Consider the following 115,343-nt stretch of genomic DNA (forward strand, 5'->3'; position numbering starts at 1 on the left):
CAGATGGAAGGCGGCGACGGTCAATGTTGCGCGTGGGCCGATAACGTCACGACTTCTGCCAGGGGTAGCGGCCGTCGTGGGTGTAGCCAGTGACCGCAGACCGGAATGCCTCACCGGCGGACAGTTCGGCAAAGGTCGATACGGCAGTCCGTCGGGTTTCAACACGCGAGGGGGCAAGGGTGCCGCAGTACTGTTTGGCGGCGGCGACCAGGCCGACCGGAACCCGGCTGGTCCTGTCCAGTAGTCGACGGAGAACTCTGTCGGGATCATCGACGAGTTCGTCGACCAGACCAATGTCGGCGGCCTTGGCAGCCTGCACCGTCAGCGTGCCGAGGGTCATCGAGTAGGCGCGCTGAAAGCCGACACGGCGTACCAGGAAAGGTAGTACGGCGCAGGGCAGTAGTCCCCACAGCACCTCCGGCAGGGAGAAGTTCGCTCTGGCCGTTGCGAGCACGACGTCGCTCGCGGCGGCCAAACCGACTCCGCCGCCGACCGCCCGTCCGTCGACGACGGACACGACGAGCAGGTCACTGCTGGCGAAGCGCTCCAGCAGATCGAAGTAGCTGCCGACCCCGCGCGCCGCTTCGGCCTCGTCGTCGTCGGCCGCCTGGACGAGGTCCATGCCCGTGCAGAACGCATCGCCCTGTGCGCGGACCACCAGCACCCGCAGGCCGCGGTCGGCTTCAGCGATGTCGAGGACCCGATGTAGGTCCGTCACCCCCTCGGCGGTCAGGGCGTTGCCGGGGCGAGTTCCGTCGAGAACAACGGTCAGCGCCGGTCCGCTCTGCTCTGTCCGCACGCCGCTTGCCCGGTCAGTAGGACGTCGTGATGCAGAACGGATGACCGGCCGGGTCGAGCATCACCCGCCACGCCGTTTCTCCGGGCTGCTCCTCGGCCGGCGCGGCGCCGAGGTTCACCAGTCGGGTCGTCGCCTCCTCGATGTCGTCCACGGCGATATCGAAATGCATCTGCTGCGGGACGCCCTGGCCCGGCCACGTCGGTGCCGCGTACCCCTCCACACGCTGGAAGCCGACGCGGACGTCCCCACCGTCGGACAGGTATGCGGCGTGCTCGTCGCTGTAGATCAGGTCCCATCCGATGGCAGCCTTGTAGAAGTCGGCCAGTATCGCGGGGTCGGGACAATCCATGGTCACCGCGACCAGTTTGTTCAGCGCCGGCATGGACGGATCCTTCCTGTCAGGTACGCAGAACGGGCGACACCACCAATTCGAAGGTCGGGCCACCCACACGGCGGTTCGGGCAGGTGATACGCGTCTTCGGCAGCAGCGGGCCGCACCCGCAATGAAAGATCCGCAACGGTGTCGACGTCCGCTCAAAGTTGTGCGCCGGCGGCATACCGCCTCCCATACGTTGCTGAGCGACTTCCACGGCACAACGGCACCCAGCGATGTCGCCGATCGAGGTCACCTACGGATCCTTTCCGGCAGGCGCGATGGAGGGCGGCACATGCGAGAAGGCCCCGCCGGCCGGCGTATCGATGATCTCGACCACAAGTTGATGGGCCTGATCTCGGCGGCGCTAAGTACGGACCGCGTCGTTGAGCCGGAGGCGACCCTGAGTGGCATCGGCTTGGACTCACTGGCCGCCGCTCGGCTGTGGTTGGAGGTGCAGGACGAGTGCGGGATCGACTTCCCGTTCAGCTGGTTGAGTGGCAACTTCACCGTGCGGGAGCTGTGCGCCAGGCTGCGGGCCGCGGCTGTCGACGATCCAGTGGACACCGCCAAGCCGCCCGTGCCGACCGCCGTCGTGCCCGACGCGCCCATCCCGCTGACGTCGATCCAACAGTCCTACGTCACCGCGACGGTGCCCGAGCTGACACCGGACCCCGTGGGCTGCCACCAGTACCTCGAGTTCACCGTCGACACCATCGACGTCGAGCGGCTGCAGGCGGCATGGTTACGGCTCATTGAGCATCACGAGATGCTGCGTGCGGTGGTGGACCCGGATGGGAACCAGCGCATTCTGGCCGACACGCCGCACTGGACCATGCCCGTACACCACTTGAATGCCGTGCCACCTGGTGCGTTCACCGCGCATCGCGAGCGGATCTCCGCCTGGAACCGCGATCCCCAGCAGTGGCCGCCGTTCACCATCGAGGTGAGCCTGCTCCCGGACGCGAGCGGCGTGGTGCACGTCGACATCGACGGGCTCGTCGCCGACGGCCACTCCACCGCTCTGCTACTTGCGCAGTGGGAGCAGCTCTACCAGGACCCGCAGGTGCCCCTTCCCGATCCGGGCCTCGCGGCCCGCGCGGGATTGCTGGCCATGACCTCCGGGGTCAGCGATGAGAAGCGATCGCGTGATCTGCGGTACTGGGTCGAACGCTTGGGTGAGGCGCCGAACGGTCCCAGCCTCCGGCACCCGGACGGCCCTCAGATGATGACCGGGGCGCGCGCGGCGTTGGACGACACGGTCGCAGCAGAGGACTGGAGCGCGGTGCGCGCCTACGCCGCCACCCGTGACGTCTCTCCGTCCTCCCTTGTCCTGGCGGTCTTCGCCGACACGCTGGCGCGGGGCGGCGCCGGTGGGGCGATCTCGATCGTGACGACCACCAGTGCCAGGGCCTGGTTGCCCCGCTCGGCTGAGCACGTCGTGGGACCGTTCACCTCCTCCGCGGTCATCGTTGCCGACGCGGATCCGTCGCGTCCGTTGGGCGAGCTCGCCGCCGATCTGCACCAGCAGGTGTGGGCAGCGCTGGAACACTCCGCGGTCTCCGGCGTCGACGTGCTGCGTGAACTGCGTCGGGGTGGGCAGACCGGGCCGGACGAGTTGGCGGTGGTGTTCACCAGCCTGCTGGGCCTCGGACCCACAGGTGGCTTCGACGCCGGCTTCAACGCTGACATCGCCCACGCCGTGTCTCGCACTTCCGGCATCGTTCTGGACAACCAGATCTGGGAGGAAGGCGGCGCCCTCCGCATCCGGTGGGACCACCTGCCCGATCGTCTGTCCGCCGACAGTGCGTCAACGCTGATGGCCCAGTTCACCAACGGGATCAGGGCGCTCGCGGTGGCCGGTGCCGTCGCGCGCAGTCGGCCGGCCAACGCGCTGCAACTGTCGTACCTCGTTGATCGGGCCGCTCCGCACGACGCGTGGGACGGCTGCCAGATCTACAAGACCGTCGAACTGGACGACGTACCTGACCAGGATCGGCTGGAGTCGGCACTGCGCGCCCTCATCGGCGCCAGCGACGCAGCCCGTTCCTGGCTCGACCACGACGGGCAGCTTCACACCAGCTCCCGCGCGCCGGCGAGCTGGCGAATCCCGGTGATCGACCTCGATGGTGTCGACGACCCCGAAGCCCTGCTAGGAGGGATGCGCGCAGACCTGCTGGGCAGGGCGTTCACGCTGGGCCGCTGGCCGCACTTCGACGTCCGCCTCACCCACCGAACCGGTCGCTCGACCCTGCACTGCGCGTTCGACATCGCCGTCTTCGACGCGCCGACCGTGCACTTCCTGGTGCGTGATCTGGTGCGCAGATACGCGGGGACAGCAAACCCCGAGGAGCGGCCAACGGCCCCGAGCGGCGATCGGATGGACGAGGCTACGGCGCGCGAGCACTGGCGCAGCCGTGCGGAAGCCGTGGCCGGGGGAGTGGTACTGCCCGCCGGCTCGCCCGGGGTGACCCGTCCCGACCAGCCGCGCGTACGCCTCGCTGCCCACGTCGACGGCTGGCGTGCCTTCGCCGCGGAGGCGGCTCGCCGTCACCTCACCCCGGACGCGCTGCTGATGAGCGTGTTCACCCAGGTCCTGGCGACCGAGCTCGGTGTATCCGACTTCGCCGTTCCTGTCGTGCGGTGGGTGCCCGGCACCCGGGACCCCGGCGACGCGACAGCTCTGAGCTGGCTGCCGGCCTGCCCGCCGCAGCAGCCGCCTGCCGAGGCCGCGGCACTGGTCACCGCCGAGTTGGCCATCGACGCCCGAGCCGACGCCGCATCCGGGCTCGACGCGCTCAGACGGCGGGTACTACGGGGCCAGGTGGCCGGCTTCCCGGTGGTCTACAGCAGCGTCGTGGACCTCACGGCGTGGAGGACCCCGCCGGGGATGCGGGACGGGGCCTGGTTCAGCTGCACCCCCGGCGTGGCGCTGGACAGCGTGTCGACCGTCGACGACGACACGGTCCTCCTGGCGTGGGACGCACGCGCCGAGGCGTTCCCCGCTGGCTGGCTGGACGCGGTATTCGCCCGCTTCACCAAGGCGGTCCGCGCCATGATGACCGACCTGAACTGCCCGCCGGTCGCAGGTACGGACCCCGCACCACTGAGCCTGCGCGACTACCGCACCATCGTGTACGGGTGGAACGACACGACCCGCGACTTCCCGACGCGACGGCTCGTCCATGAGCCCTTCGAACGCGCCGCCGCCCGCCACCCGCAGGCCGTCGCGGTACGCACCGCCGTCGCCACCACCACCTACCGTGACCTGAACGCGCAGGCCAACCGGGTGGCGCGCCACCTCCAGGAACTGGCCATCACCCCCGGCACGGTGATCGGCGTGCGGATGCCACGCGGTGCATCCATGATCGCGGCGGTGCTCGGCATCGTCAAAGCCGGCGGCACCTACCTGCCGGTCGAGCCGTCGCTGCCGGCCGGCCGCGCCGCCGCGATGCTGGGCGGCGCCGGTGCGTGGCTCGTGATGTCCACCGCCGAGGCACCTGACTGGCAGACTCCCGACGGCATCACGGTCCTGGGTATCGACGACGTCATCGCCGCCAAGGGTGATCCCGGCAACCCTCGCGCCGCCGTCACCGCCGACGCCCTCGCCTACATCATCTTCACTTCCGGCAGCACCGGCACGCCCAAGGGCGTCGCCGTCGCCCACCGCGCCGTGTCCAATCTGCTCGCCTGGTGCGAACGGGTGTACCCCCTGCGGGTCGGTGACGTCGGCCTCGCGGTGACCTCGCTCGGCTTCGACCTGTCCGTCTACGACATGTTCGGCGTTCTGGGCACCGGTGCCGCTCTCTACGTCGCCGACGAGACCGAGCAACACGATCCCGCACTGCTGCTCGCCGTGCTACGCCACGAAAAGGTGACGTTCTGGAACTCCGCCCCGACGACGCTGGCCCAAGTGGCCGCGGAGATACCCGCGGAGATACCGCCCGAAGGTTTCGGCGCCTTGCGGCTGGTGTTCCTCAGCGGTGACTACACGCCCCTGCCTCTGCCGGACGCACTACGCGCCGCGTTCCCCGAGGTGCGGATCGTGAGTCTGGGAGGTGCCACCGAAGCCACAGTCTGGTCCAACCACTTCGAGGTCGGTGCGGTCGATGCGCAGTGGCGCAGCATCCCCTACGGACGCCCGATCGACAATAGTCGCTACTACGTGCTCGACGAGGAGCTGCGTCCCTGCCCTCCCGACACCGAAGGCGACCTCTACATCGCCGGAGAATGCCTGGCCCAGGGCTACCACAACGCTACCGACCTCACCGCCGCCCGCTTCATCCCTGACCCGTTCGCCACCGAGCCCGGGCAGCGCATGTACCGCACCGGCGATCGTGCCGCCTACTTCCCCGACGGCACTCTCACCTTCCTGGGCCGCCGCGACAACCAGGTCAAGATCCGGGGATTCCGCGTGGAGCTCGGCGAGATTGAGCACCGGTTACGTCAGCACCCCGCCGTGCGCGACGCGGTGGTCCTCGCGCAAGGCGACGGTGGCGACCGCAAGGTGGTCGCCTACGTCATCGCCGAGCCGGGCCCGCAACCAGCCATCCGTGAACTCAGGGAACACGCGGCGGCGACCCTTCCCGGTTACATGGTGCCGAACTTCGTCGCCTTCGTTCCCGCCTTCCCGGCCACCGCCAACGGCAAGCTCGACCGTGCCGCGTTGCCGTGGCCCCTGCCCCCCGAAGGCGTCGCACCCCGGGCGGCGACGGACGCCCTGGACGTGTCCAGCCTGTCTGCAGAGGTGGCCGATCTGTTCGCCGGGCTGCTCGGCGTCAACGCCGTCGACGCGCACGGCGACATCTGGGACCAGGGCGCCACCTCGTTCACCCTGGTCCAGGTGTCCGGCGCGCTGCAGCAGAAGTACCAGTACCGGGTTCCGATCTCCGTGGTGCTCGCCGAGCCGACGGTCGCCGGCATCGCCCGCCATCTCGCTGCCGTGCTGGGAGGAGCACCCCCACGGACACCATCGGACGACAAGCCTTCGGCATCCGCGCCGGCCGGGACCATCGCCGCAGCTCGGCCGCCGGGCATCCCCGGCCCGACGCCGGTGCCGCCAACCACTGCACCCGCCGCGACCGCCACGGCCACCGCCTCCGACGACACTCCGCCGCAAGTCACAGACGGCCTTCCAGAGGACGTCGACTTCTTCTCAGTCGAGGACCGTGCACGCTTCAAGTCCGGGCACTGGAATCTGCGTCCGCCGGTGCCGCCGGAACACCTCATCGCCCTGCCCTCCGCGGCCCCACCCGACGATCTGTACCGCCGACGCGCCTCGCGCAAGAGTTTCGTCGCCGCCCCGCTACCGCTGTCGACCCTCGGCCGGCTCCTGGGTCTGCTGCGGGAGTTCCTTGTCGACGGGACACCACGCAGGCTCTATCCGTCGGCCGGCGACACCTACGCCGTGCAGACCTACCTGTATGTCAAACCGAACGGCCTCGACGGCCTCGACGGCGGGGTGTACCACTACCGACCGGACCGCCATGCGCTCGAGCGTGTCAGTGACGGTGCTGGTCTCGACCGAAGGCTGCACTTCTACTACAACCGGCCGGTCTACGACGACGCCGGCTTCGAGCTGTACCTGATCGGCCAGACCCGAGGGATCGCACCGCTGTACCAGCAGGACGCCGATCGGTACCTCGCGGTGGAGGCCGGCCACATCACGCAACTGCTGATGATGGCGCAGGGTGAGCTGGGAGTGTCCCTGTGCCCGGTCGGTGCCCTGGCCTTTGATCGGCTACGCCCTGCGCTCGGCGCCGACGACGGCCACCGTTTCCTGCTCAGTCTGCTCGCGGGCCGCGGACCGGACCCGCTGGCGAGCGCGCTGATCGCCCCGGACCCGGCCACGGCGGACATCGCCATCGTCGGCATGTCCGGGCGCTATCCCGACGCCGAGGACGTCGACGAGCTGTGGCAGGCGCTGCTGGCCGGCCGCACGCCGCTCGGACCCCCGCCCGCCCAACGCCCGGCAGTCGGCCGGAACGCCGTCACCGGTGGCTACCTCGACGACGTCGACGCCTTCGACAGCCTGCTGTTCCACATCTCACCCAGCGAGGCCGCCACACTCGATCCGCAGCTGCGGCTGCTGCTGACGTCGGTGTGGGAATGCCTGGAAAACGCCGGGCACACCGCCTCGTCCCTGCGGCGCACCTCCGACCGGGTGGGGGTGTTCGTCGCCGCGATGTGGCACGACTACGAACTCGTGGGCGCGGAGGCCTCACGCGGCGGCGCGCCCGCCGTAGCCGCGTCCACCGCCTCGGACATCGCCAACCGCATCTCGCACTACTTCGGTTTCCGCGGGCCCAGCCTCGCCGTGGACACCTCGTGCTCGTCCACCCTCACCGCCGTGCACCTGGCGGTGGAGAGCATGCGCCGCGGCGACTGCGACGCTGCCGTGGTCTGCGCGGTGAACCTGATGCTGCATCCGCACCATGCCGACCTGCTGCGCTCCTGGGGGCTCATCTCAGCCGACGGCGTCGCATCGCGCGCCTTTGACCCGGACTCCACCGGCTGGTCGCCGGGCGAGGGCTACGGCGCCCTCCTGCTACGTCCCTGGCCGGCAGGCGCCGCCGACGGCGACAGCGCCCACGCGCTGATCGCCGCCACGTGGATCGCGCACGCTGGCGACACCGGTGGGCGTTTCGGATTGCCATCGGTCCCCGAGCTGACCGACTCCATCCGCGCCGTGCTGCGCCGCGCGGACGCCTCACCGCAAGAGATCGGATACGTCGAGTGCGCGGCCTCGGGGGCGTCAGTGGCCGACAGCGCCGAGCTGGAAGCGCTTGTCGGTGTGTTCCACGACAACCCCGCGCCCGTTCCGATCGGCACCGTCAAACACAACATCGGTCACCTCGAGGCAGCCGCCGGCATGTCCCAGCTGACCAAGGTCGTCCTTCAGCTGCGCCACGGTCGGATCGCCCCCACCCCCGTCCCCGAGGGCGGACCGGGCCTGCTGCACTGGCCCGGCGCCCCGATCCGGGTCGTCACCACGCCCGAACCGTGGACCGGGCCTGAGCTGGCTTTGGTCAACGCCGTCGGCGCTGGCGGGTCATCCGCCCACGTCCTGCTCAAGGCGGCACCATCGAGGACCCAGGAGGCGCACACCGGCCCCGCCGCGCTGCTCGTGCCGCTGTCCGCTGCCACCGCCGAGGCTCTCACCACCGCCGCCCGCCGGTTGCACCGGCACCTCGCCCGGGAGCGACCCGACCTGGTCGATGTGGCGTTCACGCTGCAGACCGGCCGGACGGCGATGACCCACCGGCTGCTGCTGTCCTGCCGCGACACCGCAGACCTCATCTGCGCCCTCGACGCGTTCCTCGCAGGCGGCGCCGACCGGCGGGTACGGACATCCACCGCCGCCCCCGGCCCACGGCCCATCGTCCAGCCCGGCGAAGCGGATGAGACGTCCGCGAGCTGGCTCGCTGGCGCCGACGTGGACTGGCGCACGTTGTGGCCCGCACTGGCGCGGCGGATCGCCCTGCCGACGTACCCGTTCCACGCGCAGCGGCACTGGATCGCCACCACTGACGGCATCGACAACACCACCGTCGCCGTCGCGACAACCGAGGGGCCGAGCGCCGCGGTTGGGTCCCGCGGCGTCCTGTCCCACCTCGTGGCCCGATTTTCCGAGGTCTCCGGCATCGGGGCCGACCAGGTGGACCCACACACCCCGCTGGAGCATCTCGGACTCAACTCCGCAATGGTCGTGCAACTGGCCGCGAGGCTTGCCGATGACATCGGCGACGTGCCACCGCACCTGTTCTTCGAACACCGCACCCTGGCTGAACTCGCCGACCGCATCGAGTCCGGTCGGTCGGCCGGACGGCCGTCAGCGTCCCCGTCCGTTCCCGGCGCCGGCACCGGCACCGGCACGGACATCGCGATCATCGGCATCGCCGGCCGCTACCCGGGTGCCGATGACCTGGACGCCCTGTGGCAGCTTCTGATCAATCGTCACGACGCCATCACCGACATGCCCGCGCACCGCGCCCGGCCCACCTGGCCGCGGGACCTGATGAAGGGCGCTTTCCTCGATCAGGTCGATCGCTTCGATCCGCTGCTGTTCGGCATCGCACCACGGGACGCCGACCTCATGGATCCTCAGGAGCGGCTGTTCCTCGAGGTGGTATGGGAAACCCTCGACGACGCCGGATACCCCAGACACCGCCTCCGCCAGGCCCATCACGGGCAGGTCGGCGTCTTCGCCGCCACCATGTACAGCGAGTACACCTTCTTCGGCGTCGAGCAGTCCCTCACCGGCCCGCCCGTGAGCACCGACTCGTCCGTCGCCGGGATCGCCAACCGCGTCTCCTACGCTCTGGACCTCCGCGGCCCCAGCTTGACCGTCGACACCATGTGCTCCTCGTCGCTGACCGCACTGCACCTCGCGGTGTCCGCACTGCGCGCCGGCGAGTGCGCCCTCGCCCTGGCCGGCGGCGTGAACCTCTCCCTGCACCCGAACAAGTTCATCGAACAGAAGCGGCTGAACATGCCGTCCCACGACAATCGCTGCCGCGCCTTCGGCGAGGGCGGCGATGGGTTCGCCCCGGGCGAAGGCGTCGGCGCGGTCCTGCTCAAACCCCTCGCCGAAGCGCTGGCCGACGGGGACCGCATCCACGCGGTCATCAAGGGCACCGCCATCAACCACGGGGGACGCACCAACGGGTACACCGTGCCCGACCCCGCCGCGCAGGCCCGTGTGATCGCCGCCGCGCTCGCCCGCGCCGAGGTCGACCCGAAAACCATCGATTACGTGGAGGCGCACGGCACCGGCACCAAGCTCGGCGATCCCGTAGAAATCAGCGGACTGGAACGGGTGTTCGCCGACACGGTCGCCCCGGGCGGCTGTGCCATCGGATCGATCAAGTCCAACATCGGGCACCTCGAGGGCGCCGCCGGTATCGCCGGGCTGACCAAGGTTGTGCTGCAACTGCGTCACCGCACCCTCGCACCGACCCTGCACGTCGAGCGACCCCATCCCGGCATCGACTGGGAGCACTCGCCGTTCCATCTGCAACGCGATCTCACGCCGTGGCCGGCCCCGGCCGGCCATCCCCGGCGCGCCTGCGTCAGTTCGTTCGGCGCCGGCGGCTCGAACGCGCATGTCGTTCTCGAAGAGCCGCCGCCGGCATCCCCGGCGAGTCCCAACCTCGGCCCCCAACTGATCGTCCTGTCGGCTCGGGACACGCGCCAGCTACGCCAGGCCGCCACCAGACTCGCCGACGTGCTCGCCGACGAGGCGACGGAACACACCTCGGCGTTACTGGCTGAATTGTCCCGGCTGGCCGAGGGCGACCTCCCCGACGTGCTGGCCGGCAACGGAACCGCGACAGCCGTGCGTCGGCTCTCCTCCTACCTGCTGGACCGGCACCGCGGAGGCCGCGACGGCCCCACCCTCGCCGACATCGCCTACACCCTGCAGATCGGCCGTGAACCGCTGCCCGAACGTTTCGCCGTGGTCGTGACCGACCGCAACGAGCTCGTCCACCTTCTGCGCGGCTTCGCTGCAGGGGACACTGCCCACAGCGTGCACGGGCGCGCCGAGCGCCCCTCCGGTCCCGCCGCGCCGATGCCCAAGCGTCGGGACAGGCAGTCGCTGGCGGAGCTTGCCGGCCGGTGGGTTCGGGGGGAGTCCGTCGATTGGACCGCTCTTCACCCGAGCGGGTCGGCCAGGACCACCTCGCTGCCCTCCTACCCGTTCGCCCACCACCGGCACTGGCTCACCCCGACCGGCCCGGATCCTCAAACGCCGGTCCTGCCCCTGTACCGCACCGAGTGGCATCCGGCGGATCAGCCGAGCGCTTCCCCCGCGTACGGCACGCTGCTCTGCCTGCACGCCGGTGGCCCGCTACCGCTGCTGCAGGCACTGCCGGGCGCCTTCGGCGCCCACGTCCAGGTGGTCATGGTCGATGTCGCCACTGACACCAGGTTCGCCGATCCGGCCCGCGCCGCCGAGTTCACCCGGCAGCTGCTTCGGTCGTACCCGGACCTGCGCGGCACCCTCGACCTCACCGACATCACCGATGTCGAGGCCGTCGGTCCACGAGCGGTTGCCACCCGCCTGGCCCACCTGCGGGAGCTGGCGGCAGCCCGCCGTCCGCTGCGGATGCTGCACGCGGTGTCCGGGCTGCACGCTCTGCCCGGTCCGGCCCCGCGGCTGTCCGGCGCGCTGCTGTCCGGATTCGTCTGGGCCGTGTCGGCGGAGTCCCGCACACTGTCGGCCACCGTGGTCGACGTCGAGACACGCTCGACAGCGGCGCTCGCCGCGCTCGTTGCCGAGTGGACGAGCACCGACGGACGTGCCGAGGTGTGCTACCGCTCCGGTCGTCGGTTCGCACCCGCCCTCGCGCTGACCGACCTGCCCGACGGCACACCCGAGCTGGACGGCGACCGCAGCTATCTCATCAGCGGGGGAACGGGCGGCATCGGTGCCGTCGTCGCCCGGCACCTCGTCACCCGAGGTGCCCGCGCGATCGCCCTCCTGGGACAGCGCCCCATGCCGCCGCGCGAGGACTGGGACGACGCGGACCTCGACGCGCACCAGGCAACCGTCGCCCACCAGGTGCGTGAGCTGGAGCAGCTCGGCGCCCGCGTCGCGCTGCACTGCGGACCCCTGGACGACAGGCAGCCGGTCGCGGAGTTTCTCGACCGTGTCCGCGCCGATCTCGGCCCGATCGGCGGCGTCATTCACTGCGCGGGCCGCATGGCCCGCACCGGCTCCTTCACGGGGAAGTCGGCTGACGAGATCGACGCCGTGCTCGCTCCGAAGGTCGAGGGTGTCGACGTGCTCACCGCTTTGTGCGCGCCGGACGAGCCTGCGTTCATGGTGTCGTTCTCCTCGCTGGCGGGCGTGTCACCGACCCTCGCCGCCGGCGTGACCGAGTACGCCGCCGCGAACAGGTATCTCGATCGCCACGCCTCGCACCTGACCCGCCAGGGCAGGGCCGGGGTCTGTGCGATCGCATGGCCCAGCTGGGGTGACGTCGGCATGAGCGGTGGAACGGACAACATCCCGCCGCCACTGTCCGTGCAGGACGGGCTGCGGATCCTCGATGCCGTTCTCGTGGGGCCTGCGCCTGCCAACGTCGTGGTCGTGCCCGGCGGGAACATCTCCGCGATCCTGGCCGCACCGCCTCTGTCCACCACCGCACCACAACCAGATGCCGGCCGCGCCGCCGCTGCACAGCTCAACGCGCCGGCCCCGCCGGTGCCCGACTGGCTCGTGGACGTCTTCACCACGACCGTGGGCATCAGCCGCGACGATCTGGACGTGCAGACGCCCTTCGGTGACCTGGGCGTCGACTCGCTGCTCATCGCTGACCTCGTCACCGCCGTGGAGGTCAAGCTCGGCGCCCCGGTGGCCCCGTCGGCGTTCCTGGACCACCCGAGCCTGGCCGCACTCGCCGCCCACCTTCGCGATGTCCATCCCGCGCCGCCGGTGAGCGCCCCACCGCCGACGACCTCCACCGCCGTTGGTGCCTCACCGCGGATTGACGCCCAGCACGCGCCGGGACTCAGCGGTGTGCACAGGCAGCTTGCCGCCGAGGAGACGATCGCGGTCATCGGCATGTCCTGCCGCTTTCCCGGTGCCGCCGACATCCGGGCCTTCTGGGATCTGCTCACCACGGGCACCTGCGCCGTGACCGAGGTGCCCGCCGCACGGTGGGACACCGATGCGCTGTACCGGTCCAGCACCGAACCCGGCCGGTCGGTCAGCAAGTGGGGTGGCTATCTCGACGGCATCGAGCTGTTCGACCCCGACTACTTCTCGATGACCGACGAGGAAGCCATCACCCTCGACCCCGGCATCCGGCTCATGCTCGAGGGCGTGGCGACCTGTCTCGCCGACGCCGGCTACCGCGACGAGCTCAACGGTGAGGACGTGGGTGTGTTCGTCGGCGCCCGGTTGTCGGACTACCGGCGGCGGGTGGGGCGACGAACCGGGACCGCGGCCTTCGGCGGCGACCAGAACTTCCTCGCCGCGCGCATCGCGCATCAGTGGAACCTGACCGGGCCGAACCTTGTCGTGGACAGTGCCTGCTCGTCGGCTCTGGTCGCGGTGCAGTTGGCCATGCGCAGCATCCTTGCGGGGGAGTCCTCCGCCGCGCTGGTCGGCGCCGTGGACGTGCTGCTCGACGCCCAGGTGCACCTGGACTTCAGCGCGGCCGGGGCGTTGTCACCGTCGGGCCGCTGTCGCACCTTCGACCGATCCGCCGACGGGTTCGTACCCGGCGAGGGGTGTGCTGTCCTGCTGCTCAAACGCCTGGACAAGGCGATCGCCGACGGCGACCGTATTCGCGCGACCATCGACGCCGCCGCGGTCGGCAACGACGGACGCACCGTCGGGTTGACCACACCCAACCCGGTGGCCCAGGCCGCCGTCATCCGGCGTGCGCTGCGCGACGCCCGGGTACGCCCCGACCAGGTCGGCATGATCGAGGCGCACGGCACCGCCACCATGATCGGCGACCCCATCGAACTGCAGGCGCTGACAAACGTGTTCCGGGAGTCGACGCAGCGGACCGGCTACTGCCAGATCGGCTCGGTCAAGTCCAACCTCGGACATCTGCTGAGCGCCGCCGGGATCGCAGGGCTGACCAAGGCCGTGCTCGCCGTCGAGCACGGCGCCATCCCTGCCTCCCTGTTCTGCGACGAACCCAACCCCCGGTTCCACTTCGCCGCCTCCCCGTTCGTCCCCGCAACCGGCCTCACCGCGTGGACATCCGAGCCGGAAGCCCGCATCGCCGGCGTCAGTGCGTTCGGCCTCGGCGGCACCAACGCCCACGTGATCGTCCGCGGTACGCCGGCAGCCGCACCCTCCCGCACACCCCTTGCGCCGCCGGTGTTCCGACGTCGGCGCCTGTGGCTGGACCCACCGGTCACCGACGGACCGACGGCATTCGACCCGAGCCCGGCAACCCTGCCCGCGGCAGGTCTCCCGCCCGCGGCGGATCCCGGCGCGGCACCGGCGACCGGCCTCGTCGCCTCGCTGCTGAGCCTGGGATACGACGACACCACCCCCACTGAGGAGCAGTCATGAGCCAGCCCGCCACCAGTTCCACCCCTGCTGCGTCGGACCCCCTGCTGGAGGTCATCGCAGAGGCTGTGCACGCCGTGGTTCCCGAGGTGGATCCGGCCGACGTCACCGCCGACAGGACACTGGCCGAACTGGGCTGCAACAGCGTGGACCGCGCCGAGGTGATGGTCGCGGTGATGGGCGAGCTCGGCATCACCATCCACCCGTCCGAGTTCTCCCGCGACCTGAGCATCCGGTCCCTGATCGCCCTGCTCCGGAAGTACGAGTGACCCCCGGCGCCGCCATTACCGCGATGGCGGCGATCAGCGCCTTCGGCCCCGACCAGACAGCCTTCGCCGACGGTCTTCGCCGGGGCCGCACCGCGATCGTCGACCAGGGCGGGCAGCCCGGGCCCCGCTACCGCGCCCGCCTCGCGTGGCAGGACCTGCCCACCACTCTCGACGCGATCACCGCTCTGCCCGACGACCTGCGCCGCGCTGCGTCCCGTATCGCCCGCCGGACGCCTCGAGCGGTTCAGGCCGGCCTGGCGGTGGCCGTACAAGCGTGGGTCTCCGCCGGACTGCACGAGCGCCCCACGGCGCCCGACCGTATCGGCGTCGTGGTCACCGCAGGCGACCTCGACGGTCATTACGCCCAGCAGGTGCACGCCCTGCACACGGCGAATCCGGCGCGGGTGCCACCAACCTTCGTGCTGCACACCGTCTCGACCAGTCAGATTGGGGTCATCAGCCACACCCTGGGCATCACCGGGCCAGGCTTCACCGTCGGCTTGGCCTCCGCCGCCGGCAACGCCGCCGTGATCGCCGCGGCCAGACTGATCGCCACCGATGAGGTCGATGTCTGTCTGGTCGTCGGCGCCCTGGCCGAGCCGTCGCTGCTGGAGTTGACGGCGCTGGCCAATCTCGGCGCTCTGGCCTGGGAGGGCCGCAGCGTTCCGTTCGACACCGCCCGGTGCGGCTTCGTTGTGGGCGAGGCGACCGGCTGCCTCGTGCTGGAGTCGACCCGCAGCGCCCAGCGCCGCGAGGCCCCGATCCTGGCGGTCCTCGCCGGGTACGGACACGTCCTCGACGCCAACAGTCTGCCCAATCCGGCGGTGGCAGGCGAGGTGGCGGCGATGCGGGCGGCGCTGCGCCGGGCCGGCCTGCGGCCTGCTCAGATCGACTACGTCAACACCCACGGGACGGGTTCGCTCGTCGGGGACCACACCGAGGTCGAGGCGCTGCGGCAGGTCTTCGGTGACGTGCCCGGACAGCGGCCTTGGCTCAACTCGACCAAGTCGCTCACCGGGCACTGCATCGGCGCAGCCGGTGTGATCGAAGCGATCGCGACGGTCGAGCAGATGGCCCAAGGGTACGTCCACGCCAACGCAGGTCTGACCGACCCGCTGCCGACCGCAGGGCGATTCACCGGCCCGGCACCGGAGCCCGCGTCGATACGCGCGGCGCTGTCCAACGGCTTTGCCTTCGGCGGTGTGAACACCTGCCTGGCGTTTGTCGCGCATCCGTAGACGTCACGCGCAATCGTGCGCATCGCTCGACCGCCACGCAGCCCTACCGTGGGCACTCCAGATCGCAAGCGAGGAGCCGCGTGACCGCACAGCTGACGGGCCCGCCGGATCCACCCGCCGGGGTGCGGCTGTTCTGCTTCGCCCACGCCGGTGGTGGCGGGGCTGCCTACCGGCCCTGGCGCGACAGGCTGTCCCCGGACGTGGAGGTGTGCCCCGTCGTGCTGCCCGGCCGGGAGTCGCGCTGGCAGCAACGTCCCCACCGGGAGATGACCAGCCTGGTCGAGCAGGTGCTGCAGGAGATCGTTCCCCGGCTTCACCAGCCGTTCGCCCTGTTCGGGCACAGCCTGGGCGCCGCCGTGGCCTACGAGGTGTGCGCACGGCTGTGTGACCGCGGGCTGCCACCGATGCGCCTGTTCGTCTCCGGTCGCCGTCCGCCGCACCTGCCGGCTCGCCAGGGCGCTACCCGGCACCTCACCGACGACGCGTTCGTCGCCTACCTGAATACCCTCAACGGCATCCCGACCGAGGTGCTGGCGCATCCCGGTCTGCTCCGTGCACTGCTGCCGACGATTCGCGCGGACTTCGAGGTCAACGAGACCTACGCGGCGTCGGCGAGGCGACTACCGGTTGCGGTGTCCGCTCTGACCGGCGACAGCGACCCACTGGTCACCCCGGCCGAGATGCTCGCCTGGCGGGACGTGACCGACCGGGGTTTCCGTCTGCGGGTGCTGACCGGGGACCACTTCTACCTGACGGCGGCCGCCGAGCACGTCTGTGCCGCCATCGGCAGGGAACTGTCCGTGCCCACAGTGCCCATCGGATCACGAGCGGAGTGAGCTGTGGTAGCCATAGGTATCGACGCGATCAACGTCTACCCGGGCCGGGCGTCGATGTCGGCGCGCACCCTTTTCGAGGTTCGTGGCCTGGACACCCGGCGCTTCGACAACCTGATGATGGACAGCAAGTCCGTCAACCTGCCCTGCGAGGATCCTGTCACCAACGCGGTCAACGCCGCGAAACCGCTGATCGACGCCCTCGGCGACGACGAACGCGACCGCATCGAAGCGGTCATCGTCGGCACCGAATCGGGCGTCGACTTCGGCAAGCCACTGAGCACCTACGTGCACGACTACCTGGGGCTGTCGCGCCGCTGCCGGTCCTTCGAGGTCAAGCACGCCTGCTACGGCGGAACGGCCGCTGTGCAGACCGCGGCCGGTCTCATCGCCAACACTCCGATCGCCGGGATGAAGGCACTGGTCATCGCCACCGACGCTGCCGCGAAGATCGACAAGAACACGTACTGGGAACCGTCCCAGGGCGCCGGTGCCGTCGCCATGATCCTCGGGGAGGATCCGCGGGTCCTGACGCTCGACAAGGGGGCGAGCGGGTACCACAGCTACGAGGTGATGGACACCGCCCGGCCACGCGCCGACCTGGAAGCCGGCGACTCCGACCTGTCGCTGATGTCGTACCTGCACTGCCTGAAGGAGAGCTACGCCATGTACGCCGAGCGCGTGCGTGGCAGCGACTTTCTGACCACCTTCGACCACCTCGCGTTCCACATGCCGTTCGGGGGGATGGTCAAGGGTGCCCACCGGACGCTTCTGCGCAGCTTGTACGGCATGAGGCCCGACGAGGTGGAAACCGACTTCCAGCGCCGCCTCGCGCACTCGCTCCGCTATGGCGCGCAGATCGGCAACGTCTACTCGGCCGCGCTCTACGTCGCGCTGTGCTCTTTGATCGACCACGCGCCGCTCAATGGACCGTCCCGGCTTGGCCTGTTTTCCTACGGGTCCGGATGCGCCTCGGAGTTCTACAGCGGGGTCACCGGTGTCGAGGCCAGCCGGATCGTCGGTGCCATGGGCGTCGCGGCGGCCATCGAATCCCGCCATCCGCTCAGCACCGGGGAGTACGAGCTGATCAGTGAGCTGAGCCTGCAGCGCATGCCCGGCCACCGCCACGTCCGGTTCGACCCGGATCCCTACGACGACGTGTACCGCAAATGCCTGGATGGTCGGGGACTGCTGGTGCTGGACCACGTCACCGACTTCCACCGGGTCTACCGCTGGTCCTGACCCTGGGCCAGCCGCTGCCCGACATGCTCGCGGAAGACCCTCGCAGGAGCCCGAGCGGCACCGGAGATTCGTCGCGCAGCCGACGCGGGGTGCCGGGGGCAATGGCGGTGACCGGATGAGCGGCGCCCACCCGGTCACCGCCGCCCACTCACCAGTCCCAGGTGCCGACCGGCGGCCACGGCGACAGCGGTGAGGCACCGTCCTGCGACAGCACGGTGGAGAACCTCGAACCCTGCTCGATGCGCGCCCGCAGTGCCGATCGGAAACGCTCGTCGGAGGGCAGCCCCGCCTGCACGGCGGCGGCCATCATCACCTCCACGAATCGCGCCCGCTGCTCCTCGGTGATGCGCAGGCCCGCGTGCGCCTGGAACAACCCGGCCACGCCATCGTGATGTGCGGTGTATCCCTGACGTCCACCCATGATCTCCTCGAAGAACGCCGCCAGATGTGCGGTGTGCGCCGGCTTGCCCCGGTAGAACATCTCGCCGAGAAGATCATCGTCGAGAGCCGCCTGATGGAAGCACTCGACGAACTCCTTGATCCGCTTTCTACCGCCGGCGTGTTCGAGCATCGTCCTGCCGTCGACGCGCGTGACGCCCTCGGCCCGCAGTCCCTCGACGCCATCAAAATCCACAAGGCCTCCTGAAACGCTCGGCGTGGTCTGCCTCTGATGGCATCACCGACCAACCCACCAGCCGTGCACACAATTGAGCGGGCGCGGGCCGTCGCAGTCCGCAGACTCGCGGCATGACCGAGATGATCGACGACCAGCAGCATCTCAGTGAATTCCCCGCCACCAGAACCAGTCCGTTCCACCCGCCCCAGGCGTACCTGAAGCTGCAGGCGCAACGTCGGCTGCACCGCGTCCGGCTGCCCAGTGGCCTGCCAGCGGTGTTCGTCACCGGTCATGACGAGGTGCGCCGACTGCTGGACGACGAACGCCTGAGCGCGGACGAGACCGCTCCCGGTTACCCGTTCCTCTACGCCGGAGCGTTCGAATCCCCCCTGAAGGGCACCTTCATGCGCGCCGACGGAGAGGCCCATTACCGGATCCGACGCATGCTCAGCAAGGACTTCACCCTTCGACGGGCCCGGGAACTGCGACCCGAGGTCGAGTCCGTGGTGGGGCAGTGCCTGGACGACATGGCCAGAGCCGGGTCCGCCGACATCGTGCGCGATCTCGCCTTCCCCGTTCCCTCACGCACGATCTGCGGACTGCTCGGTGTGCCGTACGAGGACCGGGAGGTCTTCGAGACCAACACCCGCGCCATGATCGACACCACCAGCACGCAGGAGCAGATGCTCGGCGCGATGGGCGCCATCATGGCCTACCTCACCGAGCTCGTCGCCAAGCGGGAACAGACGCCGAGCGACGACCTGATCAGCCGACTCGTCGTCGAAGAGCTGCAGGCCGGCAACCTGACCCGCGACGAACTGGTCACCATCTCCCTCATCCTGCTGGTCGGCGGGCACGAGACCACCGCCACCATGATCGGCCTGGGGACCTTCGCGCTCATGGAGCACCGCGACCAGCTCGACCTGCTGCTGGCCAATCCCGAGGGTTGGCCGATCGCCGTGGAGGAGATCCTGCGCCACCAGACGATCGTGCAGAACCCCATCCAACGGGCCGCGGTCGCCGACATCCCGGTCGGCGACGATGTCATCCGCGCCGGTGAGGGCGTCGTCTTCGTGCTCGAGGCCGCCAACCGCGACCCCGACGCGTTCCCCGACCCCGACCGCTTCGACGTACGCCGCGCCGCCCGCAACCACGTCGCGTTCAGCTTCGGCGCCCACCAGTGCCTCGGTCACGCGATCGCCCGGATGGAACTCGACGTCGTCTTCCGCATGCTGTTCGAACGTTTTCCGACGCTGCGCCTGTCCGTGCCGGTCTCCGACGTACCCCTGCGCCCCAACACCGTCGGCCTGTTCGGCGTCGACTCGTTGCCGGTGACCTGGTGAGTGCACCCTCGCGGGTGATCGTCGACCAGGACAGGTGCTGCGGGTCCGGCATGTGCGCCTCGGTCGCCCCCGACATCTTCGACCAGTCCCCGACAGACGGCGTCGTGCAACTGCTCGTCTCGCAGGTGGACCCAGGAGCGCTACCTCGCGTCGAGGAAGCGCTCCGTCTGTGTCCGGTTGCCGCGATCGAGCTGGCCCGCCCTGTCTCCGTACCGCCACGCTGAACCGAAGGGAAGCAGGCATGCCTGTTCCGGCGGTGTCGTCCCGGTTGACGGTGTCCCACACGGACTTCGTCATGCGTAACCACCGCGTCCACGACGTGAGCGTGCTTCCCGGAGTAGCGCTGCTCGACGTGCTCTACCGCACGCTCGCCGGACGCGGGGTGGCGCCCGAGTCGGTGGTGGTCCGCGACGTTCTGTTCACCGAACCGATCGCCACCGACGACGGGCATGACCGGGAGGTGCACGTCCACGTCGATCCGGGCGGCGCCGACGAGGGTCGGGTCACGATCACCAGCCGCAGGAGCCGGGACGGTCAACCGGTCGGGTCGTGGCGACCGAACATGACCGCACGAGTGCACCTCGATCACGCCGAGGACGACCGGGTCGACACCACCGCGCTGCTCGCCGGGCAGCAGCACGTCCGTGACGTCGACGACCTGTATGTCCAGGCCCGCAGCGAGGACATCGTGCACGGGGCACCCATGCAGGCCTTCGGGGCGATGTACCTCGACGGTGAACGGCTCGTCGCTGACCTGAGCGTGCACGCCTCCACCCGCGAACACGCGGATCTGTTCCACCTGCACCCTGCGCTACTCGACGCATCGACCCTGGTGGCGTTCGCGCGCACGCCGGTGCTTGATGCCCCCTTCATTCCGATCTCCATCGAGATGGTCCGCATTCCCAGGCCCGGTGGACGGCGCTGCCTGGTGCTCGTTCCGCAGCGGGAGAGCCACGCCCCGTCGGGCGACGTCATGCACAACAGCTACCGGATCCACGACCCGGACGGCGGCCTGGTAGCCGAGTTCACCAAGCTGACCTGCAAGAGGATCCGGCAGCCGGGGCTGATCACCACCCTCGTCGGTGGTACGCCCTCGCCACGGACGCCCACGCCCACGTCCGCACCGCGGTCCGACGTCGAAGCAACCCCTGCCCTCGACGCGATCGCTGATGCGTATGTGGAGCACCTGCGTGTCCTGGTGGGTCGCCGGCTGGACCGGCCGACCACCGAGGTGTCCGTCACCCACGGCTTCTACGACCAGGGCCTCGACTCGGTCAGCATGCTGGCGGTCAGCGAGGACCTGCAGGCCATCGTCAACGGCGGTACCTACCCCACCCTGCTGTTCGAGTTCGGCACCATCACCGAACTCGCCCAGCATCTCGCCGCAGCCTACGGCCCTCCGGTGCGGCCCGCCCCACCCGTGGCCTCGGCCGTACCGTCGACGCCCACGGTGGCGACGCCGGCGACCACCCTGGTCGCCCGGCGGGTGTGGCGCGCCGCTCCGATGTCGAGCCCGTCGGCCTCACCACCGCTGCTGATCCTCGCCACCGACAGCGCCCACGCCCACGAGCTGCTGGGCGCCCTGCCACCACGGGACCGGGGTGTGAAGGTCGTCCACGCCGGCCCGGACGGCAGGTACCTGTCGGCCGCGGCCCTGGACGAGCACCTCACCGCGATGCGCGGCGACGACACCGGGGCGGTCGCGGTATGCGTCCTGGATCATCACACCAGCCCGGAGACCGATGCGGCGCGCGCACACGACCTGCTGCGATCGGCGGCCGCCGCCCTGCTCGGCACCCGCCCGACCCGGCCGATTCCGCTGCACTACATCGCCTACGGCGGGGCGGGTGCGCAAGCGCGGCAGGCCGTGGCCGCGCTCGCCCGCACCATCGCCGCCGAGACACCCGTCCTGGTCTGCCGGACCGTCCTTGTCGACGCAGCAGAGGACATCGCGACCCTGGCGGGCATCGTGGACGCCGAGACCGGCCACACCGACGTCCACACCGAGGTCCGTCACGTCGGCGGCCGCCGTGAGGCGCCCGCCCTCGAGCACCTCACCGCCGATCGGCCGTCCCGGCTGCGGCGCGCCCCCGTCTGCCTCGTCACCGGCGGTGGGGGACGACTGGCCCGGCTGCTGACCGCTCACCTGATCGAGCGATACGACGCCCGCGTCGTGCTGGTCGGCCGCGGCGACCCCGACGAGGACCTCACCGCCGCCATCGCGGTCTGGCGGTCGTCCGGCGGCCAGGTGCAGTACACCCGGGCCGACGTCACGGACGCCGAGGAACTCGCCGCGGCGGTCGAGTACGCCCGCCTCGTCTACGGTCGACTCCACGCGGTCTTCCACCTCGCCGGGGTCATCGACGACGTGGTGCACTTCCGCAAGCAGCCGGCCCAGTGCGCGCCGGTGCTGGCCCCCAAGGTCGACGGCGTTGGCGCGATCGAGCAGGCACTCGCCGACGAGCCGGCCGAACTGCTCGTGTTCTTCTCCTCGCTGTCGTCGGTCATCGCCAACCCGGGTCAGAGCGACTACGCCTTCGCCAACGCCTACCTGGATCATCATGCCGCCGCGGAACCGCTGTCCCGGTTGTCGATCTCCTGGCCGCACTGGGTCGACGGCGGCATGGGAGCGGTGAGGGCCGCCGACCACCACGATGAGGACCTGGTGTCGCTGACCACCGACGCGGGTCTGGCAGCGTTGGACCTCGCGCTGCGCTCGTCCGCGGCGCACGTCGTGGTCGCCCACGGATCCCCGAGCGCCATCGAACGGGCGCTGTACGGCCCCGCGCGACCGCACGATGCGCACGGCGTCGACGCACCTGGCGTCGTCGCGGCCGCAGGCACGCCGCGCACACCACCGGAGCGGACGCAGACACCATCCGAGCCGTCCCGCGGCCACGGCGAACCCGTCGCCGTGATCGGCATGTCCGGGCGATACCCGGCCGCCGCCGACCTGCGCGAGTTCTGGCGCAACCTGGTCGAGGAGCGCGATTGCGTGACCGAGGTCCCCACCGCCCGCTGGGACCACATGCCGTTCTTCGACCCGGACCGGGGCGCACCCGGGCGTACCTACAGCCGCTGGGGCGGATTCCTCGACCACATCGACCAGTTCAGTCCTGCCTTCTTCGGCATCTCCCGTCGGGAGGCCGAGTACATGGACCCCCAGGAGCGGTTGTTCCTCACCGAGTCGTGGCGCGCCCTGGAAGACGCGGGCTACCCCCCGGAGACGTTGACCGCAAGCCGCGTGGGTGTGTTCGCCGGTGTCATGTGGAATCACTACCAGCTGCTGCGCGACGAGCACGGGGTCGCACCGACCGCCCTGCACTCCGCGATCGCCAACCGGGTGTCCTACTGCTTCGGACTCACCGGACCCAGCCTCGCCGTCGACACCGCGTGTTCGTCATCCCTCGTGGCGGTGCACCTGGCCGTGGAGAGCATCCGACGCGGTGAATCCGATCTCGCCCTCGCCGGGGGAGTGAACCTCACCCCACACCCGCAGAAGTACCTGCAACTCGCCGCGGACCGGTTCCTGTCCGACGACGGACGCTGCCGCGCCTTCGGCTCAGGCGGCACCGGCTACGTGCCGGGCGAGGGCGTGGGCGTCGTCGTCCTGAAACCACTGGCGCGCGCCGTGGCCGACGGCGACGCCATCGCCGGGGTCATCATCGGTTCCGCCGTCAACCACAACGGCCGCACCAGCGGTTTCACCGTCCCCGCGCCCGGCGCGCAGGCCGCCCTCATTCGCGCCGCGCTGGCCGATGCCGGCGTCCCGCCCGCCAGCGTCACCTATCTCGAGGCCCACGGCACCGGCACGTCCGTCGGCGACCCCATCGAGATCGCCGGCCTGCACAAGGCCTTCACGGGCGTCGGTGCCCCGCCGGTGACCCGCGCCGTCGGGTCGGTGAAGTCCAACATCGGGCACCTGGAGGCGGCTGCAGGCGTGGCGGGACTGAGCAAGGTTTTGCTGCAGATCCGCCATCGGCAGCTCGTCGCGTCCTTGCACGCCACGCCGGCCAACGAACACATCGGCTTCGCCTCGACAGGATTCACCGTGCAGACGCGCACGGCGCCCTGGGAATCACCGGACGGGGTACTCCGGGCAGGTGTCAGCGCCTTCGGCGCCGGAGGCACCAACGCTCACGTCATCGTTCAGAGCCCTCCGCACCGCCCCATCCGCCTCTCCCGCACCGGCCAGCCCGAACTGATCGTGTTGTCCGCCCCGGACGAGGCCACATTGACGCTCTTCGCCACCCGGCTGCGCATGGCACTGACCGACCAGCAGGCGGCCTGCGTCGCGGATCTCGACGTCGTCCGTGCCGAGATCGCCAGCCTGCTCGGACTCGCGCCCGAGGACGTCGACCCGAACGCCACCCTGGCCGACCTCGGCCTCGACCCCGCGGCACTCACCGCCCTCGGTCGCCTCACCGGCACCGACGCTCCCCTCGACGTCGACCTCACCACCGGCGAGCTCGCCGCAACAGTCCCGTCCGGGCCCACCCTGGCCGACATCGCACACACTCTGAGCGCTGGGCGGCGCGCCATGCGGGCCAGAGCCGCGGTGGTCGTGACGTCCGTGCCCGAACTGCTCGACCGTCTGCGCGAGCTGGCCGAGCGGTCCGGCACCGACCGGTGGGTGCGGGGCCTCGCACCGGAGGAGGCACGAAGCGACCCTGAGATCGCCGAGCTGCTCGCCGCCGGGGACCTGCGCGAGGTGGCCAGCCGATGGGTGCGCGGGGCACGCCTGGCCTGGCCCTCCCATCCCCGCGGTGGACGCCGCATCAGCCTGCCCGCCACACCACTGCCGGAGGAGCGCTGCTGGCTCGGTGCCTGGGCGGCTGGCCGCCGCGACAAGGACGCGCCACCGAGGACGACACACCCGGAGGGGCCCGTGGACCTGACCGTCACCGAGACGGGTATCGCGCTCGTGACGATGCGCGACGAGGCGAACCGCAACATGTTCAGCGACGCCCTCCTGGCCGGGCTGGAGGAGTCCTTCACCGAACTCGCCCGCCGCGACGACGTCCGCGTCGTCGTGCTCACCGGGGGACCGCCGGTGTTCTGCATGGGAGGTGAACCCGGCGCCTTGGCGGAACTGGCGGCGAAGAACGGCGCCTTCACCGACGCGTCCTTCGTCTACGAGGGGTTGATCACCTGCCCGCTGCCGGTCATCGCCGCCGTCGGCGGTCACGCCGCCGGTGGAGGTCTCGCCTTCCCTCTCTACGCCGACCTCGTCGTCCTGTCACGATCGGCCACCTACGCCGCCAACTTCCTTAAGTACGGCTTCACCCCCGGCATGGGAGCCACCCACATCCTCGCCCACCGATTCGGGCGAGCCCTCGCCACGGAGATGCTGCTCACCGGACGTGCCTACGCCGGTGACGAGCTCGAGCGCCGCGGGGCCCAGGTCCGGTTCGCCGACGCCGCGGACGTGCTGCCCAGCGCCCTCAACCTGGCCCATGCCATCGCCGCCATGCCCGGCAAGGCGCTGCGGGAACTCAAGGCCGAGCTGGCCCGACCCACCCTCGACCGCCTCCCCGGTGTCATCGAGGTGGAACTGGCCATGCACGACAGGGTGCTGGGCGAGGACGCGGTACAGCTGGTCCGCGACCGCCTCGGATCCGCGGCCAGGCCGGCGCGTCCCGACCGTCGGCCAGCGCAGGCGCCTCACGCGGAAATTCTCGGCGCAGACACGCACCGGCCCGCGGTCGCGCAGCCCCTGCCCGCGGCGCCGGTGGTGCCGGCGGCGCCCGCGATGGTCGACCTGGCGCCGCTACGGCCGCCCACCGCCACTTCGCCTGTGCTGACCCCAGCGCCACCCGCTGCCCACCCGTCGGTCGGGCGGGACGACGTCGTCGACGTCGTCGTGCAAACCCTGGCCGATCAGCTGTACCTGGACCGCTCCGAACTCGACGCGAGCCGCACCTTCAGCGACATGGGCCTCGACTCCATCGGCGCGGTCGACGTGGTGCTGCACATCAACCGCGCCTTCGGCACCGACATCGAGTCCGTCGCCGTCTATGACCACCCGACCATCGACAGGCTCACCGAGCACGTCCTCTCCACCGTCGCCGCCCGACAGTCACTGGTGCAGTCGGTGCGGGCCGAACCCCGACCGTCCGCCACCGGGGGCGGCGCTCCCGCGGCAACCGCCCCCACGTTGGCGGCACCGCACCCCGCGCAGGCGAGCACCATCGCGCTCGCGCCCGTGACGGTCGCCGACGCGTCCGTGAGGACCACGCCCGAGCACATGTCCGGCACGGAGACCCGGACCGAGGCCGGCAGGTCGGACACCGACACCAGCGACGCCCGGCCCGGTCCGACGCCATCGGCCCCTGAGCAGCCGCCCGCAGGCGGTCAGATGGACATCGCCGTAATCGGCATGTCAGGCCGGTGGCCCGGAGCCGGCAATCTCGACGAGTTCTGGGCCAACCTGACCAGCGGACACAGCGCCATCGCTGAGGTCGGTCCGGCTCGCTGGGACGTCGACGCCGTCTTCGACACCGACCCGACCGCGGAGGGCCGGACCTACAGCCGCTGGGCGGCAATGCTCGACGAGGTCGACTCCTTCGATCACCGCTTCTTCAACATGTCGCCGCTGGAGGCCGCGCAGACCGACCCTCAACAACGGTTGTTCCTCACCGAGGCGTGGCGGGCGCTGGAATCGGCGGGTTACGCCGGGGACGCCGTGCAACGATCGCGATGCGGGGTGTTCGTCGGATGCGCACCCGGCGACTACGCCGACCAGTTGCGCGCCAGCGGGAAGGCCGACACCGCTTCGGCGTTCCTCGGCGGGTCCAGCTCGATCCTCGCGGCACGCATCGCCTACCAACTCGACCTGCGTGGTCCCGCCGTCGCCGTCGACACCGCCTGCTCCTCGTCGCTCGTGGCGGTGCACCTCGCCGCGCAGGGCCTGCGTACCGGCGAAACGGACGTCGCCGTCGCCGGTGGTGTCGCGCTGATGCTCACCCCGTCGCTGCAGGTTCGTTCCAGCCAGGTCGGCATGTTGTCGCCCACCGGCACCAGCGCACCGTTCGACGCCTCCGCCGACGGCATCGTCCTGGGTGAAGGTGTCGGTGTGGTCGTGCTCAAACGGCTGACCGACGCGGTGCGCGACGGTGACGAGGTCCTGGGCGTCATCAAGGCCAGTGGCGTCAACGGGGACGGCCGCACCAACGGCATCACCGCCCCCAGCGCGGACTCGCAGGCCGCGCTGCTGCGCCGGGTGCACGCCGACGCGGGTGTCAACCCGGAGGACATCACGTACGTCGAAGCCCACGGCACCGGCACCCCGCTGGGCGATCCGATCGAGTTCGCCGCGCTCCGCCGGGTTCTGGGGGCCGGCGGGGCCGGCGACCAGGCCTGGTGCGCCCTGGGCTCGGTGAAGGGCAACATCGGCCACACCACGATGGCCGCCGGGGTAGCCGGACTGATCAAGGTCCTGCTGCAGCTGCGGCACGGCGAGATCGCCCCCACTGCCAACTACGCCGAGGCGAACCCGAAGATCGACTTTTCCGGCAGCCCGCTGTTCCCGGTGGGCACCGGCCGGCCGTGGCCGGTGGGAAGATCCGGCACCCGCATCGCCACCGTGTCCAGCTTCGGCTTCAGCGGCACCAACTGTCACCTGGTGGTGGGCCAGGCGCCCCCGCCGCGCCCGCGTTCGCCGCGGACCGCACGCACCGAGGCCGTAGTCCTGTCCGCGCGCACCGACACCGAAAGAACCGCCCTTGTCCGCGACGTCGCCGCCGCGCTCACACCCGAGCTGGCCCTCGAAGACGTCGCCTTCACCCTGGCCCGCGGTCGGCGCCACCTGCGGGCGCGCGCGGCGGTGGTGGCATACGACATCGCCGACCTGAGGGCGAAGCTCACGGCGCTGGCCCGAGGCGACTCGCCGCAGGGCTGCTTCGTCTCCACCAGCCCGGTGGCAGCCGCCGGGACAGGCACGCCGATCGCCGTGACCGACGCCGAGCAGGCCGCCCGCGCCTTTGTCGAGGGCAGGTCCATGGACTGGTCGGGTTGGTTCGCCGCCGCCACGGCACGGCGGATACCCCTGCCGACGTACCCGTTCTCGCCCGCGCGTCACCGCCCGCCGCCGCCCGCTGCGCCCACAACCGCCGCGCCGCAACCGGCCCCGGACGGGGCCGTGCAGCTCGACCCACGGCACCCCATGGTCGCCGATCACGTCATCGCGGGCCGTCCGCTGCTGCCCGGCGCCGCGACCGTCGCCCTGGTCGCCGACGCGCTCGCCCGACTGCGGGAGCGCCGCTACCCGGTACGCCTGACGGCCGTGCGGTGGCGGCGTCCCTTCCCCGTCGACTGTGAATGCCGGCTGCCGATCAGCCTGACCCCGTCGGCCGGCGGGTGGACCTTCACGCTGGGGGATCCGGACACACCGCACGCGACCGGAACCGTCGCCCGGCCCGCGCAGGCGGCGCCGGTGACGCTCGACATCGCAGCGCTTCGGCGCGACTGTCCTGACCGGGTCGATGTCGATGCCCTCTACCAGGACTTCGACCGCGCGGACATGCGCTACGGTGCCACGTTCCGTCTGCTGCGCGGGCTGTGCGTCGGCCGCGACACCGCCCTGGCCGACCTCCATCCGCCGACCGCTGAGGCCGTCACCACCGTTGTGGACGCAGCCTTCCAAGCCACCGCCGTGCTCGTCGGCGACACGGCCGGACCGGTGCTGCCCGTGGCGACCTCCGCCATCCACCTGCACCACGACCCGAGCCTGGCCCGTCACGCGGTGGTCCGACGCCGGGGCCACCTGCGCTTCGACATCGACCTCACCGACGCCAACGGCATGATCGTGGCCACCGTGGTCGGTCTGACCCTGTTCCCGATCGACCCGCTGGAGGGAAAGGTCTTCGTCCCGGCATGGCGGCCCGCTGGACCCGCGCCCGAGGCCAGCCCCGCCACCGGGGACGTCGTCGTGTTCTGCCGTCCCGCCGGACGCCCGTTGGCCGAGGACCTCCTGACCGTGCAGCCCGCCGCGAACGCCGTCCTTCTGCCCTTCGCCGCCGCGCCGCCGGCCGGCTGGGAGGCACTCGTGGCGACCGTCGAACGGATCCACCTGATCGCGGCCGACGACCCCGACCAGCAGCCGGGCCACGACCACGGCGCCGGCCTCCTGCTCGGGATCGTGCGCAGCCTGCTGCGCCACGGACGAGGCGAGGACCGCATCCACCTCACCGTCGTCACTGACGCGGCGGTGGACGCGTCGCCCGACGAACGGGTACGCCCACACGCGGCGGCCCTCATAGGCCTCGCGCGGACCATCGCCGCCGAGCAGCCCGCCTGGCGCGTGACCTGCCTTGACGTCGGCGCGGGCACCTCGGCCGTCGATGCCGCGGCGGTCGCGGCCGAGGACGGCAGCCATCGGCTCGTGGCCCTCCGCGACGGGCGCAGGTTGGTCCGGTCGTTCGTGCCCACCACACCGGCCAAGGCCCGCCCGCCCTACCGGCCCGGCGTGTACCTGGTGGTCGGTGGGGCCGCCGGGATCGGCCACGTGGTCAGCAGGCATCTTGCCCGCAGCGTCGGGGCGACGCTGGTGTGGCTCGGCCGCCGCGAAGCCGACGCCGCGATCCGGCGGGCGCAGGCGGACATCGGTGACCTCGGCGGACACGCGGTGTACGTGCGCGGCGACGTCGCCGATCCCGCGTCGGTGGCCGCCGCGTTGGCCGAGGCTGACCGCCACGGCGAGCTGGTTGGCGTGTTCCACAGCGCCGGGGTGCTGCGCGACCGGCGCCTGGGCAACCTCACCGGCGCGGACCTGCAAGCCGCACTGGCTCCCAAGGTCGCCGGCAGTGTGACCCTTGCGGCGGCCCTCGCGGGTCGCCGCTTGCAGCATCTGGTCTTCTTCTCCTCCGCGGCGTCGTTCATCGACGCGGACGGGCAGGCCAACCACGCCGCCGCCAGCACCTTCCAAGACGCCTACGCCACGTCGCTGCGCCGTTCCGGTCTGCCGGCAACCGTCATCAACTGGGGGTACTGGGGGAGTACCGGAGCCGTCAGTGACGACCGACACCGCTCCCTGCTCGCCGCCGACGGGATCCGCTCGCTCGATCCCTCCGTGGCGATGGAGGCGCTGGATCGGATCCTGGCCGCCGGGGTACCACAGGCCCTGGTCATCGACGCCACCCCCGCCGGTCTGGCCCATTTCGGCATCGGCGGGGCACCGGCCGCGGCGCCGGTCGCCCCTGCCCGCCCGATGCCAACCGCCGTGCCCACCACGGCGGCCGCCGATCCTGTCAACCGTCGCGCCCACGCGACACCCGCCGACGCCCTGAGCTACGTCCGCGGTGTCTTCGCCGAGGTGCTGGGTCATGACCTCGACGACCTCGACGAGCACAGCACCTTCGAAGAGTTCGGCGTCGACTCGATCATCGGGACCAGGCTGCTCGATCACCTGACCGGCCACCTCGGTCCACTGCCCTCCACCCTGCTGTTCGAGGAGACCACCCTCGCCCGCCTGGCGGCACGGCTGCTCGCCGACCATCCCGACACCATGGTCACGCGGCTCGCCCCCTCGATCCCGGACCAGCCCGTGTCGACCGGCCGATCCGCCGGCACGTCCAATGGCCCGTCGCCCGCCGCCATCCCGAGGGCTGCAGCGGCGGACGAGCCGATCGCGGTGATCGCAGTCGATGGCCGCTACCCGGGCGCGCCGGACCTGACCACGTTCTGGGCCAACCTGGCCGCCGGCCGCCGCGACATCAGCGAGGTTCCCGCCGAGCGGTGGGACTGGCGGCAGACCACCGACCCGCAGCGCGGCCTGCGCGAATACCAGCGTTGGGGCGGATTCCTCGACGACGTGGCCGGATTCGACGCCGCCCTGTTCGGGGTGCTTCCCAGGGACGCCGTCGACATCGACCCGCAGGAACGGCTCTTCCTGCAGACGTGCTGGACGGTCCTGGAGAACGCCGGCTACCTCGGCGAACGACACGAGCCGTCCACCGGCGTGTTCGCCGGTGCCATGTACGGCGGCTACGGCGAGCTCGGCGCGATGGCCTGGGTCAGAGGCTCCGCCAACGGCGCCCATTCGGCGTACTGGTCCATCGCCAACCGGGTCTCCTACACCCTGGACCTGAGCGGACCCAGCCTTGCCGTGGACACCGCGTGCTCCTCGTCGCTGACCGCCGTGCACCTGGCCTGCGAGAGCATCCGACGTGGCGAATGCCGGATGGCGCTCGCCGGCGGCGTCAACCTGATCGCCCACCCGCTGCACCACATCGCGCTCGGCTCGCGCAACATGCTCGCCGCAGACGGCCAGCTGAAGGTCTTCGACGACCGAGCCGACGGCTACGTCCCCGGCGAGGGCGTCGGCGCTGTCCTGCTCAAAGGCCTGGCCGACGCGATCGCCGACGGCGACACCATCTGGGCCGTGGTCCGGGGCTCTGCCGTCAACGCCGGAGGAAAGACCAGCGGCTACACCGTGCCCAATCCTCACGCCCAGGGCGCGGTGGTTGCCGCCGCGCTGCGCCGGGCAGGTGTCCGCCCGCGCGACATCGGCTACATCGAGGCCCACGGGTCCGGCACCGAACTCGGCGACCCGATCGAGATCGCCGGCTTGTCCCGTGCGTTCTCCCTGCTCGATGACGTACCCGAGGGCTGTGCCGTCGGGTCGGTCAAGGCCAACATCGGCCACCTGGAGGGAGCGGCGGGCATCGCCGGCCTCACCAAGGTCCTGCTGCAACTGCGTTATCGCACGCTGGTGCAGACCGCATCCCTGCACACCCCCAACCCGAAGATCGACTTCGGGGGGATCGCGCCGGTGCGCGCCACTGGGCCGTGGCCGGCTCGGCCGTCCGGTGCGCCACGTACGGCGTGCGTCAGCTCCTTCGGCGCCGGCGGCGCCAACACCCATCTGGTGGTCGAGGAGTACGTCGCTGCGCCCACCACGTGGAGCCCGAGCCACGACGAGCACCTCGTCGTGTTGTCGGCACCGGACGAGTCCCGCCTCGTGGAGCTCGCCGGACTGCTCGCCGAGCAGCAACAGTCCGACCCGGCGCCCCTGGCCGCGCTGGCCTGCACCAGCCAGACCCGCCGGCGAGCGTTCCGCGAACGACTCGCCGTCATCTGCGCCGACGTGCCCGCGCTCGTCACCGCACTGCGTGCCTACGTCGCCGGCGAAGCCGCACCCGGGCTCGTCCGAACCGGCGCCGCCGCCGGCGACCTCGCCGATGCCCTCACCGCACGGGACCTGCCGACGCTGGCCGGACTGTGGGTCGCCGGGACCACCGTGCCGTGGTCGGTGCTCTGGCCGACGCCCACACCCCCGACGCCGTTGCCCAACACTCCGCTGCGGCCCGTCGCCTACTGGATCGACGAGCACGACACGGCGCCACGGCCCACCACCCGCGTCGAGTACGAACGGCGTGAGCTGAGCCCTGGCCCGCTCGGTGACGCCACCTTGCCCATCGACTCCGTGCTGATCGTGGGCGCCGCCGACTGCGCGGTGCGCGCACAACTGCGCGACAGGATGCTCGGCTCGGCAGTCCCGGTCACCGTCGCCGAGCCCGAGCAGGCAGCGAGGATCGCAGCGGAGCTCATGGCCGCCGGTCGCGCCCCCGCAGCCGTGACGTACATCGGACGCGATCACGTCGACGGCCTCGCCGACCCGACCTCGACGTTCCATCACGTCCTGGAAACCGTGGTCGCCCTGCTCACCGCCGGCCACCGGCCCCGTGTGGTGTGCGCACGTGTGTCCGAGCACCCCGAGCAGCAACCCCACCTGACGGCGATGACAGGGATGCTTCGCACCCTCACCGCCGAGACCGGATGCGCCGGAATCTGTGTCGCCTCCGACGACCCGGCGGCGGCCGCCGGGCAGATCCTGGGCGAGCTGCGCCATGGAACGGACGACGACGTCGAACACCGCGCCGGTCGCCGCCTGGTCGCCGCCATGCGCACCTACCGGCCCGTCCCCGCCCGCCCGGGCTGGGTCCGGCCCGACGGCGCCTACCTCGTCACCGGAGGGGCCGGCGCACTCGGGTTGCACATCGCCGCGCTGCTGGCCGCCCGCGGCGCGACGGAGATCATCCTGCTCGGCCGCTCCGCCCTCACCACCGATCAGGCCGACCGGATCACCGCCCTACGCCGGCCGGGAGTGACCGTGCGTCACCTGCGCTGCGACGTCGCCGATCCGGCAGCGCTGGCGCAGGCGCTCGCCGACGCGCGCCGCCACCAGCCGCTGCGGGGAATCGTGCACTGCGCCGGCGTCATCCGCGACGCCCGCCTCGTCGACAAGACGCCCACGCAGGTCGCCGAGGTCCTCGCCCCGAAACTCACCGGCACGCTCGCCCTCGACCAGGCCACGGCGGGGGACCCGCTGGACTTCTTCGTTCTGTTCTCCTCCGTCGCGGCGACCGTGGGCAACCCCGGACAGGTCGACTACAGCTATGCCAACGCCTTCCTCGACGCGTTCGCGTCCACCAGAGCGACGTGGGTCGCCGCAGGACGCCGCCGAGGCCACACACTGTCCATCGGCTGGCCGCTGTGGGCCGACGGCGGCATGGGAGTGCCCGCGGCGGTCCTCGATCGGCTCCGCAGCCGTTTCGGAATGGTCCCGATGACCTCCGACACCGCAACCGCCGTGCTGGAAACCCTGCTCGCCGGCCGGGACCCCGCAGTCGTCGTGGTCGAGAAACTCGTCGATGCCGAACCGTCCACGCCGTCGCACGGGCCGCCAGCCGCTGCGGCGCCACCCCGGGCCGTGCCGTCTGACGCGTTCCGCGACACGCACCAACCAGACGCGCTGGAGCAACTGCGCGATCTGGCGGCGTCGTTCCTGCTGGTCGACGCCAAGGACGTCGACATCGACACCGAGCTCATGGACCTCGGGTTCGACTCGATCTCCATGTCCCAGCTCACCGAGCAGATCAACCGGATCTACGACCTCGAGATACTGCCGACGGTCCTCTTCGAGCACCCGACCCTGGCGGCACTCGCCGGTTACCTCCGCACCGAACGTCGCGCCACGCCGGCTGCGGACGCGGCGCCCACGACCTCAACCGGCAGCGAGAGCGCCCGCGACATCGCCGTCGTCGGCATTGCGGGCATCATGCCCAAATCACCCGACCTGGACACCTTCTGGCGCCACCTCGCCGCCGGCCACGACCTGGTCCGACACGTTCCCGAGGACCGTGAAGCGCTGCTCGCCGACCCCCGCACCCGCCACCTGGTAGGTGGCTTCCTCGACCAGGTCGGCGAGTTCGACGCCACCCTGTTCGGCATCTCGCCCAAGGAAGCCGCGCTGATGGACCCGCAGCAGCGTCTCTTCCTGCACTGCGTCTGGTCGGCGATCGCCAACGCCGGACACGCCGCCGCATCCCTGGCGGGCACCCGGACAGGCCTCTTCGTGGGCGTATCGACCCACGACTACGAGGACCTGATGACCCTCGACGGCATCCCGGTCCGGGCGCACATGGCCACCGGCCTGTCGCACGCCGTGCTGGCCAACCGGGTGTCGCACCTGCTGGACCTGCGTGGCCCCAGTGAGGCCGTCGACACCGCGTGCTCCAGTTCGCTGGTGGCCCTGCACCGCGCCGTCCGAGCGTTGCGCAGCGGCGAGTGCGACACCGCCATCGTCGGCGGCGTTTCCGTTCTGCTCACCCCCGGCCTGTTCACCGCTTTCACCGAGGCGGGCATGCTCAGCCCACACGGTCGATGCGCCACGTTCGACAAGGCCGCGGATGGCTACGTCCGCGGCGAAGGCGCCGGCGCCGTGGTGCTCAAGTCCCTGGCGCGGGCCCTTGCCGACGGCGACCACGTGCACGCGGTCATCCGGGGCAGCGCGGTCAACCATGGTGGAAAGGCCGCGTCGCTGACCGCTCCCAACCCTCGAGCGCAGGCCGAGGTCCTGACCGCCGCCCACCGCGACGCGGGCCTCGACCCCGACGACATCTCCTACCTGGAGGCCCACGGCACGGGCACCAGGCTGGGTGACCCCGTCGAGATCGAGGGCATCAAGAAGGCCTTTCCCGTGCGACGCGCCGGGCAGCAGCTCGCCGTCGGCTCGGTCAAGACCAACATCGGCCACCTCGAGGCAGCCGCGGGGATCGCCGGCCTGCTCAAGGTCCTCCTCGCGCTGCGGCACCGGCACCTGCCGCCTCACCTGCACCTGACCGAACTCAATCCCCACATCCGACTGGCCGGCACCAGCCTCACCATCACCGATCAGCTCACCGCCTGGCAGGCGCCCGTCCTGAGGGCCGGCATCAGCTCGTTCGGCTTCGGTGGCACCAACGCCCACGTCGTGGTGGAACAGCCCCCGACGCTTCCCGCGCCGGCGGCCGACGGCCCGCTGGTCTTTCCGCTGTCCGCACCTGATCCCGCCCGGCTCGCGGACTATGCGAGCCGGTTGGCAGAACACATCAGCACGGAGCCCGTCGATCTCGCCAGTGTCGCCTACACCCTGCAGACCGGCCGCGACGGACACCCCAGCCGTCTGGTCGTGCACACCGCCGACCGCGGCGACCTCGTCGCCGCCTTGCGGGCCGCCGCCCGGCGCGTCGACCACCCCGCCGTGACAACCCTCGACTCACCGCAGAGGCAGGGGCCACTGGCGCAGCTCGTCCACTCCTTCCTCACCGGGCACGACGTCGCCTGGGACCGGCAGTGGGCGGTACGACCCCGCCGGGTGCCCCTGCCGACGTTCGCTCTCGCCCGGACGACGTACTGGTACACCGACGCAGCGGCCGGCGCTACCGCGCCGAGCACGGTGCCGCAGGGCCCCGCCGCCCCACCCGCGAGCCCTCGACCCTCGCTCGACAACGGGCACCGTTCGGCCGCCATCGCACTCGAGCCGGCACCGGCGTCCACCTCGCCGCACGGTCGCAACGGCACCGGATCCACCGGCCCGCACCCCAACGGCATCCTGCCCGTCGACGAGCACGGGACCCGCGGCGGTGGCGGGCAGGACGCCTCGGAGCGCATCCGCCGTACGATCCGATCCGAGCTGGTCGACCTGCTGGGCCTCGACCCGGCCACCCTCACCGACGACGGGTCACTGCGAGCCCTCGGTTTGGACTCGATCTTCACACTCGACCTGACTCATCGCCTCACCGACGCGTTGGGTCCCGTCCTCGACGCCGCTCAGGTGTACGACTACGACAGCGTGGACCTGCTCACCGGGATGCTCACCGAATCGCTGGGCAATGCCCCGGTCGCGCCGGTGACCGAAACCGCCGTTGGCGACGACCACGTCGCCGGGCAGGACGGTGACACGGTGATTGACAAGCGGGACCTGACGGCGGACCACGCTCTCGCTGCGACCGTCGCCTCGCTCGATGCCAGCTACGGGGTGGAAAGTGGCCTGGCCGGACGCGACATCGCCCCGGTCCTGTTCGTTCCCGCCGATCACCGCGGGTACATCGAGTTCGCCTGGTCCGAACGAGCGGCCCTGGTGTGGGGCTACACCGGGCCCGAGGAGGCCCGCAGCCCGGTGGTCGACCGCTTCACGCGGTACATGACGTCGCGGGCCCGGCGGGTCAACGTCCTGTCTCCGGTCCGGCTCACCGAGCTGGCCGGTCAGCCCTGCACCGCCACACCCTTCGGTGTCGTGCAGCACCTGACCGATCTGACCTCGTTCACCATCGAGGGCGGCCGGATGCGACGACTCCGAGGCAACATCAGCAAGTTCACCCGCCAGGGCGCCGTCGACGTCACCGAATACCGGCCGGGAACCCACCCCGCGACCGACGCGGCCATCGTGGACCTCGTCGACGAATGGACGGCCGGCAAGAAGCACGTCAACCGCTACGTCTCGCGCGTCCGATCGGACCTGACCCAGGGGGCGCTGCCCGATGCGCACCGGCTGTTCCTCACCCGGCTCAACGGTGACCTGATGGCGGCGGTCGTCGTGACCAGGATGGCCAGTGAGCCCGGCTACCTGCTCGACGTCGAGTTCTACCGTCGGAAGATGCCGCTGGGCGGCCTCGAGTACACGATCGTGCACATCATCGACACGGTGCGGGCCGAAGGCGCCAGCGTCTTCAGCTTCGGCGCCACGTTCGGCGTCCAGGTAGGTGAGTCCGACAACGCCTCACCTGCCGCGGTCAGGGCGCTGAGCAGACTGAGCGAGGCCGGGGTCAGCGGCGCCGGCAACTACCAGTTCAAGAGCAAGTTCCGTCCGATCGAGATGCCGATCTACCTGTGCCAGCCGGTGTCCGGGCCTAGCTCGGTCGAGGAGGTGCTCTTGATGATCGCCTCCCCTGAGCAGCGACCCTCCGGCCGCCCCGCGAGCACCGACGGCGCCACCGGTGACGAGGACAAGAACCCCGATCGCCGGCACGACACCGCTGTGAAGGGCCGGCCGTCATCAGCGGCGCAAGCCGACTCGCCCCTGGCCGCCGCCGACTGGAACGTCCTGCGGTTGAGCCCGGACGTGATCGGCGTCGACCTGATCACGGACTCCTGGGCCGAGCGGCAGGACCCCTGGATCGCGACGCGGCAGCGACAGCTGCTTGACAGCCTGGACATTCTGCCGGACCGGATGGAGGTGCCCTGGCTGCCGTTCCCCACCGTCCTTCCCACCGCCAGCGGGCGCGCCGCCGAGCGGCTGCTCTGCCGTGCCTGGGCGGGCCGACGGGGCGTCGTGCTGCACAACGGGGTTTTCCCCACCTGGCTGGTCGCGCTCGCCGAGAGCCGGTTCACGCCGGTCGCGCTGGTGCATCCACCGGCCCCGGACGTGGACTTCGCCGACGACCTTCCCTTGGCCGTGCTGGACGCTGCTCTCGTCGAGCACGCCGAGCAGATCGCGTTCGTCGTGGTCGAACCCGGGGCCAACGCCTGCGGTGGCGAGCCGATGTCGCTGGCGAACCTGCGATCTGTCGGCCAACGGCTGCGTTTGCGAGGTGTGCCGCTGGTGCTGGATGCCACTCGTCTGCTCGACAACGTCGCGGCCATCGTCGAGCGGGAGGCGGGCCAGGTCGGCCGTGACCCCTGGGCTGTCCTCCGCGAGATGGTGTCCCTGGCCGATGCGCTCACCCTCAGCCTGTCCAAGGACTTCGGGCTCGCCTCCGGGGGCCTCATCGCCACCCGCGACCCGGCACTGGGGGAGCGGATCCGCGCCGACCAGGCGTTGCACGGTGCTGACATCGGCAGACTCGACCGGGCGCTGGCCCGAACCGCACTTCGTGGTGGCGACGTGGTCTGGGATGGGGTCCTTCGCCGCCGCGAGGCCGTGCGTGCGCTGCGGCGGCCGCTGACCGAGGCGGGGCTCCCGGTCGTCGGCACCGACGGCGCGCACTGCGTCCTGCTCGACGCGGCCGCCATGCCGCGGTTCGCCGAGTTGACCGAGCCGGTCGCCTCGTTCCTGGCATGGCTCTACGACACCACGGGGGTGCGGGGCGGACCACACCTGTCCGGCGGTGGCGCCCATCCGAGCAGGGACCGGTGCGTTCGGCTCGCCGTGCCGGTGGGCATGGATGCCGTGACGGCGCGCCGGGTGGGACAGCAGATCGCTACGGCGGCATCGGGCACGTTCTCGGTGCCGAATCTGACCCGCGAGTCACCACCCGGCGTCGCAGCCCAGGACGCGCGCTACCGCCCGGTTGACGCCTCGCTGCCAACGTGGTTCCGGCGGCAGCTGACCGAGCTGGGTCAATCGCTGCGCCGTCCCGGTTACACGCCCGGCGACGACAACCTCGGGGTGCTGCGCGAGATCTGCCCGGCGGTCGCCTGCCACCTGCTGGAGGTCGCCGAGGGAACTGTCGAGGTGTTCGAGGTCGGCTCCGGGCCGACGCTGGTGCTGATGCACCCGTTCAACGTCGGCGCCGGCATGTTCGCCCCGCAACTGGCGGGGTTGGCCGACCGGTTCCGCGTCATCGTCATCCACCAACCAGGCGTCGGACGCACCCGGGTGCCCTCGGCGTTGACCCTCGACGGTGTCGCCGAGCTGCAGCGTGCCGTGCTGGCCGAGCGGGGCATCACCGAGCCCGTTCACCTGGGTGGCGCCTCGGTGGGCTCCATCTTCGCCGAGTACTACACGTTGCGCTATCCCGAGCAGGTGCTGTCCCTGAGCCTGCTCGGCGGCTCCTACAAGTTCGCCAACCGCAAGGGCCGCATCGACAAGCTCGCCGAGGTCCTGGCCGAGGATTTTGGGGCCATCAACGACGGCGGCGGCCGGATCGACCGGGCCACCGCTGCGGAGCTGACGGCACTGCTGCTGCGCTGCGAGAGCATGGACCCGAAGACCGGGCTGAAGTACCTGAGCCTGTTCACGGAGCAGGACCTGAGCGGGCGACTGCCGGACATCAGCGTGCCAACTTTGGTGGTGCAGGGCCGGCACGACTCGGTGGTCGGGGTCAAGACCGGGCACTTCATGCACGGGGCGATCCCCGATGCCCGATACGTGGAGCTGCCGAACTCTGGGCATTTCGTCTGCTTCACCGATGCGGAGCGGGTCAACGAGGAGCTCACCCGGTTCCTCATCGGTGCGACCACGCCCGTCGGGTCGGTGCAGGGGAGGCCATAGGTCAGGCGGGGCGTTGCTCGCGCGGGCCGCCTTCGGGTCGACGCCGACGGTCACCCTGCCGCCGCGCGGCGTGCCTGTTTGAGCGACCTCAACGCCCGTGCTCGGACCACCTCGTGACCACCCGACACCCGCCGGGCAGCTCGCAAAGCAGGCCGGGGCACCCGGGCGCGGGTGCCTGCTGTCAGCGCAGGTCCGCAGCGGTGAAGTAGCGGACCGTCGCGTCGTCCGCGCCGCCGGAGGACAGGTAGCGGCTGAAGTCGGCGTCGTGCACCTCGTGGACGAAGTTCCAGGTCAGCGAGACGCTGTCGGTGAGGGCGATGGCGGCGTGCGGCCACCCGGCCGGGATGTAGATGCAGTCACCCGGCTCGAGCACCACGTCCAGTTCCACGGCGGCGTTCCGCCAGTGCGGGAACGCGGACTCGTCAGGCTGGTCGAGATCGACCAGGTCGGCCGGTTTACCGTCGCGGCTGAGCAGCGGCAGCGAGTCGGGCCTGAACAGCATGACCCGTTTGCGGCCGGTCGTCTGGCACAGGCAGGCGTCACTCGCCCACGGGTCGACGTGCAGCCGAGTACGTCCCTGCGCGCCGCAGACGAAGATCCCCTTGGCAGGGAACGGATCCCGGGCGGCGTCGGCCGGACCACGCAGCCGGGGGAAGACATAGCCCGAATCGGGCAGCCAGGACGGCATGCTCCAGTCGTCGGCCAGAGCCGTGAAGGCCGTGTCGGCCCAGGGGAGCCGGCTGGCGTTCTGTCGGGCGTACCAGCGCAGGTAAGGCGGGGCGGCCGGGGAGGTGACGCCGATATGCCGTTCGACGTACGCACCGAAGGTCGACACGCCGTAGAGGCTGAACAGAGAGTCGTACAGCGGAACCCTGTGTTCGCCGAAGCGTCTGGTCAACGTGGCGAAATCCCATTCGGGTGCCCAGTTCCACGCTGCGGCGGCGCCGCGGACCACCACCGGTTGGCGCCAGGTCAAATACCGGTCGACGAACTGCGACGACGTCAGGGCCTCGACCTGGGTGCTCTCGCTCATGGTCACCTCATCTGAGGGGTACACCGGCCGCCCCGGTCCCAGGGCCTGGCCGACTGTATGCCGAGGCCCGCGACCTGGGGCGCGCAATAGTGTGCACACCCGTGCCGGCCTGCTGGCAGCTCGGCTTGGGCAAGGCTAGGGGAGGGTGCCGTCGACCGGGATGCTCGTCGCACCGGTGTGCCGACCAAGCAGGTCCGCGGCGCCGGACATCAGTGCCTCGGCGATGGCGTCGGCGTGACGATGCCGCCACGGACCTAGTCCGGTCTCGTCGGCGAACCTGTTGAAGGCGCCCATCGCCGGGCCGCAGTGCACCTGGAAGTTCACTTTGTCCTCTACCTTGCCGTCCATCGCCGCGATGGTGCTGTCCACGAAGTACTGGCGGAACACCATCCCCATCCGCAGCTTGGGAGCTGCCTCGGCGCGTGCGATGTCGGTGGTGTCACCTCTGGCCTGGTGACGTTGCCGGATCCGTTCCCAAACCTCCTCCAGAGGCTGACCGAAACAACTGCTCTCCACGGTTGCCCGGGTACGCGCGTCGAGGTCCTCGATGCCCCCATGGTTGCGGTACAGCTGGTAGAGCTTGTTGGCCCGAGCCGCGAACAGGGTGCCCTTGCGCATCACCTGCACCCGTGCACCCAGCTCGAACATGTCGCCGGCGGGAGCGTAGGTGGTGTCCTGCACATCAAGATCGGCCAGCATGTCCTTTACCAGTGCCGACGTGCCCGCCTCGACGGTGCACTGGTTCACCGAGCCGGTGACGACGAAGTCCGCGCCGAGCACGAACGCCGCAGCGACGGCCTCCGGCGCGCCGAGGCCACCGGAGGCGCCGAGACGGATGTCGACCGGCCGGCTGTACCGGCGCACCAGGGCGTCACGCAGCCGCGTGAAGCTCGGTACCAGCGTCAGGGCGACGCCGCCGTCGGTGTGGCCCGCAGAGTCGGCCTCGACACAGACGTCCTCGCTCACCGGTAGCTCTTGACCGACCGCGGCTTCCTGCTCTGTGAGCAGTCCCTGCGTCACCAGCCGATCCACCACTTCTTTCGGTGGCGGGCTCATGAACGCGGTGGCAACCTCCGGCCGCGACACCTTCGCCAGCACCCGGCGCACCGCCACCGGCCGGCCTCCGGGTCCCCGGTGGGCGCCGTGGAGCCTGAAGCGGACCAGCGCCGGGGTGATCGAGGTGTAGGCGGCTGCCTCGACGAAGCGGATGTCGTGACGGAGATAGAGGTCCACCATCGCGCTTTCCGCCGCCGGGCGACGGATGTCGTACAGCAGGTTCATGCCGAACAGCCCGGTGTCGCCCAGCGCCGTCCGAAGCTGGCCGATGGCGGTTTCCACCTCGGTCAGGGGCAGTCCGCCGGTGCCGAAGAATCCCAGCATCCCGGCGTTGGCCATCCGGACGACCAGGTCGACGGAGGAGATGCCCCGGTACATCGATCCTGCGAGATAGGCATGCCGCACGCCGAAGTCGCGCCGGAACGTGGCCGACCCCAAGGACGCGGCGCTCGGCCGCGCCGACCGATGTGGTGTGGTGGCGGGCGGGCGGGTCGCCGGTGTCGGCGCCGGTGGGTGGGGCTGCCCGCTGGGCGGGCCTGGCGGCGAGGACGCGGTGGGGGAGGGCGTACCGCTTTCTGAGGCGTTCTCTCGATCCGGAGAGCAGGCCGCCCACAGCCGGGTCAGGACGTCTCCAGGGCCGAGCTCGACAATGTCGCGCACCCCGAGTGCGGCCAGGGTGCGCATGCTGTCCCGCCATCGCACCGGCGCGGTTATCTGGCGTGTCAGCAGGTCGGCGATGTTTCGGTCAGGGTAGGGCTGCGCGGTCGCATTGGCGATGACCGGGATCCGCGGCGGCGCGTACGGCACCTCGGCGAGGTCGGCGGCGAACTGCCGAGCAGCCAATTCCATGTATCGGGAGTGAAACGCCGCGCTGACGTTGAGCGGCACATACCGGCCCCCGGCGGCGCGTATCCGCGTGGCGAGCGCGTCGAGTGTCTCGCGCGGGCCGGACAACACGGTCTGCTCCGGCGAATTGTAGTTGGCCACATCCACGTCATCTGCCTGCGCGTGGGACAGTACTGCGGCGAGAGTGTCTGCCGCCAGTCCTACCACCGCAGCCATCGCCCCACCCGCGGCCTGGCCCATCAGTTCCCCGCGTCGTTTCACCAGCCGAAGGCCGCATTCGAACTCGAAGCACCCGGCAGCGCACAACGCCGTCAACTCTCCGACGCTGTGCCCTGCCAGGAACGCCGGAGCCGGTTCGGAGTCCATCCGGGCCAGAAAGGCCAGGTATTCGACGACGAACAGGGCGGGCTGGACGTATTCGGTCCTGCGAAGGCCGCCGCTGATGGTGCCGTCGCACACATCTCGGATCGAGTAGCCCAACACCCGGTCGGCCGCTTTGCGATGGTCAGCGAACCGAGACAGCAGGTCCAATCCCATCCCGGGTCGCTGGGCTCCCTGGCCCGGAAAGAGCCACGCTTGCGCGGGCCGCCCCGCCCCGGTCATCGGCAGGACGTCAGGTAGTCGGTGAGCTCGTTGGCGTTCACCACGATGTTGTGGCCGTGCTTTCTCGTCATGCCTGCCTGTTGAAAACGCTTGAGGAAATAGCCGACACGCGACCGGGTGGTGCCCACCATCTGCGCCAACTCCTCATGGGTCACGCGGCAGTCGATGATCAGGCCGTCGCCATCGCCATCGCCGTTGCCGCTACCGAGCTTCTGGGCCAGCCGCAGCAGGGTCATCGCCAAACGGTGCTCGCTGTCGAGCGTCACGAAGTTCGTCAGAGTCTCCTGCTGCTCGGTGATGTGTGAGGCTAGATGGTGGTCCCAGGCATCGCGCAGCATCCGGTCGTCGGTGATCTGGTGCAGCTGGTCGCGCGCGATCACCGTCAGCTCCGTGGGGCTCTTGGTCATCGCCGTCTCCGCTCGCCGTCCCCTCAGGATGCTCGACACTCCGACGATGGCGGTTGGCCCACTGATCTCCAACAGGCACGGCTTCCCGTTCAGCGACCAGGTCATCGACTTGACCCAGCCACTGTTAATCAGATAAAGCCAATCTCCTGAGTCGCCCCAACTGTAGAGATGAACCTCGGGCGGCAGCCTTCTGACCGGCGCATGAAACGTACCTTCATCGATCTTTGCGAGAATGATCCTCCCCAGGACCGTTCGTCGATGCAAGGTGGTGACTTGACGGTCCGCGTCCCGTAGCGAGACGCGCTCCTTGATCTGCATCTGTTCTCCCCCGAAAACAGTTCCCCAGTCGACTCGTTCCCTTGCCGCCAACGGTGCTCGTCCGGTCTTTGCCGGCTTATCCCCTCCCACCAACACGCAGGATCTGCTTGCCGGTTTGCACGTTGGCATTTGCACTCGGTCAACGTCGCCGAAGCGGTGCGCACCTTGAGCCGCAGCGGCGATCACACTGTGTTATCGCTCAGTCATTTAACAGCGGCTACGGTGCTGTTACAAGGTCGGGGTCGTAAGCCCGACCGATCGGACTGATGTCCAAAAACAGACATCTCCCGCAACCGCAGGCTGTCTGATTTCGTCGTTCTTCGATGGGTCTGCTCCGGTAAGTGGAGGGCCTCGCGGTGGTCCGAGAGCCGCGTTCTCGTGTCCGGATCGACCCCATCTTGGTAGAGTCGGCAACTGTGGCTATTGATGCGCGCTTCCAGCCACAACACAGTGGCGAACCTGCTTATTGGCCGAGGGGCGGGAATATGATAAGCGGCGCGAGGCTGCGCGTGTCCGAAAGTCAACGGCGAGCCCGTCTTTCCGTCCGGCATGCGTTGATTCCAGAAGGTATCGCCAAGGATGCCGGCGCTGTTGCCGGCTCGCTCGTCGCGATCCACGCCACTGACCCGCCGACCGTCTACCTGTCCGTCGCCGCCCGTACGCGACTCGCCGGTCCCGTTGACGTCGCCGCCGGCCTGCACGCGCCGTCGATGACGCGCATGACCGGCATGCGTCGCACCGTCTTCGTCCTTCAGGCGGACCTGGCCCCGACGGTGCTCGAGGCGACCGCCCGGCCGCTGGCGCTGCGGGACCGCGCCACTATTCTGCGTCTGCTCGACGCTCACCTCGGCTGGACCGAGGACCACCTCACCGAGATTGAGGACTCGATCGTCGCGCTCGTCATCGCCAAGGGCACGATCACCGGCCGCGAGCTTGCCGAGGCGCTTCCCGTCCTGCGCACCAAGATCCGTCCCAGCAGCTCCCCGTCGTCCACCGCCCCGGGACAGCCGGTCAGCATGCGCATCCTCTACAACCTGGCGATGACCGGACGCATCTGCCGGGGCCGTCCGCTCGGCGGGTGGACCAGCGGACAGTACACGTGGTCGCCTCCCGCACCGATGGCCACCATCGAGCCGCGGGCCGCACGAGCCGACCTGCTCAGCCACTATCTCGCCCGCTACGGACCGGTCACCGAGGCAGATGTCCGCTGGTGGACCGGATGGACCGTCACGCAGACGTGTCAGAGCCTGGCGGACGTCCACGCCGTGGCGGTGGAGCTGAGCGAGGGCCAGACCGGATACGTCGGCCCCGACGACCTTGACCCGGTCGAGCCACCGGAGCTCTCGGTGGCGCTGCTTCCCGCGCTGGACTCCACCGTGATGGGCTGGCGTGACCGCGCCTGGTACCTGCCCTCCGAGAGCACGCCGGCGTTGTTCGACCGTACCGGCAACGCCGGCCCGACCGTGTGGGTCAACGGCCAGGTGGTCGGCGGATGGGCCCAGGACCGCATAGGCCGTATCAACTGGCGTCTCCTTAGCGACGTCGGCGCACGGGAGCAGAGGGCGATCGCCGCCGAGGCCGAACGACTGTCCACCTGGCTCGGCGGGTCGCGTGTCAGCCCAAGGTTCCACACACCGCTGGAGCGAGAACTGTCCGACAGCCCAGGGCACAAGCGGTGATCGGGCCGCACCGCCTGGACCGGCAGCTCACCCCGCCGTAGCCGGTCGGCGCTTCACTGCCGATCTCGGGGCAGTTCCTCAAGGACGCCCAGAGCTGGCTGTCCCTCCGGTACGGCACTCTGCGCCAGCGATGCGACGGACCGACTCGAAGCGCTCGGTGTCTCCGCAGCAAGAGCATGCCGTCGCGTGGGGCGGCCTGCCGGGGCCGCCCCACTCACCGCGTCAGCCTTGCGCGACCAGGTAGACCTCCTGAGTGCGGTCCCGCTGGGTGCGCAGCGCACGCCGGTCGCTGGTGAAGACCACCGCTCCCTTGTCGACGGCCGGCCAGGTGCCGTTGCCGAGGGTGCTCACCTGGACCGGAGGTGTCCAGCCCGAGGCCGTCCGGCGGGAGGTGAAGACCTTCCAGCGCCAGTCAGAGGAGCGCGAGTCGTACCAGACGGCCCGGACGGTTCCGTCACGGTCGGCGGCGAGCCGGGGCCGTTGGCTCATCGCGTTCGGGTCGAGCGCGACCGCCTCCGACGGCGACCACGTCACGCCGTCGGCCGACCGGCTCGCGCGCAGCATGAGGTTCACCCCGGCGGCCGAGAGGGCCTTGGACTCCCAGATGACGACGTAGCCGCCGTCCCGGTCCACCGCCACGCTCGGATGCCGGTCGGCCGCGTCCTCGTTGGCACTGACCCGTACGGGGGCACCCCACACACTGCTCGCGCCCGGCCGCACCGTGGCCAGGATCTCCCAGTTGTCGGGGTTGGTGCCGCCGCTGGCCGGTTGGCCGGCTGGCGGGGTGTGGCCGGTCCACCCCGCGTCCGGGTCGAACCGGTTGTCCTGCCAGGTCACGACGATCCGCCGGTCCTCGGTCACCGCGACCGCGGGGAAGAGTGAGGCCGGATGGATCGGCGAACGGGCGTCGGCGGGCGTACCGGGGACGATGACCTTGCCGGCGGCGGAGACGTTCATCGGCGCCCGGTCGACGCCGACGACCTGGACGTGAACGTCGAACGCCCCGCCGCTGTTCTCCGCCCAGGCGACGACCGGGTGTTCGCCGTCGAGGAGAGCGAGCGCCGGGTGCTCGGCCCGCCCCTGCCCGGTGCTCAGCTTCACCGCAGACGCGAAGCTGCGTCCGCCGTTGCGGCTGTGGCGCAGCCAGATGCCCGGCTGGTGCGGCTGCTCCTGGCCCTGCGCGTCCTGCCAGACCACCCAGACGTCGTCGTCGGCGGCCACCACTCGGGGCGCGCGGGCGGTGCCGGAGTGGCCGGACAGGACGATCTCCTTGTCGGGGTGCTTGTTCCCGTGCCCGTCGAGCCGGCGGTAGACCACCGACGTCCGGTGCTCCTCGTGCACCTCGGCGACGACGTGGGTGACGCGACCCTGCACGGCGACGTCGGCGAACCCGGCGAAGCCGTCGCGCTGGCCAACCACCAGGTCCGCCCGGTCGTCGTTGCCGGCCGGCGCCGGAAGCGCGATCTCGGGGGCCGGCACAGCGGGCCGCCGGACCGACAGGAAGACCGGCGACGTGGCGGCGCGCAACTGGTCGGGCAGGTTCGGGTCCGCCTCGCGGCCGGACAACTCGCCCGGGGCACGCACCTCCACCCGGTACCAGGTGTGGTCGCCGGTCACCGTGAGCGGAAGCAGGTAGGTCTGGTCCTCCCTGTCCGGGACGTACGTGGCGACCGGTCCCGCCGCGCGGCCCGGGGCGGCGTAGACGAGCACCTTCATGCCGGTGGCCCGCTTGACCCGTACCCGCAGCGCCGCGCGTTTCGGCAGGCCCCGCTTGTCCACGATCACCTCGTCGCCACCCATCGCCTCGAACCGGCCGTCACCGTCGACGTCGGCCTCGATCGTGGCAAACGGCCCGGCCGTACCGGACGACAACGTCGTACGGCCGGCCTTCAGCGCGTCGAGGACGGCACGGACCGAGCGCTCGGCGGCGAAAACCCAGGTGGTCGGCTGGCCGGGGGCGCTGACCGGACGCAACTCCTTGAAATGGCTGTCGCTCGCGGCGACCCCGCCGAAACGGAAACCGTGGTTCCAGCGGTTCTCGGCGTACTCGATCTCGACGTCGGGGTTGCTGCTGGCATTCCACAACTCCACGGCGTCAACGCCCTGCGCGCTCGCGTTGGCGTTCGGCCCACCGGCGGGGGTGTACTCGCCGTCGTCCGGGTGCGCGACCGACCAGAACGCGTGCTGGGCGTGCGCGTCCCAGATCGACTGCTGGACGTGCCGGAACGCGGCTGAACCGGGCGGGTTGGCGCCGTCCACCACGGTGTCGACCGCGCCGAGCACCACGGCGTGCGGCGAGCCGTTCACCTCCTCGCCGGTGAGCAGCAGCAACTTGTCGGACCGCCACAGCGGGTCCCAGTGCTGGTCGAACGTGCGGTGGTCGGTCAGTGGCAGGAACGCCAGGCCGACCGACTCGGCGTAGCTGATCTGGTCGCTGACCGGCAGGTTCCCCGGGTCCCGCTGGTTCGACAGCTGGCGCGGTGCGCTGCCGTCAGACGAGTGGTCGTCGTGGACGTGGGTGTCACCCGGCAGCCACATGCCCTCCGGCTCGTCTCGCCCACCGGGCTTACGCGCGGTGTCCGCGTCCGCCTGGGCGGCGGTGGCGGGCAGCAGCCCCGCGGCGGCGACGACGCCACCCATGGCGATGAACTGTCGGCGATCTAGCTCCATGCGGCCCTCATCTCGCGCAGATCCCTCCGGCGCACATGTCCTGGTGAGGCAGCCGTCGGTGGGCTCGAATTGATCAAGCGAGGGCAACGCTAGCCAGCCGTATGCGTAGGTCCCGTGAATCGCCGGTGAAGATCAAATGGCGACAACGGAGCGACGGCGGCGGCCCTTGTCCAGCAGAGGCGGACGGGTGGCGACGTGCGCGGCGATGCCGGGTGCCGGAGGGCGCCTCGCGCACCGGACAGGATGCCGCGCGTCCGCTCGCCCCGCGCGGCGGGGGCACGGCGAGGTCGGTGATCGAGTCGAGCGGTGGGGTGCGGTCTGGAAAGCCAGATCTGCCGAGGGACGGGTGCGGTGGGTCGCACGGTGCGACGCGCCACGGCGGGGCGATCTTCTCGCCCCGCCGTGGTCCTGTCGTGGTCGAGGTCAGTTGTCGGCAGGCGGTGCCGTCAGTTCGGCGTGCCGCACCGTGTAGTTCCCGCGAGTCACCGTGGCGAACGCGGCCGGCGCGAGGCAGGTACCGATTCGGGACGGACCCCATTGGCCCGCCTCGTTCTGGTCGGCACTGGCCGACCAGGTGAAGCCGACCCGGTCGCGGCCGCGGCCGCCGTCCTGCACGCTGAAACCGACCCGCTTGCCGAGGAAGTCGCGGGCCTCCTTGTCGGCGCGGGTGACGATGCCGGTCAGGGTCGCGTGACCGGGGCTGGTGATCATGCAGTCGACTGCCGCTTCGAACCGTACGGTGATGTTGTCGCTGGCCAGCCAGTGCGCGACCCGCACCGTGCCCGTCGCGTCGGCGGGCGAGCCCTTCTCCCCGCCCGGAAGCGGAATCGGGCGGCTGTACGGCTCCGACCGGGCGTCGAAGGCGAACGAGCGCACGTCGCCGTCCTGCCCGTACGGCAGAGCGAACTCGGCCGACCCGGTCACCCGCGCCGGCCTGTCGTCCGCGGCCCCGGCCGGCGCCGCCACCGCCGCCACCGCCACCGCCACCGCCACCATCGTGGCCGCCGCGGCCGTTCCCCATCCGAATGTCTTGCGCATGGTCTTCCTCCCGATCCGGCCGCGGTGCCGCGGCCCTGCGTGACCTTCACGATCCGCGACGCGTGGACAGCATCCATCCCTTGCGAGGGGGGAATCGCTCCCTCGCCTACGGGAGACCGGACCCCTGCCGGGAAGGCGACCGGACACCGGCAAGGGGGCAGTGAGCAGTCACGGAGGCGGCGGAGCGCGGTGGCCAGGCGTCGGCGTATGTTGCGGCCGTACGGGGATCCCACGCTGCTTTCGGCAACACACCGGTGCCGCCACAACGGCCGAGAACAACCAAGAGCTCCTGCCGTCAATTCGCCCTCGCCGCCCGCGCCGACGTCTGACCAGCGGCCCCCGGTGTCGACCTGCTCCCGAAGGCGCGTGCTAACGGTCCGGGCTGTGGGCGGGAGCCATGATGCGTAGCGCGTTGGCGTCCAGGCCGATACGCACCGGGGTTTCGCCGTACAGCTCGCCGTCGACCTCCACCGGGGCGGGTCGGTCGGTCTCCAGCCAGAGTTGGCGGACGGCGAGGAACGGCTCGTCGCCGAGGGTGCGGCGGTGCCCGGTCGCAGCGTTACGGGCCGTGTCCCGCAGCAGCTCGTGGCGGGGCCGGCCGCCCACCGGATAGGCGACCAGGAGCCGGTCGTCTGCATCCGCGTCCGCGGTGATCGGCCGGCCGGCGTGGAAGCCGCCGTTCGCCACGTACAGCTGGTGGGTGACGAACTCGTGCTCCCGTCCCTCCGCGCGCACCACGGCGCGCAGCGGACGGTGCCGGGTCAGCAGCGTCAGCGCGGTGACCGGGTACGCGAGCCGGCCGGTGGCCCGCTTGAGACGCTGCGGCGTCCGGAGCATCACGTCGGCGGACAGGCCGACGCCGACGTGGTTGGTGAACCGCATGCTGCCCACGAGCCCGAGGTCGACGTCAATCACCTTTCCGTCGGCCAGGACCGCCACGGCCGCGTCGAGGTGGAGTGGGACGCCCACCGTGCGCGCGAAGTTGTTGGTGGTGCCCAGCGGCAGCAGACCCAGCGCGATGTCACGGTGCGCGAGCAGGCGCGCGGCGGTGCTGATCGTGCCGTCGCCGCCGCCCGCTATCAGCAGGTCCGGCCCGAGATCGGCGGCAGCGGCGAGGCTCTGCTCCAGTTCGGCGGGCCGCTCGACCGGGTACGCGGCCAGCAGCTTGAAGCCGGCGGACGTGAGCCGATCCCGAGCGCGCTCGTAGAGCCGGCGGCCATTGCGGGAGTGGGCGTTGACGACGAGCGCCGCGCGCCGCTCCCGTCGGACGGCCTCGCTCAGCTCCGGCTTTGTTCGCATAAGGCCGGAGCCTATCGCCGGATGGGCGGGCGGCATCCCGTTCGCCGCGGCTGGCCGGCTCGCTCGAGCCCACGCATGGGCACGTCGGACGGCGAGGGGCACGGGTAGCGCGGCCCACCCAGGAGACCGCCGAGCAGGACCCCGGGCTCACCGCGTGCGAGGTGTACGCCCGGCACGTGGGACGGCCGGTGGCCTGCGGGACCCTCCGCGATGACGCCGTCCCGCTCGGGTCAGTCGGGCTGCTGGACTCCGATGCGATGCGCACGCCGGTCGAGCGGATGTCGCAGGGGCAGCAGCGGCGCCTCGACCTGCCGTTGACGGCGCGACCCGGGGCTGATCCTGCTTGACGAGCCGACCAATCACCTGTCGTCGGCGCTGGTCGACGAGCTGACCGACGCGATCCGCGACACGAGCGCGGCGTGGTCGTTGCCACGCACGCCCGTCAGCTGCTGCGGGACCTCGCGGAGTGGCCGCGCCTGGAACGGACATAGCGGAGCCGGCGGCAGGGTGCGAGTTCACCGGTGACGCCACGATCGGCGCCACCCGTCCCAAATGTCAACATCAGCGGTCCTGCCGGCCGGAGCCCCACTGGTCGAGTTCGTCCCGAACTGCGGCGGCACCGGCCGGCACCACCCGACTCGCGGTGGTGGCCACGGCTGCCTGCACCTCGTCCGCCAGCCAGGCCGAGCCACCTCCCGCCGTGCGCAGCTGGTGCAGTCCCGCCCGTCCCAGCACGACGGCGCCAACGAGGTAGCCACCGGTGAGTCCCGCGGTGGCCAGCCGGCGGGGCAGAAAGGTCTCCAGCACACGCAACGCGGTCGCCGAGGCGGCCCCGGCTCCCAGGACGAGACATCCCCCGGCCGTGGCGAGCAGCGCCAAGCCGACTCCGGTCGGCCGAGCCAGCCTCATCAGCTGGCTGCGCATCTCCCGGACCTCCGCACGCACCACCTCGGCCACGTCCGCAGCCAACCGCTCGGTCGGACTGACCGCCGGTCCGGATGCTCCGGACCGTTGCGCCGCTGGATCACTCATCGGTCGCCCCCTCCGCCTCGCTGCGGTCGGCCGCTTACCCGCAAACATCACCGCTATACCTGGACGACTGTGCTGCCGGGGCCACGACAGTCACCGGACGAGGACGTGGCCGACACACTGGGCGACGGCTATGGTGTGCGGCATGCACGATCGGCGCACCCTTCGGCGCGTCGGCGAGCGCATGCCGCTGCCGACGATGCTGGTGCTTGCCGTGGTCGTGATGGTGCTCTCCGCCACCCGGTCGATCGGGCTGTGCATCGTGTTCCGCTCCGCACGGCGGGCGATCCCTGGTTGCGTGCCCGCCTGGTCGGCGGATCGTGCTCCGCCGCAGCACACGCCCGCCATCGCCTGACCCACTCGCCCCGGCTCACGCCGGTTCCGACCGGGACGCTGCTCACCGGCGGCGGTGCCACTCATCCGACTGTCGCCGCCCGGCTGACCTCCATGACCAGCCGAACTGTCGCCGCGCCGGCCGAACCACGCCTGACCACGCTCGCCGGCCCGCGTCCGCCGCCGAAGCGGCTTCCCCGATCCCTCTTGGAGTTGTCATGAATGTCGAACTGACCCCGCTGCCCGGTATCGGGGTACGCCGCATGTTCACCACCGCTGAAGGCCGTCGCGTCGGTGTGGTCACGCACCATCCCGGCGGCCGGCGAGACCTCGTCTACGACTCCCACGACGATCCCGACGCCACCTGCTGTCTGACCCTGACCCGCGCCGAGGCCGTGGCCCTCGCCGGGCTCCTCGGCATCCTTGACGTCCTGGACGTCGTCACCGTCGCGGAACCGTCTCGCGGGTAACGGCGTGTGGCTGCCGTGCCGCGCATCGCGGCACGGCAGCCACACCGGGCGTCACCTGTTGTGCTTCTCCTGGCACGGCACGCAGAAGCGGGCGTGCGGAAGAACCTCGAGCCGCTCGGCCGGGATGGACTGGCGGCACTTCTCGCAGGCACCGTAGGTGCCGTCGCTGATCCGGCTCAGCGCGCCGGTGATCTGCTCGATGTTGCGGCGGGTGGCCACCAGTAGCGCGGCCTGGTGATGGGCCTCGCTCGGGTCGCCGGTGTCCGCGTTGAGCTCGGTCAGTTCTCGCAGCCGAGCCGTCTGTGTGGCGAAGTCGTCCGCCAGGGACGCTCGCAGATCAGCCAGCCAACGCTGGTCGACAGTACGATGATCGACGCTCATGATTCACCTTTCGGAATGGGACGTGAAAAAGAAGAAGGGCCGAAGCTCGAATAGCTTCGCCCTGGCGGTCGTTCTGGGATGCAACGATTCCGCGGGAGGGCCTCGGCCGGTTCGCGCCGGGCTCGACAGCCTGTGCGTGGGCGCGATGTGCAGCGGGCGGACAACCGGCACCCGCATCCCGGCCATGAGGTGCGCCGCCGTCGTCACGTGGGCAGCGCCGGGTGCCGCCGCCTCAGTGACGGCAGGCGAGCGGAACGTCACCGGCGACATGCCCCCACCATAGGTTGATGGTTGCCCTAAAGCCAACGCCCGCGGTGGCACCCCGCTCCGACCACGACTATCTCAATACCTGCTCGCGGGGCCGAGCCGTCGACGACGGCTCGGCCCCGCTCTCGGTTCGTCAGGGGGTCACCCTGGTAGCCGGCTCTCGCCCGGCAGGCCCGACATGTCGGCCTCCACCGGCGGCAATGGAGTGGTTCCGAGGACGCTGCCGTTGCCTGGAGTAGGCGGTGAGGGTGGCCGGCTTGTTCCGCGGTGTCCGGGTGGTGCCGGCGTTCGACGCGGTCGAGGCTGACCGTGGCCGGGGGTGCGCCGCCGGCTGTGACCGTGACGCGTCCGGCGGAGCGATCACCCGCACCTGGTCCGTCGGCGTGCGTGTGCTGTTGTCGGTCCGGATCCGCCAGCCGATTGGTCGCTGGTCGGCGCCCTCGGCCGGTAACCGCAGCCGCAGGTCCGTCGAGCAGCCGGTCCGGTCGTCGCCGTGTATGGCGTACGCGACCACTCCGCCGTTGGCGGGCTGCACGCGATCCACTCCGGGCGGGCTGCCGTGATCACCTGCACCCTGGCATCCTGCCCGACGCCCCAACCGACAGACGACGGGTTACGAGACGTCCCTTTAGGTTGGGCTGGGCCCGGTCGATTTCAATCGACTGCGATACTGCAGGGGTGACAGCTGCAGACCACGAGGGCACCCGTCCTTCGGTGCCGCCGAGCCAACCTCCCCGGGCCGAGGGCTCGTCGCAGCCGGTGCCCGCGCAGCCCGCCCCGCCGCCCTACTTCACGACACCTCCCGCGCCGGGCGGGGCCGCGATGGCGGCATCGCCCAACGGGCTGTCCTCGCCGCTGCCGTACATCATGGCCGGTGCCGGATTCCTCGCGATGATGGTGGCGATGTTCGCGCCGTTGGCCTCGAACGGTGATCCGGTCTCTGCGCTGCGGACCACGGACCTTCCTTTCCTGACCCCGATGCTGGGCCTGGTGGCGCTGGTAGTGGCGACTGCGGTGCTGTGCGGTAATCCGCGGCTTCTCCGCCTCGGCCGAGCGGCCGCCCCGCTGCTGGGATTGCTGCTGTCGGCCGCCGTCGGGGGCGAGATCGTTCAATGGGGAGCCAAGGCGGCCAATCCCGAGTTGGGTTTGGCCTACATGGTGGCCTCCGGTACCTACTTCCTGATCGGCGGCATCCTGCTGCTGTCGTTGTCCGTGCTGTCCATGCGGCCCGCCGGTCACGCCAGTCCTTTAGCCGGGTGAGGCGCATTCCGCGGCGATTAAGGCTCATTCCAGATGGTTGTTTTCGGTGAGCCGGCGGTAGCACAGGTCCGAAGCGACGTTCAACGATTGACTACGGCGGCCCGGCACCTGTGCGATCGATCCGGCCATCGGCGTTTGCGACGAACCCTGTCCGAGCCAGGCCGAAATCGTGATTACGGAGTGCAAATTATCTTGCGCCCAAGTGGTCGCGCGGATCGCGGCTAGATGAGGACAGTGCAGAGCGAGCGCTCCACCAGCTAGAGGGCGGAGATGGAGGTGGGAGCTCGTTCTTGCCGAGCTAGCGCGCGTATCACGTTCAGGGAACCGTGTCGCCAGGCCGCGAGGCTGCTCAGCAGCTGGATTGTCGCTTCAGTCGCTGTCCGCGGCATCGGTGGCGTCGGCAAGCCGAGGCTGACTGCCAGGTCGTCGGTGTGCACGACCAGCTCCATGACCCGGGTCAGCAGGAAGTCGTCGACCCTTAGGCCCCAGTCGCCCAGGTCCACGATGCGGTCGGGCGGTTGCGCTGGCACCGTGGCACCCAGGTCGGCCAATGCCTCATCGACGGCGTCCGCCAGCTCCCTGGCGGTCGTCGCTGCAGCTGTCTGCTCGCTGCGGCGCCGGATGTCGATGTTGTCGGCACTACCCACGCCTGAAGTCACCCAGGCGTTGCCGGTGTAGTGCTCCAGCACCGAGATCGCCGATTCTCCTGGCGGCGCGGCGAGGAACGTCACGGTCTGAGTGACCTGGTTGGCCAGATGGCGGGCGAGGCCGCCGGTGGAGAAGTCCGGCAGTGCGCTGGGCGAGGACCATTGCTCGGCCAGTATCGGATTGCGCAACAGGGCCATGGCGGTCTCGGCGGCTTGCAGGAACGCGGGTCGGATCATCGAATGCACGTTATGCGCGCACGGGAACCCTTGTCATCCCCGCACGCGCCGGCGAGGAGCGACCCCCTTGCGAGTGCGCGACCATCGACATGAGCGGACGCTCGGTGGGGACCGTCGTAGTCGGTGTCACGGCGGGGTCCGAGCGCCCGGCGTGAGCGCTCCGTGGTCCTCCAACAGCGCGTAGCCGAGCGCCTGCTCGTCGGCGTCGCCCGAGCGCAACGCGACATCCAGCGCTTCGACCAGCCAGGTAACACGGTGATCACCAGCGGGCAGCCCAGCGCGAGCGACCGTGCACCAGTCGTCGCGATCGAGCAGGGCAAGGTAGCCGCCCAGAACCGCTCTCGTCTGCCCTCGGGCCAAAGCTATTCGTTCCGCCGCTGAAGATGCAGATGCTCAGCCAGTCGCGGCGATGACGAAACGCTCTACCGACGGCTCTGGACGGCCGGCGTGTTCGCAGTGGGCTCAGACACTGTGGGAGGTGGTTGGTCAGTCCCAGCGGCTCTAGCCGTGAGGGAGCGTGGTTGCCGCCATCAGGTGGTCGGGGCGTTCTAGCTCGCTTCGCACGGTGAGGAAGTCGTCGGTGGGGTCCCCTTGTGGAAGGTCGGAGACGAAGGCAACGATTCCGACCGTTCCTTGTCCGCCCAGCCGCAGATCGTCATGTAGCCGCCGAGCTCAGCGAGTCCCTGCCCGCAGCCGGCTTTCCCCCCAAACTCGCCCGCATCAACTGCCTTGGTCTCGACGCGCCCGTACAGGGTGAGTACGCGTCTCAGGGTTGCTGCCGGGTCGGCGACGGTTCCCGAGGCGCCGGTGACGAGCACCGCGTCGGCGGTTGGTTCGGGTGCCAAGTCGGTCAGGGTTTGCGGCCGACGCCTCGGTAGACGGAAGCTAGGCTGACGCGCCTCGGCGGGCAGCGTTGGCCACCCTCGCCTGCCACAACAGCACAGTCGGAACGACCACGAGCTCAACGCCGAGGGCGCCGAGGAAGATGGGGTGCGGCCAGCCGGAGACCGCGGCGGCGAGTAACCGGGCCAGACCGCCGAGAAACGCGGCGCCGAGTGCGACGCGCAGCACGGCGGTAGCCTGCTGCACCCTTGGGATCGCCCACCATACGACCATCCCCGCAACGAGCCAGAACGCGTTGGTGAACCGGTACTCGCTGTCCACGGTGGCATCGACTGGACCGCTACCCGGCAACGCGGTCGGCCCTGCCAACACTCCGTACAGGCCCGAAGCCACCGCGACCGAAGCCAGGATCGCCAGTACGACTTGCAAGCCTCGCTTACTCACCAAATTCTCCCTCGCCCGCCGCGCTCGCCACCGATGATCTTCCGATTAGTACGAGGCCACGATGTGGTGCGGAGCCTACCGATCGGGCGTATCGACACCCGCTCGGTGTCCGCTCCGCCGGCATCGACGAATCACCGGTGGCCGGCCGCTCCGGTCATCATGGTGAGTTGGCTGCATCTGGTGCAGCGTTGGGGCGCTGACGGTGGCGCATTCAGAGGGGGAGCCTTGAACAGCAGTGTGAGGGCCAAGAGATCTACGATGAGCGACACGCCGCCGCCGTGGAGAAAGGTCGATCGAACGCCGAACTGTTCGGCGACCCAGCCCGGCTCTGACGGGCCGATGCGGTCATCTGGGCGAGAGTTGTAGTTTGCCAGGAACGACGGTCATGGCTTCGTGGTCGATGTCGCCTCTCGGACACGTACAGTTATCCCGCAGTAATCAGCGTCGGGCTTAGCCTCGACGCTGATCTTTTTCACCGGGGTTGTAGGTGAGGGCTAGCCGTAGCTTGCGGAAGACGTTGCTTTTGTCCTCACTGCGGGCGTCGCGCAGGGTGTTGCGTATGTCAGCAACGGTTTGAACCTTTGAAGACACGGCCTAGCCGGCAGGCCTCGGCGAACCTGCGAAACGACATCGTCATGCCGATTGAACATGCCGGGACCGGATAGGCGGTTGCGCGGGCGGCTCCACCGGGTCGTCGTCGGTTATGAACGCGCGGCGGGGATCCTGCACCGAGGCCAGCGAGACGATGTCGCGGCCGAACACCGCGGCGGTCAGCCAGACCGCCAGCACACGGGTCTTCCGTTCCCAACTGGGTACGGCGAGGACGTGGTACCCCCGGTGCATCAGCCAGGCCGGCAGCCCCTTGATAACGATGCCCCGGTACTGGAAGATGCCCCGACCGAGGCCCAGCGTGGCGACGGTGCCGAGGCTGTGGTGCACGTATTGTTTCGCCTTTCGCCCGCGGAGGGTGGCCACGATGTTCCTTGCCAGAAGCTTTCCCTGCCGCACGGCGTGCTGGGCGTTCGGCACCGTCACGGCGCCGGGCCGGCTCACTGCAAGGTCCGGAATCGCCGCGTCGTCGCCGGCACCCCAGGCGTCCGGCACCGGTTCGCTCTCGGTGCCGACCTGCAGGTCGGCTCGTACGATCAGCATCCCGCGCCCGTCGATGGGCAGATCGGTGTGGCTGCGCACCATCGGATTGGCGGCGTTGCCGACGGTCCACACGATCAGATCGGAGTCGAACTCCTCCCCGGTCGACAGCACCACGTGACCGTCGCGCGCGGAGATCAATTGGGCATTGAGGTGTATGCGTGCCCCACGCTTCTCCAGCGACCGTACTACCCATTGCCCGGGTCCGTCGGAGACCTCGGGAAGGATCCGGTCCCGGGCCTCCACCAGGTGGAACTGCAGCTCGGCAGGGTTCAGCTCGGGGTACGCCCGCATCAGCGACGTCGCCAGGGACAGCAGCTCACCGAAGCCCTCGACGCCGGAGAATCCACCGCCCACGAACGTCACGGTAAGCAGCCGCTGGCGCAGCGGCCCCGGCTCGAGCGTCGAGGCCCGGTCAAAGGCGGTCAGCAGCCGATCCCGGATCGCCACCGCCTCCTCGACGTGCTTCAGACCGATCGCCTGCTCCGCCACGCCGGGAATGGCCAGCTTGCGGGTCACCGCGCCGGCGGTGACGACGATGATGTCGTAGCCGAGCGCGAACTCTGGACCCTCGGCCGGCTGCACAGTAGCCGTCCGGTGTGCATGATCGACCGCGACGACCGTACCCGAAATGACAGTGGCCCGGCGTAGGTGCCGGCGCAGCGACACTGCGGCGTGTCGCGCCTCGACCGACCCGGCCAGCACCTCGGGGAGAAACGGCTGATACGTCATGTACGGGCGCGGATCAACCACGACGACCCGTGCCTCGTCGCGTCGAAGCTTCTTCTCCAGCTTCCATGCTGTGTAGAAGCCGGCGTAGCCGCCGCCGGCCACCAGGATCGTTCGCACGGTATCCTCTGTTTCTCTCGAGTCGACACCTATATGAGCAGGTAGCGCGCTGGTTCGTGACGTTGATGGATCAGGCCAGTCCGGACACCGCTGCGGTCTTCTCGGGGTTCATTCTCCACAGCACGTGATCGATGCCCTCGGTCGAGGCGCTGACTGTGAGCACGGCGGCCAAGGTGCCGTCGCGCCGCAGCACCGCGAAGGTCTGGCCGTTCGTGTTCGCGCACCCCACGTCGAGGCCGTCCCAGAACCAGGTGATCGCGCTCAGGAACTTCGCCACGCGTACCACTCCAGCAGCGGCCGGCGGGCGACGCCCAACGCGCCGTTGCCGTCGGACAGGCTGGTTCCGTTCGCCGCGAAGAGCCGCTCCAGTGCGGTCATGTCGCTGGAGCAGGAGGCCGCGATGAACTGAGACGGTCAAGAGGAACGTCTGTCTGATCCGCCGGTGATACACGTTCAGTCGCGGCTATCGCCCGGTGCGGTTGATCTCCCGGAATGCTGCGGAGGACTAGGCCACCGCGCGAAACGTCGTGAGGCCGCGATGGGGCTCGTCCGAGGATCTCCGGCGCGCGGCCGGTAGTCTCAGCCACGGCCTTCGCCCGCGCCGACTCGGCAGCAGCACGATCGGAGTAGCCGGGGTGTCGGGCGTCGATCAGATCGACGTAGGTGGTCGTTCGCGAGAGAAAGTCGACCACAAAGGGGCAGATCGCCGTGACCGTGCCCTCGCGGGCGCGGATCTCGTCGAGTACTCGCCGCACCATCGCGCCCGCCACGCCCTGGTGTTGATGACGCGACTCGACTTCGGTGTGCCGGAGGGCGTACCGGTTGGGCTTCAAGTGGGTGTAGTAGAGCCAGCCGACCAGCTCGCTGTTGCGGTAGAGCTCAAAGCGGCCATGATCGAGGCCGTCGATCAGCTCCTCGGCGACCAGTGCCTGTCCTTCACTGCTCATCAACTCAGCCTTCCAACTGTATTTACACCGCGGGATCAGGCCGGCACACCTTGGACCTTGAAGTCCAATTATGGCATTTGACTGCTCGCCATGCGCCGCCCGGGTGCCGAGGCGATCGATCCAGGTCGAGGGCCACTCCAGCTCATTCCCGGTGAATCCCGACGCATGACTTCAACGACCACATCGCCGTAGATCGCGCCCTCAAGACTGGCGAGCCTCGCCGCGTCCGGCTCTGGCCGCTCCACCAGCGTTATCCCCGCCGTTCCCGCGGCCCGGTCCGTCACCACGATCGCTCTCATCTGACTACCTTTCTCAGTAACGGTCCTCGTCTACCCCGTCATGACGTAACGGGGTCTCCGTTGTCTCCGCGTCCTTACGGACGAACCCGGATGATCTTCTTGCCCTCAGCCCTTCCGGTCGGGTTAAAGGCGGCCACGACATGGTCGTGGGTCGCGATGTTGCCGATGTCCGTCCCCAATCGCCCATCCCAGACCCCGCTGGATGGCTCGAACCATGTCTGTACGCCGGACGGCTACGTCATGTCGTGCTCGAACGCGGTGAGCTGCTCGTTGTCCTAGGCCCCCGGGGGTTCGTGCTGGGGTAGGCGCCGGCGCCGGGATGGATCTTGTCGATGAGATCGAGGTATTCCGGGTTGCGGGCAATGAACGTACCCACGACCGGGCAGATGACGGTGATCTTCTTCCCGCTCTCGCGGATCTCGTCCAGCGCGCGAGCGACGAGCTCCGTGGCCACCCGATTGCGTCGGTAGGCGGGGTCGACCCAGGTCGTCAGCAGCACGACACGGCCGCCCACGAACCGGTACGAGAGCTCGGCGATCGCTTCGGCGCCGAGGGCGGCGATCCAGCGACCGCGCTCCGTGTCGTTGATGACATCGAACTCCCAGCTGGATTCCACCTCGCTGAGACTTGTCTCGTTCAGAGCAGCGATGAGCGCCGCGTTGTTCTCTGCCCGGGTGGCCGCCTCGGCCTCGAGATTGATCGTCATTGTCACGCTTTCTGCCGGGGAGCTGATAGTTGTGTTCAGGACAAGTGGGTGTGATCGTGGGTTGCTCCCGAGTGTTCGGGGTGTGCGGTCCCGCCCCGAGTCGATCGGAGGTCCCGGGCCATTCGAATGGCAGCGGTCAAGGTCGTGATGTCGTAGGCGCCGTAGTGGCGGCGGCCGTTGATGAAGAACGTCGGGGTGCCGGACACTCCGCTGTTGTCGGCCGAGTCGATGTCGTTGTCGATGCGGCCGGCGTGTGCCTGGCTTATCAGATCGTCGTAGAAGCGTTTCTGATCCAGACCGAGGTCGCCGGCGTATTTGATTAGATCAGTGATGTCCAGCTTGTCCTGGTGGTCGAGCAGCAGGTCGTGCATCTGCCAGAACTTGCCCTGGGAGGCCGCTGCTTCGGCGGCCTCGGCTGCTAGCCGGGCTTGCGGGTGCACGTCTGACAGGGGCAGGTGACGCCACACGAAACGCAGGTCGGCGTGGCCCAGCAACTGCCGGACGGCTGGCTCGGCCTTCCCGCAGTACGGGCACTGGAAGTCGCCGTACTGCACCAGCGTTACCGACGCACCGGCTGGGCCGCGGACGTGGTCGTGCTTCTCGTCGACTGCTGGGGTGAGGTCGATCAGCTCCGTCATGTCGCCGAAGAGCGCTCGCGTGCGCTTGTCCTTGGGCAACATGTTGGTGACGCGGAACGCGGTCCAGGTCAGCGCTGAGGATACGATCGCGGCGCTGAGCACCCCGACTTTGGCCTCGGCCAGTTGGTCGCCGGTGAAGGCCAGGCTGGCGATCAGTAACGACACCGTGAAGCTGACACCGGCGATCGTGCCGCTGCCGAGCACGCCCGCCCAGCCCACGGCCGGACGGATGCGGCCGTGTGAGATCCAGGTGAGCGCGGCCGAGGTGCCGATCACGGCGAGCGGTTTGCCGACGACATACCCGAGCAGCACGCCCCAGGTGACAGGCGACGCGAACGCCTGGGCCAGGAATGGACCGTCGATGCTGATGCCGGCGTTGGCCAGGCCGAACAGCGGCACGATGAGGTAGCTGGACCATGGGTGGTAGATGCGCTGAAGGCGGTCGTTGGGCGATAGCGTGTTCGCGAGGCCGATCGAAGCCGTACGTGCGAGCTTGGGCGTCGGCTGCTCACGGAACGACCGGAACAGCCCGCTGACCTTCTCGAGTTCAGTTCGGCCGGGGGAGTAGGCGAACGCGGTCAACCCGATGGCCAGTCCGGTCACCACAGGGTCGACTCCGCTGACCAGCAGCGCGCCCCACATCACGATGGCGACCGGCACGTACGCCGAGCCCCGTCGGACGCCGGCTGCATGGATGGCCAGCATGGCGGCGAACGCCGCTACGGCTACCACGATGGGCGTCATCTTGATGTCGTCGCTGTAGACCAGGGCGATGACGATGAGTGCGATCAAGTCGTCGACCACGAACACGGTGAGCAGGAAGATCCGGACCTGGTCGGGCACGCCCCGGCCGAGCAGTGCCAGCAGGCCCAACGCGAGGGCGGTGTCGGTTGACATGGCCACGCCCCAGCCATGCGCGCCCGATCCGCCGTGGTTGATGGCCAGGAAGATCAGCACCGGGATCAGCATGCCGATCGCGCCGGCCACGCTGGGCAGCACGAAACGTCGCCGGTCGCGGAGGTCACCGAGGTCGAACTCGCGCCGCGCCTCAAGGCCGACGACCAGGAAGAACAGAGTCATCAAGCCGCTGTTGATCCAGGTGTGCAGGTCGCGGGACAGCTCGAGGTGCCCGAGGCGCAGGGACAGTTGGGTGCGCCAGACGGTTTCGTAGGAGCCGAGGTCGATGTTGGCCCAGAGCAGTGCAGCGACGATGGCGGCCACGAGCACGCCGGCGCTGCCGGACTCAGTTCGCACAAAGGCTCGCAGCGGTGCCGCTAGATTCCGCTTCGAGATCGTTCGGTCGCTCGTCTTGGTTTCGGTCACACGTCACCTTCTGACGCGCTGGCCGGGCCAGCAATGGATAGCTAGATCGCGTGCCGCAATGCGGGCCCGCGACCCCTCGGTTCAGTACTGATCGCGCTGCGCCCAGCTGTGGCCGGCTGCGGAGAGAGCGACGAGGCCCGCCGATCCCCTGCAGGATGCGGCGACTATCAGTGAGCTCTGGCCGGGACGACCGCGCACATGATCGAGGCGATGGTGAACCCGGCGATACCCAGAAGGAGGAACTCGCCCGCGGCCGTAGCGGTCGCCGAGCGCACCGGCCAACAGGATCAGCGCGGCCAGGCCCCGACCTGGATCAACTCGCTGTCGCCGCTTGGCGCGTCAACGTCGAGCTCGGCATGTCCACCGCCTTCCTCGACGAGGCACTGCAACGCTCGCTCGAACCCGGCGTACCGTCCACCGTGGCCCGGCTGATCACACTTGAGCGCCATGACGACACGACCTCCGACAAGTTTCCCTGCTGGGCAGACGCTCCACCGTCACCAAGCCGACCGCACCGACTCTGTTTCGAGTTGCCTGCACGAGTGAGCGGCCATCCGTCAGGACGAGGACCTGCGCCCACATGCAAAGGCGCCGCGTCGCGTTCAAGCTGTCGCGGTCGACGGAAACACTGTCGCCGCCTGCGGAACGACAACCGCTTGCTGCTCGACCGTGATCGCCGGGCAGCAACCGGCCTGATTTCAGCGCGGCCCGACGAACTCGGTCCTCACGCTCCATGCGAACTGAATCAGCAGGGTCACCGGGGACTTCTCGGCAATGTCATGCATCACCTTCAAGTCGTCGGGGTCAGGTTCTTCGCTCAGCGTGATCCTGCGCTGCAGGTAACGCTCTGCGCCTTCCTGCTGGGGTTCGTGGTAGTCGATCTCGACGGTGATGTCACCCGCGGTGTCGTACTTATAGTCGACGTACTGCCGCAGCGTCTGCGCCGTGCACGACGCGAGCGCCATCAACAGGTACTCCGTCGGCGTCGGGCCTTCGCCGAGTGCGCCGTTGTGCGGTTCATCGGCGACGAACGTGAAGCCGCGGGTGGTCATGTCCGTGCGCCGGCGCTCAGTGGCCGGAAGGACAGCTCGGGCGGATGCGACGACACGATCCCGATCGGTTTCCATCAGCCGCGCCTTCCTGTAGATCCTGGTAGTGACGGTCCAGATACGCGGATCCAGCAGCAGCCGAGCCGCAGTCTGAGCGGAGGCTGCGGCTGGGCGTGACACCCCATGACCGAGTACCTCCGCAGGCTAGCCTTCGCGGACTGGATAGTCCAGTTGATCACTCGTCGTCAGAGCCGCTCGACCCTCGTGAAACACCACCTCGGGGTGCTCTAAGCTGTACTGATAGGCGATTAGGACCGAGACGCACCCAGCCGACCTCCCTCAATGCCAAACCCAGACATGGACTTATCAGTCCGTTGAGGCTAGGCTTGCTGTCGCTCACGCATCAGGGCAGCGATCGCCGTCGCCTACCGCGACTCGGGCGGACTCAAGTCTGGACAACATGAGGAACATCGATGCTCAGTGAACCGCAGTCGCAGTGCGAGGCGATCCAACGACGGGAGGAGCGACTCGATGACAGCTTTCTCACCGCAGCGAAGACGACCGGCACCTACTGTCGGCCATCGTGCCGCGCCAAGACCCGTCGCACGGGAAACGTCGACTTCCAGGACAGCGGCCAGCGCGCAGCTCACTGGATACCGAGCCGGCAAGCGTTGCTCGCCCGACGCGGCGCCCTCGGCCCGGGCGCAATTAACGGGTCGGCTCGCCGGACGGCTGCGAGAGGAACGATTTGATGTGTTCCAGCGCCATGTCCAGAGCAATTTCCATGGGTGCGACGTTGTGCGCGGCGTTCGCCAGCAAGTAGCCGCCTTGCAAAGCTGCCATCAACCCCGTGGCCAACTTCTCCGGGTCGGCGTCCTGGCGCAGCGCACCGCTGTCCCGCATCCGGTGCAGACCATCACTGATCAGCTTTTCCCATGCCGCAAACGTCTCCGACAGCATCGATCGAGCCTGCTCATCTTGATCGGACAGCTCGACAGTCATCGACCCGAGGCCGCACCCGTATTTGCCGTTGTTCAGCGAGTTGGCCTGGACCAGCGCGTTACGCCACCGGACCAGCCCTGAGAACGATCTCAGTCGTTCGAGCCGTCCGTGCTCGCGCTGAAGCACAAGCGCGCCTCGATATTTGACCAACGCGCGCACGAGCTCCTGCTTGTCGGCGAAGTGGTGGTAAAGCTGAGACTTGCTCGTCTGGCTGGCCTCGCGGACGTCGTCAAGGGTCGTCGCGTTCACGCCGCGCACGAACATCAACTGGTTCGCCGCCTCGAGGATCCGCTCTCGCGTGGCGATGCCCCGTTGACTGATCCTCCGCTGCTTCGTCGGCGCAGCCACCTGCTCGTCGCCCATCGGTCAAGTGTATCCAGCGCACGCCAGATAAAGTCCATGGCGGATGGGACCTTGGAGTCCCTCCGACGATATGTCGCATTCGCGTTGTGGAGAACGAACGCATGCGCCGCCAGCTTGATCGAATGCGTGCTATGTCCGCGAGATCGATAGAGCGGATCTTTCCTGGACTATTTAGTCCTCGCCGTGGCCCCGGTGCGTTTCTCGGTCAGCACGGCCGGGACCGTCACCATGTTGACTGACCAGACGTCGCACTTCGCGGCGGCCGGGCATGATCAGGATTAGCTCGTCGACCTTGGCCAAGCGTCGGGCCGGTGCCACAGAGGGCGAACCTGTCATCCAGGTCCTGATATTGATATGTCAAGCAGGTCTTGAGACCGGGCAGCTGAATGCCGGCTAGCTGCCGGCCAGGTAGTGGAACTTGCTGTACGTCTTCAAGCTGCGCTGAACGGGCCGCAGGCCCCGCCTGGGCGCGCCGGCCGCTGCCGCTCGGCAACCGTCACGACGGATGCCCGGCGGATGCGCAAGGTTGCCGTTGGCGAGGTCGACCGCACTGGCCACCCGTCGCATCAAGGGCGAGTCGTCCCCATCGGGCAGCGCGTCGCGCGCCGGCGCACCTCCCGCAACGCCACGCGCACCAGCATCTCGTGTAGCCGATCGAATACCACGTCTCGCTCGGCACCGGTTTCCGAGAGAGCCTGCACCCATCCGGCCGAGTTCTCGTCCAGGCTGACCACCTCGGCCCCAGGCCGGCGCGCGGACCCGGGGTCCGCGCGCCGGAGGTGTCAGGCCGTCGCCCGCTTCGGGAGCTTCCACCCCGGGCGGGGGAAGTGGCAGGTGTATCCGTTGGGGTAGGTCTGCAGGTAGTTCTGGTGCTCAGGCTCGGCCTCCCAGAAGTCGCCTGCCGCGGTGACCTCGGTGACGACCTTGCCGGGCCACAGGCCCGAGGCGTCGACGTCGGCGATCGTGTCCTCGGCGACCCGCTTCTGCTCGTCGGTGGTGTAGAAGACCGCCGAGCGGTAGCTGGTGCCGATGTCGTTGCCCTGCCGGTTCTTCGTCGAAGGGTCGTGCACCTGGAAGAAGAACTCGAGCAGCGCGCGGAAATCGGTCTTCTCGGGGTCGTAGACGACCTCGATGGACTCCGCGTGCGTGCCGTGGTTGCGGTAGGTGGCGTTCGGGACGTCGCCACCGCTGTAGCCGACACGCGTGGACACGACGCCGGGCTGGTGGCGGAACAACTCCTCCATACCCCAGAAGCAGCCGCCGGCGAGGATCGCCTTTTCGGTGGTCACGTCGTCTCCTTACTTGTCGTCGGTGTCAGTGTTGGTGTCACTCGTGAACAGGGTGCGGTATTCGTCGTAGCCTGCGTTCTCCAGGTCGTCGAGGTGGATGAACCGCAACGACGCGGAGTTGATGCAGTAGCGCAGTCCGCCCTTGTCGGGGGACCGTCGTCGAAGACGTGGCCGAGCTGGCTGTCCCCGTGCAGCGAGCGGGCCTCGTTCGGATCATCCCGTGGCTGGAGTCTTCGCGCTCGACGACGTTCGTCTTGGCGATCGGCTTGGTGAAGCTCGGCCAGCCGGAGTTGCTGTCGTACTTGTCGACCGACGCGAACAGCGGCTCGCCGGACACGACATCGACGTAGATGCCGGGCTCATGGTTATCCCAGTAGGCGTTGGCGAACGGGCGTTCGGTGCCATCCTGCTGGGTCACGCGGTACTGCTCCGGGTCGAGCCGCGAAACGGCCCCCGGTTTCTTGCGGTACGGGGTCCGCTGGGGCACAGCTCTCCCTTCACGGCCTTGCGTACATAGCTGCGGAGTCAGTTGGAGCGCGCCTGGACACGCAAGCACACACACTCTCCGGGTCGGCTACATTCCCACAACCTCCGCTATACGTGGACCTCCGAGTCCAGAAAGCACGTCTAGCCAATGTCAGGCAGCCGCCTTGCTGATCAGGCTGAACTGGTACTTTCCGTGCGGCACAGCTGCAACTACGTGACCAGAAAGTGGACTTGACAGACCAGTTTTACCATAGCTAGGTTCGGGATGTCCGACGGGGTGCTTCCGGTAGCGCTGAGGTGCCCGACTTGCCCGTCGGCGTCGAGTTCGACAGACGTCCCCGCCACTCTCGGCGACATCCTCGCGCCCCAACCGCTACCCATCAGCGGGGCGTGGTACAGCGCCGAGGCTTGGCGCCGTCAATGCTGGGAAACGGAAATGTGCTCCTCGTGTCGGTGCAGACGAGGGCTGGACACAGGGAGGTATCTGATGAAGGCGATTGTGGTGACGGACGAGGCTGCGGGAACGGCCGGGATGACGCTGGTAAACCGGCCCGAGCCGGAACCGGCCCTCAACGACGTCGTCGTTCAGGTTCATGCCTCGGGATTCGTCCCGACCGAGATGGCGTGGCCCTCGACCTGGACCGATCGCCTCGGCCGTGACCGGACACCGTCGATACCCGGGCACGAGCTCGCCGGAGTAGTCAGCGCTCTCGGGTATGGCACGACGGGACTGTCGGTGGGACAGCGGGTGTTCGGCCTTACGGACTGGACCCGCGACGGCACCCTGGCGGAGTATGTGGCCGTCGAGGCGCGCAACCTCGCGCCGCTGCCCGGCGACGTGGACTTCACGGTGGGCGCGAGCCTGCCGATCTCTGGCCTGACCGCCTGGCAGGGACTATTCGAGCACGGCCGCCTTCAGTCGGGGCAGAGCGTCCTCGTGCACGGCGCGGCCGGCGCAGTCGGTTCGATGGCGACGCAGCTCGCCCGTGAGTTCGGCGCCTACGTCATCGGCACCGGGCGCGCTGCCGACCGTCAGACCGCGCTCGACTTCGGCGCACAGGAGTTCGTCGACCTCGGCAAGGACGCCCTGGAAGACGTCGGCGGCGTCGACCTGGTTTTCGATGTCATCGGCGGCGACATCCAGAAGCGGTCCGCAGGCCTGATTCGAGCCGGAGGAACGCTGGTGTCTGTCGTCGGGCCGCCCGAGGCGCGGCCCGCGGACGGCCTGGCGGTCGATTTCGTCGTCGTGTCCGATCGCGCCCAACTGGGTGAGATCGTCCGGCGGGTGAACGACGGACGACTGCGGACGAACATCGGCAACATCGCGACCCTCGACGACGCCGTCGCCGCCCTCAACCCGACCGAGCGGATCACCGGGAAGACGATCATCCACGTTCGTCCGTAAGGACTCGGGACCCGGCAGCCCGGAGGGCATCACGAACGCGGTGTCGTTCCTACTGTCGGACAAGTCGAGCTGGATGACCGGCGCCATCGCCGACGTCGACATCATGGCCGGCCGCAACTGACCCTCCAAACGTAGCGCCGGGATCATGCCGGCGGGTCTGCGGACGTGCCCGTACGCGTCCGCGGCCCGCGCCCGCAGGGAAACCACCAGTAGATTCGGCGAGACTGCGGCTCGGCCGATCCGCGCGTGGTGGCGCTCGATGGTGAGATCAGCAATGCGTGGCCGCGTCCCGACTGGCGGCTTTGCGGCCGTGGGAGACGATCGAGAGCGACCACATCAGGCCCGGGTCGCGCAGCGGCACCTCGGCCGTGCCGGCCACATCGAGGAGTATGCGCCGCGCCCGCCGCCTCGACGGCCCGATCCATCGACTACTTTCACCGCCCGAGCGACCAGCGCGGCCCGTTCGGCGTGTCCTCGACGACGATCCCGGCCGCCGCCAGCCCGTCCCGCAGCGCCTCGGCCGTCACGTAGTCCTTTGCGCGTCTTGGCCAACTGGCGCTGGGCCAGCGTGACGTCGATGAGCTTGCCGAGCGCATCGCGGTACTCGTCGCCGGCGCCCACCTAGCCTTCACGCGATGTATCCCGCCGTCGGGGAAGCCTGAACCCTCTCAGCTCCGCGCGCGTCCAGCGCGACGACGCGTGTTCAATGCCCATGCCCGGCCGTGTGCGATCGAGGGAATGCCGGGTCTAGAACGTCGGCATATTCGGGATGAGCATTGACGAATGCTGCCGCGAACGGACACGTGACGGTGGCGGTCTTTCCTTGCATGCGCAGCTCGTCGAGGACGCCGCCGATGAGCCTGGCGGCGACCCGCTTCCCCCGGAACTCGGGGAGCACGGATGTCGCCAACAGTACGACGCGGCTCCCGACCTTGCTGTAGACGAGCCCAGCGGCTGTCCGGCCCCCTATCGTGGCCTCGTAGATGCCGAGCGCGCTGTTGTTGGTGATGACGAGGTCTTCCGCGCCGGGCGCGGTGGCTCCCGACAGGTTCGAGCCACCCACATCGTGCTCGGCGCTGGTCAACGTGATCATCTTCTCGGCGTTCCCCGCCATGTTGTCTCCTGAATCTCGTGTCTGGTCAGCGACCTGGGAGTGCCCAGCCAGGTCGAATGAAGTGGCAGGAGTATCCCGCCTCGGACTATTGGGTAACCGACGACTAAGACGGCGGCATTATCTGGATCGCCACGATTGACGGGGTTCTCAGCGCTCAGGCAGTCGGCACCGGGAGGCTGAGGACAAGCGAACCACGCAGGTCGACCAGGACCCGGCCGGCCGTGCGCACCACGCGCATGACGACGTCCTCGCAGCCGGGACATCGGGCGACGAGGCCGGGCGCTCGGTCGAACACGCGCATCGCGGCTAGCGGCCGGGTCGTCCGGCAACCGGCGCAGGTGAGCTCGGCAACGGTGAGGTCGGCCCCCATGATCTCGCCGAGCGGTCCGGCGAGGGCGTTACCGTCGACCCAGGGTGCGTCGTCTGCTCTGACATGGGTGGTCGACATGGTCATCCTCCTGTGGGTCCGAAGCGTTCGGTGCGGATGTTCGTGGGGTCGTGGCCGATGTCGACGAGGAGGTCGGCCACGGTCTCGACGAATCCGGTAGGGCCGCAGACGAACGCCACAGCGTCGACCTCGCGGGGCCAGGCGACGCGGGCAAGGGCATCCGCGTCCAGTCGTCGGGGTGGGGCCGGCCAGCCAGGGGGCGCGGCCCTGGTATAGGCGTATGCGACTGCGACGCGACCATCGCCTGCGGCTTCTGCAGTTGCAAGATCCGCAGAGAACAGCGCATCGGACGGGGATCGGGTCGAGTAGAGCAGCCTGGTGGGATTCGTCGCCGCACGCACCATCGACATCAGGGGCGCCACGCCGGACCCGCCGCCGATCAGCAATGCTGGGCGCGGATCGGCGGATCGACGTACGAACCAGCCGCCGAGCGGCCCACGGATCTCAAGTTGGTCACCTGGCTCTGCAACGTCGACGAGGTACGGCGAGACCTCACCGTCAGTCACCGCCTGGACGGTCACCTCGAGCCGGTCAGGCCACGGCGCGGACGAGATCGAGTAGCTGCGGTGCGCCGTGTAGCCGTCGGGAGCCGTCAACCGGACGTCGACGTGCTGGCCCGGCACGTGACCTGTCCAGCCGTCAACGTCGAGGACCAGGGTCCGCGCCGTCGCAGACTCCGCCCGGGTGGCGGCGACGGTCGCCGGCTGCCAGCTCAGTCTTCCCGGTACCGCTGCTCGCGCCATGGGTCACCGTCGTTGTGGTAGCCGGCTGTCTCCCAGAACCCGGGCTCGTCGTCGAGACGCAGTTCCAGAGCGCGCAGCCACTTCGCGCTCTTCCAGAAGTACAGGTGCGGAACGAGGAGACGAGCTGGCCCGCCGTGCACCGGAACCAGCGGCTCGCCGTCAAACTCGTACGCCACCCAGGCCCGGCCGTCGAGAAGCTCCTCGAGAGGGAGGTTCGTGGTGTAGCCGCCGTAGGAGTGGGCGACGACGTACTCGGCCGTAGTCTCGACGTCGGCCAGCAAGGTGTCCACGGAGACGCCTCGCCAGCTCGTGCCGAACTTCGACCAGCGCGTGACGCAATGGATGTCCACGGTCGGCTCGTCGGCAGGAAGGGCGGTGAACTCCGCCCATGACCACGTGCTCCGCTCGCCGGTCTCGGTGACGACGGCGAGTTCCCACTCGTCGAGGCCGATGCGCGGTGTCGGTCCCGCCGACAGTACCGGGAAGTCGTCCGTGCGGTACTGGCCAGGCGGGAGGTCGGTGTCGTCGCGTCTGCGGCCGCCGAAGCCGCGTGTGATCACTGCCATGCGCCCCTCCCCAAGTGGCCGTGCAGCAGCGAACCCGCTGCCACCCGTGCCTCCACTCGGCCGGTGAATGTCGATGTGGTGCCCGCCCATGACGTCAACGTCAGCGAGTGCCCCGGTGATGAGATTCTCCGCGGTGCGGACGTGGTCGTCCGCAATCCGGGACATATTAACTGGACCATCACGTCCAGAGTAGGCTAGCGTGACACTGGCCTGCAAGCCCGCTGGCCATCGGCGGTCCGGAGCATCAGCAGCTCTTGACGGTCGCGACGATGCATCACCGTCTGGTGAGTGCCTCCACAGCGGGGGACTAGCGGACCAAAGCGTCCATGTGCGGCTGGAGAGTGTTCCGAGTTGGTCGTTCGACATGTCGCCCCCGCGGCGAGCTGGCGGCGGCCATGGTCTTGCCCGATGTCAGGAGAGCTCGATGGACCCTGTTCCTTCCGGTAGGGACGTTGTCGATGGCCAGCCGGTCGATGCGGTGGACATGATCGCCGCCCTGACCGCTGCGCAGCTTGTGTTCCAAGACGGTGCAACCCAATCATTCACGGCGGATGGTCGAACGACCTACGTCGACGGAGGCCTGCCGTCAGTTGGCGAGTGGTCTGTCACGGGTGACGGGACCTTCGCTTCATTCTGGCCGCCGACTTATCGGGCGGCGTACACGGTTCGGTGGATCGTCGAGGACGGAGTGCGGGTGGGCGTCAGCTTCACGGATGCCCGGAGTCGAGTCCGCTACGACGGCCGGTACCGATGACTGGACGAGATCGGAGCCATGCGTCGAGTTACGGTTCGTTCGGTTACCTCCTGTGAGGTTTGCTCGGCTCCTGACTTCCTCAGCCCCGACGAGTACGAGACCGCCTGGCGCACCCGCCAGAAGAAACCAGCCGAACCAACTATCGCTGCCCCTGCCCGTCCGGCGGCAGGTAGCCACCGCTCCATCAAAGCGGGTGGGAACTCACTGCCACAGTCTAGCCGAAAACTGGACGCTAGAGTCCAGATATGGGTTCCCGGAAGCGCCGCTGGGGAATGCCGGATGATCGTGTGCACCAGCAACCCGCGCCATCAATCATCCGCCCTGACCTGTTCACGACCTGACCTCTTCACGACCGAAGCAAGCCGCGGGCCTGGCGGGGTTAGGGCCAGGCGCATACGTTTGTGAGCGGTGCCGCGACGTCCTAGACTGGACCAAGTGGTCCATGTAGTCTCATAGTCGAACGGAGCGACCGAACTCATCGGGCCCACCACCTGCCGCTACTCGAGGACCGAGCATGTGGGAGCCATCAGCCGCGGAGCCGACTGCGGCGGGCGGGCATCGAGGCCCGACCGAGATTGCGACGTAGTCGAAACGACAACCCGGCTTCGGCGAAAGCCGCACTTCACGGAGAAGGAGCAAGAAATGAACGATAGCGAGCAGTCCGGCGAAGATCTGGCGATCCTCGAACAGCTCAACCTTGACTACATCCACTCGGACGAGGCCAGCGATGCCAAGCGCTTCAGTGAATTCCTCGCCGAGGATTTCATCGTGCAGACACCGGGTGTCACCCGCAACCGCGAGGAGTACCTCGAATACATCGCCAAGCCCCGACCCATCAAAGACCTCACTCTGCGCGACTTCAAGATCCGCATCCTCGGCGACGTTGCCCTGATCCACGGCCGCGTCACGTACACCATGATCGCCGATGGAGTGGTGCAAGAAGCGCTCTACACGGACGTGTACCAGAAGCGGGAGGGCGCCTGGGTCTGCGTCTCCGCCTGCGCGATCGCCCCGGGCGCCTGATCCGCCACGATGTCTGTTATTCCAGCCCAGGCGCGCTACGAACAGTTCGTCGAACTCCATCGTGGCCCCGATACGTTCATCATGCCCAACGCATGGGACGGCCCGTCGGCCCTGCTCTTCAAAGAGGCCGGATTCAAGTCCATCGCGACCTCTTCAGCGGCTTTCGCCGCGACACTCGGCCGACTCGACGGTATTCACGCCATCAGCCGCGACACGCACCTTGACCATGCCGCCCTGCTCGCGTCCGTGAGTGGCCTGCCGATCAACGGCGACTTTGAGGATGGCTACGGCGAGACTCCCGAAGATGTCGCGGCCACTGTCGATACTGCCATTGCCCGCGGTCTCGCTGGCATCGGAGTTGAGGACACCACCGGTGACCCCTTGAACCCGATTCGTCGCTTCGATGACGCGGTTCGCCGCATCGAGGCCGCCGGCGCAGCTGCGCGCGGACGGATCGTTTTGACCGGTCGCACGGACAACTTCCTGTGGGGGATTTCCGACATCGATGACACCATCCGCCGCCTCACGGCCTTCGCGGAGGCAGGAGCTGAGGTCCTGTACGCGCCGAACCTGCCGGACCTGGCCTCGATCAGCGCAGTCATCAAGGCCGTCGCGCCCAAGCCGGTCAACGTCCTCGTCAGCCCCAAGGACACGGCTACCCTCGCGGAACTCCAGACGATCGGTGTCCGCCGGATCAGCCTCGGGGTCGACCCATACACGCACGCTCTCGGAGCTACACAGGCGGCTGCGGCGAAGCTAGCGGAGGGAGACCTGATGGCGCTCGCATCAGAGCTCGACTTCGGCCACATCATCGACCTCATCAAGGCTTAACACGGCCACGCAAACCGGGCAGCCGCGTACTCGTCTCATGCGGCTAGATCGCAACGTGAGTTGTATTGAATGCCCGCGTGACTCGCGCGGAACATCCTCGGGTGCTTAAAGAGCGGAGCCCTGCCAGGAGCATGCGATGAGTGAGGAGAACATATGATCGAATCCGAACAGGCGACGGCGGCACACCACGCATCGCAGGTGCGCGTGGTCACGGCATCGTCGTGCAGCGCGGCCGTCCCGATCGAGCCTGCAGCTGTCCGCGCTGCTGCGGAGCCCGGTAGCAGGCGGGGCTGGCTGTCCGTCGGTGCGGTCGCGCTCGGCGCGTTCGTCATCGTCATGACGGAGACGCTTCCGGTGGGGCTGCTGCCGCAGATTGCCGACGGACTGGATGTCTCGCTCGGCCTCGCAGGGTTGATGGTGCTCGTGCCGGGTTTCAGCGCCGCGCTGTCAGCGCCGTTGTTCTTCCTCGGTTCCGCCCGCTTCGACCGGCGCTCGGTCATCCTTGTCCTGGGCCTGACGGTGCTTGTGTCGAACGCGGTCGTCGCGGTGGCGCCGAACTTCGTCCTGGTGCTGATCGCCCGTATGCTCTTCGGCGCCACTCTCGGTGCCTTCTGGACCGTGGTCTCACCGGTCGGCCCCAAGCTGGTGGGCCGGGCCGGCGGCACTCGCGCCATCACCATCATCGCGGCGGGTATTTCGGGTGGGACGGTGCTGGGGCTGCCTGCGGGACAGTTCCTTGGCAACCTCGTCGGCTGGCGTCTCGCTTTCGCCATTGCGGCGGCGGCGACGCTGCTTGTCGTGGTTGCGCAGACGGTCGTGCTGCCGGGTATTCCTCCGGACGGGCGTACGCACCTGCGTGATCTCCTGGGAGTCGTGACGCGACGGACCGCCCGGTTTGGGATGGCCGCGGGCGCGGTGGTGTTCATCGGACAGTTCACCGCCTGGACGTACATCACCCCGTTCCTGATGGACCACACACAACTGTCCAGCGGTGTGATCTCCCTGCTCTACGTCATCTACGGCTGCGGTGGCATCGTCGGCTCAATCGTCGCCGGATCGCTGTTCAAGCGCGGAGTGATCGGCAGCTTCGCCGGGGCGGCGACGGTGGTGGCCGCATTACTCATCGGGCTGGCGTGCGCGGGCTCCTTACCCTGGCTGGCTGGCCTGTTGCTCGTGCTGTGGGGCCTGTTCTGGGGAATCGTGAACCCGGGAACGCTGGTCTGGATACTCGACGCGGCCCCGGACGCCCCCGAGGCCGCGTCGGCGGTGAATGTGACGAACCTGCAGATAGCCCTGGCGGCAGGGTCTGGCCTCGGCGCGATCCTTGTTTCGTCGACAACCTTGCAGGTGGTGTTCCTCGCGGCGGGCTTCATTGTCCTTACCTCCGCCGTGCTCGCCGCGGTGGCGGCACGGTTCGTGACACTCGCCCGGAGGGAATGAGGAGACTGAAACGAGGCGAGGGGTGGCCTGGCACGTAGACGTGCGCACCCCGAAACCTCCAGAAGCGCCGGCATGGTCCAGAACGATAGAAAGACGGCTCGATGTAACACGTGACCCCGGCGACTAACCTGGGCCACCGGCAGAGAGCGCTCCGGCTCGCATTCTTATCTGCGGTGGTCTCACTGGTGGCCGTATTTGCCGCAGTGGGCTCGACGATCCCTCTTTTCAACATCTACCGGGCCGAGGACGGGTTCACCAACGCCGGCATCTCCCTGACCATCGTCGCCTGCTCCGCCGCTCTCGCAGCACACTGCTAGTGCTGGGACGACTGTCCAACCATGTGGGCCGACGGCCTGCAGCGATCGCTAGCCTCGGCCTGCTCGTACTGCTGATCGCGGTCGGCTCCTGATGAGCCTCGGCGCCGGGCTGGCCAGCAGTAGGCTCGCCGCGTATATCGTCGACGGCCGCCAGTAGGCCGTCCAGTTGCCGTTGGGCAGGCGATGTCAAGGCCCTCCGATGCTCAACCGTTGTCGGATTTTTGGCCAACTGTCGGGAATTGAACGACCTTGCCGGCCTTGCGGCGTCACCGTAACGTCACTGACGGGCATCGATTTTCTAGCGTCCCGGTGGTCGATCCGCGATACGGATTCCCGGCGCCGCCCGGTCAGTGCCAATGCCTACGTCGGAAGGACAACCATGGCAACGAAGCGTCCGCGTACCCATCGCACGGCAACCGGGGTGGCGCTGGCGGCGGCGCTGTCCGCCCTACTGACCGCCCTCACGGCGAGTCCGGCGGCGGCGGCCCCCGTCTTCGCCGACGGTTTCGAGAGCCCCGCCATCACCAGCGACTTCACGGAGTTTGCCGCCGGCCAGCAGATCGGCCCGTGGACCGTCACCACCGGCACCGTCGGCCTGACCCGCGACTGGCAGACCGCGGAAGGCAACCAGTCACTCGACCTCAACGGGTTCAGCCCGGGTGCGGTCGCCCGTACGCTGCCCACGAAGCTGCTCACCACCTATCGAGTGAGCTACGCCCTCGCTGGCAACCCCGACAACGGTCCCCTCATCGCGACGGGCAAGGTCACGGCCAACGGCCAGACCGTCGACAGTTTCTCCTTCGACACTGCCGGCCACACGCCAGCCGCCATGGGGTACGTGTACAGGACGTTCTACTTCACGAATATCTTGTCCGCCGCCACGGTTCTGCAGTTCGCCAGCACCACGGTGGGTGCCTTCGGCCCGGTCATCGACGACGTACGGGTCGAGAGCTGCCTGCTCGTCATCTGCCCCGCCGACACGGCCACGGCCGTCCGAGTCGCCTAGCACCGACGCCGTTCAGCTGGCGGCTTGCCGGGCTGTTGGTAGGCTCACGCCCTCCGGCAGCCCGGCTGACCGCCAGCCGTACAGGAAGGCAGCGTCGGCGAAGGCCGCGTACTGGTCGCTGGGGTGCATCCACCCGCGATAGACCGCGACGCCGCCGGTGCCGAGGACGGTCGAGGGATCCTCCGCTCCGTGATGATCCTTGTACCGTCGTCCGCTCCGCACGTGCGTAACAAGGCTACCCACGTCGCCGAGGTCGCCCGTCGCTGGCAGGCGGCCGGGAACCTGCCGGCCGACGCCGTGCCAGATCAGGTCGGCGCGGCCATGCTAAGCCTCGCGCAGGCTTCCCTCTGCAGCGTCCGCTGATCAGCGGTACCAACCCGGATACCTACTTTGCCGGAGTTCGGGCGTTGCTGTCGCCTGACGCGGGCCGCAAGGCCCGACGGCGCTACTGAAGGCTGAGCCCGGCAGCGCCGTCGCAAAGGGTCAGTTGCTGATAGCCGGTGCGGCATGGTGGAAGCGGTCGTCGGATAGTTGCGCGGCGGTGAAGGCGGCGATGTCGGCCCGGGTCACTGCCATGCCGATCTTGTCGGTGCCGAAGAAGCCGTACCGGTTGACGCCCTTCTTTGAGCCGTCCTTGGGCGCGCTGAGGCGATAACCCGCAGGTAGGCCCATCCGGGACAGCGGGGCTCTGGGCGGGCCAGCCCTTCACTCATTCATGAGTGCGGTCTCCCTCGGCGTCGCTAGCGCGATCGCCGCGCTTGGCGCACCCGAGAACACAGCAAGGCATCGCCGCCAAGGCTGTTATCGGATGCGGCGGGGACCGGGGATGGCCGTACCGGAGGCCAGTAGCAGGCGTTTCGGAGGACGGGGTCGGGGTGGGGGTTCTGCCTGGAACGCTGCGGCCTTCACGCCGCCCAGGTGGGCCGGTGTGCTTCTGAGACATGATCAAGGTGGCGGCGTGCCGCCGAGATCGACATCCGGGCGTGTTCCTTAGCACCCACCTGAGCCACCAGGGTCGCCCGAGGGATCTCCAGGGCGTATGGAATTCCGGGCGGTAGGGCGGCGAGGATGCCCCGCACGTCGATGCCGCCCTCGCCCGGAAAGAGACGCTCGAAGCGTGCCGTGTAGATGAGTCCGTCGACAGTGGCAGGCACGTTGGCTGCGGCGTCGCAGACGTGCGCGAAGTGGAGCCAGTCGGCTGGCAGTTCACGAAGGTCGGCCAGACTGGATCCGGATCGGGCGAAATGCAGGAGGTCGATCAGTATGCCCGCGTTGGGCTGGCCGGCGGCCCGCAGTACCCGGGTGGCCTCGCTCAGGTCGGGCGTCTCGGTCCACGACGGAAACTCGAGATCGATCGTCAGCCCCAGCGGTCGAGCCAGCTCACACAGTTGGGCGAAGCGGTCGATCTTGCGGGCACCGTCGGGGTCGGGCAGCTGGGTGATGACGTGTCGGGCGCCCAGTTCGGCTCCGGCTTCGAGGAAGCGCTCGAAGTCGCGAGGGTCCTCGTGCGGGCCGATCCGTGCGAGCTCGATGTCCAGGACGTCGATTCCGGTAGCGGCGAGGCGTACCTTCGTCGTCCTCATGAGTGCCGGGTCGGTCGCAAGGGGGTAGTGCGGCTCCTGCGGCGTGACCCGGGTGAGGCGCAGACCGACGTAGCGGTATCCGGCCTCCGAGGCGGCTTCCACCAGCTCCGGCGGAGACAGGCTCAATGCGGTCAGGTGCGCGAGCGAGTAGTCGTGCGTCGCGACGTTCGGCGGCTGGGGCGTCTCCCGCAGGGCAATCAGGCGGCGTTGTCGGTGCGCGGCCATACGTACCGGGGCGGCGTCGGTGGCGCCGTATCCGGCATATCCGCCGATCCGCTGCACGACTTCGAAGAAGACACGGGAGCCGAGCATTTCGGTGTGAAAGTGCAGGTACTCGCCGTGTGCGTCATGGTCGTAGAGGATGGAGTGCTCGCGCATTGCCGCGAGTAGCTCCGGTCCCAGGGCGAGGCGACCCTCGAGGTCGTCGTAGTAGTTCTGCGGAATCGTCAGTACGGGGGCGCCGAGCTCGCGCATGGCCTTCGCGCTGGCGATCACGTCGTCGCTGCTGAAGGCGAGATGTTGTGGGCTCGGAACGGCGGGCGCCCAGTTGCCGCGTCGCAGTGGCGCCGTGTTGAGTGTGATCCGGATGCGTTGGTCCGGGCTTGCGGCGGCCCGGCTGCGGATCAGCCCGAACGGCGCGGCGACCTCCGTCGTGGAATCGAAGCGCAGGCCGAGCACCGAACGGTAGAAGAGAGCGACGTGGTCGAAGTCGTCGACAGACGCGGTGAGCGACACATGATCGGTGGTGCTGACCAGGCCGTCGTCGCGGGCCGTGGTGCCGGTGGAGACGAAGTCATCGAGCCAGCTGTCGTCCGCACCGGTGCGGCAGAAGAAGACGGCGGTGCCGTCGGGTGCGGCCACGGAGCTGAGTTCGGCCTCCCCGGGCTGGCGAAGGCGAGGCAGTACGGGTGCGAGCATCTGCTCCGCGCGTTCGGCCGACGCGGCGGGGTCGCTGCTCTCCACGGCCACCGCGCAGATCGCGGCCGTGCCGGCGGTGACGGTTCGCTGTGGTGCGAAGTTCAGCAGAACCCGGGCGTTGCCCTGTTGCCACAGCTGCACCGGCTTGGACCGGTGTTGCCCGCAGTGGGCGAAGCCGAGTGCGGTCAGGGCCCGCGCAACGAGAGGGCCGGAGATCGGGTCGACGGCCAGTTCGGTGAACACGTGCGCACCCAGGCGTGGGGTCGGTCGTAGGCCGAGTGCCCGCAGCCGTTCCCGGGCGAGCGCGGGACCCTTGGCCGTGACGGATTCCTGCAGGGCGAGCATCGCGCGCATTCCGTCGATGGCGGCCTGGCGTGGGTCCGCCTGCCGGTAGACATCGTTGAACGCCTCAAGGGACATCGGTCCCGCGTAGCCGGTCGCCAGGGCGTGGCCGACGAAGTCGGTCAGGTCGAACGAGCCGAGCCCAGGCAGCAGGCGGTGGTGACGGCTCCACTCGACCACGTCGCTCTTCCGCCGAGGCGCGTCGGCGAGTTGCAGGTGGAACACCTTCCCGCCCGGGATCACTCGGATCGCAGACGGGTCGTCACCACGGGAGAGGACGTGGAAGCTGTCGAGGCAGAGACCGAGGGCCGGATGGTCGGCGTGCCGGACGATTCGCCATGCTCGGGCGTAGCTGTTCACGAACCTGCCCCAGGCCTGGGCCTCGTACGCGATTCGTAAACCTCGCCGATCGGCCCGGTCGGCCAGCTCGCGCAACTGCTCGGCGGCCAGGTCGTCGTCGTCGACCGCGTCTGCCGACTCGGACGAGCAGACCAGCAGGGTGTCGACGCCGAGCTGCTCGAGCACGTCGAATTTGCGCTCCGCGCGACGCAGGTTGGCGCGGAACAGGTCGGGTGGCACCGCCTCGAAGTCAGGGAATGGTTGGTAGACGGCGATGCGGAGACCGCGCCGGGCGCACTCCTGCTGGATGCGCGACGGCGACCACGCCGAGGCGATGAGGTCGCTCTCGAAGATCTCGACCCCGTGGAAGCCCGCCGCGGCGGCGGCGGCCAGCTTGTCCTCGAGCGTCCCGGAGAGGCAGATGGTCGCGATGGTCAGCTGCGGGGCCGTGCCTGCCCCGTCGGTCAAGCCGGTCGTGGAGTCACCGTTGGTGACGAACATGTGTGATCCGCCTTCCAGGTGGGGGGTGGACGAGTTCGTAGAACTGACGCAGCATCCGTTCGGCGTCGGGCTCGACGGCGGTGAATAGGCGGAAGGATTCGGCAGCCTGGAAGGCTGTCATGCGGCCCCCGTCGAGCACCTGGCAACCGAGGGCGCGGGCGGCCACGATCAGCTCGGTGTCGAGCGGTCGGTAGACGACGTCGGCGACCCAGAGCCCGGGTCGCAGCAGCTCGACAGGGAGCGGCAGGCCGGGGTGGCCCTCCATCCCGGTCGGTGTGGTGTGGGTGAGGCCGTCGGCGTCGCGGATCGCGTCCACCAGGTTGCTGATCGGTCCCGTCTCGGCCCGGCGCTCGCCGAACCGTCTGGTGAGGCGCCGCGCCAGCGCGTCGCTACGCCGCGCGTCGGTGTCGAACACGCTCACGGTCCCCGCTCCGAGCGACAGCAGGCCGTGGGCGACGGCCGCGCCCGCGCCGCCGGCACCGAGCACGACCACCCGATCGAGTGCCACGTCTGGCATGCCCGTGCTGAGGGCTTGGACGAAGCCGGGCAGGTCCGTGTTGTGGCCGACCGCACCGCCGTCGGTGAAGAGCACCGTGTTGACCGCACCGATGGCAGCGGCGTCGGGGGAGACGGCATCGAGGTGCTCGATGATGAGCTGCTTGACCGGATGGGTGACATTGACGCCGTCGAAGCCCGCGAGCCGGACCGCCGCCAGCACGCCGCCGACGTCCGTCGCTGGCACTCCCATGATGTCGAGGTCCAGGATGCGGTAGCTGTACCTCAACCCGAGCGCGTCGGCCTGCTGTTCGTGGAGGGCGGGGCTCAGCGACGTGCCGATCCCGGCACCGATGAGACCGACCAGGAAGCCGCGGCCGTTGTGGGGTGTCATCAAGATCTCCCGAGTCGATAATGTACGAACCGGTTAGTTACTTATACGTGGGGACCCGCGTGTGCGGAAGGGGCGGCGGCGATCTCGGTGGCTAGAGTGAATTCACCCCGAAGGGAGGAGCCGTTGATGCGACGGACACCGGCGGTCGTCGTGGCGCCTGCCGCCCGGGACGCGGACCGGACACGGTCGGAGATCCTCGCGGTCGCCACGTCCGAGTTCGCCGACAAGGGGTTCGCGGGCGCACGTGTGGACGAGATCGCCGCGAGGACCCGCACGACGAAACGGATGATCTACTACTACTTCGGGGGCAAGGAGCAGCTCTACATCACGGTTCTCGAGCGGGCGTACGTGGGCATCCGGGCGTTGGAGCAACAGCTCGACGTGGAGCATCTCGATCCGAGCGACGCGATCCGGAAACTGGCGGCGTTGACGTTCGACCACCACGAGGCCAACCCCGACTTCATCCGGCTGGTCAGCATCGAGAACATTCATCGCGGTCGGCACATCGCCTGCTCGAAGATCCTGGCCGGGCTGGCCAACCCCGCGCTGGACGTGCTGGCCCGCATCCTGGAACAGGGCCGCGTCGCCGGTCGGTTCCGCGCCGACGTCGACCCCGTCGACGTCCACATGTTGATCAGTTCGTTTTGTGTGTTCCGGATCGCCAATCGGCACACCTTCGATGCGATCTTCAAGCGGGACATGCTCGACCCCGTCCGCCGCGAGCACTACCGGACGATGCTCGGTGACGTCGTGCTGGCGTACCTGACCGCGCGGTGACGGACCGCCGTGTGGCGCCGGGACGCACCATCGCGTCCCGGCGCCGGCCGACTATCGGCAGAACGGTCCGCGCCCCATGGCGGACTCGATGCCGCCGAGGACGTGGTCGAGAAAGTACCGGTCGCCCGTCATGGGGGCTTCCGTCCAGGCCTCCACCGCGTGGCCGAGCGTGGTGACCCAGGACCGGCCCCCGTCGTAGTACTGGCACCAGGAGACGGGGTGGTTGGCGCCGTGGCCGGGATGCCCGCTGCCGCCCTGCGCCCCCTCGGGCAGCGTCGACTCGTCGACCTTGGCGAGCACGCGGACCTGACTGGGGAAGGGGACCAGGTTGTACCACTCGTCGGCGAAGTCCCAGCGCGCCGGCAGGCCGGCGGTGGAGACGTCACGCCGGTTGGTCGTCACCACGGTGCCAGGCTGGTTGCGGCCATGATCGTAGTAGTTGGCGCCGCCGAGCAGCCCCTCGTACCACTCCCAGTTGTACTCGGTGCCGAAGGCGTTGTGGACGCCGACGAATCCGCCGCCACCGCGGACGTACTGCCGCAGCGCGGTCTGGGCGGCGTCGTCGAGGGTGTCGCGGGTGGTGCTCATGAAGATGACCGCGTTGTACCGGAAGAGGCGCGACGGCGAGGAGAGCTGGGTGACGTCCTCGGTCCAGTCGACGGCGAAGTCGTGCTCGGCACCGAGCTTGACGAGGGCGCTCTGTGCGGCGTGCTGCGGAGTCAGTGGTGGGTTGAGCCCTGGGGCCAGGGCAGGGCCGAGGTGGGCGTGGCGGGGGCCGGCGGTGCGGCTGTAGACGAGGACGCGGTATCCGTCGGTCGTGGGGTCGAAGTTGCCCCAGTCGTGGTAGCAGTCGGGATCGGTGCCACGGCAGACGCCGTAGTCGGGCCGCCCGAGGTTCTCCGCGCCCCCGTCCTTCTGTGGGGGCCTCGCCCGCTCGGCGACGCTGGGCACGGAGGTGCCGAGGAGCATGACGGCGGCGGTGAGGGCAGCGCCGAGAGTCGCGCTGAGGACGGTGGTACGCCGTAAGGGCATGAGTGCTCCTTGTGCAGGGACGGCGTGCGGTGGTGGTGGTGGGCGTCGCGTTCGACGCCGGGCACGAGGTCCGTCAGGTGGACCATTCGTACCGTGTAGAGGTACGCCGAATATATCGGCCGTGGAGCGGGCCAGCAAGACGAAAACCGTTGTGGCACAAGGGTTTTCACAGCATCGGGAGGTGCTGCCGCGCAGCCGTGCGCACCCTGCGCAGGGGGCGCGGGGTGGCGGGCGTCGGGATCGGCGTTCCTCAGGGGTTTCCCAGGTAAGTCGGCGTGATGGTCGGCGGCATCGGGCCCTTGTTGCGCCGGCCCTGCCCGGTCTCCTCCCAGGCGTGCGCGAGGATCCCGACGCTGCGGCTCAGCACGAACAGTCCACGGGCTAGCGGGGGAGCGAAGCCCAGCTCGCCGTAGACGACGGCCGTGCAACCATCCACGTTGATCGGAACGGGCTGCGAGCGTCCGCGCGCGAGGATCGCCTCGACCGCGATCGCCGCGCTGAGGTACGCCCCCTCGGCCACTCCGTCGGCGACCGCTTCCTCGACCCGGCGCAGCAGAGGCTCGCGGCGCGGATCCACGTGGTGGAACCGGTGTCCGAATCCGGGTAGGTACCTCGACCGGGTGCGCCACTCGTCGACGACCGACTGCGCGGCGTGCTCCATCGAAGCGCCGTCCGCGTGGCGAGCGGCCACCTCGCCGAGCATGGTCAGACACTGTTCCCCGGCACCGCCGTGCACGTCGCCGAGAAGGTTCACCCCGCTGGCGACGGCGTTGTTCAGGCCGATGCCGCAGGTGGCGGCCATCCGGGCGACCGCGATCGACGGCGCGTGCGGACCATGGTCGACGGAGGCCACGAGGGCGGCCTCCAACAGTCGCTCCTGGCCGCGCGTCGGTGGCTGCCCCCGCAGCAGCAGCCAGATCACCCCGATGAAGCTCGTGTCACCGATGACCTCCTGGATCGGGCGGCCGCGCAGCTCGATGACGTCAGGCTCGACGCGGGAGACGGCGGTGGCCCACCAGTCCGCGACGTCCCGTACGGTCGGCGACCCGCTCACGACGCCGCCGCCCCGTCGGTGGCGCCCAGGCCGGCGTTCTCGACCAGGCCGAGTTCCCCGTTGTGCTCGCCGAGCAGCGGCGGAGCCGATTCCGGCCGCAGCGGCGCCCCGTTGATGAGCACGCCGTTGCCGCTCACCCGCAGGGTCCGGTGTGACTGCCCGGGGAAGGGCAGATCGGTGAAGAAGCCACGCGACTGGAGCTGCTCGAGCTGGACCGCCTGCGGGACGGTCAGGATCCGCGCGGCAGGTACGCCCGCGCCGGAGAGTATTTCTTCCCACTCCAGCGCTGGACGCCACCGGAGCGCGTCGTTGATCTCACGGTTGAGCGCCGCCCGATTGGACTTGCGCGCCTCCCGGTCGGCGAACCGCTCGTCGGTGACGAGGTCCTCGCGCTGAACGAGCCGGCACAGTGCCTCGAACTGCTCCTGCCGGTTCGCCGCGATGTTGAGTGGACCGTCCGCGGCATCGAACGTCCCCGACGGCGCGGCGGTGGCGTTCTGGTCACCCATCGGCTCGGGTGGTACGCCGCTGACGAGGTAGTTGGACGCCGCCCAGCCCATGGCCGACAGTGACGCCTCCAACATGGACACGTCGAGGAAGACCCCGTCGCCGGTCCGGGATCGGCCGGTCAGCGCTGCGCAGATCGCCATGGCGGCCACGAGACCGCCGACCGAGTCGGAGACGGGGAAACCGACCCGCAGCGGTGCCGTCTCGGGTGTGCCGGTGATGCTCATCATCCCCGAGAGGCCCTGGATGATCTGGTCGTAGGCCGGTGCCTGACTCATCGGGCCGGTCTGCCCGAAGCCCGAGATGGCGCAGTAGACCAGGCGCGGGTTGATCCGGTGCAACACGTCCCAGCCGTAGCCGATCCGGGTGAGCACGCCGGCCCGGAAGTTCTCGAGGAGCACGTCGGCATCCAGGATCATCTTCTCGAAGGCCGCCCTGTCGGCCGGGTCCTTCAGGTCGAGCTCGATCGACTTCTTACCCGCGTTCTGGGCCAGGAACGAAGCGCCCATCGCGGTGTGGTTCAGCGCGGCCTCGGGCCCGAGTCGGCGGGCCAGGTCGCCGTGCCCCGGTTTCTCGATCTTGACGACGTCGGCGCCGAGCAGCATCAGGTGGTAGCTGCAGTAGGGCCCGGCCAGGACGTTCGTCAGGTCCAGGACTCGGATGCCGTGAAGCGGTCGATCGTCCATGTTGTGTGCCCCTCGGTCGGTGTCGGCGGCCGAAGCCGGGTGTCGCCCTCCGGCGACTAGCCTGCGAGTGGGTGGTCGAAGCCTTTCTCCGCCAGGCGGGCCGCGGCGTCACGCAGGGCCTCGACGAAGGTCTCGATCCGCTCGGGTGTGAAGCGCAGGGTCGGTCCACTGAGACACAGGGCCGCGACCACGGGGACGGATCGCCCGCCGATCGGCACCGCCACCGCCGACAGGCCCGGTTCCCGTTCGCCGGCGCTGGTCGCGTAGCCCTTCAGCGCGGCGTCGTCGATCCATTCGCGCAGCGTCGCCACGTGTGACGCGCCGTCGGGTGCGGTCGCCGCGATGCGGCCCAGCAGGGCCTCGGGCGCGTCCCGGAGGAGAATCTTGGACGACGCGCCGGCCCACATGGGTAGTTCGTCGCCGACGCGTACGACGTGCCGCAGTGCCTGAGGGCTCTCCTCCTGGGCGACGCAGACCCGGTAGATGTCGCGCGTCATGTACAGGTTGACGGTCTCGCGGTGCGTGGCCGCGAGTTCGCGCATGAGCTGGCGTGTGTCGGCCGGTACCTCCCAACTGCGGTGGGCGAGATGGGCCCAGCGCCACAGCCCGGGCCCTGCCGTGTAACCGTGACTGGTCGCCCAGAGCAGACCGTTCTGCTCCAACGTCTGGACCAGTCGGATCGCGGTCGTCTTCGCCAGCCCGGTCTGCTCCACGATCTCCCGGATCGTGACCGACGGGCGATGCTCGGTCAGCAGGGACATGATCTCCATCGCGCGCTGGACGCTGCGGACGCCGCCGGCATCCGCAGCGTCGGGAGCGGGGCGTCGCAGGGGCGGGCCTTGGTTGGCCACGGATGCCATGGTCTCGGGTCCTCCGTTTGGGTTCACACCCCTGTAACAGATTTGGCATCGCCTATTGCCAGGGGCCCTCGCCGCCCGTACGTTACACCTAGTCCACAGAGCGGTCCAGCGGTGCCACCAGGCGGTCCACCTTCCAGGAGGGGCGATGCTCGACGATCGGATCAAGACTGCGACACCTCCCGGTGTGACCGAGGTCGGTTGCCTGATCGCCGGCGAGTGGATCACGGACGGGGCGCGTGCCGCCCGGGTCGGTCCGTGGGTCAGGAGCACCGTCAGCGCTGCCCGGCAGGCGACCGACGAGGACGCCCACACCGCGCTCGCCTACGCACGCAGCGGCGCCAGGGCTGTCGCCCGGATGTCTCCGTCAGCTCGCGCCCAGGTGCTGGAGCGGGCGGCGGCCGCCGCCTCCGCGCAGCGTGACCGTCTCGCTCGACTGCTCGCGCTGGAACTGGGCAAGCCGATCAGGGACGGGCGTAACGAGATCGACCGGGTTGCCGACACCTTCGCGGTGTCCGCCGCCGAGGCACGGCGGATCGGTGGCGAGGTGCTGCCGGTCGCCGGTTGGGCCCGGGGTGTCGGCACGACCGCCCTGACCCATCGCGCACCCGTCGGCGTCGCGTTGGCGATCACGCCGTTCAACGCGCCGGCCAACCTGCTGGCTCACAAGCTGGCCCCCGCCTTCGCGGCAGGCAACACCACGATCGTGAAGCCACCGCCTCAGGCACCGGCGGCGTCCGCCGCCGTGGTGGCGCTCCTGCTGGAATCCGGGATGCCGCAGGAGGCCGTCCAGGTGCTGCATGGCGACGGCCGCCTCGGCGGCGTGCTCTGCGCCGCGCCGGAAGTCGGGGTCATCAGCTTCACCGGGAGCGTCACCACGGGCGCGGCGGTCGCCCGAGCGGCCGGCGCCAAGCGGCTGGTCCTGGAACTCGGCGGCAACGCCGCCACGATCGTGTGCGAGGACGCCGATGTCGCCGCCGCCGCCCGCATCTGCGCTGCCACCGGCTACAGCAACTCGGGCCAGAGCTGCATCTCCGTACAACGCGTCTACGTCCACCGGGAACGGTTCGACGAGTTCCTGGAAACCTTCACCCGCGAGGTGCGGAGGCTCGTCGTCGGCGACCCGCTCGATCCGGCCACCGACGTCGGCTCGATGGTCGACGACGACGCCGCCGAGCGCGTGGTCGCCTGGGCCGCCGAAGCGGCCGACGCCGGGGCGACCATCACCACCGGTGGACGTCGCGACGGCGCGACCGTGGCCCCGACGATCGTCGCGTCCCCACCGGCCGACGTGCGGCTGATCCGCGACGAGGTGTTCGGGGCGGCCGTCAGCGTGCTGCCCTACGACGACTTCGCCGACGTGGTGGCCGCGTGCAACGACAGCCGGTACGGCCTTCAGGCCGGCCTGTTCACCAACGATGTCCGCCGGATCGTGACGGCCTGGCGCGAACTCGAGGTCGGTGGCCTCGTCGTCAACGGCTCGTCCAACTTCCGGCTCGACCATGTGCCGTTCGGCGGGGTCAAGGACTCCGGGTTCGGGCGCGAGTCGCCGCGCTGGATGGTCGACGACTACACGGTGGTCAAGACACTCCTGCTGCGCGGCATGTCCCTGTTTGGCGACCAGGAGGGCACCCGATGAGCCTCGATCAACGTGTGGACACCACGACCGACGACCGCCGGGTGTCCGCAGCGGAAGCCATGGTGGCGCAGCTCGAAGCCTACGGTGTGGAATACGTCTTCGGGACCTGCGGGCACACCAACATCGCCCTGCTGGACGCCATCGGGCGCAGCAGCATCCGGTTCGTCATCGGCCGGCACGAGCAGGCGGCAGCGCACGCCGCTGACGGGTACGCGCGGGCCGCCGGCAAACCCGGCGTGCTGCTCCTGCACGTCGGCCCCGGGATGACCAACGCAGTTACCGGCGTGCTCACCGCCGCCATGGACTCCGTTCCATTGGTGGCCATCACCGGCGACATCCCGTCGTATTACCACGGTCGGCACCCGCACCAGGAGGTCAACCTGCACGCCGACGCCGACCAGACCGCGATCTACCGGCCGTTCGTCAAGCGGGCCTGGCAGGTGCACCGGGCGGCCGACCTGCCGCGATTCACCGAACGCGCCTTTTGGACCGCGACCTCCGGGCGCCCCGGCGCCGTACTCCTGAGTGTGCCCATGGACCACTTTTCCCGCCCGGTCGACCCGGAGACCGCCACCGCCCACCCGCTCGCGGCCCAGGAGCGCCCCGGGTTGCCGGCGGATGTCGCCGGGCGTATCGCCGACCTGCTGGTCTCCGCCGAACGGCCGCTGGTCTACCTCGGCGGCGGCCTCCGTCGCGGGCCCGGACTCGCCGCCCTGCGCTCACTCGTCGAGCACCTCGACATCCCGGTCGCACACTCGCTGATGGCCAAGGGCACACTGCCCGACAGTCATCCGCTGCTGCTTGGCATGCCCGGCTTCTGGGGCCTGGAGATCACCAACCGCCACACCCGGGAAGCCGACGTCGTGTTGGCGCTGGCGACGCGCTTCGCCGAGACCGACGCCAGCTCCTGGGACCGCAGGCACACCTGGCAGTTTCCACCCGGCAAGCTCATCCAGATCGACATCGACCCGGCCGAGATCGGCCGGAACTTCCCGGTGACCGTCGGTGCCGTCGCCGACGTCACCCACGCGGTCACGGCCATCGAGGCCGCCGTCCGTGACCGGCAGCCGGTCGCGCGGCAGCGGACCGGGCTGCGGGAGACCATCACCGCGACCCGCCGGGCGCTGTTCACCGAGAGCCGGGAACGTGGCACCAGCGGGCAGTTCCCGCTGCGGCCCGAACGGATCCTGGCCGACCTGCGCGCGATCCTCCCACCCGACGCGGTCCTCGTCACCGACGTGGGCTGGAACAAGAACGGTGTGGCCCAGTGCTACGAACTGCCCGACGAGGGACGGTTCATCACACCGGGCGGCGCCTCGACGATGGGGTTCGGCCCCGCGGCCGCGGTGGGGGTGCAGATCGCCCAGCCCGAGCGGACCGTGGTCGCCCTGATCGGCGACGGCGGGATGAGCGCACAACTGCCCGCGGTGCCAATGGCCGTCGAACAGGGCGCCCCGGTGATCTTCGTCGTCATGAACAACCGGTCGCACGGCACGATCTCGGATCTGCAGGCGACGAACTTCGGGCAGAGCTACGGCTGCGACTTCCTCGGGCCTGACGGCCTGCCCTACAGCCCGGACTTCGCGGCCTACGGCCGGGCGTGCGGCGCGGACGGCCACACCGTCGCCAGCGCCGAGGAGTTCGGCGCCGCGCTGCGCGCCGCCCTGGCCAATCGCCGGCCGGCAGTGCTCGACGTACCCATGATCAACGAACCCGTGCCGACACCCGGGCACTGGAACATCAAGGACATCTACCAGGGCGTCTTCGACTGACGGCGCACCCACCACGTCCTCGCCGGCCGCCGACCCCTTCGGCCCGGCATCGTCTCCGCACCGCACCTGAGTTGCCCGCCCCGTGACAACGACCCGAGGTGACCCATGAACCGCAGCGCACGGCGGCACGTCGCCGCCTCCCTTCTCGCCCTCTCCCTCGCCTTCGCTGCCGGCTGCTCCGCCCCCGGAGAGGAGCGGTCCGGCGACAACGGCGACACCGGCCCCATCAAGATCGCAATCGCCAACGCGCAGAGCGGCCAGCTCAGCTCTCTCGGCGCCTGGGAACTCAAGGGCGCCAAACTGGCCATCGACGAATGGAACAAGAACGGCGGCGTCAACGGGCGCCAGATCGAGGTCGGCGTCTTCGACAGCCAGGGCGACCCGACCGTCGGCACCAACCTCGCTCGCAAGATCGCCAGCGAAGGGTACGTCGCGATGCTCGGCACCGCCGAGAGCGCCGTCACGATCGCCATGGCCCCGATCCTGCGCCAGGCGGAGATCCCCAACATCACCTCGGGCCAGTCGCCGGGTCTGGTCGGAGTGAAGAGTCCGTTCCTGTTCCTCAACGGACCGACGAGCGTGACCTACGACGAATCCCTCGCGAAGCACATCGTGGACAGCAAGGGAATCAAGAGCTTCGCGCTCATCACCAACAACGGCTCGTACGGCAAGGGAGAGCACGACTCGTTCACCAAGGCGCTCGGCAGCCGGGGCGTCAAGCCGGTGGCCGACCAGGTCGTCACGACCGACCAGAAGGACTTCAGCGCCGCGCTCACCAACATCCGGCAACGGAACCCACAGGTAATCTTCCTCGGTGCCGAAGAGGTGCAGTCCGGCCTGATCGTGAAGCAGGCCCGGGACCTCGGTATCCGAGCGACGTTCGCGGGCGCCGCGCCCCAGGGCACCCCGGTCTTCATCGACACCGCCGGCGCCACCAACGCCGAGGGCACGATCGTCAGCACGCCGTACCTGAGCAACGAGGTCAACGACGCCTCGCGTACCTTCGCCGCGGCCTACCTCGCCGCTTACGGCGAGGCGGCCGAGATGCACGGTGCGAAGGCCTACGACGGAGCGCAGATCCTGTTGACCGCGCTCAAGACCAGCAACAACGCCACTGGAAAGGACCTGTCGGACGCGATCCGCGCCGTCAAGCACAAGGGCCTGCTCGGTGACTTCGCCTTCGACGAGACCGGCGTCGGCATCTTCGCCACCTCGATCGGCACCATCACCAGCGGCAAGTTGGTCCCGGCCCAAGGCTGAGCCAGGCGGGGCGGTTTCCCGCGAGCCGCCCCGCGCCATCCCGTCGAACCGGGTCAGGGGAGAAGCATGCAAGTCTTTCTGCAGACATTCATCGGCGGGATGAGCCTCGGCGCGATCTACGCGCTCGTCGCGATGGGCTTCTCGCTCGTCTACCGCACCATGGGATTGGTCAACTTCGCCCACGGCAGCGTCGTCATGATCGGCGCCTACCTGGCATCCACCTTCTACCTGTCGCTGACCCTGCCATTCGCCCTCGCGATGGTGGTCGCCATCGGCGTGACCGGCCTCATCGGGGTCATCATCGAACGCGTCCTGCGGCCCTTGGAGAACAAGGACTTCGACCTCATGCTGATCGGCACGATCGGCTTCGGCATCGTGCTGGAGGCCCTCGCCATCATCATCTGGGGCGCGACCGGTCGGGCCGTCCCGTCACCTGTGCCCGCCGCGCCGCTGGAGATCTTCGGCATCCGCGTCCGGACGTACGACCTCGTGGTGCTCGCCATCGCGGGTATCGCCACCGTGCTGCTCGCCTACTTCCTCCAGCGCACGAAACGCGGCGTCGCCATGCAGGCCGTGGCGATGGACCACCAGGCCGCGACGGCGGTCGGCATTCACGTCGGACGCAGCAACTCGATGGCGTTCATGATCGGCGCCGGTCTCGCCGCACTGGCCGGCGGACTCGTCGGCCCACTGCTGTACGTCAACCCGGCCATGGGTGGCCTGCTCGGGATCAAGGGATTCGCCGGCGCGATCCTGGGCGGCTTCGGCAGCATCCCCGGTGCGATCCTCGGTGGAATCAGCATCGGGGTGATCGACTCGTTCGCGGCCGGGCACTTCCAGGGCTACTCCGAACTGGTCACCTTCCTGATCTTCACCGTCATCATCATGATCCGGCCGACCGGTATCTTCGGCGAGAGGACGGTGAACCGGGCATGAGATACCGCCTCGCCACCATCGCCGTGCTGGGGATCGCCGCCTGGCTGCTTCCGTACCAGCTCAACTCCTACGCCATGCACGTGGTCAACGTGATGCTGCTGTACGCGATCCTCGCGGTCGGCCTTGGGCTGGCCATGGGTGTCGCCGGTCAGATCAACCTGGCTCAGGTCGCGTTCTTCGGCGTCGGCGCGTACGCGACCGCCGTACTGACCGTCAAGGCTGGCATGGGGTTCTGGACGGCCGCCGTGCTCGCGGTGATCGCCACCGCGGCCGTCGGCCTGGTCGTCGGCACACCCGCGCTGCGGGTGCAGTCGCACTATCTCGGCATCGTCACCCTCGGGCTGGCGTTGGCCTTCACCAACTGGGTCACCAACTCCCACCTCGCTGGAGGCGCCGAGGGAATCCCAGGCATCCCGGGGCCGACCCTGCCCGGGGTCGACCTGTCCGACGGGTACCTCTACTACTACCTCGAACTCGTGCTGTTCGCGGTGACCCTGGCCTTCGGGCTGTTCGTCGTGCACACCTCGCTCGGCCGGCGCATGCGCGCCATGCGCGACGACTCCCTGGCCGCCGGCGCCGTCGGGGTCGAGGTGCCGACGCTGCGGATGACCGCGTTCCTGCTCGCCAGCATCTACGGCGGCGTCGCCGGCGTGCTCTACTCCGGACTGATCGGCTACGTGGCACCGGAGACGTTCAGCATCGCCAACATGTTCCTGCTGCTCGCGATGGTCATCATCGGCGGCCGGCAGAGCCTGGTCGGCTGCGTCGTCGGCGCGATCGGGCTCGCCCTCATCCGCGAGCTGCTGATCGACTACCCGACGTACGCCCAGGTGGCCTACGGCACCGTGGTCGTCCTCACCGTCGTCTTCGCCCCCACCGGGCTGGCTGGTCTGCCACGCCGCCTGGGCTCGGTGGCGGCACGCCTGGGCTGGCGCGGTCGAGGCGGCGAGACGGCCGGCGCGTTGGGTGCCTTCCGTCCGTACGACGTGACACCACCCGCGGCCGGCGACGCTGCGGTCATGCTTGAGGTGCGCAACCTCAGCATGCACTTTCGAGGAGTCAAGGCACTCACCGACGTCAGCGTCACCGTGCCGGCACGTCAGGTCCGTGGGATCGTCGGCCCCAACGGCTCGGGCAAGACCACGTTGTTCAACGTGATCAGCGGCTTCTACCGACCGACCGCCGGCCTGGTGATCCTCGGCGGCCGCGACGTCACCGCTGCCCGCCCGTACGCCCTGGCCCACGCCGGCATCGCGCGGACGTTCCAGAACCTGCGGCTCTTCTCGGCGCTGACGGTCCGGGACAACGTGCTGGTCGCCCTCGACCCGACCCGGGCCCGCAGCACCTGGCGCTACCTCCTGCTGCCGCTCGGCGTCTGGCGGCGCGACCACGCGTTGCGGCGCGAGGCCGACTCGCTGCTCGACCGGTTTGGACTGGCGGCTTTCGCCGACAACCAGCCTGCGGCCCTGCCCTACGGCATTCAGCGCCGCGTCGAGATCGCCCGTGCGATGGCGGCCCGGCCCCGGCTGCTTCTGCTCGACGAACCGGCGGCCGGCCTCAACGGCGACGAGGTCCGGCAGCTGTGCGACATCGTCCGCTCGATCCGCGACTCCGGGGTGACGGTGGTCGTGATCGAACACAACATGGGAATGGTCATGTCGTTGTGCGACCACGTCACCGTCCTCGCCCACGGCGCGATCATCGCCGATGGGCCGCCCGCGCACGTCGCGGCCTCACCCGAGGTCATCGAGGCGTACCTCGGCGAGTCGATGGCCATGCCCGCCCCGGCCGTGTCGGAGGTCCAGCGATGACTGCCATCCGCGATCAGGCCGACGCTGCCGCCGTCGGTGGCGGGCGCACCCTCTCCGTCGACGGCCTCTCCGTCCGCTACGGAGGGGTGACAGCGGCCCGGGACGTCTCGTTCACCATCCAACCTGGGCAGTCCCTCGGCATCATCGGCGCCAACGGTGCCGGCAAGACGTCGACCCTCAAGGCCCTGATGGGTCTCGTGCCCCGGACAGTCCGCTCGATCCAGTTCGGCGACCGGGACCTCACCAGGGTGCCCGGACGGAACATGGTCCGCCACGGCATCGGGTACGTGCCCGAAGGCCGGCACGTGTTTCCCGGGCTGCCGGTGGAGAAGAACCTCCTCCTGGGCGCGTACACCAGGCGCTGGAACGGCCCGACCCTGGAGACGCTCGACGAGGTCTACGAGCTGTTCCCGATCCTGCGCGAGATGCGCGGTCGGCTGGCCGGCGCGCTGTCGGGCGGGCAACAGCAGATGCTGGCGATCGGGCGGGCCCTCATGTCGACGCCGCAGCTGATGCTCCTCGACGAGCCGTCGATGGGCCTGTCGCCGAAGTTGGTCAGCGAGATCGTCGTGGTGCTCAAGAGGCTCAAGGAACGTGGCCTGAGCATCCTGCTCGTCGAGCAGAACGCGCAGCTGACGTTCGAGGTGACCACCGAGTGTCTCGTCATGGAGAACGGCGCCGTCGCCATGACGGGCACCTCCGCGGCACTCCGTCAGGACCCACAGGTCCGCAAGATCTATCTCGGGCTCTGACGACGCCCGTCACCGCAACCGCACCATCGCAGCTGGCATCCCGAGCTCCCCGACCGGCCGCCGAGACGGCCGAGGAAGAGGTGACCGCAGATGACGCACATCGACCGGAGGAACATGCTCAAGGGTGCCGCGGCGACCGCCGTGGCCACGGCCGTCGGCCCTGCCGTCGCTGCATCGCCCGCGGCCGCCCGCGGCGGCCACCCGCCGTCCGCCGCCGAGCTTTCCCGCTTCGACACGCCCGGTGACCAGGACTTTCCCAAGGTCGGCGGCAACCTGGGCAACCAGAACTACACATCACTGCGCCACATCGACGGTGGCAACGTCCGCCGGCTGCGCGGTGCCTGGGTCAACCGGATCGAGGGCGGGCTCGCCACCGGCAACAGCCAGAGCACGACGGTCGCCGTCGACGGCGTGCTCTACATCGAATCCGCGCTCGGCAACGTCATCGCCGTCGACGGCGTGACCGGGCAGACCAAATGGCGCTACGACCAGACCCGTGGCGCGCTGACGCGGCGCGGCGTCGCGGTCGGCGGCGGTTACGTCTACACCAAGTCCAACGAGAACTACGTCATCGCCCTCGACCAGGAGACCGGGCAGGTCATCTGGGAGCACCAGGTCGACGGGTACGGCAACATCGAGAAGGTGGCCGTCGTCTACCACGAGGGACTGCTCTTCTGCGGCACCAACGACGGGCCCCGGGGGGCCGCCCTGGCCCTCGACGCCCGCAACGGCAACGTGCTCTGGCACTTCTGGGGCACACCCGGGCCGGGGGAGTTCGGCAACGACACCTGGGAGGGTGACTCCTGGATGGAGGGCGGCGCGACGCCGTGGATCCACCCGGCTGTCGACCCCGAACTCGGTCTCACCTACTGGACGTTCGGCAACGCTCGCGGCAACAACTCCTCCCAGGACGGGTCCGCGCGCGGCGGCCAGAACCTCTTCGCCAACTCCCTTGTGGCGCTCGACCTGCGTACCGGCGCCTACCGCTGGCACTTCCAATCAATTCACCATGACATCTGGGACATGGACAACGTCATGTCACCCGTCCTTGCCGACGTCCGGATCCGCGGACGGAAACGCAAGGTCGTCGTCTACGGCAGCAAGTCCGGCATGTTCTTCATCCTCGACCGCGTCGATGGCACCGCCCCGCTGAAGATCGTGGAGCGGCCCGTGCCGCAGGAGCCCCGCCAGAAGACGTGGCCGACCCAGCCCTTCCCCGTGCAGGGTCCGTGGACCGAACAGCGGGTCGTCGACCAGCCGCTGGGCACCTCGGTCCCGGGCGACCCCAACCGTGCGGTGCCCAACTACGTGCAGGGCGCGTTGTACGACCCGCACTGGGACACCCCGATCCTGTCGATCCCGGGGCACGGCGGTGGGGCCGACTGGTCGCATCTGTCGTTCAGCCACCGCACCGGCCTGGTGTACACCGGATACGGATATGTCGCCGCCGCTCACTCACTCACCGAGAGCAGCAACGGTCTGCGCCCCCCCGGTGAATACCAAACCGGCGGCATCGTCGCCGTCGACGTCAGCACCAACCAGGTCAAGTGGAAGCGCCGGATGCCGTACTCGCTGGCGCACGGCAACGGCATCCTCACCACGGCCAGCGATCTGCTGTTCATCGGCCAGCCCGACGGCAACCTGCTCGCCCTGAACGCCCGCAACGGCCACGAGCTGTGGCGCTTCCAGACCGGCGCGGCGATCAGTTCCAGCCCGATCATGTACCGCGTCGGCAACAAGGAGTACCTCGCCGTGTACGCCGGCGGCACCAGCATCCCGTACGGCAACTCCGCGCCGCGTGGCGACTTCCTCTGGGCCTTCGAGATCAACGGGGACGTCGCGCCCGCGCCCACCCCGCCGCCCCCGATAATCCGCCGTCCGGTTTCTGGGAGCCCGGTCGAGGGCGCCGTCGTCGGGAACACGGTCGTCGTCGGACGGACCTACAACGCCTCAACCGGTGAGATCGGCGTCGCCGAGTCGTTCGCGGTGGCGGGCATGGCGCCCACCCACCTGCGGGTGCCGCTTGGCACGACCGTCACCTTCACCAACCATCCGGGTAACGCCGGTGTCCGTGGTGTGACGCAGTTCTTCGAAGGGCTCTTCGACGTGCGGCTTGCCCCCGGCGAGTCGTTCCGATACACGTTCGGGCTTCGCGGCGAGTACTTCTTCAACGACCCGGGAAGCCCACGCTCCACCGGCAAGATCGAAGTCTACTGACCGGCGTCGTCCCGCTGGTGCGGCCTCGGTCGCGCCAGTGGGGCCTGTCGTGCTCACGTCGCCACCTTCGACGAGAGGCGCCAGGCCGTCAGCGATCCGTTCGGCCTGGTCCGCCGCGGAGATCAATACCGCGGGGAGCAGTTGTGCATCCGAGGGCGCCCTCACCGCCCGCGCGATGCTGTGGCCGACGAGCCACTCGGCGAAGCGGGCACCAGGCGTCAACGCTTGTCATCCCGGTCGGTCGCCAGGGGGATTTGTCCTGACAACGTGGTCGTCCGACCCTGCCGGACCGCTCGCCGAATCAGGAAGACGTCAACGGCCACGGCCCCGAACAGCGCAGCATTGGTGACCAACGAGATGCTCAGCGGCTGAAGCAGGAGCAGCACGGGGCTCAGCAGTGCGAGAATCGCCAGGCCGACCAACCCCGGCCACGGCAGACGGTGGAGCACCAACACGTGGTACGTGATCCGACCGATCAGGAAAAGCACGGCTCCACCGACCGTGAGCATCACCCACGCGCCCTGCGGGTCACCGAGCGGCTCGTTGACGAGCAGTTCGTTGCCGACCGCGGTGAGCAGCGTTCCCCCGATCACCCCCGCGTGGCACAGTGCGACGGAAACTGCCATCCGTGGACGATTCTGATCGAGAATACCGCCGATTCGGAGATCACCGGGAATCAAATAACATCGCCAGAGCAGCACCGCGTTGAGGAACGCCAGTCCGAAAGCGAGCGTACGCAGCGCAGTGATTCCCGCGCTGGCGTAGGAGAGACCATTGACCAGGATCACCTCACCCAGGGCAATGATGAACACCTGCTGGTACCGCTCCGACAGGTGCTCGCCGACATTGCGGAGGTTCTCGTCCGGCACTCGGCCAAGCCCCGGAGTCGTCCAGCCGAACCAGGCTATTCCGTAGTCGATGGTCAGTGCGACCAGCCACAGCACCACCCGCTCGTTCTCCGGCCGGAAAGCACCGACCAGCCAGGGCACCCCGGAGACCGCGAACCAGATCAGGATCAGCAACGACCGGCGTTGCAGCGGATGCCCGCGCAGCAGCGTAAGCAACACCGCGCCCCGGAATAAGTGCACGAGGACGTACGCCCCGGCAAAGATGAATCCGTGTGCACCGAACGCGCCCGGTATCGCAGCCACCATCACCAGGCCGACGAACATGATGCCGAGGACGAGCCCCTTGATGATCGACTCGTTGGGGTTATACCAGTCGGTCGCCCAAGCGGTCGCGATCCAGATCCAGTAGACGCCTGCGAACAGGATCAACGTCTGGAACGTGTTACCCCAACTCAGTTCATGGAAAAGCCGCCTCGACAACAGAGTCAGCCCGAGAATGAAGGACAGGTCGAAAAAAAGTTCGAGGGACGATGCCTGGCGGGGCTGCTCGCGCTTACGCAGCAGCCTCGCCACCCGGTTACCCGCCACTATTCGTCCGCCTCACCCGATCCGCCTCACCCGATCCCTCGCACTCTTCGTATCACGGGGCCGGGATCGGGTGGGACGATGCGACGGGAACTGAAGGCGATCCGACGAGGCACACCGACGACGCGCCGAGCCGGACAGGCTGCTGAATGATCACCTTGTCGCTGTCGCCCCACGCCCGGCATCGCCGTATCACGTCCGCACATCGGCCAAGACCGTGCGCCGCACATCGACCGGACCCGACGCTTACCGGCGAACAACGCTATTAACTGCGACGAACACTATTTGCGCCAGGTGGCCACGGCCATCTGGACCAGGGCCGATCTCGTCGCGAACCTCTTCCTCGTCCCGACACGTCGGCGATGGCGAGCCGTCGGCCCTCGTTCAGGGTGGACATCCGGCTTCCGGGCGCTCCAAGGATCGGGCCGGACCTTGACGGACGGCGACTTTCGAGCGTCCGGGTCAGGGCGCTCAGGACGGGACGCGGTAGGTCACGTGTGTGACCGCCGTCGTGGCGCGTGCGCTGATCTGCTGCAGGTCCAGCGGCGGGACACCGTCGAACAGTCGCGTGCCGGAGCCCAGGGTGAGCGGCGCGATGTGCAGCCGTAGCTCGTCGACGAGGCCGGCGGCGAGGTACTGGTTGACGGTGGTCGCGCCGCCCATGACCGCGACATCGCCGCCGCCGGCCGCGGTGCGCGCCTGCGCCAGCGCCGACTCGATCCCGTCGGTGACAAAGTGGAACGTGGTGCCGCCGGTCATCGGCTGCGGCGCACGGGCGTGATGGGTGAGCACGAACACCGGGGCGTGGTAGGGCGGGTTGTCGCCCCACCAGCCGTTCCATTGCCGACCCCACCCGCCTCGTACGGGGCCGAACATGTTGCGCCCCATGATGAACGCGTCAGCGGCGGTGATCCGCTCGATCTCGACGCGGTTCGCGTCGGCGTCGGCGTGCCAGGCGTGCAGCCTGTCACCCCAGCCGTCGCCGCCGTCGTCACCGAACGGACGTTCCTCGCTCTGGTTGAGCCCGGCCGCGTAGCCGTCGACCGAGATCGTGAGGTCGCAGATCACTCTGCCCATCAGTGTTCCTTCCTTCAGGAGGCTTTCGTTCAGCGTGTCACGTGGCCAGTCCGAGCACGACCAGGCCGAGCCCGAGGGGCAGGTCCAGCGCGATGCAGGCCTCGGCCAGCGAACGGGACACGACCGCCCGGCGGTGGTGGTGCACCGCGTCCCACGCCGCGTGGGAGGCCAGCACCAGCCCGGCCACGACCAGGCCGGCGTCCGGGTCCAGCGCCAACGCGGCGAGCGCGAGACCGGCGTACACGATGCCGCCGACGAACTGCGCGGCCACCTGCCGGCGCGGGGCACCGACGAGGACTGCCACGACGGCGAGCACCACCGCGGCGGCGCCCAGCGGCACCCATCGGCCCACGCCGGTGATCTCTCCGACGGCGATGACGGCGCTGCCTGCCGGCACGGCCACCCACGCCATCCACGGCCGGTCCAGCGCGGCCGCGGCGAGATAGCAGAGCACGGCCACCCACACGCAGGTGACGGCCGTCTCCCGGTCGGCGACGGTGACCAGCACGGCGATGGCCGCGGCGAGACCGGCCGCGGTCGGCCAGCGGCGCGACAGCCACGAGGATGCGGGATTCATGCCCTCACTCTGGCCGCGCTGTACACCGGTGCCGAGCCGCACGCGGCTGCGCGTCAGAAATCCTGGCACTCCCGGCACGGAACCTGCGTCACCGTTCCGAACCGGCGCCTACGGTCGTCGACGACACGGTCCGGTACTGCGACGGCGGCACCCCGTACTGCGCCACGAACGCCTGCCGCAGCGTCTCCATCGACGTGAAGCCGCACCACCGTGCGACCATGCCGATCGGGTGGCCGGTGGTCGCCAGCAGCCGCGCGGCCGTGTCCAGCCGAGTGCGGCGCACGAACTGCCCGGGCGGCATGCCCAGGTGCTCGACGAACAACCGGTGCAGCTGCCTATTGCTCACCCCGCACTGCGCGGCGAGCGTCGCCGTGTCCAGCGTCGACGCCAGGTGCGTCGTCACATACGCGACCGTCCGGCGGACCAGGACATGGTCCGGGTTCGGTGCGGTGAAAACGCTCATCTGCGCCTGGTTGCCCGGCCGCTGCAGATAGGTGACCATCGCCTGCGCCACCACCCGGGCCAGGTCGGGCCCGCAGTCCTCGGTCACCAGCGCCAGCGTCAGGTCCAGCGCACTCGTGACCCCGGCCGACGTGGAGACCCGCCCGTCGCGGATGAAGATCGGCCGTGGATCGACGCGGACGGCAGGGTACTGCCGCGCCAGCACGTCGGCGTAGTGCCAGTGCGTCGTCACCCGCCGCCCGTCGAGCAACCCTGCCGCCGCGAGCACGGTGGCGCCGGTACACACCGACGCGATGCGCCGGGCCAGCGTGGCAAGCCGTCGCACGTGCGCGACGACGGTCGCGTCGGCGGCGGCGGCCTCGTGCCCCCGCCCCCCGGATACGACCAGCGTGTCGATCGGCCCGGTGGTGCGCTGTAGCGACCCGTTGCTGTGCAGTTCCAGGCCGGAGTCGCAGCGGATCGCCTGCCCGTTCGGTGAGATCAGCTCGGTCCGGTACACCGTCCGCCCCGCGATGCGGACAGCCAGGTCGAGTGTGGAGGTCACACAGGCGATGTCGAGCAGCTCGGAGCCTTCGTACCCGACCACCACCACCCGCCGCGCAGAGCCGTCGCTCGATGTCTCCGCCATACCCGATATCCTGCCAGGCGGTACAGACCCCTCGTACCTGCGTCGAGCGCACCTCGACCGGCTCGGTCCGCCGCTACCTCTTCCCGCACACGCGGGGAAGGGCCTGCCTCAGCGCAGTTGCGGACTTCCGCACGTCAGGAGCCCAGCGCAGGCCATGCCTCTGTTCGGCGAGGCGGCACACTGCTTCCGGGACCTCGGCCAGCCGGGGGGGATTGAGTACTTCGCGAACGAGTCGGCGGCCGGGCCACACCGTCAGGGTCGAGCGCGGCGTGGCGCGCTCAGTGAGGCGATCCTGTCGATGGCTGAACTTGAGCGGGTCTACTCGTCACGATGACCAGCAGCTTTCCCACAACGCAATGATCCTGAGGACGCCTCCAGCCGGGGCTCCGGCTCCAGCAAGGAGTGGGAACATCCCGCCTGCCGACGACCCGAGGCGGAGCCGAGTAGACCGGGGCCAGGTGTCGAGGTCGTTGGTCTGGTAGGGCTCCACCTCGACACGTGGCTCCGCACCGCTCCGCTCCGCCTCGAGTGGGTCGACGGCATACGGGGATGGTCGATTGAACTACCAGGGGGATCGGGGAACGAGTGGTCCGAGGTCTCCACGTCTGCAACGTGGGGGCTGGTGAATCATCCGGTCATCGAGACCTGTCCTCCGATTCCGGTCTCGTTGCCGTCACTGTCGTGGAAGACGTACTTCCAGACCGAGTCGTGCTTCTCGACGTTGACCGGCTCCAGGCCGCGTGCGGAGATTCTCGCAACCTCCGCGACCGGGTCGTCGACCCAAATCATGCCGACAGCTCCGCCGGCCCGGTCGGGATCCTGAATGATGTACACGTAGCGGTCCTCGGCCAACTGCCAGACCGCCTCGATACCGTTCGGATAAAAGGCCGGTTCAGCACCGAGGAGCCGTTTGTACCACTCCAGGGCGCTGTCATAGTCGCGCACCGGGATGCCCGCAAACACTCCTACCGCCACGTCTGTCACCTCAGTCAATGTCGAGCCCAACCCGATGCCGGCCCCTGAAGGACAGACCGGAACCGGCAGCGATTCGTAACGGGTCGAACGGGTCGTCTTCGGACGGGTCGCGCCCAGGTTACCCGGGCAGTGGCGGTGGGCAGGGTGCTGACCGGCGCGGCGGTCACGTTCGCCGCGACCGTCGACTGGGCGTGGATCTGGACCGGACGGTCGGGTGCCGCTGCGGCAACGTTGAATCACCATCGCCAGACCATCAGACGCGCCGACCTCATACACGCGGTGGCCAGGAGGGGCGAGGGGCTGGCGATGCTGAAGCACGGCCAACGCACCGCCGTGACCCCTGCCGTCTGGGCCCTGTCCTGTCCTGTCGATCATGGATCCAGATGATGGCGGCGATCACGACGAGGCTGGCCTGGTAGAGGACGCGCGCTTGGCGTATCGGGTGGCCAGATCACGCCATTGCTTGAGGCGGTTGAAGCAGCGTTCGACGACGTTGCGCTTGCGGTAAATCGCCTTGTTGAAGGCTGGTGGCCGTCCGCCGGCGCTGCCCTTGGCGGCGCGGCGGGTGTGACACGTCGAGGCCGCGGTTCCCGGGCGGCTGGCGATCCGCGCCAGCCACCACCGCCGCTTAGCCCGCAGGTGCAGCACCTTCCGCTCATCCTGCGCAGGGGTGCGCCGCGGTGACCGGTGCGGATGGCTGGTCTGGTCCACCATGGCCGCGACACCCCGCACCGGTAGCGGTCCGCCCACCGCTTCGCCGTGTTCGGGCTGACCTGAAACCGGTCCGCGGCTTGCCGCAGCGGCCATCCATCGTCCACGACGCCGTCGCGGTGACCGATGGCCGGCCGCGGACCGATGATCCGCGGGTGCTCAACGGGATCGTGTGGAAGATCCGGGCCGGGGCGGCGTGGCGCGATGTTCCGGCCCGCTACGGTTACTGCCGGTACTCCGGTACACGCCGGCCGTCATACCGGCCTGGCGGGGCAGGTGCCGGGCCGCTATGCGGGCTTGTGTTGTGTCAGGTGAAGAACCGTGTGAGGTGCCCGATGACGGCCTCGGGTTGTTCCTCGGGCATGTAGTGGCCGCTGCCCACCACGGCGGCGACCTCGACGTCGGTGCCCTTGTCCGGCAGCAACGCCTTCAGGAGTTGGTATCCACCTTCTCCGCCGCCGAGGCCGAGCAGGGGTGCGCTCACGGGGGCGTAGGTTTTCTCGTCGGCGATGTCCTGGCCGAACGCCCGGTACCAGGCGTTGCCGGCGCGGATCGCGTCCTGTGTGGAGTACGCCTGCGCGTAGACATCTCGGTCGTGGTCGCTGATGGCGGCTGGGTCCTCGACCAGGTAGTCGATCATCCAGTCGACCAGATGCCGGGACCGGCCGGCGAGTAGGCGTTCGGGCAGGTCGGGGACCTGGTTGAACGCGAACCACCATAGGAACCGTCCTGGCCCGGCGTGGATGTCGCCGCCCACCTGCTGGCGCCCGGGCGCGGGCAGGAGCGAGTAGTTGTAGAACCGTTCGTCGGGGTGCGCGATGTCCAGGAGCGCGATCCGTCGTGTGCTCGCGGGGTGGTTGGCCGCGAAGGCGTAGGCGACCATGCCGCCGATGTCGTGTCCGGCGATGTCCACCGCGTCGTAGCCGAGATGGCGTGTGAGAGCGAGGATGTCACCGGCCATGGTCTTCTTGTCGTACCCGCCTGCGGGCTTGTCCGAGCCGCCCATGCCCCGCAGGTCGACGGCGATGACCCGACGGCTTTCCGCGAGGGCGGGCATGATCTTGTGGAACTCCCACCAGGTTTGCGGCCAGCCCCCCAGCAGGATCAGCGGCTCGCCTCGGCCGCCCCCCACATAGTGCAGACGGACGCCGTTGACCTCGGCGTGGCTGCTGACGAACCCGCCCTGCAGCGAACGCGCCAGTTCGGCATCCGACGTTGTGTTCGACATGTGTCCTCCCGTTCAGGCTTCGCGCAGGGCGGCGAGAGCCGGGTTCAGGCGATGACTTCGGTGAGCAGTTGGTGCGGCGCGGCGGTTGCCTGTGCAACCGGCTCAGGAGTGTTTGTCGGCGGGCCGTTTGGCCGCGTTGTTCAAAAGGGCGAGGGCCGCGTCCCGGGCGTCGGCGGCGGCACCCGGGCCTTCGTGGTGGTCGGCGACCACGATCGCGCCTTCCAGGAGCAGGAGAAGCTGCCGTCCCAGCGCGGCGGGATGTGTGGTTTTGGCTCGGGTGGCGATCGCGGTGAAGAGCTCCAGGTAGCGGCCGAGATGGCGGGCGGCAATGGTGCTCGCCGGAGTCGCATGGTGCTGGGTGGCGGCGTTGACGATCGCGCAGCCGCGGAAGCCAGGTTCGTTGAACCAGACGCCGAGGGCGTCGAAGACCGCGGCGAGCTGGGCCGCCGGCTCGTCACCGGCGTCGGCGGCCGCCCGGGCCAGCCAGCGCGTGACGCGGTCGCTGCGGGCTTCCAGGACCGAGCGGATGAGCCCGTCCTTGGACCCGAAGTGGCGGTACAGCGTCTCCTTGGAGATGCCCGCCTCGGCGCACAGCTCCGCGATGCCCACGCCGTCCAGCCCGCGCTCGTAGAGGATGCCCTCTGCGGTGCGAAGGACCGCTGCACGGGTGCGGTCAGGGTCAAGGCTGCTGCCTTTGGGAACGGGCATGGGGGAGATGGTACCAGTCGGTTCGATGTGCTGCTAACGTCTCATCGAACCGACCGGTTCCATCTAAGGAGCATGTTGTGTCCGACCCCCTCATCACTGACCCCTTCGCCGCGCTGGGACCCGCCGCGCGCACCGTGCCCATGACCTTCCACAGTGCGGGCGCCACCCTGCTGGGCGTCCTGCATCTACCGGCCGGGCCCGGTCCGCACCCCGTCGTGGTCCTGCTGCACGGCTTCCCAGGGAATGAGCGGAACTTCGACCTCGCGCAGGCGTTGCGCCGAGCGGGATACGCGACGCTGGTCTTCCACTACCGCGGCTCATGGGGCATGGGCGGCTCCTGGTCGTGGGCCCACGTGCTGGAGGACTCCGCCCACGTGGTCGCCCACCTGCGCGAGCCCGAGGTCGCCACGGCCCACGCTTTCGACACGGACCGGCTGGCCGTCATCGGCCACAGCACGGGTGGTTTCGCCGCATTGATGACCGCGGCCGCCGATCCCGGCGTAGCCGCGGTCGGGTCGGTGGCCGGGTTCGACTTCGGCACGGCCGCCGCCGCGTGCCGGAGCGACCCGGCCGCGCGAGCCGCCTACCTCGACGACTGGGCGAGCGAACTACTGCCCCTGCGCGGTACCAACGCGCAAGCGCTGGTCACGGAGATGGAGGAGGCGGGGGATGCGTGGAGCCTGGCCCGCCTCGCGCCCCGGCTGGCCACCCGCCCTGTGCTGCTGATCGGCACCAGCCGCGACACCGTCACCCCCGTCGGCGTCCACCACTGGCCGCTGGTGGACACCTACCTCGCCCACCCCGTCCCCGGGCTCGAGCACGACGTCTTCCGCACGGACCACGCCCTGTCCGACCATCGAGTCGCCCTCGCCCGTACGGTGATCGCCTTCCTCGACCGGCACCTGAAGGACGCCACCCGGTGAACCCGATCCCCACCGCTGCCGGGGCTACGGGTTCCTTCTCCCGGCGAACTCCGAGGCTCCACTGGACCGCCGCGCGACTCGCCCTGGGAACCGCGTCCGCCCTGGGCATCTCCCGATTCGCCTACGGCCTGCTCCTACCTGCCATGCGAACCGACCTGCATTGGAGCCTTGCCCAAGCCGGTGCACTGACCACCGCCAACAGCGTCGGATACCTCCTGGGCGCCGCGTTCACCGGCGTCGCGGCATTGCAGTGGCGCCCCACAGCGACCTTCCGCCTGGGCATGCTGCTCACCGCCGGTGCCCTGGCCGCCACCGCGGTGAGCGGCACATACCTGGCACTGCTCACCGCACGCGCGGCGGCAGGCGTCGGCGGCGCCCTGGTCTTCGTCGCCGGAGGCGTGATCGCCTCGCGCAGCGCCGCCGCCGCGCGTTCACCCGCACCCATCACGATCTACTTCTCCGGCGCCGGGCTGGGCATCGCCGTCAGCGGCGCCTGGCTTCCGAGCCTGGTGACGCACGCCCCGCACTACTGGCCGATGGCCTGGACCGGACTGGCCGTCTGCGCCCTCACGGCCACCGTCGTTAGCTGGACCGCGGCACGGGTCGATGAACCCGAACTCCACTCCGCGACAGGTCGACGCCAGATACGGCGCCTGTGGCGCACCGCCGTCGCCTACCTGCTCTTCGCCGGCGGATACATCGCCTACGTCACCTTCCTGTCAGCCGCCCTGACCGACGAGCACACGCCCGTATGGCAGGTCAGCACGCTGTGGGTCCTACTGGGAATCAGTGCGATGACCGCACCGCGCCTGTGGAACCCCCTGATCGGCGCATGGCCGCCGGCCCGGGTCCTCACCACCGTGCTCGCGCTCCTCGCCGCCGCCAGCGCTCTGGCCCTGGCCAGTTCGTCATACGTCGTCCTCGCCGTCTCGGTCCTGGCCTACGGTGCCACGTTCATGACCGTTCCGGCCGCTGTCACCGCGACGATCCGCGGCGCGACCCATCCCGAAGACTGGGCTCCCACCCTCGCCGCCTTGACCACGGTCTTCGCCGCCGGCCAGACCATCGGCCCATGGGCGGCCGGAACGATCGCTGACCACACCTCGGCCGACGCCACGCTTGTCTGGGCGGCCGCGCTGTGCGCCGCAGCCGCACTCGTCGCCGCAACCCAGAGACCTTAGATCAACAGCCGCAGGGTCAGCTGGCCCCTTACGGCGATCTCTGCTTTCGCTGCAGGGTCTGAGGGGCCTGGCTCCGCGCTCGATGGCGAGAGGCGGCGGCGGGATGAACCGGCCCGGCGCCGCCGTTCGCGGTGGAGGCTGTTAGCTGCGGTTGCGTTTGAGGGTGCTCCGCAGTCGGTAGGAGTCCGGCAGGTTTAGCGCCTTGGGCTGGGAGGGCGCCCGGTTACGCTTTGAGCAGTTCCTCACTCAGGTCCCAGAGGCGCTGTGCGGACTGTGGGTCGATGGCATGCGGCACGACGGTGGCGGGCGGTAGCTTCCCGGAGCCGAAGATGATGGGCTCTGGGTTCTCGTCCAGTGGTGAGATGTCGTTGTCCTTGAGGTAGACGCCGCCGATATCGGTTAGAAGCGGGCTGGTCGCGGCGAAGACGCTGGTGCTGGCACCCTGTTGCGGCGTCTTGTGCTCGCGGTCGGGGTCGATGACCGGCTGGCCCGACTCGTCGATCAGCCCCATGGCCCGCAGTTGCTCGTCGCTCAACGTGTCCGTGCGCGCCACCCCCTCGGCGATGTGGGGTCCAAGATTCGTGCCGTGGATGATGCCCGGGTGCACGGCGTAGCCCCGGATTCCGTCCGCAGCCCATAGGCGGTCCAGTTCGACGGCGAACAGCACGTTGGCAGTCTTCGACTGGCCGTATCCGAGCATCCCCATGGGGTCGTACCCGCTGGTGAAGTGCGGGTCGTCCCAGCGGATGTCGGACAGGCGGTGCCCTCCGGAGGTGAGGTTGACCACTCGGGCGCCGCTCGCGGCCCGCAGGGCGGGGAGCAGACCAAGGACCAGCTGGAAGTGTCCGAGGTGGTTGGTTGCGAACTGCGACTCGTACCCGCGGGCGTCCCGGACCAGGGGGCCGCCCATGATGCCCGCGTTGTTGATCAGGATGTGCAGCGGGCGCCCCGAGTCGAGGTACTGGGCAACAAAGGCGTCGATCGAGCTTGGGTCGAGGAGGTCGAGCCGGCCGGTTTCGACGCGCTCGATGCCCGTCAACCCGGCCGCCGCCCGGTTTGGGTTACGCGCAGCCACCATCACGGATGCGCCCGCCTTGGTCAGCGCCCGAGTCGTCACCAGGCCGAGTCCCTGGTGGCCGCCGGTGACGACGACGTTGGTGCCGGACAGGTCGATCCCCGCGAGCACCTCGTCGGCCGTCGACGCCGCGGTGAACCCGGAGCCGATGGGGTGCTGCCTGTGGGGCATGTTCTGTGTCATAGCAACCACTGTGCGGCCCGCACCTCGAACTCTGAATAGTTGTCGGTCCGAATTTCTTGCGTGATAGTACGGGGATGGCGGCCGATCAGTTATCCGAGGTGTTGGACTTCGTCGAGGTGCGCGGGCTACTGACCGGCGGGGTGGCAGCCACGGGCCGGTGGGTCGCGCGCGCGTCGGTGCAGGATCCCCTGAAGTTCTTCGCGATGGTGAGCGGCAGCGCCCGGCTGACCGCCGACGGCGTCGGCGACCCGGTCGAGCTCGAGCCGGGCGACGTCGCGATCGTGAACAGCCGGTCGTGGCTGGAGCTCGAAGGCGGCACCGGCGACGGCCCGCCTCAGGTGATCGTCCCGGAGGAGACCGACGCCCAGACCGGCCTCGCCGGTGCCGACCGTCACACCGACGACGTTGTCATAGGTGTACGTGTGGACCTGAACGAGGCCGGTCGGACACTGCTGTTGCAGGCGCTCCCTCCGGTGGCGCACGTGCGGGTATCGGCCGCCGCGGCCAGCAGCCTGCGTACAAGCCTCGATCGGCTGTTCGACGAGGTGACGGGCGGTCGGATCGGATCGGCGTTCGCGATCCGGCAGCACGGTCAGCTCCTGCTGCTGGAGGTCCTGCGCGCCTACGTCGACCAGGCCGAGCTGCCTCCAGGCTGGCTACGGGCGCTGACCGACGAACGGCTGCGCCCGGCGCTCGCCCTCATGCACAACGAACCTGGAAAACCCTGGGGCCTGCAGGAGCTGGCGCGCGCGGCGGCGATGTCGCGCACGTCCTTCGCTGAACGCTTTCGGACCGTTGCGGGGATGCCGCCGGTCACCTATCTCAACCGGTGGCGGATGCTGCTCGCGCAACGCGCCCTCCGCGACGGCGATGTCCGCGTGGGGTCGCTGGCCTCCGACCTGGGATACGCGTCCGAGAGTGCCTTCAGCAGCGCCTTCAAGCGCGAGGTGGGCGTGTCACCACTGCGCTACCGGTACCGGGTGCGCGAGGAACAGGGGGACGTGACAGCCGCAGCTTCACCGCCGGCGCGAACGACCGCCACCGCGGCCGCTCCGATTCAGGTCCGCCTGCCGTCATAAACCCATCATGCCCGGCGGGCAGGCCAGCCCTGGAAATCGTCATCGAACGCGTGGGACACGAAGGCCCTCCCGGTTGGAGGAGCGGTTCCTAGGCAGCTCCACTCCACAACCGGAGGCCTTCGTCATCACGTCTATCTACGTCGTGTCGCCAGAACCTCAAATTTGTGCTGTTGTCGGTTGCTTCCCACCACGTCCACAGCATGGCTTACCAAAGTGGGCGCCGGTCCGTTCCACGTCCTCGGGTCAAGCGGACAGAGGCTCGGTGGCGCACCCTACGGCTTCAGCACGATTTTGCCGCGCGCGTGGCGGGACTCACTCAGCTCGTGGGCGTCGGCCGCCTCTTCCAGCGAGAACACGGCAGCGACCGGCACTGTGAAGCGACTCTGCTCGGCGAGTTCGCCGGCGGCGGCGATTCCTTCGAGAGCCGGTGTGTCCGCGCCGGGGCCAGAGCCGCGCGATAGGTGCACGCCGTAGGACGCGGCGTTGATGTCGGCGATGCTCACCACCCTGCCCGGGCTCGCGACTAGGTCGACCAGGTCGGGTAGAGAACCAGAGCCGGCACAGTCGAGTACGACATCCACCCCGCCGGGCACCAGAGTGTGGACCCGCTCGGCCAGCCTGGGGCCGTAGGTGGTCGGGATCGCCCCGAGCGAGGCGACGAACTCATGGTTGCGGTCACTGGCAGTGCCGATGACGGCCGCGCCGCGAGCGACGGCGAGCTGGATCGCGGTCGTACCGACCCCGCCGGCCGCGCCCTCGATCAACAGCGTAGTGCCGTCCTTGACGCCCAGCCGGTCGAGCACGCGGGTGGCCGTCTCGATGTTGCCCGCCGCACCGCCGGCCTGCTCCCAGCTCAGGGCGGCCGGCTTCGGTGCCCACGCGGCCAAGACGGCGTATTCGGCGTTCGCTCCGCCCATCTGGGCGTAGTCCGTGATCCCGAATACCTCATCGCCTACCCGAGCCGCGGTCACCCCGTCACCGACCTCATCCACCACACCGGCTGCATCGACACCCGGCACGTGGGGCAGGCGGAGTGGAATCCAGTCCTGGAATCGGCCGGCGCGGACGTACGTGTCGGCCGGATTGACACCCGAGGCCCGAACTGCCACCCGTATCTGGGCCGGTCCGGCGTGCGGCTCCGGCGCCTGCGAGACCTCGAGGACACTCGCGGGACCGTACTTTGAAAATTGCAAAGCCCTCATGCACACGGACGCTAACGCAGGCCGCTGTCCGCCTCGCTAAAGTGAGAGCCGTGACCGATCGTTTGCCTCACGCTCTTCGCTCCGACGCCCTGGACAACCGCGAGCGCATCCTCGAGGCCGCCCGCGCGGTCTTCGCCGTTGAGGGCCTGGACGTGCCGATACGGGAGGTTGCCCGGCGCGCCGGGGTTGCACCCGCCACCCTGTACCGCCGATTTCCGACCAAGGAGATACTGGTCACCGAGGCATTCGCAGAACAGATGTACGCGTGTCGCGCCGTTGTTGACGAGGGCCTCGCCGATCTGGATCCGTGGCACGGTTTCTGTCTCGTGATCGAGAAAATGTGTGAACTGCACGCACGCGATCGAGGCTTTACCGCAGCTCTCATTTCGACCTTTCCCAATGCGGTGGATTTCGAAGCGCGCCGTGAATACGCGCTCAGGGCGATCGACGAACTGGCCCGCCGCGCCAAGGAAGCGGGCCGCCTACGCCCCGACTTCGTCCTGGACGACGTCATCCTCGTGCTCATGGCCAACAGCGGTATCCACGCGACCTCGCCGACTACCCAGGTCAACGCCTCCCGGCGCTTCGCCGCGCTCGCCATCTCGGCATTCCAAGCCTCCCAGGATGTCTCGCCGCTCCCGCCCATGGCGCGGCTGGCGCCCCCGGCATCGGCATCCAGACGCGGCCAAGTGGGCTAGTCCTTCTTCCTGGTAGCGGCGCTCGCACCGCTGCAACCTAACGATCGCGGCACCCACGCGATACCGCCATCCGGACGGTGTGACCTGTAGCTACGTCTATGGCATCCCGCGCGGCGGGCGGCGTCGGAGACGTCCTGGCGGCCGGGTTGGTCCTTGCCGATGAGGCAGACGCCGATGGCCTCGGTAACGAACCCTGCTCGCCTCGTGATCGACTTTTGGTCGATGCCGCCCGAGGGGTGGCTTAGCGGTGTCGAGCGTACGGGCGGCGCAGATACTGTGGGACGTGGTCGGTCAGTTCCCAGCCGCTCTAGACGTGAGGGAGCGTGGATTGCCGCCGTCAGGTGGTCGGGCGTTCTAGCTGTACTGCCCAGGGAGCTTGGTTGAGGTCGTGTGACGACACGACGTAGATAGACGTGATGACGAAGGCCTCCGGTTGTGGAGTGGAGCAGTCTAGGAACCGCTCCGCCAACCAGGAGGCGTTCGTGTCCCACGCTAACGCTGCTCTGACTCCGCGCGCACGTCTTCGATTGGCGCGTCTGATCGTGGATGAGGGTTGGACGGTCGCTCGAGCAGCCGAGCGCTATGACGTGTCCTGGCCAAGGGCGAAGCGGTAGGCCGTGCGGTGTGCCGCGTATGGCGCGGCCGCGATGGCGAACCGATCCTCGCGTCCGCACCGCAGCCCGGCGAGGACTCCCTAGCCGGTAGTACGCAAGATCGTGCATCTGCGCTGGAAACATGCGCCAGCACGGCGCCGTGCGGAGCAGGCGGTGATTCGGCCGGTGCCGACGGTGCGGCCCGCTCGCGTGACCTCGGACGGTGGATCACCGACGACGGCGGGCCATCCACTGCCAGATGTGGGTGCCGTTGCGGCTCGGGTCGTTGCGGGCCACGTAGATCCAGGACCAGTGACCGGGGAACTGGTAGCCGTTCCAGACGACATGGTCGTACAGGGTGATCAGTGATCCCGGGATGAGGTCGTGCGCGTGGATCGTGTTGGTCTCGGGTGGCACGGTGTCGTCGTCGCGCGAGGTGACCAGCCAGGTCGGGGTGTTGATCTTCGCCAGCTCCGCGTCGGTGATCAACGGTGGGCCTTCTCCGCCGAGCGGCTCGACGACGCCGCAGATCGGTACCGACGCGGCGAACAGGTCGGGATAGGCAACGGTCATCTCCAGTGACATGTAGCCGCCGTTGCTGCAACCGGCCACGTAGATCCGGCCGGGGTCGACACGCTTGCGGCGTACGAGGTCCTGAACGATCTCGCGGATCAGCGGGGCGAACCGGGGGCCGTCCTCCATCCAGTAGGAGGTGCTCTGCGGAGCGACGACGTACGCGCCGGAGAAGATCCGTTGAGCCTCCGGGGTGGCGAAGCCGAGCGCGCCGCGGTTGGCGCGCAGCGTGGTCTCGTTGTCGTAGTAGTCGTCGGGAGGTGAGGCACCCTCGCCGCCGCCGTGCAGCCAGAGGATCAGCGGCAGCCGACCGTGGCGGGGCGAACGCTCCGGGGAATACAACCGGTACTTCAGGCCCGAGCCCGAGACGTGGTGGCTGAAGGCGTCCACCTCGGGGTTCGACAGCCGCCCCTGCACGAAGCGCGTGATGGTGACCGGCGGGCCGTGGCGCCGGGCGAGCGGGGTGTTCTGCCTGATGGTGTAGACGAGGTTCAGCCGGACGTTGCGGCCCCTGCTCACGATGTAGCCGAGGGTGCCACCACCGATTTGACCTTCGGCGTGGCTCAGCTCCAGGACGATGTTTCCGTGCCGGTCGAGCCGGGCCGCCGTCACTGTGCGGTCCAGGTCGTACTCGCTGAAGATCAGATCCCCGGGAGCGATCGGGATCGGGCTTGTGGCCTTGGCATGCACGGTGAATGTGCCGGGGGCCAGCCCGGCGGGGTCGATCGGCCCGAGCCGGCTGGTGTCGAGGGTGACAGAGGTGACCTGTTCACCGCCGTCGAGCGTTCTCGCGTCGAGGGTGAAGCTCACGCTGGTCGGGTGGTGGCCACCGGCGTGGGCGGCGGGGCCGGGCAGCGCCAGGCCGATGGCGGCACCGGCGCCACCGGCCAGGACGGTGCGGCGAGTGACAGACGTGGACATGCGGGCCCCCGTACCTTGCGACGTCGATGTTCATCGATAAATTCCAACCTAGCGTCGCAGAGATCCGCCGGCAACCGGTGCCGCCAGGGGTGATCAGAGCGCCTGAGGTCGTTGGAGCTAGCGAGAGGAAGTCCTGCCTGATCGCAGTCGCCGCGTTCATCCCGTTCTACTGGCTACTGCCCAACGGCGAAGTCGCCAGCATCAGGCGTACCCGCGCGCTGACCCCCCACGAGGGTCCTCGATGAACCTGGCGCTGTCGCAGTGCCGCCCGCCGGAGCGCGGGCCGATGCGGGCAAGGACAGCTACCAGTTTCGACCCGTCGAATCCTGTTCCACGCCACCACGCCTCCGGGCACCGCTCGGGTGAGCGTCAACCTCCTGCCGTTCGCTGGCGGGACGACACGCCAGTGGTGCAGTCAACAGATTCACGGAACGCTACGGTCCGATGGCGGTCACGTGCCCAGCCGCGTCAGGTCCGGCAGGGGCCGAAAGCCATCGTCACTGTCTCCGCAGGAAGGCGTAGACGATCTTGTTGGAGGCGAATTCCGAGACGTTGACGAGGTCCCAGCCGAACTGGCCCAGGACCTCGGCGGCAGCAACCGCCTCGCTGACCTTGCCGCCGCCGAGGCCGTGATGGGAGACCACGGCCAGCAGACGATAGGGGTACGTACGAAGATCGGCTTGGCCCTGTAGGACCGCCCGGGCGGTGACCATGCGGGTCCGGGTGATTTGCTCCGGGGTCTCTGCGGCGGTCATACCGGCACCATAGTGGCTCGTCGCTCGGGCAGTCTGCCAGCTTCTCAGCCGGTATGTTCGAGACGTGTCTGCGTCGGCCGGTGTTTCTCGTCTTGTCGTGGCGCTCGTTGCGGTGCTCACCACTGCCGCCTGTGACGGTTCCTCGGCTCCTGCGGGTGCGCCGACCGCCGGGCCGACCACGAGCAGCGTTGCCGCCACCGCGCCCACCGCCTCGGCCGGCCCCATCTATCGCGCTCAAGATCTGGAGCTGTGTAAGCGTACTGATCTTCGGCCGTTGGCGGAGCTGTCCCTGACGGTGGCCCGTACCGATCCGAAACCACCTCTAGGGCACCCGGGTGCGGCGTGTCTGTTCGAGATGCGGACAAAGGACGGGCACCAGGCGAACCTGCGGGTGGAGGCGTCCACGCCAGCCAGCGAGCAGGAGGCCCGGCTGCTCTACAGAGCTACGGCGCAGGTGACGGTGATGACTCCGGCCGGCCGCATCTCCGGTGTGGGCGACGAGGCCGAAGCCTTCACCAAGCGCTCCGAGCCCGGCTTCAAGTACGCCGAGTACATGGTCCACGCGCGCACGAGCAACCTGGTGGTGAAGGTCTGGCTGGCCCTCGGCGGTGCTTCGTATGCCGCCACCGACACGCTCGCATCGAAGGCGCTGACGTTCCTCAGGGCGACCCAGGCGGCCGTACCCACGCTGTGATGCGCCCGTCGGTCATCCTCGGACGGCCTCGGGCCACCGCCCACCGGGTAGCTTCGAATGGTCGCCGACCTGCGTGGCGATGTCTCGGATGTTGCCCAGCGCGTCGACGAAGCGCTGGCCGATGGTGAGCAGAACGTCCAGGCCGGCGGTGACCAGGTCTCCGACCGACTCGGCGAGGGTGGAGATGGCCCACGGTAGGTCGATGACGGTTACCCCTTCCGACGCCGCCTGCGCCAGTTTGCCGACCAGCCCCGTGACGATCTTCGCGAGTTCGACGGCGTAGTCGACGTTCGCCTTCGCGATCGTGAACAGCCACTGGCTGATGAACTCCGACTTGACGACGGACTCGTCGACCGCGGCTTTCTGCTTAAGTGCCTTCGCGTTGTAGGCACTCGCGGCGTCGCCGGTCCACTTGGGCAGGTTCTCGTTCGCTGGATCGGTGGTGGCGGAAGAAAGCTCGGAGACCGGGGTCTTCACGTCGTTGACCCAGCGGAAGCTGACCTCGATCAGCGACAGCACCGGCAGTTGATGCTCCAAGGCCTGCTCGACGCGGTCGAGGACAGCGTCCATTCCTGCTCGGGTGCTATCCAGACTGTGCTTGATCCACATGAGTGCTGCGGGTCCGAGGAGCCACTTCCATTGCTGCACCTGCTCGACGATCTCGTTGAACTTGGCGATCGCCGTGTCGATGCCGGAGCGGATGTGGTCGAACGCCTTGTTGAACGGTTCCCCGTACTCAAGATCAGTGGTGCCTGGCTGCATGGGGTGCTCCGTGCCCTCTCCGAACGTCGCGCAGTGGGCCGCTAGGCCTTGTAAATCTCGTTGAGGTCCAGTGAGACGACCTCGTCGGCCCGGTCGTACTCATCGGCGATGCGACGCAGGGCCTTGCCAACCTGGTCGAATTCGGTCACCGCTCCATTCAGGACGGCGACCATGAAGGTGTGGAAGTCGTTGTACGCCAGCGAGTGGATGAGGACATTCGCGTCACCGATGAAGAAGGCCGATGGGTCGAGATGCAGCTGCTCCGCAGCGACCTTGATGGCGGCGACCCGGTCCGACAGCGTCAGCCACTTACCTCCCTCATCACGTAGCGAGTCGGTGATGACAGTCAGTGCATCCATCTCACTACCTCACGATCCAGTCCGTCCGGCGCTGGCCAGCTCGAACGCGCGGAAGACGGAAAGGGCTTCGAACTGCAGCTGACCCGCGTCTTCCCGCGCGATCCGCCTGACGTCGCCGGTGATGCCGGTGATGCCGCCTCCGCGGATGTGCAACGACAGACAGCCGTTGGGGCTCGACATGCTCGACTCGCCTTTCACCCTGGACAGGCGAGCCGCAGCGTCCAGCTCTGCCTCAAGGTCGGACAGTGTTCGCCAGGTGTCGCGCAGCCACGTGTACTCGTCGACGTCCCGATCGGGGCTCCTGTCGAGCGGCTCCTGATCCGACGATGCAGGACCTCTCGCCTCCGCCTGCAGATGAAGGAGCGCCGCCAATTCGAGGGCAGCCTGCACGGCGGCGGCGTACGCCTCGAAGAGCGCATCGGCGAACCCGCTGGGGCCGGGCTGGCTGCGCCAGTCGCGAGCGATCGTGACAGCTGAGACCTTTCGCTGGGTGTCGACCACCACGCGGATGGAGCCGGATTGGTCCGCCCCGGAGCACTCCTCGGGTCGCGGTTCACGTCCCGCCTCGCGCAGCGCACGATCGGCTTGCTCACGCAAGGCGGAATCGTCGCCCAGGAAGTCCAGACTCGCCAGTTTGAGACGTTCAGGCCGGCTGCCCTGCTGCATTCGCCCCCCGGCTTCCTGCTCGGTCAACGCTTTCCGTGATGCGCTCGCCACGGCGAGGTAGGACCACGGTACGTGAATGACCAAGATCCGGGGTACCCCGGGCGCTGGGCTGGACGTCTCGCTACCGCGAGGACATTGTCGCGGCAGAGATGCCCCGGATGGCCGCGCCGATCTC

Annotated in this window: 83 protein-coding genes and 3 pseudogenes; 35 read left to right on the forward strand and 51 right to left on the reverse strand. The window is 69.2% G+C overall.

The features are described from left to right. Positions 1–46: 46 nt before the first annotated feature. Genes ACTWLT_RS14620 through ACTWLT_RS14630 form a run of 3 tightly spaced genes read right to left on the reverse strand, consistent with a single transcriptional unit; the run spans position 47 to position 1,428 of the window. Positions 47–799, reverse strand: a complete 753-nt coding sequence (locus ACTWLT_RS14620; protein WP_445318848.1) for an enoyl-CoA hydratase-related protein — start codon at positions 797–799, stop codon at positions 47–49. A 13-nt stretch (positions 800–812) separates the two neighbouring features. After that, positions 813–1,181 (reverse strand): VOC family protein, encoded by a 369-nt coding sequence (locus tag ACTWLT_RS14625; protein WP_252414509.1) that lies wholly within the window; start codon positions 1,179–1,181, stop codon positions 813–815. 16 nt (positions 1,182–1,197) lie between these two features. Beyond that, positions 1,198–1,428, reverse strand: coding sequence for a hypothetical protein (locus ACTWLT_RS14630; protein WP_445318849.1), 231 nt, complete (start codon positions 1,426–1,428; stop codon positions 1,198–1,200). A gap of 39 nt (positions 1,429–1,467) precedes the next feature. Here ACTWLT_RS14630 and ACTWLT_RS14635 point away from each other — a divergent pair, with 39 nt between their 5' ends. The 5 genes from ACTWLT_RS14635 (at position 1,468) to ACTWLT_RS14655 (ending at position 17,793) form a co-directional block, all read left to right on the forward strand. After that, on the forward strand, positions 1,468–14,214 hold the full coding sequence (locus tag ACTWLT_RS14635) for a non-ribosomal peptide synthetase (protein ID WP_445318850.1): 12,747 nt from the start codon (positions 1,468–1,470) through the stop codon (positions 14,212–14,214). Beyond that, a complete protein-coding gene (locus ACTWLT_RS14640; protein ID WP_445318851.1) occupies positions 14,211–14,480 on the forward strand; it encodes a phosphopantetheine-binding protein in 270 nt (89 codons plus the stop codon). The genes ACTWLT_RS14635 and ACTWLT_RS14640 overlap by 4 nt, the downstream gene beginning before the upstream one ends. Further along, positions 14,477–15,718 (forward strand): beta-ketoacyl synthase N-terminal-like domain-containing protein, encoded by a 1,242-nt coding sequence (locus ACTWLT_RS14645; RefSeq protein WP_445318852.1) that lies wholly within the window; start codon positions 14,477–14,479, stop codon positions 15,716–15,718. Before ACTWLT_RS14640 ends, ACTWLT_RS14645 begins: the two co-directional genes overlap by 4 nt. 80 nt (positions 15,719–15,798) lie before the next feature. Continuing rightward, positions 15,799–16,554: a thioesterase II family protein gene (locus ACTWLT_RS14650; RefSeq protein ID WP_445318853.1), complete on the forward strand. Its 756-nt coding sequence runs from the start codon at positions 15,799–15,801 to the stop codon at positions 16,552–16,554. 3 nt (positions 16,555–16,557) lie between these two features. Then, positions 16,558–17,793 (forward strand): hydroxymethylglutaryl-CoA synthase family protein, encoded by a 1,236-nt coding sequence (locus ACTWLT_RS14655; RefSeq protein ID WP_445318854.1) that lies wholly within the window; start codon positions 16,558–16,560, stop codon positions 17,791–17,793. A 148-nt stretch (positions 17,794–17,941) separates the two neighbouring features. On the opposite strand, the gene ACTWLT_RS14660 is transcribed toward ACTWLT_RS14655, so the two are convergent. Beyond that, a complete protein-coding gene (locus ACTWLT_RS14660; protein WP_445318855.1) occupies positions 17,942–18,427 on the reverse strand; it encodes a globin domain-containing protein in 486 nt (161 codons plus the stop codon). Positions 18,428–18,540: 113 nt separating this feature from the next. Between ACTWLT_RS14660 and ACTWLT_RS14665 the strand changes: the two genes are divergently transcribed. Genes ACTWLT_RS14665 through ACTWLT_RS14675 form a run of 3 tightly spaced genes read left to right on the forward strand, consistent with a single transcriptional unit; the run spans position 18,541 to position 39,226 of the window. Then, on the forward strand, positions 18,541–19,752 hold the full coding sequence (locus ACTWLT_RS14665; RefSeq protein ID WP_445318856.1) for a cytochrome P450: 1,212 nt from the start codon (positions 18,541–18,543) through the stop codon (positions 19,750–19,752). 14 nt (positions 19,753–19,766) lie between these two features. Further along, positions 19,767–19,976, forward strand: coding sequence for a ferredoxin (locus tag ACTWLT_RS14670; RefSeq protein WP_445318959.1), 210 nt, complete (start codon positions 19,767–19,769; stop codon positions 19,974–19,976). Positions 19,977–19,993: 17 nt separating this feature from the next. Then, positions 19,994–39,226 (forward strand): SDR family NAD(P)-dependent oxidoreductase, encoded by a 19,233-nt coding sequence (locus ACTWLT_RS14675; protein WP_445318857.1) that lies wholly within the window; start codon positions 19,994–19,996, stop codon positions 39,224–39,226. Between the two features lie 181 nt (positions 39,227–39,407). On the opposite strand, the gene ACTWLT_RS14680 is transcribed toward ACTWLT_RS14675, so the two are convergent. The 3 genes from ACTWLT_RS14680 to ACTWLT_RS14690 all read right to left on the reverse strand — a co-directional run bounded on the left by ACTWLT_RS14680 (position 39,408) and on the right by ACTWLT_RS14690 (position 43,489). After that, a complete protein-coding gene (locus ACTWLT_RS14680) occupies positions 39,408–40,259 on the reverse strand; it encodes a cupin-like domain-containing protein (protein ID WP_445318858.1) in 852 nt (283 codons plus the stop codon). 135 nt (positions 40,260–40,394) lie between these two features. Continuing rightward, the gene (fabD, locus tag ACTWLT_RS14685; RefSeq protein WP_445318859.1) at positions 40,395–42,764 is read right to left on the reverse strand and encodes an ACP S-malonyltransferase; all 2,370 of its coding nucleotides are present in this window, start codon (positions 42,762–42,764) and stop codon (positions 40,395–40,397) included. Further along, positions 42,761–43,489 carry a Crp/Fnr family transcriptional regulator gene (locus tag ACTWLT_RS14690; RefSeq protein WP_445318860.1) on the reverse strand — a complete coding sequence of 243 codons (729 nt, stop codon included), beginning with the start codon at positions 43,487–43,489 and terminating at the stop codon, positions 42,761–42,763. The genes fabD and ACTWLT_RS14690 overlap by 4 nt, the downstream gene beginning before the upstream one ends. A 416-nt stretch (positions 43,490–43,905) precedes the next feature. Here ACTWLT_RS14690 and ACTWLT_RS14695 point away from each other — a divergent pair, with 416 nt between their 5' ends. After that, positions 43,906–45,168, forward strand: coding sequence for a winged helix DNA-binding domain-containing protein (locus tag ACTWLT_RS14695; RefSeq protein ID WP_445318861.1), 1,263 nt, complete (start codon positions 43,906–43,908; stop codon positions 45,166–45,168). A 222-nt stretch (positions 45,169–45,390) separates the two neighbouring features. On the opposite strand, the gene ACTWLT_RS14700 is transcribed toward ACTWLT_RS14695, so the two are convergent. From ACTWLT_RS14700 to ACTWLT_RS14715, 4 genes are all read right to left on the reverse strand, one after another. Next, a complete protein-coding gene (locus tag ACTWLT_RS14700) occupies positions 45,391–47,838 on the reverse strand; it encodes a CehA/McbA family metallohydrolase (protein ID WP_445318862.1) in 2,448 nt (815 codons plus the stop codon). Between the two features lie 423 nt (positions 47,839–48,261). Then, the gene (locus tag ACTWLT_RS14705; protein ID WP_445318863.1) at positions 48,262–48,876 is read right to left on the reverse strand and encodes a hypothetical protein; all 615 of its coding nucleotides are present in this window, start codon (positions 48,874–48,876) and stop codon (positions 48,262–48,264) included. Positions 48,877–49,245: 369 nt separating this feature from the next. Beyond that, positions 49,246–50,175: a diacylglycerol/lipid kinase family protein gene (locus ACTWLT_RS14710; protein ID WP_445318864.1), complete on the reverse strand. Its 930-nt coding sequence runs from the start codon at positions 50,173–50,175 to the stop codon at positions 49,246–49,248. A 561-nt stretch (positions 50,176–50,736) separates the two neighbouring features. Beyond that, positions 50,737–51,207, reverse strand: a complete 471-nt coding sequence (locus ACTWLT_RS14715) for a phage holin family protein (protein ID WP_252414480.1) — start codon at positions 51,205–51,207, stop codon at positions 50,737–50,739. Positions 51,208–51,349: 142 nt separating this feature from the next. Here ACTWLT_RS14715 and ACTWLT_RS14720 point away from each other — a divergent pair, with 142 nt between their 5' ends. Then, complete coding sequence (locus ACTWLT_RS14720; protein WP_445318865.1) at positions 51,350–51,559, forward strand: hypothetical protein; 210 nt, start codon at positions 51,350–51,352, stop codon at positions 51,557–51,559. Between the two features lie 196 nt (positions 51,560–51,755). Next, positions 51,756–52,007, forward strand: coding sequence for a cation:proton antiporter regulatory subunit (locus ACTWLT_RS14725; RefSeq protein WP_252414476.1), 252 nt, complete (start codon positions 51,756–51,758; stop codon positions 52,005–52,007). A 51-nt stretch (positions 52,008–52,058) separates the two neighbouring features. On the opposite strand, the gene ACTWLT_RS14730 is transcribed toward ACTWLT_RS14725, so the two are convergent. Continuing rightward, positions 52,059–52,388, reverse strand: coding sequence for a TraR/DksA family transcriptional regulator (locus ACTWLT_RS14730; RefSeq protein WP_252414474.1), 330 nt, complete (start codon positions 52,386–52,388; stop codon positions 52,059–52,061). A gap of 945 nt (positions 52,389–53,333) precedes the next feature. On the opposite strand from ACTWLT_RS14730, the gene ACTWLT_RS14735 reads away from it, so the two are divergent. Continuing rightward, on the forward strand, positions 53,334–53,915 hold the full coding sequence (locus ACTWLT_RS14735; RefSeq protein ID WP_445318866.1) for a hypothetical protein: 582 nt from the start codon (positions 53,334–53,336) through the stop codon (positions 53,913–53,915). 257 nt (positions 53,916–54,172) lie between these two features. On the opposite strand, the gene ACTWLT_RS14740 is transcribed toward ACTWLT_RS14735, so the two are convergent. After that, the gene (locus tag ACTWLT_RS14740; RefSeq protein WP_445318867.1) at positions 54,173–54,799 is read right to left on the reverse strand and encodes a maleylpyruvate isomerase N-terminal domain-containing protein; all 627 of its coding nucleotides are present in this window, start codon (positions 54,797–54,799) and stop codon (positions 54,173–54,175) included. A gap of 162 nt (positions 54,800–54,961) precedes the next feature. Between ACTWLT_RS14740 and ACTWLT_RS14745 the strand changes: the two genes are divergently transcribed. Further along, positions 54,962–55,180 (forward strand): hypothetical protein, encoded by a 219-nt coding sequence (locus ACTWLT_RS14745; RefSeq protein ID WP_445318868.1) that lies wholly within the window; start codon positions 54,962–54,964, stop codon positions 55,178–55,180. Between the two features lie 504 nt (positions 55,181–55,684). On the opposite strand, the gene ACTWLT_RS14750 is transcribed toward ACTWLT_RS14745, so the two are convergent. The 7 genes from ACTWLT_RS14750 to ACTWLT_RS14780 form a co-directional block, all read right to left on the reverse strand. After that, positions 55,685–56,086 (reverse strand): DUF4345 domain-containing protein, encoded by a 402-nt coding sequence (locus ACTWLT_RS14750; RefSeq protein WP_445318869.1) that lies wholly within the window; start codon positions 56,084–56,086, stop codon positions 55,685–55,687. 633 nt (positions 56,087–56,719) lie between these two features. After that, entirely contained in the window at positions 56,720–58,069 is a 1,350-nt protein-coding gene (locus ACTWLT_RS14755) for an NAD(P)/FAD-dependent oxidoreductase (RefSeq protein ID WP_445318870.1), read from the reverse strand. 85 nt (positions 58,070–58,154) lie between these two features. Next, positions 58,155–58,361, reverse strand: coding sequence for a sigma-70 family RNA polymerase sigma factor family protein (locus ACTWLT_RS14760; RefSeq protein WP_445318871.1), 207 nt, complete (start codon positions 58,359–58,361; stop codon positions 58,155–58,157). A gap of 97 nt (positions 58,362–58,458) precedes the next feature. Next, positions 58,459–59,031 carry a GNAT family N-acetyltransferase gene (locus ACTWLT_RS14765; RefSeq protein WP_445318872.1) on the reverse strand — a complete coding sequence of 191 codons (573 nt, stop codon included), beginning with the start codon at positions 59,029–59,031 and terminating at the stop codon, positions 58,459–58,461. 537 nt (positions 59,032–59,568) lie between these two features. Next, positions 59,569–60,036 (reverse strand): GNAT family N-acetyltransferase, encoded by a 468-nt coding sequence (locus ACTWLT_RS14770; RefSeq protein ID WP_445318873.1) that lies wholly within the window; start codon positions 60,034–60,036, stop codon positions 59,569–59,571. A gap of 35 nt (positions 60,037–60,071) precedes the next feature. Next, positions 60,072–61,997 (reverse strand): Na+/H+ antiporter NhaA, encoded by a 1,926-nt coding sequence (gene nhaA / locus ACTWLT_RS14775; protein ID WP_445318874.1) that lies wholly within the window; start codon positions 61,995–61,997, stop codon positions 60,072–60,074. Positions 61,998–62,695: 698 nt separating this feature from the next. Continuing rightward, positions 62,696–63,124 (reverse strand): OsmC family protein, encoded by a 429-nt coding sequence (locus ACTWLT_RS14780; RefSeq protein WP_445318875.1) that lies wholly within the window; start codon positions 63,122–63,124, stop codon positions 62,696–62,698. Between the two features lie 395 nt (positions 63,125–63,519). Here ACTWLT_RS14780 and ACTWLT_RS14785 point away from each other — a divergent pair, with 395 nt between their 5' ends. After that, positions 63,520–63,798 carry an Ada metal-binding domain-containing protein gene (locus ACTWLT_RS14785; protein WP_445318876.1) on the forward strand — a complete coding sequence of 93 codons (279 nt, stop codon included), beginning with the start codon at positions 63,520–63,522 and terminating at the stop codon, positions 63,796–63,798. On the opposite strand, the gene ACTWLT_RS14790 is transcribed toward ACTWLT_RS14785, so the two are convergent. The 3 genes from ACTWLT_RS14790 to msrB form a co-directional block, all read right to left on the reverse strand. Further along, the gene (locus ACTWLT_RS14790) at positions 63,755–64,411 is read right to left on the reverse strand and encodes a TetR/AcrR family transcriptional regulator (protein ID WP_445318877.1); all 657 of its coding nucleotides are present in this window, start codon (positions 64,409–64,411) and stop codon (positions 63,755–63,757) included. The two genes, ACTWLT_RS14785 and ACTWLT_RS14790, sit on opposite strands and share 44 nt — an antisense overlap. A 782-nt stretch (positions 64,412–65,193) precedes the next feature. Continuing rightward, positions 65,194–65,700, reverse strand: a complete 507-nt coding sequence (msrA, locus tag ACTWLT_RS14795; protein WP_445318878.1) for a peptide-methionine (S)-S-oxide reductase MsrA — start codon at positions 65,698–65,700, stop codon at positions 65,194–65,196. Between the two features lie 37 nt (positions 65,701–65,737). Further along, positions 65,738–66,187: a peptide-methionine (R)-S-oxide reductase gene (gene msrB / locus ACTWLT_RS14800; protein ID WP_445318879.1), complete on the reverse strand. Its 450-nt coding sequence runs from the start codon at positions 66,185–66,187 to the stop codon at positions 65,738–65,740. 486 nt (positions 66,188–66,673) lie between these two features. Between msrB and ACTWLT_RS14805 the strand changes: the two genes are divergently transcribed. After that, positions 66,674–67,591: an NADP-dependent oxidoreductase gene (locus ACTWLT_RS14805; protein ID WP_445318880.1), complete on the forward strand. Its 918-nt coding sequence runs from the start codon at positions 66,674–66,676 to the stop codon at positions 67,589–67,591. Between the two features lie 434 nt (positions 67,592–68,025). Here the strand turns inward: ACTWLT_RS14805 and ACTWLT_RS14810 are convergent, their stop codons facing one another. From ACTWLT_RS14810 to ACTWLT_RS14830, 5 genes are all read right to left on the reverse strand, one after another. Beyond that, positions 68,026–68,118 (reverse strand): hypothetical protein, encoded by a 93-nt coding sequence (locus tag ACTWLT_RS14810; protein WP_445318881.1) that lies wholly within the window; start codon positions 68,116–68,118, stop codon positions 68,026–68,028. Between the two features lie 176 nt (positions 68,119–68,294). Next, on the reverse strand, positions 68,295–68,705 hold the full coding sequence (locus ACTWLT_RS14815; protein WP_445318882.1) for a GNAT family N-acetyltransferase: 411 nt from the start codon (positions 68,703–68,705) through the stop codon (positions 68,295–68,297). Positions 68,706–68,859: 154 nt separating this feature from the next. Further along, positions 68,860–69,159: a DUF6510 family protein gene (locus tag ACTWLT_RS14820; RefSeq protein ID WP_445318883.1), complete on the reverse strand. Its 300-nt coding sequence runs from the start codon at positions 69,157–69,159 to the stop codon at positions 68,860–68,862. Continuing rightward, entirely contained in the window at positions 69,156–69,896 is a 741-nt protein-coding gene (locus tag ACTWLT_RS14825) for an FAD-binding oxidoreductase (protein WP_445318884.1), read from the reverse strand. The genes ACTWLT_RS14820 and ACTWLT_RS14825 overlap by 4 nt, the downstream gene beginning before the upstream one ends. After that, positions 69,866–70,462: a molybdopterin-dependent oxidoreductase gene (locus ACTWLT_RS14830; RefSeq protein WP_445318885.1), complete on the reverse strand. Its 597-nt coding sequence runs from the start codon at positions 70,460–70,462 to the stop codon at positions 69,866–69,868. The genes ACTWLT_RS14825 and ACTWLT_RS14830 overlap by 31 nt, the downstream gene beginning before the upstream one ends. Before the next feature lie 1,396 nt (positions 70,463–71,858). Between ACTWLT_RS14830 and ACTWLT_RS14835 the strand changes: the two genes are divergently transcribed. The 5 genes from ACTWLT_RS14835 to ACTWLT_RS14855 all read left to right on the forward strand — a co-directional run bounded on the left by ACTWLT_RS14835 (position 71,859) and on the right by ACTWLT_RS14855 (position 75,833). Beyond that, complete coding sequence (locus ACTWLT_RS14835) at positions 71,859–72,239, forward strand: nuclear transport factor 2 family protein (protein WP_445318886.1); 381 nt, start codon at positions 71,859–71,861, stop codon at positions 72,237–72,239. 9 nt (positions 72,240–72,248) lie between these two features. After that, positions 72,249–73,070: an isocitrate lyase/PEP mutase family protein gene (locus tag ACTWLT_RS14840; RefSeq protein WP_445318887.1), complete on the forward strand. Its 822-nt coding sequence runs from the start codon at positions 72,249–72,251 to the stop codon at positions 73,068–73,070. 153 nt (positions 73,071–73,223) lie between these two features. Continuing rightward, positions 73,224–74,510: an MFS transporter gene (locus tag ACTWLT_RS14845; protein ID WP_445318888.1), complete on the forward strand. Its 1,287-nt coding sequence runs from the start codon at positions 73,224–73,226 to the stop codon at positions 74,508–74,510. 185 nt (positions 74,511–74,695) lie between these two features. Beyond that, positions 74,696–74,827 (forward strand): hypothetical protein, encoded by a 132-nt coding sequence (locus ACTWLT_RS14850; RefSeq protein ID WP_445318889.1) that lies wholly within the window; start codon positions 74,696–74,698, stop codon positions 74,825–74,827. 379 nt (positions 74,828–75,206) lie between these two features. Next, a complete protein-coding gene (locus ACTWLT_RS14855) occupies positions 75,207–75,833 on the forward strand; it encodes a DUF642 domain-containing protein (protein WP_445318890.1) in 627 nt (208 codons plus the stop codon). A 483-nt stretch (positions 75,834–76,316) separates the two neighbouring features. Here ACTWLT_RS14855 and ACTWLT_RS14860 read toward each other — a convergent pair whose 3' ends face one another. The 3 genes from ACTWLT_RS14860 to ACTWLT_RS14870 form a co-directional block, all read right to left on the reverse strand. Then, entirely contained in the window at positions 76,317–76,505 is a 189-nt protein-coding gene (locus ACTWLT_RS14860) for an NAD(P)-dependent oxidoreductase (protein ID WP_445318891.1), read from the reverse strand. A gap of 233 nt (positions 76,506–76,738) precedes the next feature. Continuing rightward, the gene (locus ACTWLT_RS14865; RefSeq protein WP_445318892.1) at positions 76,739–79,516 is read right to left on the reverse strand and encodes a TIM barrel protein; all 2,778 of its coding nucleotides are present in this window, start codon (positions 79,514–79,516) and stop codon (positions 76,739–76,741) included. Next, positions 79,497–80,405, reverse strand: a complete 909-nt coding sequence (locus ACTWLT_RS14870; RefSeq protein ID WP_445318893.1) for a shikimate dehydrogenase — start codon at positions 80,403–80,405, stop codon at positions 79,497–79,499. Before ACTWLT_RS14870 ends, ACTWLT_RS14865 begins: the two co-directional genes overlap by 20 nt. Before the next feature lie 126 nt (positions 80,406–80,531). Between ACTWLT_RS14870 and ACTWLT_RS14875 the strand changes: the two genes are divergently transcribed. Then, the gene (locus ACTWLT_RS14875; RefSeq protein WP_445318894.1) at positions 80,532–81,182 is read left to right on the forward strand and encodes a TetR/AcrR family transcriptional regulator; all 651 of its coding nucleotides are present in this window, start codon (positions 80,532–80,534) and stop codon (positions 81,180–81,182) included. Between the two features lie 51 nt (positions 81,183–81,233). Here ACTWLT_RS14875 and ACTWLT_RS14880 read toward each other — a convergent pair whose 3' ends face one another. The 4 genes from ACTWLT_RS14880 to ACTWLT_RS14895 all read right to left on the reverse strand — a co-directional run bounded on the left by ACTWLT_RS14880 (position 81,234) and on the right by ACTWLT_RS14895 (position 85,312). Beyond that, on the reverse strand, positions 81,234–82,214 hold the full coding sequence (locus tag ACTWLT_RS14880; RefSeq protein ID WP_445318895.1) for a ThuA domain-containing protein: 981 nt from the start codon (positions 82,212–82,214) through the stop codon (positions 81,234–81,236). A 250-nt stretch (positions 82,215–82,464) separates the two neighbouring features. Further along, entirely contained in the window at positions 82,465–83,268 is an 804-nt protein-coding gene (locus tag ACTWLT_RS14885) for a citryl-CoA lyase (protein ID WP_445318896.1), read from the reverse strand. Next, on the reverse strand, positions 83,265–84,461 hold the full coding sequence (locus ACTWLT_RS14890) for a CaiB/BaiF CoA transferase family protein (RefSeq protein WP_445318897.1): 1,197 nt from the start codon (positions 84,459–84,461) through the stop codon (positions 83,265–83,267). Before ACTWLT_RS14890 ends, ACTWLT_RS14885 begins: the two co-directional genes overlap by 4 nt. A gap of 56 nt (positions 84,462–84,517) precedes the next feature. Beyond that, positions 84,518–85,312: an IclR family transcriptional regulator gene (locus tag ACTWLT_RS14895; protein WP_445318898.1), complete on the reverse strand. Its 795-nt coding sequence runs from the start codon at positions 85,310–85,312 to the stop codon at positions 84,518–84,520. A gap of 154 nt (positions 85,313–85,466) precedes the next feature. Between ACTWLT_RS14895 and ACTWLT_RS14900 the strand changes: the two genes are divergently transcribed. From ACTWLT_RS14900 to ACTWLT_RS14930, 7 genes are all read left to right on the forward strand, one after another. Beyond that, a complete protein-coding gene (locus tag ACTWLT_RS14900; RefSeq protein WP_445318899.1) occupies positions 85,467–86,957 on the forward strand; it encodes an aldehyde dehydrogenase family protein in 1,491 nt (496 codons plus the stop codon). After that, the gene (locus ACTWLT_RS14905; protein WP_445318900.1) at positions 86,954–88,729 is read left to right on the forward strand and encodes a thiamine pyrophosphate-binding protein; all 1,776 of its coding nucleotides are present in this window, start codon (positions 86,954–86,956) and stop codon (positions 88,727–88,729) included. The genes ACTWLT_RS14900 and ACTWLT_RS14905 overlap by 4 nt, the downstream gene beginning before the upstream one ends. 105 nt (positions 88,730–88,834) lie before the next feature. After that, positions 88,835–89,989: an ABC transporter substrate-binding protein gene (locus ACTWLT_RS14910; RefSeq protein ID WP_445318901.1), complete on the forward strand. Its 1,155-nt coding sequence runs from the start codon at positions 88,835–88,837 to the stop codon at positions 89,987–89,989. 66 nt (positions 89,990–90,055) lie between these two features. Continuing rightward, entirely contained in the window at positions 90,056–90,925 is an 870-nt protein-coding gene (locus ACTWLT_RS14915; RefSeq protein ID WP_410816401.1) for a branched-chain amino acid ABC transporter permease, read from the forward strand. Continuing rightward, positions 90,922–92,736: a branched-chain amino acid ABC transporter ATP-binding protein/permease gene (locus ACTWLT_RS14920; RefSeq protein ID WP_445318902.1), complete on the forward strand. Its 1,815-nt coding sequence runs from the start codon at positions 90,922–90,924 to the stop codon at positions 92,734–92,736. The genes ACTWLT_RS14915 and ACTWLT_RS14920 overlap by 4 nt, the downstream gene beginning before the upstream one ends. Next, the gene (locus tag ACTWLT_RS14925; RefSeq protein ID WP_445318903.1) at positions 92,733–93,488 is read left to right on the forward strand and encodes an ABC transporter ATP-binding protein; all 756 of its coding nucleotides are present in this window, start codon (positions 92,733–92,735) and stop codon (positions 93,486–93,488) included. The genes ACTWLT_RS14920 and ACTWLT_RS14925 overlap by 4 nt, the downstream gene beginning before the upstream one ends. Positions 93,489–93,578: 90 nt before the next feature. Continuing rightward, a complete protein-coding gene (locus tag ACTWLT_RS14930; RefSeq protein ID WP_445318904.1) occupies positions 93,579–95,705 on the forward strand; it encodes an outer membrane protein assembly factor BamB family protein in 2,127 nt (708 codons plus the stop codon). 218 nt (positions 95,706–95,923) lie between these two features. Here ACTWLT_RS14930 and ACTWLT_RS14935 read toward each other — a convergent pair whose 3' ends face one another. The 7 genes and pseudogenes from ACTWLT_RS14935 to ACTWLT_RS14965 form a co-directional block, all read right to left on the reverse strand. After that, positions 95,924–97,126, reverse strand: coding sequence for a low temperature requirement protein A (locus tag ACTWLT_RS14935; protein ID WP_445318905.1), 1,203 nt, complete (start codon positions 97,124–97,126; stop codon positions 95,924–95,926). Positions 97,127–97,609: 483 nt separating this feature from the next. Then, positions 97,610–98,215, reverse strand: coding sequence for a dihydrofolate reductase family protein (locus tag ACTWLT_RS14940; RefSeq protein WP_445318906.1), 606 nt, complete (start codon positions 98,213–98,215; stop codon positions 97,610–97,612). A 37-nt stretch (positions 98,216–98,252) separates the two neighbouring features. After that, positions 98,253–98,792: a hypothetical protein gene (locus ACTWLT_RS14945; protein ID WP_445318907.1), complete on the reverse strand. Its 540-nt coding sequence runs from the start codon at positions 98,790–98,792 to the stop codon at positions 98,253–98,255. An 88-nt stretch (positions 98,793–98,880) separates the two neighbouring features. Then, a complete protein-coding gene (locus ACTWLT_RS14950; protein ID WP_445318908.1) occupies positions 98,881–99,882 on the reverse strand; it encodes a GlxA family transcriptional regulator in 1,002 nt (333 codons plus the stop codon). Between the two features lie 627 nt (positions 99,883–100,509). Further along, complete coding sequence (locus ACTWLT_RS14955; RefSeq protein WP_445318909.1) at positions 100,510–100,857, reverse strand: VOC family protein; 348 nt, start codon at positions 100,855–100,857, stop codon at positions 100,510–100,512. Between the two features lie 423 nt (positions 100,858–101,280). Further along, positions 101,281–101,421: pseudogene (locus tag ACTWLT_RS14960) on the reverse strand (IS5/IS1182 family transposase); the annotation flags it as partial. Positions 101,422–101,597: 176 nt separating this feature from the next. Next, a pseudogene (locus ACTWLT_RS14965) lies at positions 101,598–101,675 on the reverse strand (helix-turn-helix domain-containing protein); the annotation flags it as partial. A gap of 12 nt (positions 101,676–101,687) precedes the next feature. On the opposite strand from ACTWLT_RS14965, the gene ACTWLT_RS14970 reads away from it, so the two are divergent. Next, positions 101,688–101,936: a transposase gene (locus ACTWLT_RS14970; RefSeq protein ID WP_445318960.1), complete on the forward strand. Its 249-nt coding sequence runs from the start codon at positions 101,688–101,690 to the stop codon at positions 101,934–101,936. On the opposite strand, the gene ACTWLT_RS14975 is transcribed toward ACTWLT_RS14970, so the two are convergent. Beyond that, positions 101,876–102,796 carry an alpha/beta fold hydrolase gene (locus ACTWLT_RS14975; RefSeq protein WP_445318910.1) on the reverse strand — a complete coding sequence of 307 codons (921 nt, stop codon included), beginning with the start codon at positions 102,794–102,796 and terminating at the stop codon, positions 101,876–101,878. The two genes, ACTWLT_RS14970 and ACTWLT_RS14975, sit on opposite strands and share 61 nt — an antisense overlap. 102 nt (positions 102,797–102,898) lie before the next feature. Continuing rightward, on the reverse strand, positions 102,899–103,504 hold the full coding sequence (locus ACTWLT_RS14980) for a TetR/AcrR family transcriptional regulator (protein WP_445318911.1): 606 nt from the start codon (positions 103,502–103,504) through the stop codon (positions 102,899–102,901). A gap of 77 nt (positions 103,505–103,581) precedes the next feature. Here ACTWLT_RS14980 and ACTWLT_RS14985 point away from each other — a divergent pair, with 77 nt between their 5' ends. Both ACTWLT_RS14985 and ACTWLT_RS14990 read left to right on the forward strand, forming a co-directional pair. Next, on the forward strand, positions 103,582–104,427 hold the full coding sequence (locus tag ACTWLT_RS14985; protein ID WP_445318912.1) for an alpha/beta hydrolase family protein: 846 nt from the start codon (positions 103,582–103,584) through the stop codon (positions 104,425–104,427). After that, positions 104,424–105,608: a YbfB/YjiJ family MFS transporter gene (locus ACTWLT_RS14990; protein ID WP_445318913.1), complete on the forward strand. Its 1,185-nt coding sequence runs from the start codon at positions 104,424–104,426 to the stop codon at positions 105,606–105,608. Before ACTWLT_RS14985 ends, ACTWLT_RS14990 begins: the two co-directional genes overlap by 4 nt. Positions 105,609–105,831: 223 nt before the next feature. Here the strand turns inward: ACTWLT_RS14990 and ACTWLT_RS14995 are convergent, their stop codons facing one another. Next, a complete protein-coding gene (locus tag ACTWLT_RS14995; protein ID WP_445318914.1) occupies positions 105,832–106,866 on the reverse strand; it encodes an SDR family NAD(P)-dependent oxidoreductase in 1,035 nt (344 codons plus the stop codon). A gap of 74 nt (positions 106,867–106,940) precedes the next feature. On the opposite strand from ACTWLT_RS14995, the gene ACTWLT_RS15000 reads away from it, so the two are divergent. Next, positions 106,941–107,945: an AraC family transcriptional regulator gene (locus ACTWLT_RS15000; RefSeq protein WP_445318915.1), complete on the forward strand. Its 1,005-nt coding sequence runs from the start codon at positions 106,941–106,943 to the stop codon at positions 107,943–107,945. A gap of 272 nt (positions 107,946–108,217) precedes the next feature. On the opposite strand, the gene ACTWLT_RS15005 is transcribed toward ACTWLT_RS15000, so the two are convergent. Beyond that, the gene (locus ACTWLT_RS15005; RefSeq protein ID WP_445318916.1) at positions 108,218–109,147 is read right to left on the reverse strand and encodes an NADP-dependent oxidoreductase; all 930 of its coding nucleotides are present in this window, start codon (positions 109,145–109,147) and stop codon (positions 108,218–108,220) included. A gap of 50 nt (positions 109,148–109,197) precedes the next feature. On the opposite strand from ACTWLT_RS15005, the gene ACTWLT_RS15010 reads away from it, so the two are divergent. Both ACTWLT_RS15010 and ACTWLT_RS15015 read left to right on the forward strand, forming a co-directional pair. Beyond that, a complete protein-coding gene (locus tag ACTWLT_RS15010) occupies positions 109,198–109,845 on the forward strand; it encodes a TetR/AcrR family transcriptional regulator (RefSeq protein WP_445318917.1) in 648 nt (215 codons plus the stop codon). Positions 109,846–110,327: 482 nt separating this feature from the next. Next, a pseudogene (locus ACTWLT_RS15015) lies at positions 110,328–110,540 on the forward strand (leucine zipper domain-containing protein); the annotation flags it as partial. 126 nt (positions 110,541–110,666) lie between these two features. Here ACTWLT_RS15015 and ACTWLT_RS15020 read toward each other — a convergent pair. Continuing rightward, positions 110,667–111,932, reverse strand: coding sequence for a prolyl oligopeptidase family serine peptidase (locus tag ACTWLT_RS15020; protein WP_445318918.1), 1,266 nt, complete (start codon positions 111,930–111,932; stop codon positions 110,667–110,669). 497 nt (positions 111,933–112,429) lie between these two features. After that, complete coding sequence (locus tag ACTWLT_RS15025) at positions 112,430–112,687, reverse strand: transcriptional regulator (protein WP_445318919.1); 258 nt, start codon at positions 112,685–112,687, stop codon at positions 112,430–112,432. A gap of 64 nt (positions 112,688–112,751) precedes the next feature. On the opposite strand from ACTWLT_RS15025, the gene ACTWLT_RS15030 reads away from it, so the two are divergent. Then, positions 112,752–113,381 (forward strand): hypothetical protein, encoded by a 630-nt coding sequence (locus ACTWLT_RS15030; protein ID WP_445318920.1) that lies wholly within the window; start codon positions 112,752–112,754, stop codon positions 113,379–113,381. Positions 113,382–113,393: 12 nt separating this feature from the next. Here ACTWLT_RS15030 and ACTWLT_RS15035 read toward each other — a convergent pair whose 3' ends face one another. The 3 genes from ACTWLT_RS15035 to ACTWLT_RS15045 are packed head-to-tail and all read right to left on the reverse strand — an operon-like array spanning position 113,394 to position 115,195. Next, on the reverse strand, positions 113,394–114,143 hold the full coding sequence (locus tag ACTWLT_RS15035; protein ID WP_445318921.1) for a hypothetical protein: 750 nt from the start codon (positions 114,141–114,143) through the stop codon (positions 113,394–113,396). A 41-nt stretch (positions 114,144–114,184) separates the two neighbouring features. Then, a complete protein-coding gene (locus ACTWLT_RS15040) occupies positions 114,185–114,502 on the reverse strand; it encodes a hypothetical protein (protein ID WP_445318922.1) in 318 nt (105 codons plus the stop codon). A gap of 9 nt (positions 114,503–114,511) precedes the next feature. Next, positions 114,512–115,195, reverse strand: a complete 684-nt coding sequence (locus tag ACTWLT_RS15045) for a hypothetical protein (protein WP_445318923.1) — start codon at positions 115,193–115,195, stop codon at positions 114,512–114,514. Between the last annotated feature and the right edge of the window lie 148 nt (positions 115,196–115,343).

The sequence above is a fragment of the Micromonospora yongxingensis genome, from assembly GCF_052601155.1.

Excerpts from the sequence above, each read along its gene's own strand:
- ACTWLT_RS14680 (WP_445318858.1), bottom strand. The coding sequence starts at position 40,259 with ATGAGCGAGAGCACCCAGGTCGAGGCCCTGACGTCGTCGCAGTTCGTC.
- ACTWLT_RS14940 (WP_445318906.1), bottom strand. The coding sequence starts at position 98,215 with ATGGGCAGAGTGATCTGCGACCTCACGATCTCGGTCGACGGCTACGCG.
- ACTWLT_RS14875 (WP_445318894.1), top strand. The coding sequence starts at position 80,532 with ATGCGACGGACACCGGCGGTCGTCGTGGCGCCTGCCGCCCGGGACGCG.
- ACTWLT_RS14690 (WP_445318860.1), bottom strand. The coding sequence starts at position 43,489 with ATGCAGATCAAGGAGCGCGTCTCGCTACGGGACGCGGACCGTCAAGTC.
- ACTWLT_RS14840 (WP_445318887.1), top strand. The coding sequence starts at position 72,249 with ATGTCTGTTATTCCAGCCCAGGCGCGCTACGAACAGTTCGTCGAACTC.
- ACTWLT_RS14820 (WP_445318883.1), bottom strand. The coding sequence starts at position 69,159 with ATGACCATGTCGACCACCCATGTCAGAGCAGACGACGCACCCTGGGTC.
- ACTWLT_RS14805 (WP_445318880.1), top strand. The coding sequence starts at position 66,674 with ATGAAGGCGATTGTGGTGACGGACGAGGCTGCGGGAACGGCCGGGATG.
- ACTWLT_RS14790 (WP_445318877.1), bottom strand. The coding sequence starts at position 64,411 with ATGGGCGACGAGCAGGTGGCTGCGCCGACGAAGCAGCGGAGGATCAGT.
- ACTWLT_RS15000 (WP_445318915.1), top strand. The coding sequence starts at position 106,941 with ATGGCGGCCGATCAGTTATCCGAGGTGTTGGACTTCGTCGAGGTGCGC.
- ACTWLT_RS14915 (WP_410816401.1), top strand. The coding sequence starts at position 90,056 with ATGCAAGTCTTTCTGCAGACATTCATCGGCGGGATGAGCCTCGGCGCG.
- ACTWLT_RS14665 (WP_445318856.1), top strand. The coding sequence starts at position 18,541 with ATGACCGAGATGATCGACGACCAGCAGCATCTCAGTGAATTCCCCGCC.
- ACTWLT_RS14830 (WP_445318885.1), bottom strand. The coding sequence starts at position 70,462 with ATGGCAGTGATCACACGCGGCTTCGGCGGCCGCAGACGCGACGACACC.
- ACTWLT_RS14725 (WP_252414476.1), top strand. The coding sequence starts at position 51,756 with ATGAATGTCGAACTGACCCCGCTGCCCGGTATCGGGGTACGCCGCATG.
- ACTWLT_RS14815 (WP_445318882.1), bottom strand. The coding sequence starts at position 68,705 with ATGGCGGGGAACGCCGAGAAGATGATCACGTTGACCAGCGCCGAGCAC.
- ACTWLT_RS14995 (WP_445318914.1), bottom strand. The coding sequence starts at position 106,866 with ATGACACAGAACATGCCCCACAGGCAGCACCCCATCGGCTCCGGGTTC.
- ACTWLT_RS14870 (WP_445318893.1), bottom strand. The coding sequence starts at position 80,405 with ATGACACCCCACAACGGCCGCGGCTTCCTGGTCGGTCTCATCGGTGCC.
- ACTWLT_RS14780 (WP_445318875.1), bottom strand. The coding sequence starts at position 63,124 with ATGGAAACCGATCGGGATCGTGTCGTCGCATCCGCCCGAGCTGTCCTT.
- ACTWLT_RS15020 (WP_445318918.1), bottom strand. The coding sequence starts at position 111,932 with ATGTCCACGTCTGTCACTCGCCGCACCGTCCTGGCCGGTGGCGCCGGT.
- ACTWLT_RS15005 (WP_445318916.1), bottom strand. The coding sequence starts at position 109,147 with ATGAGGGCTTTGCAATTTTCAAAGTACGGTCCCGCGAGTGTCCTCGAG.
- ACTWLT_RS14900 (WP_445318899.1), top strand. The coding sequence starts at position 85,467 with ATGCTCGACGATCGGATCAAGACTGCGACACCTCCCGGTGTGACCGAG.
- ACTWLT_RS14860 (WP_445318891.1), bottom strand. The coding sequence starts at position 76,505 with ATGGGCCTACCTGCGGGTTATCGCCTCAGCGCGCCCAAGGACGGCTCA.
- ACTWLT_RS14740 (WP_445318867.1), bottom strand. The coding sequence starts at position 54,799 with ATGATCCGACCCGCGTTCCTGCAAGCCGCCGAGACCGCCATGGCCCTG.
- ACTWLT_RS14700 (WP_445318862.1), bottom strand. The coding sequence starts at position 47,838 with ATGGAGCTAGATCGCCGACAGTTCATCGCCATGGGTGGCGTCGTCGCC.
- ACTWLT_RS15025 (WP_445318919.1), bottom strand. The coding sequence starts at position 112,687 with ATGACCGCCGCAGAGACCCCGGAGCAAATCACCCGGACCCGCATGGTC.
- ACTWLT_RS14835 (WP_445318886.1), top strand. The coding sequence starts at position 71,859 with ATGAACGATAGCGAGCAGTCCGGCGAAGATCTGGCGATCCTCGAACAG.
- ACTWLT_RS14625 (WP_252414509.1), bottom strand. The coding sequence starts at position 1,181 with ATGCCGGCGCTGAACAAACTGGTCGCGGTGACCATGGATTGTCCCGAC.
- ACTWLT_RS14715 (WP_252414480.1), bottom strand. The coding sequence starts at position 51,207 with ATGAGTGATCCAGCGGCGCAACGGTCCGGAGCATCCGGACCGGCGGTC.
- ACTWLT_RS14785 (WP_445318876.1), top strand. The coding sequence starts at position 63,520 with ATGCTCAGTGAACCGCAGTCGCAGTGCGAGGCGATCCAACGACGGGAG.
- ACTWLT_RS14640 (WP_445318851.1), top strand. The coding sequence starts at position 14,211 with ATGAGCCAGCCCGCCACCAGTTCCACCCCTGCTGCGTCGGACCCCCTG.
- ACTWLT_RS15035 (WP_445318921.1), bottom strand. The coding sequence starts at position 114,143 with ATGCAGCCAGGCACCACTGATCTTGAGTACGGGGAACCGTTCAACAAG.
- ACTWLT_RS14980 (WP_445318911.1), bottom strand. The coding sequence starts at position 103,504 with ATGCCCGTTCCCAAAGGCAGCAGCCTTGACCCTGACCGCACCCGTGCA.
- ACTWLT_RS14720 (WP_445318865.1), top strand. The coding sequence starts at position 51,350 with ATGCACGATCGGCGCACCCTTCGGCGCGTCGGCGAGCGCATGCCGCTG.
- ACTWLT_RS14770 (WP_445318873.1), bottom strand. The coding sequence starts at position 60,036 with ATGACGATCAATCTCGAGGCCGAGGCGGCCACCCGGGCAGAGAACAAC.
- ACTWLT_RS14865 (WP_445318892.1), bottom strand. The coding sequence starts at position 79,516 with ATGTTCGTCACCAACGGTGACTCCACGACCGGCTTGACCGACGGGGCA.
- ACTWLT_RS14945 (WP_445318907.1), bottom strand. The coding sequence starts at position 98,792 with ATGAATCCCGCATCCTCGTGGCTGTCGCGCCGCTGGCCGACCGCGGCC.
- ACTWLT_RS14855 (WP_445318890.1), top strand. The coding sequence starts at position 75,207 with ATGGCAACGAAGCGTCCGCGTACCCATCGCACGGCAACCGGGGTGGCG.
- ACTWLT_RS14635 (WP_445318850.1), top strand. The coding sequence starts at position 1,468 with ATGCGAGAAGGCCCCGCCGGCCGGCGTATCGATGATCTCGACCACAAG.
- ACTWLT_RS14705 (WP_445318863.1), bottom strand. The coding sequence starts at position 48,876 with ATGCGCAAGACATTCGGATGGGGAACGGCCGCGGCGGCCACGATGGTG.
- ACTWLT_RS14825 (WP_445318884.1), bottom strand. The coding sequence starts at position 69,896 with ATGGCGCGAGCAGCGGTACCGGGAAGACTGAGCTGGCAGCCGGCGACC.
- ACTWLT_RS14910 (WP_445318901.1), top strand. The coding sequence starts at position 88,835 with ATGAACCGCAGCGCACGGCGGCACGTCGCCGCCTCCCTTCTCGCCCTC.
- ACTWLT_RS14930 (WP_445318904.1), top strand. The coding sequence starts at position 93,579 with ATGACGCACATCGACCGGAGGAACATGCTCAAGGGTGCCGCGGCGACC.
- fabD (WP_445318859.1), bottom strand. The coding sequence starts at position 42,764 with ATGACCGGGGCGGGGCGGCCCGCGCAAGCGTGGCTCTTTCCGGGCCAG.
- ACTWLT_RS14710 (WP_445318864.1), bottom strand. The coding sequence starts at position 50,175 with ATGCGAACAAAGCCGGAGCTGAGCGAGGCCGTCCGACGGGAGCGGCGC.
- ACTWLT_RS14890 (WP_445318897.1), bottom strand. The coding sequence starts at position 84,461 with ATGGACGATCGACCGCTTCACGGCATCCGAGTCCTGGACCTGACGAAC.
- ACTWLT_RS14950 (WP_445318908.1), bottom strand. The coding sequence starts at position 99,882 with ATGGCGGAGACATCGAGCGACGGCTCTGCGCGGCGGGTGGTGGTGGTC.
- ACTWLT_RS15040 (WP_445318922.1), bottom strand. The coding sequence starts at position 114,502 with ATGGATGCACTGACTGTCATCACCGACTCGCTACGTGATGAGGGAGGT.
- ACTWLT_RS14765 (WP_445318872.1), bottom strand. The coding sequence starts at position 59,031 with ATGAGCAGTGAAGGACAGGCACTGGTCGCCGAGGAGCTGATCGACGGC.
- ACTWLT_RS14975 (WP_445318910.1), bottom strand. The coding sequence starts at position 102,796 with ATGTCGAACACAACGTCGGATGCCGAACTGGCGCGTTCGCTGCAGGGC.
- ACTWLT_RS14730 (WP_252414474.1), bottom strand. The coding sequence starts at position 52,388 with ATGAGCGTCGATCATCGTACTGTCGACCAGCGTTGGCTGGCTGATCTG.
- ACTWLT_RS14925 (WP_445318903.1), top strand. The coding sequence starts at position 92,733 with ATGACTGCCATCCGCGATCAGGCCGACGCTGCCGCCGTCGGTGGCGGG.
- ACTWLT_RS14905 (WP_445318900.1), top strand. The coding sequence starts at position 86,954 with ATGAGCCTCGATCAACGTGTGGACACCACGACCGACGACCGCCGGGTG.
- ACTWLT_RS14845 (WP_445318888.1), top strand. The coding sequence starts at position 73,224 with ATGATCGAATCCGAACAGGCGACGGCGGCACACCACGCATCGCAGGTG.
- ACTWLT_RS14675 (WP_445318857.1), top strand. The coding sequence starts at position 19,994 with ATGCCTGTTCCGGCGGTGTCGTCCCGGTTGACGGTGTCCCACACGGAC.
- ACTWLT_RS14920 (WP_445318902.1), top strand. The coding sequence starts at position 90,922 with ATGAGATACCGCCTCGCCACCATCGCCGTGCTGGGGATCGCCGCCTGG.
- ACTWLT_RS14880 (WP_445318895.1), bottom strand. The coding sequence starts at position 82,214 with ATGCCCTTACGGCGTACCACCGTCCTCAGCGCGACTCTCGGCGCTGCC.